This window comes from Oceanicola sp. 22II-s10i (assembly GCF_002210105.1).
In the GTDB taxonomy this organism is placed as follows: domain Bacteria; phylum Pseudomonadota; class Alphaproteobacteria; order Rhodobacterales; family Rhodobacteraceae; genus Pseudooceanicola.
Genome location: NZ_AQQU01000007.1, coordinates 168574 through 273401 on the forward strand (window position 1 = coordinate 168574; position 104828 = coordinate 273401).

Sequence of the window (104828 nt, forward strand, 5' to 3'; positions counted from 1 at the left end):
GTCGAACATCATTCCTCCAACGCCTTTTGTAGCACGTCCGCCGTTCGTGCATCGAAGGCGACCAGCGTCACCTCCCAACCCTCGTGGCCGTCGAGCCAGTCCCGCAGCGTCGCCACCGCGACCCGCGCCGCATCCTCGGGCGGATAGCCATAGACCCCGGTCGAGATCGCCGGAAACGCCACGCTCCGGCACCCGGCCGCGTCGGCCAGATCCATCGCCGTCCGGTAGCACCCGGCCAACAGCTCCGCCTCGCCCTGCCCGCCGCCCTGCCAGACAGGACCGACCGCATGGATCACGTGCCGCGCCTTCAGCCCGTGCCCGCCGGTGATCTTGGCGCTGCCCGTCTCGCAGCCGCCCAGACCCCGGCACTCGTCCAGCAGACCCGGCCCGGCGGCGCGATGGATCGCCCCGTCGACACCGCCACCGCCCAGCAGAGACCGGTTAGCGGCGTTCACGATCGCGCAGACGTCGAGCCCCGTGATATCGCCCTGCCAGACCCGGATCACCGCCGCCACCCGCCGCCCAGCAGGGCCTCGGCCTCCGCCGACATCTCGCGCAGGATATCCGCCGCGCCGGGGGCCGAGCGGATCAGTCCGATCCCCTCGCCGACCACGGCAGGCGCAACCTCGGCCCGTCCCTCGTCCGCCGCCCGCGCGAAATCCGCACGTGCCGCGTCACCGGCCTGCAGGGCCTCCAGCCGCCCGGTCCAGGCATCGACGAACCCGCTGCGCATCGTCCTCAGGTCGAACCGCTCCGGCCAGTCGAAGATGCCGCGCGCATAGTCGATCACGTTGCCCCGCACCGTCTGGTCGCCGTCCGCCCCCAGAACCGCGCGCATCTGCCCCTCTGTCACCAGCGCCTCGGGGCTCGCCCAGAACCGCGTCCCGCACAGCACACCGTCCGCGCCCAGCATCAGCGCGGCCGCCAGTCCGCGCCCGTCCGCGATCCCGCCCGCCGCCAGCAGCAGCACCTCCGGCGCCTCGCGCGCCAGCAGGTCCGCCACCTCCGGCACCAGCGTCATCGTCGCCCGCCGCGCGCCGTGGCCCCCGGCCTCGGTTCCCTGCGCCACGATGACATCCGCCCCGGCCTCCAGCGCGCGCCGTGCATCCGACACCGTCTGGACCTGGCAGAACAGCGCGACACCGGCACCCTTGACCGCCGCACCATACGGCACCGGATCGCCAAACGACAGGAACACCGCCCGCGGCTTCCGCTCCAGCACCCGATCGAGCAGGTCCGGAGACCGGTCCAGCTTCCAGGTGATGAAGCCCATTCCGACCGGCGCGTTCCCGGCCTCGGCCATCTCGGTCTCGATCCACCCGGCATCGCAATAGCCGCCGCCGATGAACCCCAGCCCGCCGCCGTTCGACACCGCCGCCGCCAGCCGTCCGCCCGCCACCCGCGCCATTGGCGCGCTGACGATCGGATGGTCCAGCCCGAAGGCGCGGGTCAGTCTGGTCTCGATCATGGCCTCCTCCTTCATCTTGCCGGAAATATGCCGGGGGGTCCGGGGGGCAGCGCCCACCGGGGCTCTCCGCCCGTCCCTACATCCGGAATACCCCGAACCGCGTGTCCTCGATCGGCGCGTTCAGGCTCGCCCGCAGGCTCAGCGCCAGCACCTCGCGGGTCTTCCTCGGGTCCACGATCCCGTCATCCCAGAGCCGCGCCGAGGCGTAGAGCGGATGCGACTGACGCTCGAACATCTCGATCGTCGGCCGCTTGAACTCCGCTTCCTCCGCTTCGGACCACGTGCCGCCGCCGCGCTCGATGGCATCGCGCCGTACCGTCGCCAGCACCCCCGCCGCCTGCGCGCCGCCCATCACGGAAATCCGCGAGATCGGCCATGACCACATAAAGCGCGGCTGGTAAGCCCTTCCAGCCATACCATAATTTCCCGCCCCGAAGGACCCGCCGACCACCATCGTGATCTTGGGCACCGAGGTCGTCGCCACTGCCGTCACCATCTTGGCCCCGTGCCGCGCGATGCCCTCGTTCTCGTATTTCCGGCCCACCATGAAGCCGGTGATGTTCTGCAGGAACACCAGCGGCACCATGCGCTGCGAGCACAGTTCGACGAAATGCGCACCCTTCTGCGCGGCCTCTGAGAACAGCACGCCATTGTTCGCGACGATCCCCACCGGGATGCCTTCGACATGGGCGAAGCCACATACAAGCGTCTCGCCAAACCTTTGCTTGAACTCGTCAAATCGCGATCCGTCCACCACCCGCGCGATGACCTCGCGGATGTCGTAGGGCGTCCGCAGGTCGGGCGGCACGACCCCCAGAAGCTCCTCCGGATCGTAGGCCGGCGCCTCGGGCGCCTCCATCCGCACCGTGCGTGCCTGCCACGCGCCGTCCCCCGCGCCGAGCCCGGCCACGGCCCGCCGCGCCAGCGCCAGCGCATGGCCGTCGTCCTCGGCCAGGTAATCGGCCACGCCCGACAGCCGCGTGTGCACGTCCCCGCCGCCAAGGTCCTCTGCCGTCACGATTTCCCCAGTCGCCGCCTTCACCAGCGGCGGCCCGGCCAGAAAGATCGTGCCCTGTTCCTTCACGATGATCGTCACGTCGGACATCGCCGGCACATAGGCCCCGCCCGCCGTGCAGGAGCCCATGACGACAGCGATCTGCGCGATCCCCTTCGCGCTCATCCGCGCCTGGTTGTAGAAGATGCGCCCGAAGTGGTCGCGGTCGGGAAACACCTCGTCCTGGTTGGGCAGGTTCGCGCCCCCGCTGTCGACCAAGTAGACGCAGGGCAGATGGTTTTCTTCCGCGATTTCCTGCGCCCGCAGGTGCTTCTTGACCGTGACCGGGTAATAGGTCCCGCCCTTCACTGTCGCGTCGTTGCACACGACCATCACGTCGCGCCCCTGCACCCGGCCCACGCCCGCGATCAGCCCCGATCCGGGGGCCGCGCCGTCGTACATGCCATGTGCCGCCGTCGCCCCGATCTCGAGGAATGGCGAGCCGGGGTCGAGCAGCCCGGCCACCCGGTCGCGTGGCAGCAACTTGTTCCGCGACAGGTGCCGCTCGCGCGCCTTTGCGCCGCCACCGGCTGCGGCGGCCTGCGCGGCTTCGCGCACGATCTCAATGGCTTCCATGTGGCCCTTGAAGTTCGCGCGGAACTCGTCCGATCCGGCGATCGCTTTCGATATCAGCTTCATGCCTTCATCATCCTCCGTGTCCGGCCCACGATGAACCCCGTGACGGCCACCGCAAAGACGTAAAGCCCCGCGATGGCGCCAATCATGATGGCCCAGAGTGCGCCTTCCGACAGCGCCATGTCGACCTCCAGCGCAAAGATCGCCACCGCGAAGAGGATCACCGCGGCCAGCCCCCAGTAGAGCCCTTCGCGGAACTGTCCGCCCTCGGTATGGACCATGTGCAGCCGTGCCTGGCAGTTCGGGCAGGCCTCGAAATAATGCGCCGGACGGATCCGGCTCTTGGTGCCCGCGTGGGTGTAGATCGACTGTTCCGCCCCGCAGTCCGGGCAGGTCAGCCCGGCGATCCGTGTCGCCATGCCTTCGAGTATCAAGAGACCTCCTTCGCCGCGCGGGCTTTCAGTTCCTTGCGGATGACCTTGCCGGTGACCGTCATCGGCAGCTCGTCCACGAAGCCGATTTCGCGCGGGCGCGAGTAGCTGGCAAGGTGCTGCCCCACGAATTGCATAAGCGCGTCTGCCAGCGCGTCCGTAGGCGTAAGGCCGGGGCGCAACACCACGTAAGCCTTGACGATTTCCGTCCTGAGCGGGTCCGGTTTGCCGACCACGCCGCAGGTCGCGACGGCCTCGTGTTTCAGCAGGCAGTCCTCGATCTCGGCCGGCCCGATCCGGTAACCGGCCGAGGTGATGACGTCATCCTCGCGTCCCACGAACCGCAGATAGCCGTCCTCCATCACGCCCCGGTCGCCGGTCAGCATCCAGTCGCCGCGGAACTTCGCCGCTGTCTCCGCAGGTTTCTTCCAGTATTCCAGCAGCATGGAGGCCGATCCTGCCCTGACCGCGACGTCACCTTCGCCGTCGGTCACCGCGCCGTCCGCGTCTATGACGGCCACCTGGTGTCCCGGCACGGGTCGTCCGATCGCGCCGGGCCGCACCGGGTAGAGCGCGGCGCAGGAGGAGACGATCATGTTGCACTCGGTCTGGCCGTAGAATTCGTTGATCGTGACCCTGAGCGCCCGGCGCCCCCAGTCCAGCATCTCGGCCCCGAGCGGCTCTCCCCCGCTGCCGACCGACCGCAGGCCGTCGATCCGCGCGTCCTCGGCCTTCAGCATCCTGAGCGCGGTCGGCGGGAAAAACACATTGCGGACAGAGCCTTCGGCGATGATCCTGCGGCACTCCGCGACATCGAACTTGCTCATCCGCGCCGCGACCACCGGCACGCCGAGCGCGAGGCCCGGCATCAGCACATCGAACAGGCCGCCAATCCAGGCCCAGTCCGCGGGCGTCCACAGGCAATCGCCCGGTTGCCCCAGCAGGTCGTGGCTCAGCTCCACCCCCGGCAGGTGGCCGGTCAGCACCCGGTGGCCGTGCAGCGCGCCCTTGGGCGCACCGGTGGTGCCCGAGGTATAGATCAGCACCGCCGGATCCTCCGGCCCGGTCTCGGCCATCTGGCCGCCGCGCGTGCTGTCGGGCAGGTCGGCGGCGGTGATCGTGGCGCAGCCCATGCCATCCAGCATTGCGCGCCCCTCGTCATCGGTGACAACAACGCCCGCGCCGCTGTCGCCGACGCGGGAGGTCAGCGCATCGCGACGGAACAGCTTGAACAGCGGGACCGAGATCGCCCCCATCCGCCAGGCCGCGATATGGGCGGCGGCGGTAAACGGTGATTGGCTGAGCAGCACGCCCACCCGATCCCCGCGCCCGATCCCGCGCTCCAGCAATGCGACCTCAACCCTACGGGACAGTTTCCAGACGTCGCCGTATGTGACATCGCGCCGTACGCCACCGGACAGGTCGATGATCGCCACGCGGCCGGGTTCACGCACCGCCCAGCCGTCACAGACCTGCGCGGCCATGTTCAGCGTGGCGGGCAGGTCCCAGCGGAAGCCTGCGCGGAGCGTTTCGTAGGAGGCGGAGCGTTTCAACATCTCAGTACGGGTTCAAGCGCCACCAGCGCCCGCGGTGGTCGATATCATAGCGGTAGAGCTTTCCCGGCCCGAGTGCCGGCGGATCGCAGATCACGGTGATCCAGATATCGTCCGAGGCACCGGGATGCCCGGCGCAATCGGTCATGGCGGCGGCATGGCCACGCGCCTGTTCCATCTCGACGTAGTCGCGGGCGACTGTCTCGATCGCCGCGCCCTCGTCGCGACTGGCCCAGTGCCAACCCGCGCGCAGCCCGAAGAAGGCGGAAACGAGGATCAGGACAAGAGTGACCATCCGGACCACCTCACTGCATCGCGGCCATCAGTTCACGCCCGATCAGCATCCGCCGGATCTCGGAGGTGCCCGCGCCGATCTCCATCAGCTTGGCGTCGCGGAAGATGCGTCCGACCGGGTTGTCGTTCAGATAACCCGCCCCGCCGAGCGCCTGCACCGCCTGATGCGCGACGACCATCGCTTCCTCGGACGCGTAGAGCACGCAAGCCGCCGCGTCCTGCCGCGTCACCTGCCCGCGATCACAGGCCTTGGCGACCTCGTAGACATAGGCCCGAGCGGTGTTCAGCTTGGTGTACATGTCCGCGATCTTGCCCTGCATCAGCTGGAAATTCCCGATCGGCTGGCCGAACTGCTTGCGCTCGACCATGTAGGGCATCACCTCGTCCAGACAGGCGGCCATGATCCCGGTGCCGATCCCCGACAGCACGACTCGCTCGTAGTCGAGACCGGACATCAGCACGCGCACGCCCTTGCCCTCCTCGCCCAGCACGTTTTCGAACGGCACCTCGCAATCCTCGAAGATCAGCTCGGCCGTGTTCGATCCGCGCATCCCGAGCTTGTCGAAATGCGGGGACGTGGAGAAGCCCTTCATCTCCTTCTCGATCAGGAAGGCGGTGATGCCCTTGGACCCGGCATCGGGGTCGGTCTTGGCATAGACGACCAGCGTGTCGGCGTCGGGGCCGTTGGTGATCCAGTACTTGTTGCCGTTCAGGACATAGCGGTCGTTGCGCTTCTCCGCCCGCAGCTTCATCGACACAACGTCGGATCCGGCGGAGGGTTCGGACATCGCCAGCGCGCCGACATGCTCGCCCGAGATCAGCCGCGGCAGGTAGCGGGCCTTCTGTTCCTCGGACCCGTTCAGCTTGATCTGGTTCACGCAAAGGTTCGAATGCGCGCCGTAGGACAGCGAGACGGAGGCGGAGGCGCGGGCGATCTCCTCGACCGCGATGACATGGGCGAGGTAGCCCATGCCGGTGCCGCCGTATTCCTCGGGCACCGTGAGACCCAGCAGGCCCATCTCTCCGAGTTCGCGCCACAGCGCCGGGGGAAACTCGTTCGACCGGTCGATCTCGGCGGCCATCGGCTTGATGCGCTCCTGCGCCCAGCGATGCACCGCATCGCGCAGCGCGTTCACGTCCTCGCCCAGATCGAACGTCATGGAGCCAGTGAACATCGGCGCCTCCCCTCGCTTTTATTGAACACTTGTTCACATAGCTGGCACATCGCCCGAGTCGGGTCAAGCGGCGGGAACCGCCTTGCCTCCGGCGCGTTCATCGGACGACCCGCCGCAAGGGCGGAGGAAAGAAAGGAGCCTTCCATGAAAGACCTCACGCACGAGCAGAAAGATACCTTCTGGGACCGGATGGACGATGTCCGCGCCGGGATGCTGCACACCGCGCCGGACCGCGTGGTGCCGATGTCGCATTACGTGGACGAGGATCGCGGCGTGATGTGGTTCATCACCGCCGCCGGGACCGACGCCTTCGAGGCCGCCAAGGCCAACCAGGCTGTGCACTACGTGGTCGCCGAAGCGGGCGCCAAGATCTACGCCAAGGTCGACGGCACGCTGAGCGTGTCGGACGACAAGGCCAAGCTGGACGAGCTGTGGTCGCCCATTGCGGCGGCATGGTTCGAGGACGGCAAGAACGACCCCGATGTCCGGCTGGTGATGTTCAAACCCTCCAAGGCCGAGGTCTGGCTGACCGACGGCGCGGCGGGCTTCCTCTACGAGATCGCCAAGGCGAACCTGACCGAGCAGAAGCCGGACATGGGCGAGCACGGCGTGGTCCGCTTCTGATGCGCGCCGCGATCATCGCGGCACTGATCGCCGCCCCCCTTTCCGCCGCTGCCGAGCAGGTCGGAGAGGTGGGCGTCGACTGGGTCGGCAACGACATCATCATCGAGGCGATCGCCGACCCGGACGTCAAGGGGGTCACCTGCCACGTCGCCTATTTCGAACGCGGGCTGATCGACCGGCTGAGCAAGGGCAACTGGTTCGAGGATCCCTCGAACGCCTCGATCGCCTGCCGCCAGACCGGCCCGATCGAGATCGGCGACATCGACCGCGACGAGGATGGCGAGGACGTGTTCCGCACCTCGCGCTCGATCATCCTCAAGTCGCTGCGGGTCAAGCGGATCTTCGACGAGAAGAACCAGACGTTGATCTACCTCGCCCATGCAGCCGAACTGACGGACGGGTCGGCAAAGCTGTCGATATCGACCGTTCCGCTGTACGGCGCGACAAAGGCGGGCACGACCGGCGAGTGACCGGTCGCGCCCGGTGCGTCACTTACATTGCGGCCAGTGACCTTGCCTCGTTCTGCGCCACGAGTTGGAAGGGCTGCGGCACTGTCTCGACCTGCATCGACTTGCGGTAGCGGACGAGGATGATCGCCGGGCTCCTGACGTCATGGGCCTTCACGTCTGCGGCGAGGGCGCCGAGCGTCGTCTCCAGATGCCGTTCCTTCCCGGTCGAGCAGGATTCCACGATGTCCACCGGACAGGCGCCCGGCACGCCGGAGGCCATCAGGTCCGACTGCACCCGGCCCGCCTGTTCCACCGCCATGTAGAATGCGACCGCCGTGCCCGGCCGGGCCAACGCCGAATAATCCGGCGCCGGATCGCCGGGACGGCAGCGCCCGGTCGATATCGCGAAGGTGTCCGTCTCGCCGCGTTCCGTCAGGGGGCGGCCAATCGCGGCGGCGGCGGCAGAGGCGGCGGTGATGCCCGGCACGATCTCCACGTCGATCCCTGCGTCACGCGCGGCGGCGAGTTCCTCGCAGGCGCGGCCAAAGATCGAGGGATCGCCGGATTTCAGCCGCACGACCCGCCTGCCCTTCGCCGCCTCGGCCACGATCAGCCGGTCGATCCGCTCCTGCGGCCACGCGGTCGCCCCCAACTCCTTGCCGACATAGACCCGGTCCGCGTCGCGGCGGGCCAGCTCCAGCACCTCGGGATCGACCAGCCGGTCGTAGAAGATGACGTCGGCCTGCTGCAGCCGCTGCACCGCGCGCAGGGTCAGCAGATCCCGCGCGCCCGGCCCGGCCCCGACCAACGCGATATGCCCGGCCCGCTCCGGCGCCGCGCCCTCGGCAATCGCGGACTTCAGCATCTCCGCCGCCTGCCGCTCCCGCCCGGCCAGATGCGCGCGCCAAGCTTCACCGGTAAAGGCCCATTCCCAGAACGCCCGCCGGTCCCGCTGGGAAATGCGCTCCGCCACCGCATCGCGCAACCGCCCGGCAAGGGCAACGAAGGCCCCGAGGCGCGGCGACAGCATCGCCTCGATCTCGGTCTTGATCGCGCGGCCGAGGACCGGGGCCGTCCCCTCGGTGCCGATGGCCACCACCACCGGATCGCGGTCGACGATCGAAGGGGTGAAGGCATCGCAGAGATCCGGCCGGTCGATGACGTTCACCACCGCACCGGCGGCGCGGGCGGCATCGGCCATGTCACGGTCCAGCGCGTCGTCGCCGGTGGCGATGAAGACGAGCGCCGCGGCCTCGAAGCTGTCCGGTTGCAGCGAGTGGTGGTGATCCGCCCGGCCCGAGGCCACGACAGACGCCACCTCGGCGTCCAGATCGGCCGCAATGACGCGCAGCTGCGCCTCGGTCTTCAGGATCAGCCGCATCTTGCGCGCGATCTCTTCGCCGCCGCCGCAGAATACGACGCGGCGTCCGTCCATGCGCAGAAACATCGGGAAGTTTTTCATCTTGATGGTCCTCGATAAAAACGAAAATGGCCGCCGACACCCACACGTGATCCGTGTGCGGTCGAGCAGCCTTGCCCAGTACCCATGCTTCGGGAAATCGCGACGCCGTTGTCGCTGGGTTCTTCTACAACGAAACGGCCCGCGGACAAAGGAGATTCCGCCGAATCCGCCCCCGCTATTCGTCGGTCAGCAACCACCTGCCCATGCGTTCATCACGCGGCGGGCCTGCGCGCGTTCCAACCCGCCTCGGCCCGTGCGAGCGCATCCGCCACACCGCAGGTCTCGAGCGCGAGTGCCGCGGTGCCCGTCACCACCTGACGCTCGAAATCGCCCATCTCGCCCGGATCGCCCGCCAGCCGCCGGGTCTCGTCGCTGATGGCCGGAAAGGTCACCTGCCACGGCACGCCGGCGCGCAGCCCGAAGGCCGCGATGTCCTTGGACGGATGGCGTTCGAACTCACCGCCGCCACCCTTGATGACGCTCAGGTCACGCCAGCCCATCAGGGCCGCCGCATCCGCCTGCAGGAGCCGGTAGGACGGGTGGAACACCCCCTGCACGCTGGCCGCCGCACGGCCCGGGTTCAGCATCCGGCACACCGTGTTGATGCAGGATCTCAGCCCCAGTACCGCCCGCAGGTTCAAAAGCGCGAAGAGCGCGGGCTGCGCCACCTCCAGCGGCAGGTAGGCAATACCATGTGCCGCGATCAGTGCCCCCGCGTCCTCCGTCGAGCCGGCCACCGGAATGCCGGCCTCCTCCAGCCCCGCCCGGACCTTGGTGTCCGCCCCGTTCCAGCCGTGCATCAGGACGCGGTGCCCCTCGTCCGCCACCATCCGCGCCGAGGTGAGGAACAGCGGCGCGCCCCGCGTGCGGCCCGCCGCGTAGCTCGGCCAGTCGAGGTCCACGCCCTCGACCGGCGCGACCGCCCCCTGCGCCGCACCGGCAAAGCCCGCGATCTCCTCCGCCGCCTCGCCCTTCATCCTCAGCAGCATCAGCAATGCGCCGACGGCCTCGGGCGCGGCCCCGCCCGACAGCATCAGCTGCATCGCATCCGCCGCCTCGTCCCGCGTCAGGCTGCGCGACCGGCCCGGACCACGGCCGAGGGTGCGGACATGGTCGGCAAGGCTCATTCCGCCGCTTCCCTCGGTGCGATCACGGCCAGCAGGGCCGCGATCTCGGGCCGGCAGGAGCCGCAGTTCGTTCCGGCCTGCAGCGCCTCGCCGATCGCCTCGACGCTCAGCAGGCCGCGCTGCTCGATCGCCGCGACGATGGTGTTCACGCCCACGCCGAAGCACGAGCACAGGATCGGCCCCGGATCGGGCTGGCCCGCCGGACGGCGGCCGCCCAGAACCTGCGGCGCGTCGGTGCCCGGCAGGTCGGCGAGGTAGTCGCGCATCACCGCCACCGGTTCGCGCGACACGAAGAGCGCGCCGATCAGCCCGTCCGCATCGCTCAGCGCGATGCGCGCGATGCCCCGCGCCGCGTCCCGGATGCTGGACACCTGCGCATCATCGGCACCGAAGATGCGCCGGGCCTCCGCCTCCCAGTCCGCGACCTCGGCAAGGCCCGCGAGTTCGGCACGGTACCCGGACTGTGTCGGCGCGGCGGCCCAGTAGTCGCTGTCGAGCCGCATCGCCCGGCGCGACACGGCAAAGCCGTACCACGCGGCGTCGAACAGTTGGACCGACACGACGGCGGCCTTGCTCTCGGGCTGGCCCGAGACCGGGTCGGTCACGGCGGGCACCACAGCGTCGATCCGGGCTGAAGGCGCGGTTTCACCGGTCCAGTGCATCGGCGCAAAGACCTGGCCGGAGCGGACCGCATCGGTGAGCCGCGCCCGCAGGATCGCCTTGCCCGCCGGGCTTTCGATCCGCACGAGGTCGGACGCCTTGACGCCCAGCCGTCCGGCATCGGCGGGATGCAGGTCGAGGAACGGCTCGGCCAGATGCGCGGACAGGCGCGGGCTGAGCCCTGTGCGGGTCATCGTGTGCCACTGGTCGCGGATGCGGCCGGTGTTCAGCCGGAACGGATAGCGCCGTTCCGTCCGCGCGGCGGGGGGCGTCCAGCGCACGGGCACCATGCGGGCCTTGCCATCCGCGTGAAAGAACCGGCCGTCCGCGAAGAAGCGTCCGCCCTGCCGTTGCGTTGTGACCGGCCAGCGCTGCGGTTCGAACCCCGCATAGTCGTCCTCGCCCATGCCGGAGAGGCCGGAGATGTCGAAATCCCGCCCGAACCGGCCCGCGATCCCGGACAGCGCGGCATATTCACGGAAGATCTCGGCGGGTCCGGCGTAGTCGAACGCCTCGCTCCATCCCATGCGGCGGCCGACCTCGGCGAGGATGGCCCAGTCCGCGCGGGCCGTCCCCGGCGGGGTCAGCACGGCGCGCTGGCGGCTGATCGTGCGGTCGGAATTGGTGACGGTCCCGTCCTTCTCGGCCCATGCCGACGCTGGGAGCAGCACATGCGCCAGCCGCGCGGTATCCGTCGCGCCGGTCACATCGCTGACCACGACGAAATCGCAGCCCGCGATGGCCTCGCGGACCCGGTCGGCATCCGGCAGGGTGACGGCGGGGTTAGTGTGGATGATCCACAACGCCTTGATCCGCCCGTCTCCGACCGCGCGGAACATTTCGACGGCCTTGAGGCCCGGCGTCTCGGCGATCCGGGGGGCCTGCCAGAATTCGCGCACCGCCGTGCGGTGGTCGGCGTTTTCCAGGTCGAGGTGGCAGGCCAGCATGTTGGCCAGCCCGCCGACCTCGCGCCCGCCCATGGCATTGGGCTGGCCGGTGACCGACAGCGGGCCGCAGCCCGGCCTGCCGATCCGGCCGGTGGCGAGGTGGCAGTTGAGGATCGCGTTGACCTTGTCGCTGCCCGAGCTCGACTGGTTCACGCCCTGGCTGAAGACGGTGACGACCTTCTCGGTGCGGATGAACATCTCGCAGAAGGCCGCGATCTCGTCCTCGCGCAGGCCGGTTTCGGTCGCGATATCCGCCTGTGCCGCGCGCAGCGCATCGTCGAAACCCTGCACGTTGGCGAGGTAGCCGGCATCCACCGCGCCCGCCTCGTAGATCGCCCCGAGCAGCCGGTTGAACAGCGCCACGTCCGCGCCCGGCGCGATGGCGAGGTGCAGGTCGGCCGCGTCGCAGGTGGCGGTGCGGCGGGGGTCGATGACCACGATCCGCGTGCCCCGCGCCTTACGCGCCGCCAGCAGCCGCTGGTAGAGGACCGGGTGGCACCATGCGAGGTTGGAGCCGACGAGGACGACCAGATCGGCCTTGTCCAGATCCTCGTAGGTCTGGGGCACCGTGTCGGTCCCGAAGGCGCGCTTGTGCCCCGCCACGGTCGAGGCCATGCAGAGCCGGGAGTTGGTGTCGATATTGGCCGAGCCGATGAAGCCCTTCATCAGCTTGTTGGCGATGTAATAGTCCTCGGTCAGCAGCTGACCGGAGACGTAGAAGGCCACGCTGTCCGGCCCGTGTTCGGCAATCGCAGCCGAGAACCTGTCGGCCACCAGCTGCAACGCGCTGTCCCAGCCGGTGTCCTGTCCGTCCACTTGCGGGGACCGCAGGCGGCCAGCCGTGCCCACGGTCTCGGCCAGCGCCGAACCCTTGGAACACAGCCGCCCGCGGTTGGCCGGATGCTCCGGATCGCCGCGCACGGCCAGTCCGCCCTGCCCGTCCGGGCGCAGGAGAACGCCGCAGCCCACCCCGCAGTAGGGGCAGGTCGAGCGTGTTTCCGGCAGGCCCGACCCGTCCATCACGCAGCACTCCGCCGTCCGACGGCGGTGCCGTCGATCAGGATGCGGCCGCCTTCGACGCGCACCGGGAAGGTGGCGATGCTGCCCTCTTCGCCCTGCGCCTGCCCGGTGTTCAGGTCGAACACCCAGTTGTGCAGCGGGCAGGTCACCTTGTGCCCGTGCACGATCCCGTCGGACAGCGGCCCGCCCTTGTGCGGGCAGCGGTCGGCGGTGGCAAAGACCTCGGCCTCGCCCGTGCGGAACACGGCGACGCAGCCCATGGCGGTCTTGAGGACGCGGGCCCCGCGCAGGGGGATGTCCTCGATGTCGGCGATGTCGATCCAGCTCATTCCGCGGCCTCCAGCGTCAGGTCTGCAAGGGGGGCGTAGCGCTTGCGCTCGGTCGCGACATGCTGCGCCCATGGGTCTTTCCGATAGACGGACTGCGAGATCTCGAAGCGTTCGACCAGCGCACGGCGGCTGTCGAGGTCGTCGACCACCCGCTCCTTCACCCAGTCGAGCCCGACCTTGGCCACCCACTTGTAGGGCCGGTCGAGGTACTTCGCGTTCTCGCGGTAAAGCTGGATGAAGGCGATGGTCAGCTCGATCGCCTCCTCCTCGGTCGTGGCGTTGGCCAGACGTTCGGTTTCCTTCACGTCCATCCCCGCTGCGCCCGCTACACCGACCTGGTAGCCGCTGTCGACGCAGACGATGCCGACGTCCTTGCAGGTCGCCTCGGCACAGTTCCGGGGGCAGCCCGAAACGCCCAGCTTGACCTTGTGTGGCGTCCACGAGCCCCAGAGCACCTTTTCCAGCTTGATCCCCAGCCCGGTCGAATCCTGCGTCCCGAACCGGCAATGGTCGGATCCGACACAGGTCTTCACGGTCCGCAGACCCTTGGAATAGGCATGACCCGACACCATCCCGGCGCGGTTCAGATCGGCCCAGATCGCCGGCAGATCCTCGCCCCGGACACCCAGCAGGTCGATCCGCTGGCCACCCGTCACCTTGACGGTCGGGACGTTGTACTTGTCCGCGGCGTCGGCGATGGCGCGCAGTTCGTCCGGGGTGGTGATGCCCCCCCACATGCGCGGCATGACGCTGAAGGTGCCGTCCTTCTGGATGTTGGCGTGCTTGCGCTCGTTGACGAAACGCGACTGCGGGTCGTCGGCATATTCCAGCGGCCAGTCCGCCAGCAGGTAGAAGTTCACCGCCGGGCGGCAGACATGGCAGCCGTTCGGGGTCTTCCACCCCAGTTCCTGCCAGACGGCGGGCTGGGACTTCAGCTCCTTCACCTTGATCAGGCGGCGGACATCTTCGTGCGTGTGGTCGGTGCAGGCGCAGACGGGCTGCGCCGCCGGCATCTTGAACGAGTCGCCGAGCTGCAGCTGCAGCACCTGTTCCACCAGTCCGGTGCAGGTCCCGCAGGAGGCGCTGGCCTTGGTCTTGGCCCGCACGGCGCCCAGATCGGTCGCCCCGCCCGCGATCGCGTCGACGATGGTCCCTTTGCAGATGCCGTTGCAGCCGCAAATCTCCGCATCAAGCGGCAATGCTGCAACGGCTGACAGAGGGTCCGCGGCGGCTCCTCCCTGGTAGGCCGGGCCGAAGATCAGCGTCTCGCGCATCTCGGCAATGTCGGTGCGGTCCTTGATCAGGCTGTAGAACCAGGCGCCGTCCGCGGTGTCGCCATACATGACGGCACCGATCAGGCGGTCGCCCTCGATCACCAGCCGCTTGTAGACCCCGCGCGAGGGATCGCGGAACACGATGTCCTCGCGGTTCGCCGCATCGGCGAAGTCGCCCGCGCTGAACAGGTCGCAGCCCGTGACCTTGAGCTTGGTGGACACTTCCTTGTTCACGAAGGCATCGGCCGTCCCGGTCAGCGTATGCGCCAGCACCTTGGCCTGATCGTAGAGCGGCGCGACCAGCCCGAAAAGCGCGCCGTTGTGTTCGACGCATTCGCCGAGGGCGAGGATGTCCGCATCGGACGTCACCATCTGGTCGTCCACGTGGACCCCGCGCCCGACCGCCAGCCCGGCCTCCTTGGCCAGCGCGACCGAGGGACGGATGCCGACCGCCATAACCAGCAGGTCGCAGGGCAGTTCGGTGCCGTCATCCAGGCGCAGCGCCGCGGCGCGGCCGTCCGGTCCGGCGACGATCTCCTCGGAGTTCGCTCCGCAGAGAACGGTGATCCCCTTCTCCATCAGCGACCGGCGCAGCAGGAAGCCCGCGCTTTCGTCCAGCTGACGCTCCATCAGGTGGCCCATGATATGCACCACGGTCACGTCCACGCCACGCGCGGCCATGCCGGCGGCGGCCTCCAGCCCCAAGAGGCCGCCGCCGATGACGACCGCGCGGGCGCCGGGCCTGGCGCCGAGCGCGATCATCGCCTCGGTGTCTTCCAGATCGCGATAGGCGATCACCCCCGGCAGGTCGTGGCCGGGCAGCGGGATGATGAAGGGGTTGGACCCCGTGGCGATGACCAGCTTGTCATAGGCCACCTCGCCCTTGTCCCCGATCACCACCTTGCGGTCGCGGTCGATGCCGGTGACCTTCTCGCCGAAGCGCGTGGTCACCTTGTTGGCCGCGTACCAGTCATCGTCATGGGTGACGATCTGCTCGTAGGTCTTCTCGCCCGACAGCACCGGGCTCAGCATCAGGCGGTTGTAGTTCCCGCGCGGCTCGGCGTTGAAGAGGGTGACATCGTAGGCGTCCGGATCGGCAGCAAAGAGATGCTCCAGCATCCGGCCCGAGGCCATGCCGGCCCCGACGACAACAAGTTTCTTGCTCATTCCAAAGTCTCCTTGCCGTAGGCGGCGTCGATCATGACGCCGGAGAGTGTGGTATATGCAGAGGTCCAGGCGGCGTTCACCTCGGGGGTGAAGTCCGCGCCCAGCCCCTTCTCAAGGGTGCGCAGCAGCGATGCGCCGACTGCGCCGTAATGTTCGGCCTCGACGCCGTAGCCGACGTGCTTGACCGCGAGCGCCTGTGCGACGGGCACCATCTTGTCGAGATCGCGCAGGCCGCCGACGACCACGGCGAGCGTGGCCATCAGCTTGTTGCCCTGCTCGGTCATGTCGGCATTCGCGAACAGCGGTTTCACATGCGGCGCGGTCTCGAACAGGTCGGCGTAGAAGAGTCCCGCCGCCGCGTCCTTGATCGGGACGACCTTGGCGAAACTCGACTGCACGAGAGTGATCTGGGTGTCGTCCATGACCTCACTCCGCCGCGATCTTGGTCTGGGCCGGTTTCGGTTTCGGCTTGGCGCCGTGTTCGTATTCCTCAAGAAAATCGAGGACTTCCTGCCGGTAGTGATAGTAATCCGGATGCTCGAGCAGCGCCTTGCGGGTGCGCGGGCGCGGCAGTTTCACGTCGGTGATCTTGCCGATGGTCGCCTGCGGGCCGTTGGTCATCATGACCACGCGGTCGGCCAGCAGGATCGCCTCGTCCACGTCGTGGGTGACGCAGATGGCCGTGACCTTGGTGCGCGACCAGACCTCCATCAGCACCTCCTGCAGCTCCCACCGGGTGAGGCTGTCGAGCATGCCGAAGGGCTCATCCAGCAGCAGCAGCTTGGGGCTGAGCGCGAAGGCCCGCGCGATGCCGACTCGCTGCTTCATGCCGTTCGACATGGAGGCCGCGGGCTGGTTCATCGCATCGGCGAGCCCTACCCGTTCGAGGTAGTACTCCACCACGTCCTGCCGTTCCTGCATGGAGGCCTTGGGATAGACCTTGTCCACGCCGATCGCGACGTTCTCGCGCGCCGTCAGCCAGGGGAACAGGTTCGGCGACTGGAACACCACTGCCCGTTCCGGATCCGCGCCGCGCACCTCGTAACCGTCCAGCTTGATGACACCCTTGGAGATGTCGTTCAGCCCGGCGACCATGGTCAGCACGGTGGATTTGCCGCAACCCGAGTGGCCGATCAGCGAGATGAACTCGCCCCGGTCGAGCTTGAGGTTGAAATCCTCGACCACGGTCAGCGGCCCCTTGGGGGTCGGGTAGATCTTGTGCAGGTGGTCGAAGGTCAGGAAGCGCTCGTCGATCAGACCCTTCTGCGCGTCCGCGACGGCGGACGGCAGGTGGTTGGGCTGGACGTTCGGCAGGGTGCGGATGCCTTCGGCCTTGGCCGCGATGCCCACGTCCATCAGGTAGTTCGTGACCCGTGCCCGCAGCGCCTTGAACATCTCGTCATGGTTCATGGCGGTCCGGTCGCGCGGACGCGGCAGGCTGACCTTGAACTGCTCGCCCAGCGTCCCGTCAGGGTTCAGGGCGATGATGCGGTCGGCCAGCAGGATCGCCTCGTCCACGTCGTTGGTGATCAGGACGCAGGTCTGCTTTTCCTCGTTCCAGATCGCCTCGATCTCGTCCGCCAGATTCGCCCGCGTCAGCGCGTCCAGCGCCGAGAGCGGTTCATCCAGCAGCAGCACGTCCGGGTTCATCGCCAGCGCACGGGCGACGTTCACCCGCTGGCGCATCCCGCCGGACAGTTCCGCCGGGCGGCGACCGGTGGCATGGCCGAGGCCGACCATCTTGACGTAGTGGGCCACCTTCTCCGCCCGGTCCTTCTTGGACAGGCCGGGAAAGATCGTGTCCACCGCCAGCCCGACATTCCCGTTCACGGTCAGCCAGGGCATCAGCGAATAGTTCTGAAAGATCACCCCGCGTTCCGGGCCGGGGCCGGTCACCGGCTTGCCCTTGTAGGTCACTTCCCCCTTCGTCGGCATTTCCAGCCCCGCCATCAGGTTGATGAGGGTCGTCTTGCCGGTTCCGGAGAAGCCGAGGAGCACGAGGAACTCGCCCTCCTCGACCGTCAGGTCGATGTTCCGGAGCACGTGCTTGGCATGAATGCCGTCGCCGAAGCTCTTGGAAACGTTCTTGAACTCGATCGCACCCATGTCGGTCACCGATTGTTCGAGAAGGTGAAGAGGGACTGGAGGGCAAACATCACCCGGTCCAGCAGGAAGCCGATGATGCCGATGGTCAGCACCGCGACGATGATCTTGGCCAGCGACTGCGACGACCCGTTCTGGAACTCGTCCCAGACGAACTTGCCGAGGCCGGGGTTCTGGGCCAGCATCTCGGCCGCGATCAGCACCATCCAGCCCACACCGAGCGACAGGCGCAGACCGGTGAAGATCAGCGGCAGCGCGGACGGCAGGACCAGCTTGGTGATCTTGGTCCAGGTATTCATCTTGAGCACCTTGGAGACCGAGACGAGGTCCTTGTCGATCGACGCCACGCCGAGCGCGGTGTTGATCAGCGTCGGCCAGAGCGAGCAGAGCGTCACGGTGATCGCCGAGACGAGGAACGACTTGGCGAAGAAGCCGTCATTGGTGGCGTAGACCGCCGAGACGACCATGGTCACGATCGGCAGCCATGCCAGCGGGCTGACCGGCTTGAAGATCTGCACCAGCGGATTGATCGCGGCATTCGCGGTGGCCGACAGGCCGGCGGCGATGCCGAGCGGGATCGCGACGACGGAGGCCAGCAGGAAGCCAAAGAACACGGTCTGGATCGAGGTCCAGATCTGGTCGTAGTAGCTGGGCGCGCCGGTATAGGGGATGTCCTTGACCTGGTCCGTCTTGCCCTGCTCGATCAGCCGCGCATTGCGCTTCTCGACCCGGTCGTAATGGTCGGCGCGCTTTTCGGCCTTGGCTTCGGCGTCGGCATGCAGGTTCACCGCCTCGGTCCAGACTTCCGCCGGGCCGGGAATGGCGCCGAGCGAGGTCTGCACCTTGGGCGCCAGCGTGCCCCAGAGCAGCAGGAACGCCATGATGGAGATCAGCGGAACGGCCAGCAGCCGCCAGATGTCCTTGAGTTGCGCGCGGGGGTTGTCGCCCGCGGCGGCGCGCAGGATCGGGGTGATCCATGCGAGGCCGAGAACCTGGAACCAGGCATCGGCTTTGTTGATCCGCGTGAAGAGCCGGGCCCGCCGGGCCTCGCGCGCTTCAGTGGCAGCAAATTGGGGGTCGATCGTGGTCATTGGTCTCGGTCCGTGTTGTCGGTTGCGGATGATCCCCGCCGCGCGTCCGGGAGAGTGACGGCGGCGGGGACACGCGGGGCGTTGCGTCCAAGCGTAGGGTGCGTGCTTGCACGCACCGCTCACCCCTTGACTTCGTTGCCTTCGACGGTCTGTTCGCCCTTCAGCCCGATCGGCAGGCTTTCGAGGTAGGCGTTCGGTGCCTTGCCGTCGTAGGGGATGCCGTCGATGATGTCGGCTGCGGGGGTCGGCGCCTTGTAGCCGTCGCTGTCCCACGGGAAGTCGGCTTCGTTCGCCAGACCTTCGTCCACCAGCAGGCGCGCGGCCTTGAGGTAGATTTCAGGCTTGTAGACCGACTTGGCGACTTCGTCGTACCAGCTGTCCGCCTTCGCCTCGCCGATCTGGCCCCAGCGACGCATCTGGGTCAGGTACCAGACGGCGTCCGAGTAGTAGGGATAGGTCGCGTTGTAGCGGAAGAAGACGTTGAAGTCGGGAACCGAGCGCTTGTCGCCCTTCTCGTATTCGAAGGTGCCGGTCATCGAGTTCGCGATCACCTCGGCATCCGCGCCGACATAGTCGGGACGCGACAGGATCTCGACCGCTTCGGGACGGTTGGCGTTTTCGTTCTCGTCCAGCCAGATCGCGGCGCGGATCAGCGCCTTGGTCACGGCAAGTGTGGTGTTCGGATACTGCTCGGCAAATTCCGCCGTGATTCCAAAGACTTTCTCGGGGTTGTTCTTCCACAGCTCGTAGTCGGTGATGACCGGCACGCCGATCCCCTTGAACACCGCCTGCTGGTTCCACGGCTCACCCACGCAGTAACCGTAGATCGTGCCGGCCTCGAGCGTGGCGGGCATCTGCGGCGGCGGGGTCACGGACAGCAGCACGTCGGCGTTGATCTGGCCGGTGATGTTGTCCTGGCTGTAGTAGCCCGGATGCAGACCGCCCGCGGCCAGCCAGTAGCGCAGTTCGTAGTTGTGGGTGGAGACCGGGAAAACCATGCCCATGTTGAAGGGCTTGCCCTCGGACTTGTACTTGTCGACCACCGGCGCGAGGGCCGAGGCGGAAATCGGGTGCTGCGGCTTGCCGTCGGCGCCGGTCGGGATGTTCGGCTTCATCTGCTCCCAGATCTCGTTGGAGACTGTGATGCCGTTGCCGTTCAGGTCCATCGAGAACGGGGTGATGATATGCGCCTCGGTGCCGAAGCCGATGGTGGCGGCCAGCGGCTGGCCGGCCAGCATGTGCGCACCGTCCAGGGTGCCGTCGATCACGCCGTCCAGCAGGACCTTCCAGTTCGCCTGCGCCTCGAGCGTCACGAACAGGCCCTCGTCGTCGAAGAAGCCCTTTTCATAGGCCACCGCCAGCGGCGCCATGTCCGTCAGCTTGATGAAGCCGAAGGTCAGCGTGTCCTTTTCCAGGTCCAGCATTTCGGCGAAGGCGGGGCTGACCAAAGCCGTGGTTGCCGCCAGTCCGATCAGGAGTTTCTTCATCGTTCAGTCCCTCTCTCAGCCCCGGTGAAACGGGGAAAAAAAACGCAAAAAAGGCCGCTGCACATCCAGCCGTGGAAACGGCGGAGCGCGAGCGACCTTGCTCAGCAAATCCCTGTCATTGGGAGAATTCGGTATCGGAACGCCCCGTTGCGGTCCGATACACTGTCTATAGGGCGGTCCCGCTTTCCCGCGCAAACGTCTTGTGGCCGGATCGGCCGGATTTTCGCTGCAGGGCGGCGACGGGCGGAAATTCTGCCGTTATTTTGGTCAGTCCGACGCCGAAGGATCGAAAATGCGGCCATCGAAGAACGCATCGGGCAGCAGGCTCAGGTGTCCCTTCTCGGACGAGACCGCCATCGGGACGCGAATCGAGCCTTCCAGTTTCTCCGACGCGCCGGGCAGATCGGCATCCGTGCCGGACATGTGCTGGCGGTAGAGATCGCTGCGGAACACGGCCCCCGCGCGGGTGACACTGTCCGCCGGCAGCCCGTTCGCCAGCGCCAGCCTGCGCGCGATCCACTTCGCCTGGCTGCGCCAGGGGAATGTCGCCGCCCCGTCGTGGAATTCGAGGAAGCCGTCCACATCCCGCATCTCGCCCTGCGCGGTGACGGTGAAATGCCCCGTCAGCGAGCGGTCGATCAGTTCGGGCGCGACATCGAGCCATTCGGGCCGCGCCAGCAGCTCCGCCGTGGCCGTCCGGCTCTCGGGCCGTGCCAGCCAGCGCCCGGCGTTCCAGATCGCGCGCATCAGGCGGCCCAGCAGGTGCGGTTCGGTCTCGGCCCAGTCGGTGCGCACGGCCAGCACCTTTTCCGGGGCGAAGGACCAGATCGCCTTGCCGGGCAGCAGCAGCGCCCCTGCCCCCTGATCGACGGCCACCGACCCCCACGGTTCACCCACGCAGAAGGCGTCGATGTCGCCCTCGGCCAGCGCCTGCGCCATCAGCGGCGGCGGCACGGTGCGGATCTCGATCGTCCTGCCGGACAGGTCCGTGCTCTCGAACCAGTAGCGCAGCAGTTCGACATGCATCGAGAACGGGAATGGCACGCCGAAGACCATGCGTTTGCCCGCGACCCCCGCCAGCGCCCGCGCGGCGGCCACCGGATCGGCGAAGTCGAACCCGTAGCCGGTTTCCCGCAGACGGTCCGCAAGCGCCGAGCTGACGCCGATGACGTCGCCGTTGACCGACAACACCGACACGGCGGAAAGCGGCACGGTCACACCGCCCAGCCCCAGGGCCATGGCGACGGGCACGGGCGACAGCAGATGCGCGGCATCCACCCGCCCGAAGGCCAGCATATCGCGGACCGAGGACCACGACGGCGCCGCGATCAGGTCGAGCGTGATGCCCTCGGCCTCGGCAAAGCCCATTTCCTGCGCGATGATCAGCGGGGCCGCATCGACCAGCGGCACGTAGGCGACGGACAGCGTGACGGTCTTCATCTCAGCAGCCCCGACGCGGTCATCAGCGCCTCGGCCACCTCGGCCACGCGGCGGCCCTGGTCCATCGCGGTCTTGCGCAGCAGGGCATAGGCCTCGTCCTCGCCGATCCCGCGCGCCTTCATAAGCATGCCCTTGGCGCGGTCGATGACCTTGCGCTCTTCCAGAGCACGCCGCGTTTCGGCCAGTTCGGTGCGCATCCGGCGCATCATGCGGAACCGCGCGATGGCGGTGTCCATGACCGGCTTCAGCCGCTCGGGCCGCAGCCCGTCCACCACGTAGGCCGACAGCCCCGCCTCGATCGCGGCCTGCGACAGGTCGCCCGCCGGGCCCGAGACGAACATGGCGACCGGGCGGTCCAGCGGACCGGATGCCAGCGTCAGTTCCTCGAGCATGTCGCGGGTCGGGTTGTCGATGTCGATCAGGACCACGTCCGGTGCATGCGCGGCCACTTTGCGGGCCAGGCCCGAGGTGGAGCCGATCACGTGCACATCGTAATCGCCCGCATCCCGCAGCGCGTCGACAATGCCGATGGCCCGGTCACGGTCCGGTTCGACGACGACGATGGTGAGCTTGGCGGTCATGATATCAGGGTATGGTCATGATTGCGGGAGGGGTGCAAGCGTCGGTGCATGTCCCGGCCCGGGGGATCACCGGGATGTCCATTTGTTCATCAACGTCAGGGGTTAACCCGCGCCCCGAGCGCCTGTCCGACCGCGCCGACCTCGGCCCGGATGATCCGCGCGATCAGGGCGCAGTCGTCGAGGCTGAAGGTCAGCGGCAGGCGCATGTCGATGATCCCCCTGAGGATATGGTCGGTCGCGGGCATCCGTTCTGACGGGGCATACCGCCAGCTGTCGTAGCGCGAGGTGAAGCCCGTGGGCTCCGCGCCCCCGAACCATTTCAGCTCGACGCCACGCTTCAGGCAGCGCGCCAGCACGTCCTTCACCGCCTCGTCCGGCCAATCGAGCAGCAGGACCTGGATCGAGGAACCGACGAAGTCCTCCACCTCGGGCCTGTCGATGACCGTCAGCCCCGGCACCCCGCGCAACCCGTCCTCGACGACTCGATACCGCGCCGTCCATGCCGCGCATTGATCCGAGAGCCGCGCCAGCTGGGGCCGCAGGATCGCCGCGCGCAGGTTGTCCATCCGGCCGGAGACGTTCGGCGTGTCGTATTTCACCGCCTCGAACACCTCGGGCGGCGGCGCGGCAAGGTGGCGGGGATAGAGCATGTAACTGCCCGACAGCATCACCGCGCGGGCCATCACGTCGGCGTCGTCGGTGATCAGCAACCCGCCCTCGCCCGAATTCATGTGCTTGTAGGTCTGCGTCGAATAGCACCCGATCAGCCCGTGGCGTCCCGACAGCGTGCCGCGCCAGCGCGCGCCCATGGTGTGGGCGCAGTCCTCGATCACCGTCAGCCCCTGCGCCTTGGCCAGCGCCATCAGCGCGTCCATGTCGCAGATATGCCCGCGCATGTGCGACAGCATCAGCACCTTGGCGCCCGCGGCCTTGGCGGCGAGGTCGTCGAGGTCGATCACCAGCGCCTCGGTCACGCCGACGAAAACCGGCACCGCCCCGACCGAGGCGATCGCGCCCGGCACCGGGGCCAGCGTGAAGGCGTTGGTCAGCACCCTGTCGCCCGGCTTCACCCCGACCGCGCGCAGTGCCGTGGCCAGCGCATAGCCGCCCGAGGCCACGGCCAGCGCATGGCGCGATCCCATGGCCGCCGCGAATTCCTGTTCCAGCAGCGCCGTCTCGCCCGCCTCGTCGCCGAGCGTGTTGTAGCGGTGCAGGCGTCCGTGGCGCATCACAGCGACGGCCGCCGCGATGGCGTCCTCGGGGATCGGTTCCTGCTGGGTGAAACTGCCGGTGAAACGTTCCATGCCGCGCATCCTTCGGGGCGCGCGCGCCCCGCGTCAATGCGTCAGAGCGGCAGCAGCCGCGCCACCACGCCCGGCAGTTCGTCGAAATGCGCGATCATCGCCTCGGGCTCCAGCGCCGCCGTGACATGGCCCGACGGCCCGAACCCCACGAGGACCGAGGCCACCCCCGCCGCCCGTGCCGTTTCCCGGTCGGTGCGGCTGTCACCGATCAGGCAGGCGCGCAGCGGATCGCCCCCGGCCCGGCGCACGGCCTCGCGCAGCGGTTCCGGATCGGGCTTGCGCACCGCCAGCGTGTCCGCCCCGATCAGCGAGGCGAAGGCGGCGCGCACGCCGAGGCGCGTCAGCAGCAGCTCGGCGAGCTTTTCCGGCTTGTTGGTGCAGATGCCCACGCGATATCCGCCGGCGACCAGTGCCGCCACGGCTTCCATCGCGCCGGGAAAGATCACCGTGTGGGTGTCGATCTCGCGCGCGTAATGCTCCAGCAGCAGCGGATATTGCCGGTCGACCTCGGCCTCGTCGCCCGCCCGGCCGATCCGCTCCATCCCGAGGCGCAGCATCGCCCGCCCGCCGTTCAGCGCGACCGCGGCATCATCGGGCCCCAGCTGATCGCCCACGCCCATATCCCGGAAACAGGCGTTCGCGGCGGCCAGCAGATCGCCGCTGGTGTCCGCCAGCGTGCCGTCCAGATCGAAGATCACCGTGCCCATGATGCCGCCCTGCCCCTGTTGTGCCCGTGTCGTGCCCTTGTGTGCCTCACCGAACCCGATAAAACGGGCGCAGCCGAGACACAAGCGACCGGAGCCGCCCGTGACCGATACCGCCCTCATCATCCTCGCCGCCGGACAGGGCACGCGGATGAACTCCGACCTGCCCAAGGTGCTGCACGAGATCGGCAATGCGCCGATGCTGGTCCATGCCATAAAGGCGGGCCAGTCGCTGGACCCGGAGCGGATCGTCGTGGTCACCGGTCATGGCGGCGAAGCGGTGGCGGCTGCGGCACGGGACTGGGACGACCGGGCCGAGATCGCGGTGCAAACCGAACAACTGGGCACCGGGCACGCCGTCGCGCAGGCCGGGCCGCTGCTCAAGAGCTTCGACGGCGACGCGGTGGTGCTCTACGGCGACACGCCGTTCCTCAGCGCGGAGACGCTTGAGGCGATGCGCGATGCCCGTGAACGGTTCGACGTCGTCTTCCTCGGCTTCGAGGCCGCCGATCCCGCGCCTTACGGTCGGCTGGTCATGGACGGCCCGCTGCTGAGCCGGATCGTCGAGGCCAAGGACGCGACGCCCGAGGAGGCGGCCATAACCTTCTCGAACTCCGGTGTCGTCGCGGCGGATGCGGGAATCCTGTTCTCGCTGGTCTCCGAAATCGGGAACGCCAACAGCAAGGGCGAATACTACCTGACCGACATCGCCGCGCTGGCCAATGCGCGCGGGCTGACCGTCACCGCCGTCGCCTGCCCCGAGGCCGAGACGCTGGGCATCAACTCGCGCGACCAGCTCGCCGCCGCCGAGGCCGCGTTCCAGGCCCGCGCCCGTGCCGCCGCGCAGGATGACGGCGTGACCCTGATCGCGCCCGAGACGGTCTTCTTCTCGCACGACACCGCCATCGGGCGGGACAGCGTGGTCGAACCCAACGTCGTCTTCGGGCCCGAGGTGACCGTGGAATCCGGCGTCCGCATCCGCGCGTTCTCGCATCTGGAAGGCGCGCATGTCTCGCGCGGTTCGACCGTCGGCCCCTTCGCCCGCCTGCGTCCCGGCGCGGAACTGGCCGAGGATGTGCACATCGGCAACTTCGTCGAGGTGAAGAACGCGATCATCGACCGGGGGGCAAAGGTGAACCACCTGACCTATATCGGTGACGCCGACATCGGCGAGGCGACGAACATCGGCGCGGGGACGATCACCTGCAACTACGATGGCGTCATGAAGCACCGCACGAGAATCGGCGCGCGGGTCTTCATCGGGTCCGACACGATGCTGGTCGCCCCCGTTTCGGTCGGCGACGATGCCATGACGGCGAGCGGTTCGGTCATCACCGAGGACGTGGAACCGGGTGCGCTGGCCCTCGGGCGCGCGCGGCAGGTGACAAAGCCGGGCATGGCCCGCAAACTGATGGAAGTGCTTCGCGCGAAGAAAGCGAAGCTTCAGGGCAAGTGAGAGCAGCATGTGTGGAATTATCGGTTACCTCGGCAGTCACGAAGCGGCGCCGTTCCTCGTCGAGGCGCTGAAGCGGCTCGAATACCGGGGCTATGACAGCGCCGGGATCGCGACGATCCGCGAGGGCCGGCTGGACCGGCGCCGGGCCGTCGGCAAGCTGGTCAACCTGTCCGACCTGCTGGTGCACACGCCGCTGGCCGGGAAATCCGGCATCGGCCACACCCGCTGGGCCACGCACGGCGCACCGACCGAGGGCAACGCGCATCCGCACCGCTCGGGCCCCGTGGCGGTGGTGCACAACGGGATCATCGAGAACTTCCGCGAGCTGCGCGAGGAACTGGCGGGCTACGGGATCGCGCACGAGACCGAGACGGACACCGAGACCGTCGCGCTGTTGGCGAATTACTATCTGACACAGGGCCTCAGCCCGGTCGAGGCCGCGACCAAAACGATCCGCCGGCTTGAGGGCGCCTTTGCCCTCGTCTTCTTGTTCGAGACCGACGACGACCTGCTGGTCGCGGCCCGCAAGGGGCCGCCGCTGGCCATCGGCTACGGCGAGGGCGAAAATTACGTCGGCTCCGACGCCATCGCGCTGGCGCCGCTGACCGACCGCATCACATATCTGGAGGAAGGCGACATCGCCGTCGTCACCCGGACCTCGGTCTCGATCCACGATGCCGACGACCGCCGCGCCAACCGCGAGATCCGGCGGGTGCAGGTCGACACCACCCGCATCGACAAGGCCGGGCACAAGCACTTCATGGCCAAGGAGATCGCCGAGCAGCCCAAGGTGATCGGCGAGGCGCTAGGTCATTACCTCGACGGCGAGACGATCACCCTGCCCGGCGAAGGCTTCGACTTCACCGCCATCGACCGGCTGACACTGGTCGCATGCGGCACCGCGCATATCGCCTGCCTGACCGCCAAACACTGGTTCGAGACGCTGGCGCGGATTCCGGTCGAGGTCGATATCGCCTCGGAATTCCGCTACCGCGAACCGCCGATCCCTGCCCGCACCGCCGCGCTGTTCGTCAGCCAGTCGGGCGAGACGGCGGACACGCTGGCCGCGCTGAGGTTCTGCGAGGGCAAGGCGGCGTCGATCCTCGCCGTCGTGAACGTCGCCGAAAGCTCCATCGCGCGGGAATCCGACGTGGTGCTGCCGATCCATGCGGGGGTGGAGGTCGGCGTGGCCTCGACCAAGGCCTTCACCTGTCAGCTGACCGTGCTGTTCCTGCTGGCGCTCGAGGCCGCCCGCCAGCGCGGCGAGATCGACGCGGCCCGACTGGCGGACCTGATCGCCAAGCTGCGCGGCCTGCCCGCCGTGATCGGCACCGCGCTGGACGGATCCGGCCGGATCGAGGCGTTGAGCCAGGAGTTGTCCGAGGCGACCGACGTGCTCTTCCTCGGGCGCGGGCTGATGTATCCGCTCGCCATGGAAGGTGCGCTGAAACTCAAGGAAATCAGCTATATCCACGCCGAGGCTTATGCCTCAGGTGAACTCAAGCACGGGCCGATCGCGCTGATCGACAGCCACATGCCGGTGATCGTCATGGCACCGCGCGATGCGCTGTTCGACAAGTCCGTGTCGAACATGCAGGAAGTGATGGCACGCGGCGGCAAGGTGCTGCTGATTTCGGACGCCGAGGGGCTGAAACAGGGCGGCGAGGTCTGGCGCAGCATCGAGATGCCGCGCATCGACCCGCTGCTGACGCCAATGCTCTACGCCCTGCCCGCGCAGCTGGTGGCCTATCACACCGCCATCGCCAAGGGCACGGATGTCGACCAGCCGCGCAACCTCGCGAAATCCGTCACCGTGGAGTGACAGGAGGACATCAATGGCCAAGCAGTTCGCAACCATCGAAGACGATCACCGCCGCTTCATCGAGGCGCAGCACATCTTCTTCACCGGCACCGCCGGTCCGGACGGATACGTCAACGTATCGCCCAAGGGGATGGACGCGCTGCGGGTCATGGGACCGAACCGGATCGTATGGCGGAACCTGACCGGCTCCGGGAACGAGACCGCCGGTCATCTGAATCTGATCAACCGGATCACCCTGATGTGGTGCGGCTTCGAAAAGCGCCCGCTGATCCTGCGCTGCTACGGCACCGCGCGGACGGTGCACCGGCGCGATTCCGACTGGGACGAGCTGAACGGCATGTTCCCCGAGGAAATGGGCGCGCGGCAGGTCTATGACGTCACCGTGGACCTCGTGCAGACCTCCTGCGGCTACGCGGTGCCCTACATGGATTACGCGGGCGAACGCGACACGCTGCAGAAATGGGGCGAATCCAAGGGGGCGGACGGCGTCCGCGACTACTGGGTCGAGAAGAACACCGTCACTCTGGACGGCGCGCCGACCGGCGTGGTCGAGGGCAATATCGGCCCGGCGGAATGACGGCGGACGAGGCGCTGGACGCCCTGCGCGCCGCGGGCGATGCGGACAGGGCCGCGGGCATGGCGGCTTACCACAAGGCCGAACGCCCCTACCTCGGCACGCCCAATCCGGCGATCAACGACCTGGCGACCGAGTGGCGGCACGCCCTGTCACTGGACGACCGTATCGCGCTGGCCGATGCGCTGTGGCGGACGGACATTCACGAGGCCCGTATCGCCGCGTCCAAGCTGCTGACACAGGCGCGCATCCGGCCCGATGACGGGGTCTGGGCGCTGGTGACCTCTTGGATCCCGCAATGCGACGCTTGGGCCATTGCGGATCACGCCTGCGATGCCGGGCGGCGTCGGGTCATGGCGGACCTGACCCGGCTGGACGAGGTGGAGGGATGGACCCGGTCGGATCACCTGTGGACCCGGCGCGCCGCGCTGGTCATCACCCTGCCGCTGGCCCGCCTGTCGCATCCGTCCGAGGCCGAAACCGCGGCGCGGGAACGGGTGCTGGGCTGGGCCGCAACCTATGTGCCGGACCGGGAGTGGTTCATCCAGAAGGCCATAGCCTGGTGGCTGCGGGACCTGTCGAAACACGATCCCGACCGCGTGCGTGCCTTCCTCGACGCACATGGCGCGGGGATGAAGGCATTCGCCCGGAAGGAAGCGGCGAAGTACCTCTGACGGCACCTCGCACGTTGCGTTACTTCAGGAAGACCTCGATCTCGGGCAGACCCGTGACCGGCGCCCCGAGGGCCTGGAAAGCGGCCAGCGACATCCGGCTGCCCGCACCCGGCTCGCCCGGAATGGGGATCAGGTCGACATCGGCACTCTGGCCGCCATAGGCCACACGCCCCTTGGCGTTGGTCCGCACCAGCGGCGTCTTCAGCCAGAGCCCCTGCTCACCGGGATTGCCGAGCGAGGCGATCGTCACGCCCAGGCGTCCGCCGGCCTCGGGCGTCGTCACTTCACCGGCGACCTCGGTCACCTCGGCGGCATCCTCGGCCTCGGGCGTGCCGGGCCGGGCCTGCGGCCGGGTCTGGCCGTCGCCGTCTTGCGCTTCGGCGGCCGGTTCGCGGGCGCCGAAGTTGATCTCGCCGCAGGCGGCGGGCATGAGGCACAGTAGAAGTGCCGGGATCTTGATCATGGAACTGCTCATATCCAGACCTTAGAACCACGCGGCCCGCCCCGCAACGTGTCGCTGGCCCTTGCCGCCCCGCGCGCGGTTCCTTACCTTCCCCCCATGACCGCACCGCTCATCGACCCCTTCGCCAGACCGATCTCGTATCTCCGCGTCTCCGTCACGGACCGCTGCGATTTCCGCTGTGTCTACTGCATGGCCGAGAACATGACCTTCCTGCCCAAGAAGGACCTGCTGACGCTGGAGGAGCTCGACCGGATGTGTTCGACCTTCGTCCGGCTGGGGGTCAGGAAGCTGCGCATCACCGGCGGCGAACCGCTGGTGCGGCGGGACATCATGACCTTCTTCCGCTCCATGTCGCGGCACCTCGAGTCGGGTGCGCTGGACGAGCTGACGCTGACGACCAACGGGTCGCAGCTGGAACGCTTCGCGGGCGATCTGGCGGCGGCGGGGGTGAAGCGGATCAACGTGTCGATCGACACGCTGGACGAGGAGAAATTCGCCCGCGTGACCCGCTGGGGCCGCCTGCCGCAGGTGCTGCGCGGGCTGGACGCCGCGCTGGCCGCCGGGCTGAAGGTCAAGATCAACGCCGTCGCGCTGAAGGGCTTCAACGAGGACGAGCTGTTCACGCTGGCCGAGTTCTGCGCGGCGCGCGGCATGGACCTGACCTGGATCGAGGTCATGCCCATGGGCGACATCGGCAACGAGGACCGGGTCGGGCAATACTGGTCGCTCAAGGACCTGCGCGCGCGGCTGGAGGAGAGGTTCACGCTGACCGACCTCGCCGAACGCTCAGGCGGTCCGGCGCGGTATGTGCGGATCGAGGAGACCGGGCAGAAGATCGGGTTCATCACCCCGCTCAGCCACAATTTCTGCGAGAGCTGCAACCGGGTCCGGATGACCTGCACCGGGCAGCTTTACATGTGCCTCGGGCAGGAGGACATGGCGGATCTGCGTCCGGCGCTCAGGAATCATCCGTCGGACGATGCCCCGCTGGAGGCGGCGATCCGGGCCGCGATCGGGCTGAAGCCCGAGGGTCACGATTTCGACTATTCGCGGCAGCGGGCGGATGGCCAGGTGTCGCGGCATATGAGCCATACCGGGGGGTGAGGCTGGTTTTCGCATGACTTGGTGAGGTTTCGCCTGAGGCGACCCGCCGGGGGCTCTGGCCCCGGACCCCCGAAGTATTTGAAACCAGAAGAAGTAGGGGACCTGCGCCCTTATCCGGGGCGGCGGGCGACGAGGTCGATGAGGGCGGAGGGGCCGGAATGGCCGCGGCCCTCCTGTACCTCGCGGTCGTAGGCGGCGAGGCGGTCGATGTGCCAGTCGCCGAAGTGATCGCGCAGCAGGTCCGGGGTGTACATCTGGGCGCGCGACGGTGGGCCGCCGGTGCCGTAGTCCACCTGTTCAGGGCGGTAGCCGTGCAGCAGCAGGCGGCCGCCGGGGCGGACGGCGTCGCGCAGGGTGGCGAATTGCGCGGGGCGCGCGTCGGGGGTCATGAACTGGACGAAGATCGCGGCGACGAGGTCGAACTGGCGGGACCAGTCCCAGCCCTCCCACGTCGAGATATGGGTGGCGAGTGTGACACCCGCCTCGGCGGCCAGCGCATTGGCGCGGCCGACGGCGGTCAGCGAGAGGTCGAAGGCGGTGACGTCGAGGCCCTGCCGGGCGAGGTGGACAGAGTTCCGCCCCTCGCCATCCGCAACGCAGAGCGCGGTCCGCGCGCCGTCGAGAACCCAGGGGTTCTCGGTCAGCACCCCGGCGGGGGCGCGGCCGAAGAGGTACTCCCCGGCCCCGGCGTAGCGGTCCTCCCACATCAGGCGGCGGGCATCCGGCGCTCGACGATTTCGGCCCACCACGAACAGCCCGCCGGGATCGCCTCGTCGTTGAAGTTGTAGTCCGGCGTGTGCACGTCCGCGCTGTCGCCGTTGCCGACGAGGATGTAGGCGCCGGGGCGTTCGTTGAGCATGTAGGCGAAATCCTCGCCCCCCATGGTCAGCGCCGCCGTATCGCACTTGCCCGCGACCGCCGCGGCGACCTCGGCCGCGAATTCGGTCTGCGCCTCGGAGTTCACCATCGGCGGATAGCCGGGCCGCCAGTCGATCAGCGCCTCGCAGCCGAAGGCGGCGCAGGTGTTGGTGCAGATCGCCTTGAACCGCGCCTCCGCCAGCGCCTTGGTTTCCGGCGTCATGGTGCGGATCGTGCCGCGGATCGTCACCGTCGGCGGGATCACGTTGAACGCCTTGGAGGCGGTTTCGAACGAGGTGACCGAGACGACCATTTGTTCCACCGGGTCGACGTTGCGCGACACGATGCTCTGCAGTGCCACGACGAGGTGCGAGGCGGTCAGGGTCGGATCGCGGGTCTCGTCCGGCTTGGCGGCGTGACCGCCCTGCCCCTTGATCACCACCTCGAACTGGTCGGTGCCGGCGAAGAACGGGCCGGGACGGATCTGGAACTCGCCCGTCGGGATGCCGGGCCAGTTGTGCATGCCATAGACCTCCTGAATGCCGAAGCGGTCCATCATCCCGTCCTCGCACATCTCGCGGCCACCGCCGCCGCCCTCTTCGGCGGGCTGGAAGATCACGACGACAGTGCCGTCGAAGTTGCGCGTCTCGGCCAGGTACTTGGCGGCGCCGAGCAGCATGGCAGTGTGGCCGTCATGGCCGCAGGCATGCATCGCGCCGGGGGTCTTGGAGGCATAGTCGAGGCCGGTCGCCTCGAGGATCGGCAGGGCGTCCATGTCGGCGCGCAGGCCGATGACCTTGCCCGAGGTGTTGGTCTTGCCCCGGATCACGCCGACCACGCCGGTCCGGCCGAGACCGGTGACGATCTCGTCGCAGCCGAAGTCCTTGAGCTTGGCTTCGACCACGCCCGCGGTGCGGATGGTGTCATAGAGGATTTCCGGGTTCTCGTGCAGGTCGCGCCGCCACGCGGTGATCTCGGGCAGCAGTTCGGCAAAGCGGTTCTTTACGGGCATCTGGGGTCCTTTCCGGCGATCAGGCGGCGGGCATGCGGCGTTCGGCCATCTCGGCCAGCCACGAGCATCCTGCGGGGATCGCCTCGTCGTTGAAGTCATATTCAGGGTGGTGGACGTTGGGGCGTCCTTCGCCGATGCCGAGGAAGATGTAGGCGCCGGGGCGCTCTTCCAGCATGAAGGCGAAGTCCTCGCCGCCCATGAGCTGCGGGGTGCCACGATCGACGGCGCCCGCGATCGCCTCGGCGGCGTCGGCGGCGTGATCGGTTTCGGTGTCGTGGTTCACGGTCACCGGATAGCCGCGACGGTAGTCGATTTCCGCTTTGGCGCCAAAGGCTTCGGCGACGCTGCTGACAAGCGGCTTGAAGCGATCCTCGGCCAGGTCGCGCACGGCGGGGTCGAGGGTGCGGATGGTGCCCTTGAGGTGCACGCTTTCCGGGATCACGTTGTAGGCGTCCGTCTCGGTCCGGAAGCTGGTGACCGAGATCACGAGCTGTTTGACCGGGTCGAGGTTGCGGCTCTTGATCGTCTGCAGCGCCTGCACGACGTTCGAGGCGGCGACGACCGGGTCCACCGCGCGGTTCGGCATGGCCGCATGGCCGCCGACGCCGCGGATCACCACGTCGAATTCATCCGCCGAGGCCATGATCGCGCCGGGGCGGATGTGGAACGAGCCGACCGGATGGCCGGGCATGTTGTGCAGGCCATAGACCTCCTGCACGTTCCAGCGCTCCATCAGCCCGTCCTGGCACATGGCGCGGCCCCCCGCGCCGCCCTCTTCGGCGGGCTGGAAGATCACCACGGCGGTGCCGTCGAAGCGGCGGGTCTCGCAGAGGTATTTCGCCGCGCCGAGCAGCATCGCGGTGTGTCCGTCATGGCCGCAGGCGTGCGACGCGCCGGGGGTTTTGGAGGCATAGGGTGTGCCGGACATGTCGGGCATCGGCAGCGCGTCCATGTCGGCGCGCAGGCCGATCACCTTGCCCTTCGTGTCGGTGTTGCCCTTGATGATCCCGACGACGCCGGTCCGGCCGATCCCCTCGACCACCTCGTCGCAGCCGAATTCGCGCAGCTTCTCGGCCACGATCCCGGCGGTGCGGTGCACCTCGTAGAGGATCTCGGGGTGTTCGTGGAAATCGCGCCGCCATGCGGTGATTTCCTCGTGCATCTCGGCGAAGCGGTTCTTGATGGGCATGGGTCTTGGTCCTTCTTACGCGGCGGGCATCCGCCGCTCGACCATCTCGGCGAACCAGCTGCAGCCGGCGGGGATGGCGTCGTCGTTGAAATTGTACTCCGGGTGGTGCAGCGGCGCGCTGTCGCCGTTGCCGAGCGAGATGTAGGCGCCGGGGCGACGCTCCAGCAGGTAGGCGAAGTCCTCGCCCCCGAGGCGCGCGGGCGCGTTGCGGTCGACCTCGGCGCTGACGGCCAGCGCGGCATCGGCGGCGAAATCGACGTTGTCGTCGTGGTTCACCAGCACCGGGTAGCCGCGTTCGTATTCCAGCTCACCAACCGCACCGAAGGCGGCGCAGGTGTGTTCGACGATGGCGCGGACGCGGGGTTCGACCTGATCGCGGACGTCGGGGTCGAGCGTTCGGATGGTGCCGCGCAGTTGGACCGACATCGGGATCACGTTGTGCGTGGCGCTGTCGGCGCGCAGGGTGCAGATCGAGACGACGACCTCCTTCACCGGGTCGATGTTGCGGCTGGCGATGGATTGCAGCGCGACGATCAGGTGCCCGGCGGCGACCACCGGGTCGATGGCCAGATGCGGGCGGGCGGCATGTCCGCCCTTGCCGCGCACGACGATGTCGAACTGGTCGGCCGAGGCCATGGTCGCGCCCTTGCGCATGGAAAACGTGCCGACCGGCAGGCCCGGTGCGTTGTGCAGGCCATAGACCTCCTGCACGTTCCAGCGGTCGAGCATCCCGTCCTCGCACATGGCAAGCCCCCCGGCCCCGCCTTCCTCGGCGGGCTGGAAGATCAGCACGGCGGTGCCGTCGAAGTTGCGCGTCTCGGCGAGGTATTTCGCGGCGCCGAGCAGGATCGCGGTGTGCCCGTCATGACCGCAGGCGTGCATCATCCCCGGCGTTTCCGAGGCATAGGCGACGCCCGACGCCTCGTTGATCGGCAGGGCGTCCATATCGGCGCGCAGGCCGATCACGCGGCCCGACGTGTCCGTGCGGCCCTTGATCGTGGCGACGACGCCGGTCCGGCCGATGCCTTCGACCACCTCGTCGCAGCCGAATTCGCGCAGCTTCTGGGCGACGATCCCGGCGGTGCGGTGCACCTCGTAGAGCAGTTCGGGATGGCGGTGGAAATCCTGCCGCCATTCGGCGATTTCGCCCTGCATTTCGGCGATACGGTTGCGGATCGGCATGGTCTTCAGCCTTTCAGGTGGTCGAGCAGTTTCTTCATGAATGCGTGGCCCTTCTCGAACTCGGCCACGGTGATGAATTCGTCCGGCTGGTGCGCCTGCGCGATGTCGCCCGGCCCGCAGACCACGGCGGAAAACCCGTGCGCCTGGAAATAACCCGCCTCGGTGCCGTAGCTGACGACATGGGTGCCGTTGTCGCCGGTGAGCATCCGGGTCAGCGCCTCGGCCTTGCCGTTCTCCTCGGGGGTCAGGCCCCGGCCGGAAAAGCGTTCGGTCAGGTCGATCCCGGCCTCGGGGCGGACCGCCTTCATCTCGGCATCGACGCGGGCGACCTCTTCCTTAAACCGGCGGCCCCATTCCTCGGGGTCGTCACCGGGCACGCAGCGGAAGGTCAGGACGAAGTCGCAGTCCTTGGCGGTGATGTTGTGGGCAGTCCCGCCCGAGATCATGCCGACATGGACGTTGGTCCAGTGCGGATCGAACAGCGCGTCCACCCCTTCGGGTTTCCGCGCCTGCCCTTCCTCGTTCATCTTGTTGGCCCAGACGATCAGCTTGGCGCCCTCCATGATCGCGCTGACGCCCTTGTAGGCCATCGAGGAATGCACCTCGAACCCGCGCACATGGACCGAGTAGCCCTTGCCCGCCTTGTGGCCGGTCACGACCTCCATCGTCGAGGGTTCGCCGATGATCGCCGTCTCGCCCTTGGGGAACTTGCCGTCGGCGTCCCGGATCAGGGGATCGACACCGATCAGCCCGACTTCCTCGTCATAGGTCAGCGCCAGCTGGAGCGGTGTTTTCAGGTCGGCATACTGGGCCTCGACCACGGCCCAGATGGCCAGCGCATCAAAGCCTTTCATGTCGCAGCAGCCGCGGCCGTAATATTTGCCGTCGCGTTCCGTCACCGTGTAGGGATCGCTCGTCCACTCCTGCCCGTCCACCGGCACCACGTCGGTGTGGCCGGACAGGACGACAGCGCCTTCGATCATCGGGCCGGCATGGGCCCAGAGCCCGGCCTTGGGTTCGTCGGGATGCAGGTGGCGGAAAGTCTGGACGCCGTGGCCCTGCAGATACTCCTCCACCCAGTCGATCAGCGGGATATTGGTGTCGCGGCTGACGGTCGGAAAGCTGACGAGCTTTTCCATGATCTCGTAGGGTGTGAGGCGGTCGGTCATCGTCGGGGGCTTTCCTTGGGTTCCGGCACGTCGAAGACGGCCGATTGCAGATGGCGGGCGGCGGCGAGGTCGGCCACGCATCCCGCCCATGTCCGGCCGGTGTCACCGAACCAGTCCGGGTAGTCGAATTCAAGGTAGTCGGCCGCCGCTTCCGCGGGGCCGAGCGCGATATCGGTCCGATAGCTGTTCGGATAGCGCGCGGACCAGTCGGCCCGGACCTTGGTCAGGATCATCGCGTCATCCAGAAAGACGAGCCAGAATTCGACATCGCCAGGCATTGCATTCGTATCAGTAGCCGCTGTCCGTGGTCAGGATCCAGTGATCCTCGGTCCCGATCTGGCGGTATTCGGACGGGGCCGGTTCGTAGTCGAGCGGATGGATCGGCGAGGGAATCGGCTTGAAGTTCAGATCGCCCTCGGCCTTGCGGATGGTCGGATCGGCCACCGGCACGGCCTTCATCAGCGCCTGCGTGTAGGGGTGCTGCGGGTTGTCGAAGACGGCGGTGCGGCTGCCGATCTCGACGATCCGGCCCAGGTACATCACGCCGACGCGGTGGCTGACCCGTTCGACGACCGCCATGTCGTGGCTGATGAAGAGAAACGAGATCCCCATCTCGGCCTGAAGCTCCATCATCAGGTTCAGCACCTGCGCCTGCACGCTAACGTCCAGCGCCGAAACCGCCTCGTCCGCGACGATCAGCTTGGGGTTCAGGGCGAGCGCGCGGGCGATCGCCACCCGCTGCCGCTGACCGCCGGACAGTTCGTGCGGGAACCGGCGCATGAAGTTGCGCGGCAGTTCCACCCGGTCGAACAGCATCTCGACCCGCTTGTGCAGGTCGCGGCCCTTGTGGGTGCCATAGTTCCACATCGGCTCGGCCACCTGGTCCGAGAGCTGCATCTGCGGATTGAGCGATGCGAAGGGATCCTGGAACACCATCTGCATGTCCAGCCGCGCCTTGCGCAGCCCCTGCGGCCCGAGCGCCATGATGTCCTTGCCGTCGAGCACGACATGCCCCGACTTCGGTTCCACCAGCCGCAGGACGGAGCGCCCGCAGGACGACTTGCCGCAACCGGATTCGCCCACGAGGCTGAGGGTCTGGCCCTTGTTGATCGTGAAGGACACGTCCTCGACCGCATGGACCTGCGCGACCGTGCGGCGGAAGAAGCCGCCCTTGACCGAGAAGCGCGTGGTCAGGTTCTTGACCTCGAGCAGCGGCTTGTCCTGACCGGGGATCGGTTCGATCTTCTGGTTCTCGACGCCGAACAGCTTCATCGGCTCGGGGAACGCCTTGCCCTTCATCTCGCCCAGCTTGGGCACGGCGGCCAGCAGCGCCTTGGTGTAAGTGTGCTTGGGGTTGTTGAAGATTTCCTCGACCGGGCCTTCCTCGACCTTGTTGCCGCGGAACATGACGACGACGCGGTCGGCCATCTGGGCCACCACCGCCATGTCATGGGTGATGAACATCACAGCCGTGCCGGTCTCGCGCTTGAGGCGGTTCATCAGGGCGAGGATCTCGGCCTGGATCGTCACGTCCAGCGCGGTGGTCGGTTCGTCCGCGATCAGCAGGCGCGGTTCGCAGGCCAGCGCCATGGCGATCACCACCCGCTGGCGCATGCCGCCTGACAGTTCGTGCGGGTACTGGGTCAGCCGCCGCTCGGGCTCCGGGATACGGACCTGACGCAGAAGTTCGAGTGCCCGTTTTTTAGCCGCTTCCTTGGTCAACCCCCGGTGGACCCGCAGGCCCTCGGTCAGCTGGCGCCCGACGGTGAAGACCGGGTTCAGGGCCGTCATCGGCTCCTGAAAGATCATGCCGATCTCGTTTCCGCGGATCGTGCGCATCAGATCCTGGTCGGTCTTGGCGAGGTCGATTTCGCCCCCGTCCTTGCGGTCAAAGAACAGGTGCCCCCCGGCGATCGTCCCGCCGCCGTATTCCACCAGCCGCATAAGCGACAGCGAAGACACGGATTTGCCCGACCCGGATTCCCCGACGATGGCGACGGTTTCCCCCGGATTGATCGAAAAGGACACATCCTCCACGCCCACGACCGGGCCGTCCTTGGTCTGGAACTCGACCCTCAGATTTTCGATACGGGCAAGGGGCTGATCCAGCATACTCGTGCGTCCTGTTCAGGGGATGATCCGACGCTAGCGAGCAATCCGCACGAATGTCAAACACTGGGCCCAACTCTCCTAGCGTCATCGACATGCGAGGCTTGCATTTTGTTCATAACCCGTTTTCGATGATTGCAACCGTGGGGAAGGTCCGAGCCGGGCCTTTCGGAATACTGGATCGGGGAGCACCATCCACGGAATACCCGCCCCGACCCTTCCGTGCCGGTCCGCCAAGAGACCGGTACAGTCCAACTAGGAGTATGACATGAACGTCAAATCGCTATTGCTGGGCGCGGCAGCCTCGCTGGCCCTGGCCCCCGCGGCCTATGCCGAGCGCGGGGCCGACGGCCAGCTGAACATCATTTACTGGCAGGCGCCTTCGACCCTGAACCCGTTCCTTTCCGGCGGGACCAAGGAAGTCGAAAGCTCCTCCATGATCATCGAGCCGCTGATCCGCTTCAACGAGAAGGGCGAGATGGTTCCGATGCTGGTTTCGGAGATCCCCACCGTCGAGAACGGCGGCGTGGCCGAGGACCTGAAGTCGATCACCTACAAGCTGAAGGAAGGCGTGAAGTGGTCGGACGGCTCTGACTTCACCGCCGCCGACGCGGTCTTTACCTGGGAATACTGCACCCATCCGGAAGGCGGCTGCGCGCAGCTGTCCTATTTCGACGGCGTGTCGTCGGTCGAGGCACCGGATCCGCTGACGGTGAAGATCAACTTCAAGGAACCGAAGCCCTTCCCCTACACCGCGTTCGTCGGGTCGGAATCGCCGATCATCCAGGCCGCGCAGTTCAAGGATTGCCTCGGCGCCAAGGCTCCGGAATGCACCGACGCCAACTTCGGCCCGATCGGCACCGGCCCCTTCGTCGTGACCGAGTTCAAGCCGAACGACGTGATCACGCTGGAAGCGAACCCGAACTACCGCGAAGCGGACAAGCCGGCGTTTTCCAACATCACCTTCAAGGGCGGCGGCGACGCGGCAGCGGCGGCACGTTCAGTTCTGGAAACCGGCGAGTTCGACTATGCCTGGAACCTGCAGCTTGCGCCTGAAGTGCTGGAAAAGATGGAAGCCGCCGGCAAGGGCAAGGTCGTCGTGGCCTTCGCGACCTCGGTCGAGCGTCTGCACCTGAACCAGACCAACCCTGACCCGTCGCTCGGGCCCGACATGCGGTCCGTGTGGAAGGAAGACGGTTCCAACGCGCACCCGTTCCTGACCGATCCGATGGTCGGCAAGGCGCTGTCGATGGCGATCGACCGCCAGCTCCTGGTGGACATCGGCTATGGCAAGGCGGGCAAGGTGACCTGTAACGTCCTGCCCGGACCGGAAGCCTACGCTTCGACCGCCAACGACGACTGCATGACGCAGGACATCGAAGGTGCGAAGAAGATCCTCGACGACGCGGGCTGGGTCCCCGGCAGCGACGGCGTCCGTGAAAAGGACGGCATGCGTCTGAGCGTGCTCTACCAGACCTCGACCAACGCCGTCCGTCAGGACGCTCAGGCGCTGATCAAGCAGTGGTGGAACGAACTGGGCGTCGAAACCGAGCTGCGCAACATCAACGCGTCGGTGTTCTTCGGCGGCGATCCGGCATCCCCGGACACCTTCCAGAAGTTCTATGCCGACATCGAGATGTACACCAACAACTTCTCGGGCGTGGACCCCGAAGCCTACATGGCCAGCTGGCGTTGCGCGGACATCCCGCGTCCGTCCAAGCAGTGGCAGGGCTCGAACGTCCAGCGCTTCTGCAACCCGGAGTACGAGAAGCTGGTCGACGAGATGTCCAAGACGGCAGAGCTCGAGAAGCGCCAGGAAATCGCCAAGGCGCAGAACGACATGATCATGCAGTCCTACTCGATCATTCCGCTGGTCTACCGTGGCGGCCAGTCGGCCCACGCCAACTCGCTCGGCGGCATTCTGATGAATGACTGGGACAGCGAGCTGTGGAACATCGCAGACTGGTATCGCGTCAAGTGATCCCATGCAGGGGGGCGGTCGCCGCCCCCCTGCCCGTTCTCCTCGATCTTCATGACACTCAAGAAAAGCTCCGGGGCTGAATGCTAAGCTTTTTCATCAGACGACTGATCCTCGCGGTTCCGACGCTCCTGTTCATCGGTCTCGCCATCTTCCTGCTTCTGGACCTCGCGCCGGGTGATCCGACCGCGCAGCTTCCCCTGACCATCCCGCCCGAGGTCCGCGAGCAGATCCGACAATCCCTCGGTCTGGGCGAACCCATGCCGATCCGGTTCTGGAAATGGATGGTCCAGTTCTTCTGGGTCGAACCGCAGGTGCTGATCGACTCGATCTTCGGCACGCAGTTCTCGCTCGGCGATCAGCGCGTGCTGAGCTGGCAGAGCCGCTCGCCCGTCATGGACATCGTCGTCCAGCGAATCCCGCAGACCCTCTGGGTCGTCGGCACCGCCTACGTCGTGGCCATCCTGATCGCGATCCCGATCGGCATCTACTCGGCCTATCGCCAGTATTCGATCTTCGACAACGTCGGCACCTTCGTGTCGATGGTCGGATTCTCGGTCCCGCCTTTCTTCTCGGGCGTGCTGGTGATCGTGATCTTCGCCGTCCAGCTGGGCTGGCTGCCGTCGATCTATGACACGACGCATGTCGTGAACGACTGGGACAGCTTCGTCGTGCAGCTGAAACAGATGATCATGCCGGTCATGGTGCTGGCGCTGCAGATCACCGCCCAGCTCAGCCGGTTCATGCGGGCCTCGATGCTCGACAACCTGAACCAGGACTACGTCCGCACCGCCCGCGCCAAGGGCCTGTCGGAAAAGGTCGTCGTGCTGGTCCACGTGCTGCGCAACTCGATGATCCCGGTGGTCACCGTCATCGCGCTCGGCATCCCGCAGATCTTCGGCGGCGCGATCATCACGGAACAGGTGTTCAAGGTGAACGGGATCGGCCAGCTGCTGATCACCGCGATCCAGGCCAATGACATCCCGATGGTCCAGACGCTGACTTTCATCTTCGCCGCGCTGATCGTGCTCTTCAACCTGATCGCCGACGTGCTTTACGGCATCCTCGACCCCCGGATCCGCTATGACTGACAAGACCAACCCCGCATCCGAGGACATGGCCCCCGTCGGCGCCGTGCCGTCCGGCGACGGCGTGCTCGACACCGGCCCCGTGCCCACCAACCCGCCCCGCAGCCAGTGGCGCGAGGTCTGGAGCCAGTTCATCCACCACAAGGGCGCCGTGGCGGCCGGTATCATCTTCATCCTGATCGTGCTCGGCGTCTTCGTCGGGCCCCTGATCTGGCCGGAAAGCGCGACCTTCATCGACATACGGGCCCGTAACCAGGGCCCGAGCCTCGCGCATCCCTTCGGCACCGACCAGCTGGGCCGGGACATGCTGGCGCGGATGATGTTCGGCGGCCAGACCTCGGTCCTCGTCGGTATCGTTGCGATGCTGCTCGGCCTCGTGCTGGGCAGCGCCATCGGGGTGTTGGCAGGTTACTTCCGCCGCCTCGACGGACCGCTGATGCGCCTCACGGACCTGTTCCTTGCCCTGCCCCTGCTGCCGCTGCTGCTGGTTATGGTGATGCTGTTCCGCGACGGGCTGGCCGCCGCCTTCGGGCCGGAGACGGGGATCTTCATCCTGATGGTCACGGCCATCGGCGTCACGTCGTGGATGCCGACCGCGCGGATCGTGCGCGGCGACGTGCTGGCGCTGAAGGAGCGCGAGTTCGTCCTCGCCGCCCGGTCCATCGGCACCTCGAACTTCAAGCTGATCGCCCGGCACATCCTGCCGAACGTGATCTCGCCCATCGTCGTGTCCGCGACGCTGGGGATCGCCAACGCCATCATCACCGAAAGCGCGCTGTCGTTCCTCGGCCTCGGCTTCCCGCCGGACTTCCCGACATGGGGCCGGCTGCTGTTCGACGCCGTCGACTACATGCAGCAGAACCCCGAGCGGGTGATTCTGCCGGGCCTCGCCATCTCGCTGACCGTGCTGTCGGTGAACTACCTCGGCGACGGCCTGCGCGACGCGCTGGACCCCCGGATCCGGGGCCGCTGAGAAATAAGGACGAGACATCGTCAATCGCGACCGGCCCGGCATGACATGCGCGGGCCGGTTCGCTTTCGGGGACCTTGTTTCGGGTCTGAGGCCTTGTTCGGGAATTCGTTCCCCCAATCGCCCGGATCAAGGTATTCGCCTATCTTGATATGACCGAGCCACCGGCGTTATCGGAACAAAGTTCTGTTATTTCGCCGGAGCCCTTCCATGTTCGAGTCCCTCGGTTTCGAAACGCTCACCCCGCGCGGGGCCAGCGTTTACCTCGCCCTCATCCTCGGCGCGCTGTTCGGTCTGCTGGCCGAGCGCACCGCCTTCTGCCTGCGGCGTGCGGTCGTTGGCGAGGACCGGCGGCAGGCCGCTGGCGTCTGGCTGATGGCACTGGCCGTCGCCGTGGCGGGCACGCAGGCCGCCGCCGTGGCGGGGCTGATCGACTTCGGCGACCACCGCCTGACGACCGGCTCGCTGCCGCTGCTGGCGCTGGTGGCGGGCGGTCTTGCGTTCGGCACCGGCATGGTCCTGACCCGTGGCTGCATCTCGCGCCTGACGGTGCTGGGCGCGGGTGGCAACCTGCGGGCGTTCTTCGTCCTCGCCCTCTTCGCCATCGTGGCCCATGCGACGCTCAAGGGCGCGCTTACGCCGCTCCGGACAGTGCTTTCGGGCTTCACCGTCGAACTGGGTGCGTCCGCCAACCTCGCCACATGGGCCGGCGGCCCGCTGCTGTGGTCCGCCGTCATCGCCCTGCCCGCGCTGGCTGTCGCGCTGACCTCGGGCAACCGTCCCGGCCGCCTGATCCTCGCCGCCATGATCGGCGCACTGGTGCCGCTCGGCTGGATCGGCACGGGCTACGTCCTGCTGGACGAATTCGACCCGATCGCGATGGAGAGCCTGTCCTTCATCGCGCCGTGGACCGAGACGCTGTTCTGGACCATCGCCTCGACCGCCATCGAACCGGGCTTCGGCACCGGGCTGATCGGCGGCGTGCTGGTCGGTGCCCTCGTCTCCACCCTGATCGCGGGCCGTTTCCGCTGGCAGAGTTTCGAGACGCCCCGCCAGACCGGCCGCTACGCGGCAGGCGCGGTCCTGATGGGCGTGGGCGGCGTGCTGGCCGGGGGCTGCACCGTGGGCGCGGGCCTGGCCGGTGTGCCGACGCTGGGCCTGTCGGCGCTGATCGCGCTGGCCTCCATCGTCGCGGGCGCGGCCTTGGCGGCGCGGGTTCTGGGCGAGGCGGGCGGCACATCCGCCCTGCCCGTCCCCGCCGAATGATCAGTGCAGGCGCCTGATCCGGCGCACCAGCAGCCAGACGGACAACACGACCGGCGGCACGATCAGTGCCGTCAGCCATGTCTTGTCCAGCCCCGCCATGTAGGCGAGCGGCATCGCCAGATAGGCGACGAGGCTGACCGCGTAATAGCTGATCGCCACGACCGACAGCCCCTCCACCGTCTTCTGCAGCCGCAACTGTGCATCCGCCCGGCGGTCCATGCTTTCCAGCAGCTTCTGGTTCTGCGCGCTGCGTTCGACATCCACGCGGGTCTGCAACAGCTCGCCCGCGCGGATCGCCCGGTCGGCCAGCTTCGCCAGCCGCGCCTCGGTCGAACGCACCGTCCGCATCGCCGGGTCGTAGCGCCGGGTGACGAACTCGGTGAAACTCTGCCGCCCGCGAAACTTCACCTCGCGCAGCAGGTCGATCCGCTCCAGCACGATCGCTTCGTAAGCCGCCGTCGCGCCGAAGCGGAAGGCCGCCTGCGCGCCCATGTTCTCCAGCTCCGCGGCCACGGCCAGCAGGCGGTCCAGCGTCGCCTCGGCCCGTGTCGCGCCATCCGCCATGGCGCCGATCAGTGCGGTCAGTTCGCGGTCCATGCCGCCCATCCTCGGGTTGATGTCGCGCGCCCGCGCAAAACCAAGCATCGACATGGCGCGATAGGTCTCGATCTCGCACAGCCGCTGCACGATCCGCCCCGTGCGCCGCGCCCCCAGTTCGGCACCGGCAAAGACGGCGAACCGCATGTGCCCGGCCGGGTCGATGCGGAAATCGCCCGCCACGACCGCCTCGTCGTCCAGCACATGCGCGGCGGCGAGGCTTTCGGGCACGAACCAGTCGTCCAGCCGCGCGGCGATCTCGGCCCCGTCCGCCGGGCGCGGCGCGACCCGGACGAGGATCGACGTCATCCGCACGCCGGGCGCGGTGTCGAGCCACCCGGCCGGAAAGACATCGAACTCCGCCGGATCGAAGGGCCGCCCCGTCAGCCCCTCGCTGATCGCGGTGTAGGTCACGAATTCCGTGTGGCTTTCCCATTTCAACTGGTGCCGCCCGATCTGCCCTGACCAGTGCGTTGCCCCCGGCTGAGGATGCGGCGCGCCGTGCCGGTCGAGCAGCGAAACCAGATGCGCGACATCCGCCGCCCGGTCCCGCGCCACCGCCCCGTCGGGACGCTTGATCGCAAGGAAGACGACCGTCGCCGGGGCGGTCAGGGCCGGAAACGGACGGGCGTGCAGTTCGTTGGCAAGCTGGTAGCGCAGCGGGTGATCTGTGAGGGGCATGGCGCGTCTCCGGGTCAGGTTGCAACGCATAGCGTGCCGACGCCATCCGAGGAACGCGCTTTTTGTCGCAATATCAATACGTTGAAAGAATACATTTGTATGCCGAAACTTCCGGCGGGGTAAATGTGTTGTTCCGGCAGAGGAAAGGAGACGGCCATGAGCGCGACTTCGGAACTTGAGGGCACCCTCACAGACCACCGCAAACGGCAGGATGCCAGCGCACGGCCACGCGCGATCCTCTACCGGATGGTCATGCCCGAACACATCTGCCCCTATGGCCTGAAGTCCAAGTGGCTGCTTGAAAGCCACGGCTTCGACGTCGAGGACCATCATCTGACGACACGCGCCGAAACAGACGCCTTCATGGAGCGGCACGAGGTCAAGACGACCCCCCAGACCTTCATCGCGCAGGAACGGATCGGCGGGTATGACGACCTGCGGGCCTACTTCGGCCAGCCGCTGGCGGATGCGGACGATACCAGCTACCGCCCGGTCATCGCGATCTTCGGCGTTTCCTTCCTGATGGCCCTGTCCATCATGGCGCTCAGCGGAGGCTCGATCCTGTCGCTGGCCACGGTCACAACATTCATCGCCATCGCGATGTGCCTGCTCGGGGTCCAGAAGTTGCAGGACGTCGAAGGGTTCTCGACCATGTTCCTGAACTACGACCTGCTGGCCCGTCGCTGGGTGCCCTACGGCTATGTCTATCCCTATGCCGAAACGCTGGCCGGTGTCCTGATGCTGGGCGGGCTGCTGCCCTGGGTGTCGGGGCCGGTCGCCCTGTTCATCGGCTCGGTCGGGGCGTGGTCGGTGTTCCGAGCGGTCTATATCGAGAAGCGGGAGCTCAAGTGCGCCTGCGTCGGCGGCGGGTCTAACGTGCCGCTCGGCTTCGTGTCGCTGACCGAGAACGTGATGATGATGCTGATGGGGATCTACACGCTGATCGGTATAGCACTGTAGCGCCTTGCGTCAGGTGCCCGGAGCGACCGGTTCCGCGTCCGATCCGCCGGACAGGACAGCGCCACCGGTGACGTCCTCGCGGTAAATCCAGTCGAACTGACGCACCATGGCTGCCGGCGCGACGATCCCCCCGAGACGCAGCGCCAAGTGGCCTGCCGCGCGCAAAGGCGGCAGGCTGACATGATACTTCCACGCATTGCGAGAGGCCGCGCCGACGATCCGGGCCGCGCGCCGGGCGCGACGGTCCTGATAGGCGGCGAGCCGGTCCGGCAAGGCGCCAGGGCCGTCGAGCGTTTCGGCCAGAACCCACGCATCCTCGAGCGCAAGGCATGCGCCCTGCGCCATGAAGGGCAGCGTCGGATGGGCCGCGTCGCCAAGCAGCGCCAGACCCCCGTCGTGCCACCGCCGGGCCACCGGGTGCCGGAACAGGCCCCAGCGTCCGACCGTCTCGACCCGCGACAGCAGCTCCCGCACCTCTGGACCGAACCCCGCGAAGAGCGCCCGCAGTGCCGCCGGATCGCCGGGCTGGGACCAGCTTTCCTCGGTCCATTCCGGGGTTTCATAAACGGCGACTATGTTGCGCGCCCGTCCGCCGCGCAGCGGGTAGGTCACCAGATGCCGCCCCGGCCCCATGAAGAGCCGCACCTCGGGTTCCAGCGGGCCAGTCTCCTCGACCATCGCACGCCATGCGACCTGTCGGGTGAAGAAAGGCTTGGCCGCGCCGTTCAGGGCGGGACGCACGCGGGAATGCAGACCGTCGGCGCCGATGACCACATCGGCCCGCACCCGTGCGCCCTGCATCGTCACGATCTCGGGCCGCGCGCCGCCATGCACCTCGGCCGCCTGATGCATCAGGCCGATCCTTGCGCCCGCGGCCCGTGCGCCCTGCGCCAGAACGTCGATCAGGTCGGCCCGGTAAACGCAGTAATGCCCGCCCGTCCCGTGCCGCGCGACATCCAGCGGCAGCACCTCTTCGCCATGGTGATTGCAGAGCGTCACAGCCTCGGCCCGGACCGCACCGGTCCGCTTGAGCGCGGTGTCGAGGCCAAGACCCCGCAGCACGGCCATCCCGTTGGGCGACACCTGCAGCCCCGCGCCGACCTCGCGGATCTCGGCGGCCTGCTCCAGCACGCGCACCTCGGCCCCGCGCAGCGCAAGGGCGCGGGCGGCGGCCAGACCACCGATCCCGGCGCCGATGATCGCGATATGTGTGCCGCTCAGACTCATGGCGCCTGTTGATACGAAAAAACGCCGGGACGAAAGCCCGGCGCGACCTCTTTACCACCCGATCCGCAAAGCGGAAATTCGAAACCGTCCGCCGCGACCTCAGTCGTCGCGATGAACCTTCTCGCGCCGCTCGTGACGCTCCTGCGCCTCGAGGCTCATGGTAGCGATCGGCCGCGCATCGAGCCGCTTGAGGCTGATCGGCTCACCGGTCACTTCGCAATACCCGTATTCGCCCTCGTCGATCCGGCGGAGCGCCGCGTCGATCTTGGACACCAGCTTGCGCTGACGGTCACGGGTTCTGAGTTCCAGTGCGCGATCGGTCTCTTCGCTCGCGCGGTCTGCGACATCGGGAATGTTACGCGTGCTGCCCTGCAGACCTTCGATGGTCTCCCGGCTGTCTTCGAGGATCTCATCCTTCCAGGCCAGCAACTTTCTCCGGAAATATTCGAGCTGACGCTCGTTCATGAAAGGTTCGTCTTCAGCGGGCTGATAGTCATCAGAGAGAAACGTCTCCGCTTTCATCCACAAGGCTCCTTCAAAAACCGGCCGTGTCCGTCGTTTTTGGATCACCGACGACCACAGAGCCACCCCACGCGAGCATCTACCCCTTTCGTTCCCCCATGTCACTACACAATGCTGAAAATGCTCGCTTCCCATTCCGAGGTGCGTATCGAGCCGACGACGGATGTCCATGCGATTGCCTCTTGCGTCCGTCCGGGGCCGAGGCAATCGTGACCTCCAGCGGACAAGGGTGGGCTATTGGGGCTCCATCCTGATGGTCCGCTGCGCCGGCGGTCCGGGACCGCCGATTTTGTCGGGGCGTATTTCATGTCTTCATTTCTCCCGCGCCACGCGTGGTGCATGGTTCTGTGTGTGTCCATTCTGTCGTTTTCACTGACTGCCGGGCGTTCCGAGGAATGGGGAAATGCCTGGTCCGAGGTCCGAGGCTGGACCGTATATCAATCCGAAGACACCGGGTGTCACGCGAGTCGCAACATCGCCACCACGATGGAGCTGGGGATGCTGGTGTCCCCGGCGGGCAATTGGGAAATGCTGCTGTCGACCCAGACCGCCCACGACATCAGCGTGCCCGGCAGCTGGACTGTCGACGGGCAGTCGCATGAGACCGAATTCTATTCCTACGAGGGCTGGTACCGGGTTCCGGTCGACGGCCCCGAACGTCGGACGCTTGCCGCGGGCCGGACTCTGGTGGTCCAGACGCCGACAGAATACGAGGCGTTCCAGTTGGACGGCATGACCGCCATGCTATTGAAAATGCAGGAATGTTGGGAAAGCGCGACCAACCCTTCGCCGGACAGCAACAAGGCACCAGTCGAAGCCCTGCCCAAGCCCGGCACGGGCGCCGAGACGCCGCGCGACGCGACCCGGGCGGTCTATGGGCAGGCCCGTGGGTGGACGATCTATTCGACGACCGCCTACGGCGAATACAGCGGTTGCCGGATGGAACGTGGCGGCGGGTTCGACTTTTCCCTGACCCGCAATGTCGGATACTGGACGTTCTCGCTCCCCGTGTCGCTGCCGCAGGACACGCTTGCCGACGTCATCCTCGACATCGACCGATACAGCTTCGACCTCCGCATGATCGCGTCGTCGAGCGGAGAGCTGACGGCCCGGATCGATCCTGCATTGGTGCAGCGGATCGCGCAGGCCGGTGTGATCCAGGTCGTGGTGAATGGCGCCTCGCACGGACTGTCGGCCAGCGGGACGCAGGCGGCCATCTCGAAGATCGGCGAATGCGACGACCGGCGCGGACGGACCGCGGCGGCGGCCCCTGCCCCGTCTCCGCGGCTACCGGATCGCAACGCACAACCGGGGATCAAGCCGGTGCCGCCGCACATCCGCATTCCCGGCGGCGACAGCGATGCCTATAAGATGGGCACCGGCTGTCCGGCGGTCGGGTCGGTCAAGTCGCCCAACCTTCAGGACTGGGGCAACATCACCTTCGTCAACCGGTCTGACCGCGCGGTCCTCATCTACTGGCTGGACTACGATGGGCTGCCGGTCGAGATGGCCGGGCTGGGCCGGAACGAGCAGATCTACATCAACTCGACAGCCGGGCATTTCTTCGTGGCCAAGGACAGCGACTTTGCCTGCCATGGCGGAGTGATCGAGGTTCCACTGGGGGAAAACACACATACGATCCGTTGAAAGCCCGCGGACCCGACCACATCCTTGCAACCCGGCCCCTGTGACCTGCCGACCGGCAGGCTGCGGATTGCGGGTCATGCCGAAGCGCACTAGTGTCGATCCCGACACGTCACGAGGAATGGATCGCATGAAATTCGAAGGCACCAAGGATTACGTCGCAACGGACGACCTGACCGTAGCTGTGAACGCGGCAGTCACCCTGGAACGCCCCCTGCTGGTCAAGGGCGAACCGGGCACCGGCAAGACGGAGCTGGCGCGGCAGGTGGCCAATGCCCTCGGGCTCGAGATGATCGAGTGGAACATCAAGTCCACCACCAAGGCCCAGCAGGGCCTTTACGAATACGACGCCGTCAGCCGCCTGCGTGACTCGCAGCTCGGCGACGAACGGGTGCACGACGTCTCGAACTACATCAAGAAGGGCAAGCTCTGGACCGCGTTCGAGGCCGACACCAAGGTCGTGCTGCTGATCGACGAGATCGACAAGGCGGACATCGAGTTCCCGAACGACCTGCTGCAGGAACTCGACAAGATGGAGTTCCACGTCTACGAGACCGGCGAGACGATCAAGGCCAGGAACCGGCCGATCGTCATCATCACCTCGAACAACGAAAAGGAACTGCCGGACGCCTTCCTGCGCCGCTGCTTCTTCCACTACATCCGGTTCCCGGACATGGACACGATGAAAGCCATCGTCGCCGTCCACCATCCGGGCATCAAGGAACAGCTGCTGACCACGGCGCTGACCCAGTTCTTCGAGCTGCGCGACACCTCGGGCCTCAAGAAGAAGCCCTCGACCTCGGAGGTGCTGGACTGGCTCAAGCTGCTGCTGGCCGAGGACCTGACCGCCGAGGACCTGAAGCGCGACGGCGCGAACGCCCTGCCCAAGCTGCACGGCGCGCTGCTCAAGAACGAGCAGGACGTGCACCTGTTCGAACGTCTGGCCTTCATGGCGCGCGGCCAGCGCTGAGACCAGTCCGATGGCGGCCCCCATCCGGGGTCGCCATCGGCACGCTCCGGCCCGACCCATCTGTCACACAGGGTCACATTCCGCCGGTCACGTCCCCATGCCCCTTGCCATCGCGCCGCGGCGCTGGAACTATCCGCCAAGCTAAACGCCACATTAATGCCCGCATGGGACAACAGACTGGCGACACGGCAAGGCAGCGCAAGCAAGAGGTGCACATATGGCGGAGCGGTCGTTGATCGTGCGCCCGTTGGAAGCGTCGGACCGGGCCGACTGGGAACGTCTCTGGGATCTGTATCTCGAGTTCTATCACACCTCGACCACGCCCGAGGTGCGGGATGTCTATTTCCAGCGACTGCTCGGCAAGGATCCGCAGGATTTCAGCTGTCTGATCGCGACGCTTGACGGCCGCGCCGTAGGGCTTACGCATTACCTGTTCCATCGCCACGGCTGGAAGATAGAGAACGTGTGCTACCTGCAGGACCTTTACGCCGATCCCGACGTGCGTGGCACCGGTGTCGGGCGTGCGCTGATCGAGGCGGTCTATGCCGCCGCCGATGCTGCCGGCGCGCCCTCGGTCTACTGGCTGACCCAGACCGGCAACGCGACCGCGCGGCTGTTGTATGACCGGATCGCCCAGCCCACCGATTTCATGAAGTACCAGCGGGTTACCGGATGAAGCTCGCCTTCGCCCCGGTCATTCTGGCCCTGACGGTCGGCTGCCAGCCGATGGACTACAACCCCGAGCCCGCTTCGCGCGCGGCGGCAGCGCCGGCCGGCCTGCAGATGCAGCCGATGAAGCTGTTCTCCGAGGCGCGCGGGGGACAGGCCCGGATCACCCAGTCGAACAGCGACATCGCCCGCGACTTCCTCGATCTGACCTTCATGCTCGAATCCGGGCGGGCGCTGCCCGTTCTCACCCGGTTCGAGGAGCCGATCCGCGTCCGCATCAGCGGCGCGCCGCCGGCCGGGATGACGACCGAGCTCGACCGCGTCCTGAAACGGATGCGGGGCGAGGCGGACATCGACATCCAGCGCACCAGCGGCGAGGCGAATGTCATCATCCAGGCTGTCTCCAGCGCCCAGATCCGCAAGCATCTGCCGCAAGCCGCCTGTTTCGTGGTGCCGAACGTCACCTCGCTGTCCGACTACGCGGCCGCGCGCCGCAACGACGGCGCGTCCTGGACCACCCTGACCGAGCGCAAGCGGATCGCGATCTTCGTGCCCAACGACGTCAGCCCGCAGGAGGTCCGCGACTGCCTGCACGAGGAACTGGCACAGGCGATCGGACCTCTGAACGACCTCTACCGGCTGGACAGCTCCGTCTTCAACGACGACAACATCCACACCGTCCTGACCTCGTTCGACATGCTGATCCTGCGTGCATATTACGATCCGCGCCTGCATTCCGGCATGACCCGCGACGAGGTCGCAGCGCGCCTGCCCGAGATACTGGCGCGGCTGAACCCGGCGGGCGCGAACCGTGGCGCGCAGTATATCAGCGCCACCCCGCGTCCGTGGATCGAGGCGATCCAGACCGCCCTCGGGCCGGGCGCCTCGGCCCCGAACCGACTCCGTGCGGCGCAGCGCGCCTTGGACATCGCGATCGCTCAGGGCTGGAACGATCACCGCCTCGCCTTTTCGCATTACGCCCTCGGCCGTCTGGTCCAGGCACGCGATCCCGCACAGGCCGTCGCCCATTACCGCAGCGCCGACATCATCTATGCCCGCAGCGGCACAACGGCGATCCACCGGGCATTTGTCCGCACCCAGCTCGCCGCCCATTCCCTCGCCCGCGGCGATGCCTCCGGCGCACTGCGCACCCTGCGCGGTCAGGCGGAACTGGCCCGCCGTTATGAGAACGCGGCGCTTCTCGCCTCGATCCAGATGCTGGAGGCCGAGGCGCTGGATTACACCGGTGACGCGGACCAGGCACGCAAGGTCAGGCGGGACAGTATCGGCTGGGCGCGTTATGGCTTCGGTCCCGACTGGGCCGTCCGCGCCAAGCTGAGCGAGGTCGCCGCCCTGAACCCGAAAAAGACCGGAGGGTCGTGACATGCTGGTGATCATCGGCGTCGTTCTGGGCGCAGCCTGGGGCGGCTGGCGCGCCAAGGCGCGCGGCGGAAAACGGGCGGACATCCTGCAATATGCCGCCGTCCATGCGCTGATCTTCGCGATTGCGGGACTGTTCCTGACGCTGTTCCTGCACCGCGCCCTCGTATGAGTGAACCGACCGACCGGCAGGTTATCCTGCTGGCATCCGGAGCAATGACCGGTTAGGCTCGGATCAAGTCACGCGCAGGACCGGATCGCCCATGTTCATTCCCTTTTTCGAGAACCTCAGAAAACACGCCGTCCCCGTCACGCTCCGGGAATACCTGACCTTCCTCGAAGCGATGCGCGCCGGGCTCTGCACCTACGACCCCGAGGCGTTCTATTACCTCGCCCGCACGGCGATGGTGAAGGACGAGCGGAACATCGACAAGTTCGACATCGCCTTCGCCAAGACCTTCGAAGGGCTGGAAAACATCACCTTCGAACAGGTGATGGAGGCCGTCGAACTGCCCGCCGAATGGCTGGAGCAGATGGCCGAGAAATACCTGACCGCCGAAGAGATGGCCGAGATCAAGGCGCTCGGCGGCTTCGACAAGCTGATGGAGACGCTCAAGCAGCGGCTCAAGGAACAGCAGGGCCGGCACGAGGGCGGCAACAAGTGGATCGGCACCAAGGGCACCTCGCCCTTCGGCGCGCAGGGCTACAACCCCGAGGGCGTCCGCATCGGGCAGGAGAAATCGCGCCACCAACGCGCCGTAAAGGTCTGGGACAAAAGGGAATTCAAGAACTTCGACGACGACGTCGAACTGGGCACCCGCAACATCAAGGTCGCGTTGAAACGGCTCAGGAAATGGGCCCGCGACGGGGCGCACGAGGAACTGGACCTCGACAACACCATCCGCTCGACCGCCGAGCATGGCTATCTGGACGTCAAAGTCCGGCCCGAGCGGCGGAACGCGGTCAAGGTGCTGCTGTTCCTCGACGTCGGCGGGTCCATGGATCCGCACATCAAGGTGATGGAGGAGCTGTTCAGCGCCGCCAAGGCCGAGTTCAAGCACATGCAGCACTTCTACTTCCACAACTGCCTCTACGAAGGCGTGTGGAAGGACAACCGCCGCCGCTGGTCCGATCAGACCCCGACATGGGAGGTGCTGCGGACCTATGGCAGCGACTACAAGGCGATCTTCATCGGTGACGCCTCGATGAGCCCCTACGAGGTCGCCTATCCCGGTGGCGCGAACGAGCACTGGAACGAGGAATCGGGCGAAACATGGCTGCGCCGCGCGCGCGAGCAATGGCCGAACAACCTGTGGATCAACCCGGTGCCGCGCAAGTACTGGGGCTACACCCAGTCGATCAAGCTGATCCGCGAGATCTTCGACGACCGGATGCACCCGATGACGCTCGAGGGGCTGTCGCAGGGGATGAAGGAACTCAGCCGCTGAACCGTGACGACGGGCGGCGTGGCGGTCTTACTGCCTGCCGCTGTCGATCCGGGCGACAAGCACCCCGTTCTGGATGAAGAGGTCCAGCAATTCCGTTGCCGCCTCGACCGGCGCGGTGCCGAAATCGACGGTGATCCGCCCGCGTTCGACGACGGCGGAATGAATGACCTGCGACATCATGCTGTCCATCGGACGCCGGGCCCCTTCCAGGTCGACCCACTTGGCGAACCATGTTTCGAACCCCACCACTTCGGGCGGCGCCGGGGTCAGGTTGAAGGCGATGGATTCCCATGACACCGGCCCGACCTCCAGCGTCAGGTCCCCGTAGGACATGGTGTATCCACCGACATAGGCCCCTTCGTTGAGCGAAACCTCGACCGCGCCGTTGTCAGCGCCGGTCCGCCCGACGAAATCCACGACATAGATGTCCTGAAAGGTCTCGCCCGGCATCCGGAACGCAATCTCCGGGAACACCGCTTCAAAGCGGTCCAGCTGCTGCTGGTACGCGTACTGGAACTCGGCGACATATGCCGTCTGCAATAAAGTAAGCAGTGTCAGAATGTTCATGAGGTCAACGTCTTGTGCAGGCACGTTATCGACTCTCAAATTCGAGCCTGTCAAACACTGATGTTGAATAGCGTCACTCTGTCCGGCCTCAGATGCCCGTCCGTGTCCGTGACGTCACGGTAAGCGACGCGAAAATTAACGAAAGCCGGCAATCGACACCAAAAAACCGGGCCCACCGTGGACTGCGGCTGGATCGTTTCATTCCCTATGCTGCCACTGGAAAAGGCACCGCGACAATCAGCCCGCTGTTGCCAGCCAGTCGCGTATGGACCTGCAGCATCCGCTCTGTTTGTCTGCACCGCATGGCCGATCCCGCGCGACCGCCCCTCGGACCCGACACAGCGACCCCGGATGTCCCGGCGGACGACTGGATCCTCAGTGCGCTCTACGATCACGGACCGGCGGTGATGTTCGTCCTGTGCCTCGCTTCCTGTATCGCCCTGCCCGTCCCGGCCTCGATCGCCATGATCTCGGCCGGGGCCGCCGCCGCGACCGGCGGACTGGAGTTGTGGCAGATCGCGCTTGCCTCGCTGGCGGGGGCCATCGTGGGCGACCAGATCGCCTATGCCATCGGCGGCGTGGGACGCGGGCCGCTGATCCGCTGGATCGACGCCAAGGAACCGCGCCGCGCCGCCCGGCTGAAGGCCGAGGACTGGCTGCGCGACCGTGGCGGGCCGGGCGTCTTCCTCAGCCGCTGGCCGGTGTCGCCGATCGGGCCCTACGTGAACTTCGCCGCCGGGGCCGCGGCCTTCGGATGGCTGCGCTTCACACTCTGGTCCGCGCCGGGCGAAGCCGTCTGGGTCGCCGTGAACACCGCGCTCGGCTACGTGTTCTCGGGCCAGATCACCGCAGTGGCCATGGTCGCGCAGGAGGCCACGGGCCTCGTCCTCGCCGTCATCTTCGCCCTCGGGGCAAGCTACGTCCTGCGCCGCGCGTTAAAGGCCCGGCGCGCCGCGAAAGAGGACGACTGAGGCACCGCGCCGCCTTGCGCCCGCACCGCCGCTGCGCCACGCTCGGAGCACCTGACCGGAGCCAAGACCCTGCCGCGCCTCGCCACCCTCCTGCGCCTGATCCGGCTGCATCCGTTCGCCGCGCTGCTGTTCGGCGCGGGCACGTTGTTTGCGCTGGTCTTCGTCGTACGGACGCTGTTTTTCGTCGTCTACTGGTCTGACCCCGCGCATCGCAACCAGGCACCCGAAGTCTGGATGACCCCGCGCTACATCGCGCATTCCTGGCAGATTCCACCCGAGGCGCTGGCCGAGGCGCTGCAGATCCCCGACCCGCCCCCGCGCCACGCCACGCTGGCCGAGATCGCCCGCCTGCGCGGGATGACCACCGAGGCGCTGATCGCCGAACTGACCGTCTTTCTCGCCCGTCACCGGCAGGCCACGCATGAGTGACGCGATCTCCGCCCTCGTCGCGGAATGGGGCCTGCCGCTGCTCTTCGCCGTGACCTTCCTGTCGTGCCTCGCCCTGCCCGTGCCCTCCTCGCTCGCCATGCTGACGGCCGGGGCCTTCACCGTGACGGGCGACCTGACACTCTGGGCCACCGCGCTCGCCGCCTTCGCCGGCGCCGTGCTGGGCGACCAGACCGGCTATGTCCTCGCCCGCTTCGGCGCGGACCGGCTCGACGCCTTCACCGCCACACGCCCGCGCCGCCGGGCCCTGCTGGACCGCGCCCGGCGGATGATCGAAAAACGCGGCGGACCGGGTATCTTCCTCAGCCGCTGGCTGGTCTCGCCGCTCGGCCCCTATGCGAATTTCATCGCCGGGCTGACCCGGTTCCCGCACCTTGCCTTCACCCTCTGGGGCGCGGCAGGCGAAGCGGTCTGGGTCGCACTCTACGTCGGGCTCGGGCGGCTCTTCGCCGGTCAGCTCGACATGGCCGCCGAATTCGCGGGCGACCTCTCGGGGCTTTTCGCCGCGCTCGCCGTGATGGGCGTGTCAGCATGGTGGATGACACATTCGCTGCGCCACCGCCGCCGCATTGCCGGACGCCACGACTGACCCCATATCGGATCCATGCTGCGCTTCACCCCCATCCTGCTCGCCATCCTCTACGGCCTCGTCGTCTACCGCTTCTCGGTCTGGCGCACGAAGAAGGAGCTCGACGCGCGGTCCTCCGAACTCGCCGATCCGCAGCTCTTGGCCGTGACCCGCAAGCTGGCACAGGCGCTCGACCTGCCCCGCATCCGCGTCCACCTCTACGAGATCGACCCGGTGAACGGCCTCGCCGCCCCCGACGGGCGTATCTTCCTGACCCGCGGCTTCTACAACAAGTTCCGCGCGGGCGAAGTTTCGGCCGAGGAGATGGCCTCGGTCATCGCCCATGAACTGGGCCACGTGGCACTCGGCCATGCCCGGCGGCGGATGATCGACTTTTCCGGCCAGAACGCGCTGCGCACGGCGCTCGGGCTGATCCTGTCGCGGATCATTCCCGGCATCGGCATCTGGATCGCGGGCATGTTGACCTCGCTTCTGGCCGCGCGCCTGTCGCGCTCGGATGAATACGAGGCCGACGCCTATGCCGCCGCCCTGCTGACCAAGGCGGGCATCGGCACGGCCCCGCAGAAATCGCTGTTCCGCAAGCTCGCCGCGCTTACGGGCGGCAGCGGCACGGCGCCCGCCTGGCTGATGAGCCACCCGAAAACCGAGGAACGCATCGCCGCGATCGACAAACTGGAGGCGGGCTGGAACGCCAAGAGGCTGACCTAACCCCGCCAGGGCATCGGCGCGCCGTCCAGCCAGGCCTCGACCCGCGCGGCGAGAGCGCCCTTGCTGCCTGACGCGGGCAGACCCCGCAATCTCAGGAAATCCCGCAGGTCCGACTTCATCCAGTCGTGATCGCGGAAGTCCTCCGCAGACATGTGTTCGTCCAGTTCCGGCCTTGCCCTCATCCCGCGACTCCCGTTCACTGCGCCGCAACGAAATAGCAGGCCCCTGCTGACAGCCCTCCGTCAGCAGCGTGCCGGGAAGGACCTCATGCGTTACTCACTGCTCGACCTCTCTCCGGTCTCCGAAGGCCACGACGCCGCCGAGGCCATCGCCGCCTCCGCCGCGCTCGCGCAGACCGCCGAAGCCGAGGGCTACACCCGCTTCTGGCTGGCCGAACACCACAACATGCCGGGAATCGCCTCGGCTGCGACCTCGGTGATGATCGGTCACGTGGCGGGCAAGACCTCCAAGATACGCGTCGGTTCGGGCGGGATCATGCTGCCCAACCACTCGCCGCTGGTGATCGCCGAACAGTTCGGCACGCTGGCCACGATCTATCCGGGGCGCATCGACCTCGGCCTCGGGCGCGCGCCCGGCACCGACATGATGACCGCCCGCGCCCTGCGCCGGAACCTGCAGGCGCCCGACACCTTCCCGCAGGACGTGCTGGAACTGGCCGCCTACCTCGGACCGGTCGAACCCGGCCAGCACCTGCGCGCGATCCCCGGTTCGGACACCAACATCCCGATCTGGATCCTCGGCTCCTCGCTCTATGGCGCGCAGCTGGCGGCCCACCTCGGCCTGCCCTACGCCTTCGCCTCGCACTTCGCCCCCGACGCGCTGGAGGAGGCCTCCGAGATCTACCGCCGCACCTTCCGTCCGTCCGAAGCGCTGGCCGAGCCGCATTTCATGATGGCGATCAACGTCTTCGCAGCCGACACGGATGCCGAGGCCGCCCGCATCCGCACCTCCGCCCAGCTCGGCATGATCAACCTCCGCTCGGGCCGCCCCGGCAAGCTGCCCGCGCCCGTCGACCGGCTGGAGGATCACGTCGACCCCGGCATGATCCAGATGACCAACATCGGCGGTCGTATCCGCGCCTGCGGCGCCCCGGACACCATCCGCGCCGATCTGAAGACCCTGATCGACACCTACCAGCCAGACGAGGTCATCATCTCCGGCCAGATCCACGACCCCGCCGCACGCCGCCACAGCTTCACCCTCGCCGCCGCCGCCCTGCGCGACCTCGGCGCCGAACCGGCCCCCTGACCGCTCGCCACACCTTCCGGAGTGTCTCGCAGGCTCCCCTGCTTCTTCTGGTCAAAAATACTTTCGGGGGGTCCGGGGGGCAGACAGCCCCCCGGCCTCAACGCCCGCACACCATCCGGGCATCCTTGCGCCCCAGGCACCCCCGCCTCCAACCACCCACTTGCGCCCGCCCCGTCCCGGCAATAAAGCCGGGTCATGAGCGACCAGATCCACGACCGCCTTCTCATCATCGACTTCGGCAGCCAGGTGACGCAGCTGATCGCGCGCCGCCTGCGCGAACTGTCGGTCTATTGCGAAATCCATCCCTACCAGAAGGTCGACGACGCCTTCCTCAGGGACTTCGCCCCGAAGGCCATCATCTTCTCCGGCGGCCCGGACAGCGTGACCCGCGCAGGGTCCCCGCGCCCGCCGCAACTGGCCTATGACCTCGGTGTGCCGATCCTCGGCATCTGCTACGGCCAGCAGGTGATGATGCAGGATCTCGGCGGCCGGGTCGAAGGCGGCAAGATCTCGGGCGGCGGCGGCACCGCCGAATTCGGCCGCGCCTACGTCACCCCGTCCGACGAACGCATCGACCTGCTGACGGGCTGGTTCCTCGACGGACGCGAGCAGGTCTGGATGAGCCACGGCGACCATGTCGCGGCCCTCGCCCCCGGTTTCGCGGTCTACGGCACCTCGCCGAACGCGCCCTTCGCGATCACCGCCGATCTCGACCGTCGCTTCTTCGCCGTCCAGTTCCACCCCGAGGTGCACCACACCCCCAACGGCAAGACACTCTACGAAAATTTCGTGCGTCTGGCGGGGTTCACCGGCGACTGGACGATGTCCGCCTACCGCGAAGAGGCAATCCGCCTGATCCGCGAACAGGTCGGCGACAAAAAGGTGATCTGCGGCCTGTCGGGCGGCGTCGACAGTTCCGTCGCCGCCGTGCTGATCCACGAGGCCATCGGCGACAACCTGACCTGCGTGTTCGTGGACCACGGCCTGCTGCGCCAGAACGAGGCGCAGGAAGTCGTCACGATGTTCCGCGACCACTACAACATCCCGCTGATCCACGCGGACGAAAGCGAGCTGTTTCTCGGCGAGCTGGAGGGCGTCACGGACCCGGAGGTCAAGCGCAAGACCATCGGACGGCTGTTCATCGACGTGTTCCAGAAATACGCGAACCAGATCGAGAACGCCGAGTTCCTGGCCCAGGGCACGCTCTACCCGGACGTCATCGAGTCGGTCTCCTTCTCCGGCGGTCCCTCGGTCACGATCAAGTCGCACCACAACGTGGGCGGCCTGCCCGAAAAGATGGGCCTCAAGCTGGTCGAGCCGCTGCGCGAGCTCTTCAAGGACGAGGTCCGCGCGCTCGGCACCGAACTTGGCCTGCCCGCCTCCTTCATCGGTCGCCACCCCTTCCCCGGCCCCGGCCTCGCCATCCGCTGCCCCGGCGAGATCACCCGCGACAAGCTCGAGATCCTGCGCAAGGCCGACGCGGTCTACATCGACCAGATCCGCAAGCACGGTCTCTACGACGAGATCTGGCAGGCCTTCGTGGCCATCCTGCCCGTGCGGACCGTCGGCGTGATGGGCGACGGGCGAACCTACGACTACGCCTGCGCCCTGCGCGCCGTGACGAGCGTCGACGGGATGACGGCGGACTACTACCCCTTTACGCATGACTTCCTCGGCGAGACCGCGACGCGGATCATCAACGAGGTCGAGGGGATCAACCGCGTGACTTACGACATAACGTCGAAACCGCCGGGAACGATCGAGTGGGAGTGATCCCACGGTCCGGGCAAGCGTGACGGACCGGTTCTCCGGACGGGCTTCGAGCCCGTCCGGAGAAGCCTCCGGCGGGAGTTTATCCGGCCAGATGAAGCGGATCGGCATCGCCTGTGCCGACACCGTGCAAGCAGGCCCGAACCCTATGTTGCTCTGCTGTCGTTCAGTCATCTGCGACGGAGGCTCGTCGTCCACCTCAATACGGACCGCCGGTGCCCCGGCGCGCTCCACTGAGCGCCGCAGCCGGCATCACGACCGGGCCACTGTCTCCGGAATCGAAATCACGGGATGCACGCCCATCTTCCTGCAAACCCCGCCCCCCGTTTCAGGCAGTCCCGCCCGCGACCCAAACCGCTTGCCCTGCCCGCCCGGCTTTTGCGACAAGGAGATCCCAACGACTCGGGCCGGGGCCGGATGACCAGACGCGACACGATCATCGAACGCTGCGCAACGCAGGGCCTGCGCATGACCGGCCCGCGCCGCGTCATAGCAGAGGTGCTGGACACCTCGCGCGATCACCCGGATGTCGAGGAACTGCACGCCCGCGCCAATGCCCGTGACAACCGGATCTCGCTGGCGACGGTGTATCGGACCGTGAAGCTGTTCGAGGAGCAGGGCATCCTCGAGAAGGTCGACTTCGGCGATGGCCGCGCCCGCTACGAAGACGCCGAACGCGATCACCACGATCACCTGATCGACCTCGATACGGGCCGGGTGATCGAATTCGTCGATCCCGAGATCGAGAAGCTGCAGGAAAGGATCGCGGCCAAGCTGGGTTACGAGCTGCGCGGTCACCGGCTGGAACTCTACGGCGTGAAACGGCCTCCGCGCGACGACGGGTAAACCCGCCGCTGCGCTTGACAACGCGACCCGCCGGGCGCACGAGCCGCGACAGCACTCCAGCCCGGATTTCCCATGGACAACCTGCGCGGCATTCTCCTCGTCCTCTTTTCGATGGCGGCCTTTTCGGTCGAGGATCTGTGGGTCAAGCAGATGACCCAGTCGGTGCCGACCGGTCAGGTCATCGGCATGATCGGCCTTGGCGGCATGCTGGTCTTTGGACTCGTGGCGCTGGCCACCCGGACGCCGTTGCTGGTTCCCGCGATGCGCCGGCCGCCCTTCGTCATTCGCACCGTGGCCGAGGGCTTTGCCGCGCTCTCTTTCATCACCTCGCTTTCGCTCGTCCCGCTTTCGACCGTCGCCGCCGTGTTCCAGGTCGCGCCGTTGGCGATCACGCTGGGCGCTGCGCTGTTTCTGGGCGAAGCCGTCGGATGGCGGCGCTGGAGCGCGATCATCATCGGCTTTGTCGGCGTGCTGATCATCATCCGCCCCGGCATGGAGGGCTTCCGCCCCGAAGCGCTGTTGGTGCTGATCGCGGTGATCGCCATCGCCGCGCGCGATCTGTCGTCGCGCCGTCTGCCGCAGGATCTGTCGTCGATCTCGGTCTCGTTCTACGGATTCTCGGCCCTTGTCGTCGCAGCGCCCATCCTGATGACGATCCAGATGACCGCGCCAACGGGGCTTGGCGGGACCGACAGTCTGCGCCTTGTCGGATCGGTCCTGTTCGGCGTGTCGGGCTACTATGCCATCGTCCTTGCAACCCGCATCGGCGATGTCTCGGCCGTGATGCCGTTCCGCTATTCGCGTCTGGTCTTCTCGCTGATCATCGGTGTCGCGATCCTTGGCGAAAACCCGGACGGCTACACCCTGCTCGGCGCGGGGATCATCATCGCCTCGGGGCTCTATTCCTACCTCCGCGAGCGCCATCTCGCCCGGCGCGCGGCGACGCAGGCTCAGCTTTCGCGTTCGGTGGTGAAGGTCAGCGGATAACCGGCGACCCGACCACGGTCGTTGGCCTGCGCGACCTTCGTCTCGGCCACCTCTTTGGTATAGACCGCGACCACGCAGGCGCCCCGGCGATGCGCCGTCAGCATCACGCCGAGCGCTTCGCCCTCGGTCATGCGGAACACGCCCTGGAGCACCTTCACCACGAACTCCCGCGGGGTGAAATCGTCGTTCAGAAGGATGACCTTCCACAGCCTGGGCCGCTCGGTCCGCGCGCGGGTCCGGGTCTCGGGTTTGACGATGGTGATCTGATCCGACACGTCCGCCGCTCCGGCCCGACTGGCATCGGCTTACAGTATCGCCGATCCCCCGGACTGCCGCAAGCGCGGGTCCTGCCCGGCCATTGCGCAGAAGTTGGCGATTTTCCGCCAGTGCCACCTCGAAACCCTTGAAAATTTACCAAACTTTTGATCAATCTTTTCCGGCCTCGAGGCAGTGAGGCCATAAGAAAAGAAGACCGAGGGACCTATGAGCTTGACCCGCGTATCGACCGCGACGTTGAAGAAGCTTTGCCTGCTTGGCAGCCTTATCCTGACCACCGCAGCATGCGCCCCGCGCCATGACAGCGCCGGGCTCGACCCCGAACGGGTGTCGCGCGCCGTGCAGACCGCGACGGACCTGCGCGAATCCGGCTACAAGGTCTGGTGCGTGCCCTTCGCCCGTGACGCCAGCGGCATCGACATCCGCGGCAATGCCAACACCTGGTGGTCGCAGGCCTCCAGCAAGGGCTACGACCGCGGACAGGAACCCAAGGTCGGCTCCGTGATGGCCTTCAGCTCGACCGGCAGCCTGCCGCGCGGCCATGTCGCCGTGGTCTCCAAGCTCATCTCCGAGCGCGAGATCCTCGTCGATCACGCCAACTGGGCGCCCAGCCAGGTGTCGCTGGGCATGTATGTGCGCGACGTGTCCGACCGCAACGACTGGTCCGCCGTGCGGCTGGAAAGCCAGCCCAATGCACTCGGCAGCGTCTATCCGATCCAGGGCTTCATCAGCACGCGGGGGCGCTGATCCACCGGATCAGTCCCTCGGCTCCAGCTGCAGCCAGATCCCGTCCTTCGACCGCACCGTCAGATGCGCCACCGGGACGGGCACGCGGCCTTCGACCGGATGCACCCGGAACCGCCGCAGCACCTCTGAAAGGATCAGCGGCCCCTCGACCATCGCGAAGCCGGCACCGGTGCAGACACGCGGCCCCGCCGAGAACGGCATGTAGGCGTCGCGCAGACAGGCCCGTCCGTTCTCGGTCGCGAACCGGCCCGGATCGAAATCGTCCGGCCGCTCCCATATCCGCTCGTGCCGGTGCAGGTGCCACGGGCTGAGCACAACTTGCGATCCCTTCGCGACATCGCGATCGCGGAAATGCTCGGGACAGGCGGCCTCGCGCACCATCATCGGCACCGGCGGATAGAGCCGCAGCGCCTCGCGGAAGACGTCGCGGCTGACCCGGAGCTTGCCCATCACGCCAAAACCCTCGTCGTCGTCCAGCGCACGGGCCTCCTCGGCCACCTTCTCCTGCCAGTCCGGACAGGTCGCCATCAGGTAGAGTGTCCACGCGAGCGCCGAGGCGCTGGTCTCGTGCCCGGCCAGGAAGAAGATCGCGACCTGGTCGACCATCTCCTCGGTGCCGAAGCCCTCTCCCGTGACCGGGTCGCGCGTCGTCATGATCTTGGTCGCCAGATCGTCGGGCGCGCCGCCCGCCGCGATGGCCTCCGCCCGCTCGGCGGTCAGGCGGGTGATCAGGCCCCGTATCTTGCGCGCCGCCGCCTTGGTCTCGCGCCGGAAGAACCGCGGCATCCAGCGCGGCAGCGGGACGAAGGCGGCGAGGTTCACCACCGGCTGCGTCCGTTGATAGGTCCGGAACTCGTGGAAGACCGCGCTCGCGATCTCATGCTCGATGGGGATCGAGAACAGGGTGCGGAAGATCACGTCGGCCGCCGCGTGGCTCGTCTCCTCCTCGATCTCGATCGCACCGCCCGTCCGCGCCTCCAGCCGCCGGACGCAGGCCGCAGCCGCCGCCCGCATCGCCGGAAAGGTATCCTTCAACCGCCCGCCCTCGAAGGCCGGGTCGATGATCCGCCGCTGCCGTTTCCACGTCTCGCCATTGGTCAGGAAGACCGACTCGCCCAGCAGGGGGCGCAACCCCTCGCTGACACGCCCGCTCTTGGGGAAATCGTCGGGCCGTTCCTTCAGCACCAGTCGGACAAGCTCGGGCTGATTCACCATGTAGGACCGAAAGAACGGCGTCCGGAACTCCGCCATCCACGCGCGATAAAGCTTGGCCGGCTGCGCCGACAGCAGGTCCGCGCGGAACAGCCGGACGTAGCGCCTCAGCGACACCTTCTCGGGCCGGGCGGGCGGCTTGGGTGGGATCACCGGTTCCATCCTTCCTCTGGCCGAAAATATCCTCGGGGGGGCACGGCGCAGCCGTGCGGGGGCCAGACAGCCCCCCTCGCCGCCCGCCGCAGGCGCTGGTCCACAAGGTCGCTCACGCCGCGACGCTCGTATATTTCGACACCGCCGCCTCGATGCGCGACTTCGACGGCACCCGGCCCTCGTAGCGATCGGCGAGGGTCAGCGGCCCCGCCGTGATCCGGAAGTAGTCGTAATCCCCCGGCCGGTCGAAGGCGCAGAGATACTGGAAGTGCAGCCGGAAGAACCGCCAGCGCAGCTCCTTCCACCGCTCGGGGCTCAGCGTCTGGGTGAAGGCAGCCGAGACGACCAGCGGCCAGCGCTTGCCCTCGGGCGCGACGCCCGACACGGCGACCGGATCGCAGAGCGCGAAGGCGCAGCCGTCGCCCGGCGCGGTCACGTCGATCCACGTCAGCTCGGTCCGCTGCGACAGGTAGCGCAGGTCGGCCCTCAGCCGGTCCGCGCGCGGCAGGAACGACACCATCGGCACCACCTGTCCGAGGCTGAGGAACGACAGCACCGGCCCGTCCGCAGGCACCCGCCCCGCCCGGATCAGGTCGGCGAGGATCGAGACGGCCAGATGCGCGCCCGAGGAATGGCCGACGACCAGCACCTCGTCGCTCCCTTGCGCGAGCGCCTCGGCAATCGCATCGCCGAACTCCGCCATCCGCGCTTCGAGCGCGGGCGGATTGGCCCCGAGCGAGCGGGCAGAGAAGGAGTAGTCATGCATCAGGTAATAGGCGAAGAACTTGCCGTCCTTCCGGCGGAACCATTCCAGCAGCGCCGCCGCCAGCGCCAGTCCCGCCAGAGCCCCGATCCCGGCGCCCAGCCACCCCGGCCCCGGCACCAGCGCGCCGATACCCCACATCACCAGCCCCGCAAGGCCGAGCGCCAGCGCCAGCTGCACCAGCAGGAACAGCACCGGGTAAAGCGCCGCGATCACCGGCCCCTTGCGCAGCCGCATCAGCCGCCACAGCGCCCCGGTCCCGATATAGGCCCATGCGGTGCGCACCAGCGCGAGATAGGTCGCGGGGATCGAATGCCCCATGCTGTCGCGCACGATGTCGGACCAGATCAGGACCTCGACATCCACCTCGACCTCGGCCCCGTCCATCTTCGACGCCACGTGCCAGCCATAGGGCCCGCCGCCGGTCTTGGGCGACAGCGCGATTTCGTAGCCCGAGATCCCGGCCTGCGCGGCCCCTTCCTTGCGATAGAGTTCGCGGTAGCGGCGCGGATGGATCGGGTCGTAGCCGGGGATGTAGAACACCCGGCGGCGTGTCACTTGGGTCATTGTCGGGCCTGCTCTGCCTCCGTTTGCATGGAAGCTACCGCCATTTTCGGGCAAGTTTATGGCCTTAGCCGAGCGTGGCAAGCCCCGGAAACGTCTCCAGCAGCCAGTAGGAGAAGGCCGAGAAGCCGCCGGTCAGCATCAGCAGCCCGATGGTCCAGAGCAGCAGGCCCATGATCCGCTCGATCACCTCCATGTGCCGCTTCATCCAGCCCATGACACCGGTCAGGCGCGGCAGGAAGGCTGCGACCAGCAGGAACGGCACGCCGAGCCCCGCCGCATAGACCGCCAGCAGCAGCGTCCCGCGCGTCACGCTCGCCTCGCCCGCCGCCAGCGACAGGATCGCGCCGAGCTGCGGGCCGATGCAGGGCGTCCAGCCGAAGGCAAAGGCAAGGCCCAGCACATAGGCGCCAAAGGCCGACCCGCCCCGGTCGCCCGCATCCAGCCGCGCCTCGCGGTTCAGGAACCCGATGCGGATAATCCCGAGGAAATGCAGCCCGAACACCATCACCAGTATCCCGGCCCCGGTGTTGAAATAGCCCTGCCACTGCAAAAACGCCCGTCCCGCCGCGCTGGCGGCGAACCCGAGCAGCAGAAACACCGTCGACAGCCCCATCACGAAGAACAACGCAGGCACGACCGCAGCCGTCCGCCGCCCTTCGCGCCCGAGGTCGTTCATCGACACGCCGGACATATAGGCCAGGTAGGGCGGCACGATCGGCAGGACGCAGGGGCTGAGGAACGAGATCAGCCCCGCGACCAGCGCCACGATCATGGCGGGCAACAATCCCGCGTCGATGATGTCTATCCCGAACATGCCACCCGATTACCGCAGCCCCGCGCCCCCGTCACGCGCCGGATTGTCACAAGCGCGTGCCGATCCGGCTTCATCTGGCCCGACAAACTCCGGGGGACGACGGGCCGCAGGCCCGGCGGGGGGCTGGCCCCCTCCCCGCGTGCCACCTGCGACACCGCCCCACTGGACGCACTGCCGCCACGGGACTACACCGCGCGCCATGGACGACATCCTCGACGCCACCGGTCTGCTCTGCCCGCTGCCCGTGCTGAAGGCACGCAAGGCGCTTATGGCGCTGGCGCCGGGCGCGGTCCTGCGGATCCGCACCTCGGACCCGGTGGCGGTGATCGACCTGCCCCATTTCTGCACGGAATCGGGGCACGAACTGATCGCAGCGACCGACGAAGGCGCCACGCACCTTTTCACGATCCGCCGCGGCTGATCCCGGAACGAAAAACGCCGCGCCCTGACAGGCGCGGCGTCTCTCATTCCGTCACATGTTCCGGCCTCAGCCGCCGAGCGACCACCAGCCGCGTTTCTTCGGCTTGGACGACGCCTCGGTGTCCTGCGCCTCTCCGACCGGCTCGGGGACCTTCTCCTCGGCGATCTCGGGTTCCGCAGGCTGCTCCGCGACCGGCTCCGGTGCAACCTCCGGCTCCGGCTCCGGCGTCACCTCGGCCACGGGCTCGGGTGCGGTCTCGGCGACCGGTTCCGGCGCGGGTGCGGGTGCAGGCGCTTCCGGTTCGGCAGCGGCGGCAGGCTCTTCGGCCACGGGCGCGGCATCAGCCGGCGCGGCCTCCGCCTCGGGCTCAGCCTTTTCCGCAGTCTTCTTGGTCCGGGACCGCGTGGTCTTGGGCTTGGCGCCCTCGGTCGTCTTCGACCGGGTCGAGCGCGTCCGGGTCCGCTTGGGCTTTTCCTCGGCCGTGGCGTCCGGTTCGGCCTCTGCAGCCGCTTCTGCCGGGGCTTCGGCGGTTTCGGTCGCCTCGGCGGACGCTTCCGCCGCCACCGGGGCGGAGTCGGCTTCTGCCGTTAACGGCTCGGCTGCGGGTGCCTCCGTGGCTTCGGCGGCGACCGGTTCGGCCGTCACCTCGGTCTCGGAGGTCGCATCGTCCGATCCATCCTCATCGCCTTCACCGTCGCCATCGGCGTCGGATCCGTTCTGATCTGTGGCAGTGTCGCCCTCGCCATTGCCCGACTTCGACTTCCGCCGACGCCGGCGCCGACGCTTCTTCTTGGGCTTGCCTTCCTCGTCAGCCAAAGCAGAGGACGGCGCTTCCGAGGTGGTCGAGGTTTCCTGTTCCTCTTCCTCCTGCTCCTCGACGATATCCTCGATCTCTTCGTCCTCGAGATCCTCCATGAGGCTCGCATCCGCCGAGATCACCATCGGCACTTCCTTGACCACGCGGGTCGCGGTCTTGAACTTCTCCATCGAGAAGTCCGGGCTGACCAGATGCGGGTCGCCCTCGATCCGGACCGACAGGCCATAGCGGCCCTCGATGGTCGCGACATGCTCGCGCTTGAGGTTCATCAGGTAGTTGGCGATGCCCACGGGGCATTTCACCAGCACCTCGCGCGACCGGCGGCGGGTGCCTTCCTCCTCGATCTGGCGCAGGATGGTCAGCGCCATGTTGTCGTCGGAGCGGATCAGGCCGGTGCCGTGGCAGACGTGGCAGGGCTGGGTCGTCGCCTCGATCATGCCGGGGCGCAGGCGCTGGCGCGACATCTCCAGAAGGCCGAAGCCCGAGATGCGGCCGACCTGGATGCGCGCACGGTCGGTTTTCAACTTGTCCTTCAGACGCTTTTCGACCGCGTTGTTGTTCTTGCGCTCGTCCATGTCGATGAAGTCGATGACGATCAGACCGGCAAGGTCGCGCAGGCGCAGCTGGCGGGCGACCTCCTCGGCCGCCTCGAGGTTGGTCTTGAGCGCCGTTTCCTCGATCGAGCCTTCCTTGGTGGCCCGGCCGGAGTTCACGTCGATCGCCACCAGCGCCTCGGTCACGCCGATGACGATGTAGCCGCCGGATTTCAGCTGAACGGTCGGGTTGAACATCCCGCCGAGATAGCTTTCCACCTGGTAGCGCGCGAAGAGCGGCAGCTGGTCCTGGTAGTTCTTCACGTTCTTGGCGTGGGACGGCATGATCATCTTCATGAAGTCCTTGGCGTTGCGGTAACCGCGTTCGCCTTCCACCAGAACCTCGTCGATGTCGCGCGAATAGAGGTCGCGGATCGACCGTTTGATCAGGTCGCCTTCCTCGTAGATCTTCGCCGGTGCGATCGACTGGAGCGTCAGTTCGCGGATCTGTTCCCACATCCGCTGCAGGTATTCGTAGTCGCGCTTGATCTCGGACTTGGTGCGCTTGGCGCCCGCCGTCCGGACGATCAGCCCGGCCCCGCGCGGCACTTCAAGTTCGCCCGCGATCTCCTTGAGTTTCTTGCGATCCGCGGCGTTGGTGATCTTGCGCGAGATGCCGCCGCCACGGGCGGTATTGGGCATCAGGACGCAGTAGCGGCCAGCCAGCGACAGGTAGGTCGTGAGGGCGGCACCCTTGTTGCCACGCTCTTCCTTGACGACCTGCACCAGCATGATCTGGCGCACCTTGACCACTTCCTGGATCTTGTAGCGGCGCGGGCGCGGCTTGCGCGGGGGACGGATGTCCTCCTGGTCGTCTTCTTCGGCGACGCTTTCGATCTCGGAATCCTTGGCGGACGCGTCGGTCGCCTTGTCCTCGTCCTCGTCGTCGTGGTCATGATCGTCGTCGTGGCCGTGATCTTCGTCCGAGTCCGCCTCGGGCGTATCCGCCGGTTCCTCGACCGGGGTTTCGGCCACACGCTCCATCGGCGAGGAGGCTTCACCCTGCTCGTCGTCGAAGTCGATGGTTTCCATTCCGTCGATGTCGGTCACGTCACGCGTGGCGACCGCGTCATCGGACTCGGCGCTGGCAGGCTTGCTGCGCGAGCGCGAGGATTTCCGCTTTTCAGATTCCTCTTCGCGGGCCCGCATCGCGTCGGCGTAGGCGCGCTCTTCCTCCATCAGCGCTTCGCGGTCGGCGACGGGGATCTGGTAGTAATCCGGGTGGATTTCCGAGAAGGCGAGGAAGCCGTGCCGGTTCCCGCCGTAATCGACAAACGCCGCCTGAAGCGACGGTTCGACCCGTGTTACCTTTGCGAGGTAGATGTTGCCGGCGAGCTGCCGCTTGTTTTCGGACTCAAAGTCGAATTCCTCGACTTTGTTGCCGTCCACCACGACCACGCGGGTTTCTTCCGCGTGGGTGGCGTCGATGAGCATTTTCTTGGCCATGTTTTCCAATTGCACGCGCGAAAACGCCCCGTCCGGGTGGGGCGAGGCATCTGTCGGCGTGTCTGTCAGGGGCGATGGCGGCGACAAGGGGACCGGGGCCGATAGGACCCTGCGTTCCGCCTGCGACTATGTCCGCGCGCCTCATCGCGTTTCTTCTCCGGCGGCGGCCTCGTTCATCGGGCGCGTCACCTGTTCTTTGCCCGTTTCCGTCGTGACGGTGCGGGCGGTGTTGCGGCCCCCGTGGGGACCTTATCGGTCTGATCCGTCCAAGCTCCGCCCTAGGCGGGCCCCACTCAGCAGATCAGCGAAACTCTCGGCCGGCAGACGCATGGGTCTGCCCTGACCGTTCTAGGACCATATGTGCATTCAACGGGGAAACACAATCGCGAATTTTCCGATGTGACGCCTTCGCGCGCCCACGGGTTGCGATTGCCGCATCGACGGGCAGTTGCCGCCCGGATGGCGGCGGCCCGGAAAAAGCGCCGGGCCGCCGGGGTGTTAGGCTTCGTTGGTCATCACCACGGTGCCCGAGGCGCCGAACATGCCGCCCACGCCATGGCATACGGACAGCTTCGCGCCCTCAACCTGAGCGGGAGAGATGCCGCGCATCTGGCGCACGCTTTCCTGCAGGGCATACATGCCGTACATGCCCGAGTGCATGTAGGACAGCCCGCCGCCGTTGGTGTTCATCGGCAGCTTGCCGCCCGGACGGGTGTTGCCCTCGGCGATGAACGGGCCGGCCTCGCCGCGTCCGACAAAGCCCAGATCCTCAAGGCCATAGATCGGCAGATGCGCGAAGGCGTCGTAGATCATCAGGTGATCCACGTCGGCATGCGTGATGCCCGCCGTCTCGAACGCCTTCTTGCCCGACACGCGGAACGCGGCGGAGGAGGTCAGGTCCTTCATCTGGCTGACGACCGGCGTTTCCACCGACTCGCCCACGCCCCGGATGTAGACGGGCTTGGTCGGGAAATCCTTGGCCCGGTCGGCCCGCGTCAGGATCAGCGCGCCGCCCCCGTCCGTCACCAGACAGCACATCAGCTTGCGGAACGGATAGGCGATCATCTTGGAGTTCAGGACATCGTCCACCGTGATCGGATCGCGGAACGACGCACGCGGATGGTGCGAGGCCCATTCCCGCTGCACGACCGCGACCATCGCCAGATGTTCCTCGGTCAGCCCGGTGTCCTTCATCATCCGCATGACCGGCAGGGTGAACCGCGTCGGCGGGATCGACACGCCGAACGGCGCTTCGAACTGGGCGTCGAACTGCGAGGCGAACATCGGCCGCGACAGGAAGCCGGTACGGCTCCGCCCGCTTTCGCCGTGCGTGATGAGGACGGTGTTGCAATAGCCCGCCTCGAGCGCCGCAACGGCGTGGCGGACGTGCAGCATGTAGGAACAGCCCCCGACCGAGGTCCCGTCGACCCAGCTGGGCACGATCCCGAGGTAGTGGGCCAGCTCCTGCGGGGAGTGCCCGGCGGTGGCGACCCCGTCGATGTCCTTGATGCTCAGCCCGCAGTCGGCCAGCGCGTTCAGCGCGGCGTCGGCATGCAGCTGGATCTGGCCCATGTCGGGGATCTTGCCCAGATCGGTGGTTTCGGCGGCGCCGACGATGGCGCAGGAATTCGGCGTCATGGTCATGCCTCCTTGGCCGGACGGAACTGCGGCAGGGTGATGTCATCGGTCACCTTCTCGAACACCACCTCAAGCGGCATGTCGAGTTGCAGCGCCTCGGGCGTCTGGTCGCATTCGAGGATGTTGGACAGCAGGCGCGGCCCCTCCTCCAGCTGGACGATCGCCACCGCGAAGGGCGGTTTAAGCCCCGGCGCACCCAGTTCGTTGATGATGTAGCTGTGCAGCGTGCCCTTGCCCGAGGCCTTGAACACGCTCACATCCCGCGATCCGCATTCGGGGCAGAAGGGGCGCGGCGGGAAATAGGCCTGGCTGCACTTGTCGCAGCGCTGCAGGCGCAGCTCGCCCGCCTTCGCGCCCTCCCAGTAGTGCCGGGTTTCCGGCGTGGGGGTCGGCAGAACCCTGTCGGTCATCGCAATGCCTTTCTGTCACGCCACGCGGGCGTAGCCGTTGTTGAGGACCACCTTGTCGCGTTCCACCACCGTCGTGCGGAACGAGATGTCGGCGCCGTCCTTCCAGATCTCGGTCCGCAGAGTCTCGCCCGGAAAAACCGGAGAGGAAAAGCGCAGGTCGAGTTGTTTCAGCCTTGTGGGATCGCCGCCGCAGCAGGACCGGAGGATCGACCAGCCCGCGACGCCGTAGGAACACAGCCCGTGCAGGATCGGCGCGTGGAACCCGGCCTCGGTCGCGACCGAGGGCGAGGCGTGCAGCGGGTTCGGATCGCCGGAAAGCCGATAGATCAGAGCGGCTTGGGGCAATGTCCTGATCTCGTCCGTCATGTCTGCCGCGCGATCGGGCAGCGCATGCACCGGCTTGGTCGGCCCCGAGGGCCCGCCGAAGCCGCCATCCGCCCGCGCGAAGGTGGTCGAGGACGACGTGGCGATGTGCGTGCCGGTGGCCTTGTCGTGGATTTCCCGCGCGACGTAGATCAGCGCGCCCTTGCCCTCGCCCTTGTCGATGACCTCTTCGATCCGGGTCTGGCCGACGACCGTGCCCTCGGCGGGCATCGGGTTGTGCAGCGTCAGCCGCTGTTCCCCGTGCAGCACCTGCTGCCAGGTGACGCCGCTGTCCGGCTCGCGCACCCAGAATCCGGGACCGGCCATCACGACCGGCATGGTCGGCAGGGGGGCGAACCCCTCTGCCTCCTCGAAGGTGAACCGGACCTGATCGAGGTCGAGCGGATCCGCCCCCACCCCGATCCCGAGCGCGTAGAGGATCGTGTCCTTGGAGGTGTAGCTTTGCTCCACCTCCGGGAACGCCCGCGCGATCAGCTTGTCGTAGTCGATCGCCATCAGATGGGATCCCAGCTGAACACGTCCGAAGACCGGTCGAGCGGGTAGAAGCTGCCCTTCATCGCCGGCAGCGCGGTTTCGGCCACCGATTGCGGGGTCCAGCCGTCCGAGGTGTGGACGGCGCGGATCGGGCGGGACTGCGACATCAGGTAGATCTCGTTCATCCGCACGCCGAAGATCTGGCCGGTCACGTCCTTGGCGGCGTCGGAACACAGGGCGGTCGCCAGCGGCGCGATCTTGCCCGGCGTCATCTGCTTGATCTTCTCGACCCGCTTGGCCTGCGCCTCGTCATTGATCGGGATGGTGCCGATCAGGCGGCTCCATGCGAAGGGCGAGATGCAGTTGGAACGCACGTTGTAGCGGCTCATGTCCAGCGCGATGGACTTGGACAGGCCGACGATGCCGAGCTTGGCCGCGGCATAGTTCGCCTGACCGAAGTTACCGACGAGGCCTGAGGTCGAGGTGAAATGCACGAAGCAGCCCGATTCCTGTTCGCGGAAGATCGGCGCGGCGAAATGCGAGGTGTAGAAGGACCCGTGCAGGTGCACGTCGATGACCGCGTGCCAGTCCTCGATGCTGAGCTTGTGGAAGATCACGTCGCGCAGGATGCCCGCGTTGTTGATGACGCAGTCCAGACGCCCGAAGGTGTCGCGGGCCTGTTCAATCATGCCCTTGGCGTCGTTCTTGTTGGAGACGGAGCCGAAGTTCGCGGCCGCATCGCCGCCCGCCGCCTTGATCTCGCGCACGACGTCCGCGGCCGGGCCCTTGTCGTCCGAGCCATCCTCGCCGTCCGGGCTGCCGCCGTAGTCGTTGACCACGACCTTGGCGCCCTCGGCCGCCATCATCAGCGCCATGTCACGCCCGATCCCACGCCCCGCGCCGGTGACGATCACCACCTTGCCCGCCAGCATTCCCTCGTCAGCCATCTCTGTGTCCTCCTTTGGCTCAGGTCCCCCGGCGGCATTGCCAAGCGCGGAGGATTCGCGTTACACGTTATGTGTTATAACGGCAGACCTGCAAGAGAGTCCGGCGCATGTTTCCCTCCACCACCATCCGAGGCCAGAGATGAGCGCGCAGCGCAGCGCGCCCCTCGGCGACGGCGGGCCGGAGGGCTGGGCGCGGCCCATCGTCAAGGAAAGCCTTGCCGACATCGCCTGCCGGACGATCCGCACCGCGCTGATGGAGGGGCATCTGAAGCCGGGCGAGGTGATGCACCTGCGCCCGATGTCCGCCCGGTTCGGCATTTCCGTCACCCCCATGCGCGAGGCGCTGGTGCGGCTGGTGTCCGCCAACGCGCTGGCCATGGACGAGCGCGGCACCGTCGTCGTGCCCGAACTCACCCAGCCCGAACTGCGCGAGATATGGGAGATCCGGGCCGAGATGGAGGCGCGGGCCGCCGGGTTCGCCGCCGCCCGCGTCACCCCCGATGAGATCGCCCGCCTGCGCGCGCTGAACGACACGATCACGGCGGCGATCGCGGACAAGGACTTTGCCGGGGCCGTGCGCGGGAACACGCGGTTCCACCTGATGCTGTCGCAGCTTGCGGGCAAACCGGTCCTTGCCGAACTGATCGAAAGCCTGTGGATCCGCACCGGCCCGATCCTGTGGCACGCCTACGACCGTCAGGCCCCGCGCTGGACGCCCTCGCGGCACCTGCAGATCATCGAGGCGCTGGAAAACCGCGACAGCGCGATGGCCGCCGACAGCATCCGCAAGGAAATTCTGAAGGGGGCCGAGGGTTTCGTCCGCTTCGCCACGCCGGAGGAACCGCCGCCGGAGAGCTGACACCGCGCTGACGACAAGGGGAGGAGATCGTGAGCCAGACTGAATACAGGCACGTCGGATACTGGGCGGAACAGACGCCCGACCGGCCCGCCATCATCGACGCCGCGACCGGCGAGGTCGTGACCTTCGCCCAGTACGAGGCGCTGTCGAACCGCGTCGCGCAGCTGGTCCGCTCGCTCGGACTGAAACGGCACGACCACGTCGTGTTCATGTCCGAGAACCGGACGGAGTTCATGCCGTGGTTCTGGGGCTTCATCCGTGCCGGCCTGCGCGCCACGCCGATCCCGACGCACCTGTCCCGCGAAGAGATCGACTATATCCTGCGCGACTGCGACGCCTCGCTGTTCCTGACGACCGCCGCGATGGCACCGACCGCGACCCGCGTCGATCTGGGCGCGATCCGGCCCGAGGCGCGGTTGATGGCTGACGGCCCGGCGGAAGGTTTCGCCGATTTCGACGCGGCGCTTGCGGCGATGCCCGATACCCCGATCCCCGACCAGTCCGAAGGGATCGAGATGCTCTATTCCTCGGGCACCACCGGGCGGCCCAAGGGCGTGCGCAAGCCGATGCCGGATGTGGAATTCGGCACCTACACCCCTGCCCTGCAGAACGTCGCCGCGCGCTGGCGGTTCGGCCCGGACGTGGTCTATCTGCACCCCTCGCCGCTCTACCACGCCGCGCCGCTCGGTTTCGCCAACCGCGTCAACCGGCTGGGCGGCTGTATCGTGGTGATGAAGAAGTTCGACGCCGAGGCCTGCCTGGCCAATATCGAACGCTTCGGCGTCACGCATAGCCAGTGGGTGCCCACCCATTTCATCCGCCTGCTGCGCCTGCCGCCCGAGGTGCGGTCGAAATACGACCTGTCGACCCTCAGCATGGCGATCCACGCCGCCGCCCCCTGCCCCCATGACGTCAAGCGCGCCATGATCGACTGGTGGGGTCCGGTGATCGAGGAATATTACGCGGGCTCCGAAGGCAACGGACAGTGCAACCTGACCAGCGCCGAATGGCTGGAAAAGCCCGGCTCGGTCGGCAAGGCGCATATCGGCGTGCTGCACATCTGCGACGAGGATTTCAACGAGGTCCCCACGGGCGAGATCGGCACGATCTTCTTCGAGAGCCCCGCCACCTTCGAATACCACAACGATCCCGAAAAGACCGCCGGCGCGCGGCATCCCAAGGGTTGGACCACGCTGGGCGATGTCGGATATGTGGACGAGGACGGCTATCTGTTCCTGACGGACCGCAAGACCTTCATGATCATTTCGGGCGGGGTGAACATCTACCCGCAGGAGATCGAGGCCGTGCTGCTGACCCATCCGAAAATCGACGACGCCGCCGTCTTCGGCATCCCGAACGCGGATTTCGGCGAGGAGGTGAAGGCGGTCGTGGAACTCAAGCCCGGCGTAAACGCCGATGCCGCGATGTCGGAAGAGATCATCGCCTTCTGCCGCGAACACCTGAGCCACGTGAAATGCCCGCGCACGGTCGATTTCATCGACGAGATGCCGCGCGGGGACAATGGCAAGCTCTACAAGAAGATACTGCGCGAACCCTATTGGCGCGACCGGGGCAAGACCCTGGCCGAGGCCGTCACCGCGGGAGGAGGAACCGCATGAATTTTGAATTTTCCGACGAAACGCAGGAGATCGCGGGCCAGGGCCGCCGGTTCCTGGCGGGCAAGGACTGTCTGAAGACCGTCCGCGCCTCGCTGTCCGGCGGCGAGGGCTCGGACGCCGCCCTCTGGCGCGAGATGGCCGATCTGGGCTGGGCCGGTGCGGCAATCCCCGAGGAATACGGCGGGCACGGCATCGGCTACGAGGCGCTCTGCGCCATCGCCGAGGAACTGGGCCGCTCGCTGGCGCCGGTGCCCTTCGCCGCGACCAACCTCGCCGCCGAGGCGCTGCTGCGCACCGGGTCGGAAGAGCAGAAACAGGCGTGGCTGCCGAAGATCGCCGCCGGTGAGGCGACGGGCACGCTGGCGCTGAGCGAAGGCAACGGGCCGATCTCCGAGGACGCGGTGACGGTGCGCTATGCGGACGGCAAGCTGACCGGGACGAAATGGCCGGTCGCGCATGGCGCGACGGCGGATTTCGCGGTCGTCGTGGCGCGCGACCCGGACGGGCGCATCGTGCAGGTGCTGGCAGAACTGGGCGACGGCGTGACGCGCACGAAACTCGACAGCATCGACGCCTCGCGCCCGCAGGCACGGCTGGATTTCGACGGCGCACCCGCGGCTCTGCTGCAATCGAACGAGGATCCCTGGGACGCGACACTTTCGGTCATCGACCGGGCGGCGATCATCACCGCTTTTGAGGAGGTCGGCGGCGCGCAGGCCTGCCTCGACATGGCCGTCGACTACGCCAAGACCCGCTATGCCTTCGGTCGTCCCATCGGGTCGAACCAGGCGATCAAGCACAAGCTGGCGGATGTCTTCGTCGCACTCGAACTGGCGCGGTCCAATGCGATGATGGGGGCGCTCGGCCTGCTGTCCGGCGAACAGGACCTCTCGCTGGCCGCCGCCACCGCGCGGGTGTCCTCGATCCAGGCCTTCGTCACGGCATCGAGCGAGAACATCCAGACCCACGGCGGCATCGGCTTCACGTGGGAGGCGGATCCGCAGCTGTTCTATCGCCGCGCCAATGCGCTGGCCCTCGGCCTCGGCTCGCAGGATTTCTGGAAAGACCGGCTGATCTCGGCGCTCGAACGCCGTCACGCCGCGTAAGGGAGGATCGACATGGATCTCGAAGACACCAAGGAAGAAGCCGACTACCGCGCCAGCGTGCGTGCCTTCCTCGACGCCAACGCCGAACCCCGGTCGCGCTCTGCCGCGCCCGCGCGGTTCTACCAGGTGAACGAGGACCGGCTGAAGATCGCCAAGGCATGGCAGGCCAAGAAGGCCGCCGCCGGGTTCGCGGGCATCCGCTGGCCCACCGAATGGGGCGGTCAGGGCCTGTCGGCGATTCACGACGTCATCTACCAGCAGGAGGAAGGCAAATACGCCGTTCCCAAGGGCGTGTTCGAAATCGGGCTCGGCATGTGCATCCCGACGATGATGGCCTTCGCATCGAAGGAACAGCTTGAACGCTACACGGGCCCGGCGCTGCGGGGCGAGGAGATCTGGTGCCAGCTCTTCTCCGAACCACATGGCGGGTCGGACCTTGCCGGTCTGCGCACCCGCGCGGTGAAGGACGGCGACGACTGGGTTATCAACGGTCAGAAGATCTGGACCTCGGGCGCGCATCTGTCCGACTACGGCATCCTCGTCACCCGGACGGATCCCAACGTGCCCAAGCACAAGGGGCTGACGATGTTCTTCATCGACATGCACGCCCCCGGTGTCGAGGTGCGGCCGATCCACCAGATGTCCGGCGCCTCGCATTTCAACGAAGTGTTCTTTACCGACCTGCGCATCCCCGACGCCCAGCGTCTGGGTGAGGTGGGCGACGGCTGGAAGGTCGCGCTGACCACGCTGATGAACGAACGCCTCGCGGTCGGGGATGAGCCTCGGCCCGACATCGATGACCTGTTCGCCTTCGCGCAGAAGTTCGAGCGCAACGGCAAGCCCGCGATCAAGGACCCTGTCGTGCGCGACCGCATCGCGGACTGGTACGCGAAGTCCAAGGGGATCGAGGCGACCCGCTATCGCACCTTCACCCGTCTCAGCCGTGGCGCGACGCCGGGGCCGGAAGCGTCCATCGGGCGCGTCGTCAACGCGATGAAGCAGCAGGAGATGGCGCGCTTCGCGCTCGAGATGATGGGCGCGGGCGGCATGGTGTCGGATCCGTCCGTCTCGCAGAACGGCGGCGAGTTCCAGCTGTCGCTGCTGTCCTCGCCCGGCGCGCGGATCGCGGGCGGCACATCCGAGATCCTGCGCAACATCATCGCGGAGCGTGTCCTCGGCCTGCCCGGCGACGTGCGGGTGGACAAGGACATGGCGTTCAAGGACGTGCCCTCGGGCCGGGGCTGACCCCGGCCTAACCCGCCTTCTTGGTCTCGCTCTCGGCAAGACCCCTCTCGCGCTCGGTCACGATCTGCCGGGCGCGGTTCATGTAGGCAGTGTTCTGGCGCAGCGGGATCGTCGGATCCCAGAGCGGCGCGAGTTCCAGCAATGCCCGCTTGTCGTCGTCCACGAATTTGCCCGCCAGCGCCTCGGCCCGCGCGCGGTCGATGCCGAGCGCCTCGAAGGCCGACCGCCCTGCCCTCACCCCGCTGTCGAAGGTCTCGCGGATGATGTCGCGGCAGCCGGCGAAGTAGAGGTCGTAGACATGGGTCCGGTCGATGGCGCGGGCCAGCACGTGGACATGGGGATAGGTCCGGCAGACATAGCGGACCAGTTCGGTGATCTTCTCCTTGTCGTCGATGGCCACGACAAAAAGCTTCGCCTTCTCGATCCCCGCCGCCTTGAGCAGGTCCGGCCGGGTCGCATCGCCGTAGAACACCCGGAACCCGAAGTCCCGCAGCATGTCGAGCTGGGCGCTGGAGTGGTCCAGCACGGTTGTTCGATAGCCCGCATCGGTCAGCATCCGGTTCACGATCCCGCCCCAGCGACCGTGGCCCGCGATCAGGACGTCGTTGTGTTCCTCGATCAGGTCCGGCTCTCGCTGGTCGCCGGTGGCGAAACGCGGCGCAATGACCCGGTCGAACAGCACGAACAGACCCGGCGTCAGCAGCATCGACAGCGCCACCACCAGCGACAGCCGGTCGGCGAGGTCTGGAGCGAAGATGTGGCTCGACACGGCGAAGCTCAGCAGGACGAACCCGAATTCCCCGGCCTGCGCGAGGCCGAGCGCGAAAAGCCAGCGGTCGACGCCCCGGATCTTCATGACGATCGCGATCCCGAACAGGATCGCAGCCTTGAGCGCCATCAGCCCCAGCGTCGCGCCGAGGATCGGGGCGAGGTTGTCCAGCAGCAGCCCGAAATCCATCGCCGCGCCGACGGTGATGAAAAAAAGCCCGAGCAGCAGGCCCCGGAACGGGTCGATGTCGCTTTCCAGCTCGTGCCGGTATTCGCTGTTGGCCAGCATCATCCCGGCAAGGAACGTCCCGAGCGCGGGCGACAGGCCGACCAGCGACATGATCAGCGCGACGGCGACCACGAAGCACAGCGCGGTGGCGAGGAACAGCTCGCGCAGGCCCGCCATGGCGACGAAGCGGAACATCGGCCGGACGAGGTAGAGCCCCGCCGCCACAACGACCGCAAGTGCCCCCGCCGTGACCAGCGCGACCTGCCAGCCGGGCAGCCCTTCGACAAGGCTCAGCGACGCGCCGTGCCCCGCTTCGGCCGCGCCATGAGCGGCGTCGGTGGCGTGGGTGTCGACAGGGACGGCGCCGGAGATGGCCAGCAGCGGCAGCAGCGCGAGGATCGGGATGACGGCGATGTCCTGGAACAGCAGGACCGAGAACGAACCGCGCCCGCCCTCAGTCGAGTTCAGGCCCTTTTCGTTAAGCGTCTGCAGCACGATGGCGGTGGATGACATCGTCAGCACCAGCCCCGCCGCCACGGCGAGGCGCCAGTCGAAGCCCAGCAGGATCATCGCCCCTGCCACGGCCAGCGTCGTCAGGCCCAGTTGCAGCCCGCCCAGCCCCATCAGCCGCCGCCGCATCTGCCAGAGATGGCGCGGGGCCAGTTCGAGACCGACGAGGAACAGCATCATCACCACGCCGAATTCGGCGAAATGCTGGATGGCGACCACGTCCACCTGGAACCCGGCGAGGATCGGGCCGATCAGGATCCCCGCGATCAGGTAGCCCAGCACCGACCCCAGCCCCAGCCGTGCGGCGATCGGGACCGAGATGATGCCCGCGCAGAGGAATATGAACGCGAGCAGAAGCGTTTCGATCATGTCAGCCGTCCCGGACCCGAAGTTGCCGGGAAACGCTAGACCGGAGTCGCGGATGCATCAACAGGCGGCGCGCGCCCCGACCGGGGCCGCGCCACCGCTGCCTCAGCTTCAGGCCGTGGCGGCCCGCAGTTCGCGCGCCAGCCGTTTTTCTTCCTCGACCTTGGGCTTGGAGAAGCGGGCCAGCAGCAGGTAGGCCACCGGCGTCAGGTAGAGGGTCGAGATCGTGGCCAGCCCCAGCCCGCCGACGATGACCCAGCCAAGCGCCTCGCGCGCCTCGGCGCCGGCACCCGACGACAGGATCAGCGGCACGCCGCCCAGCACGGTCGAGGTCATGGTCATCATCACCGGGCGCAGACGGATCGTCGACGCCTCGAAGATCGCCTCGCGCAGATCCTGCCCCTTGTCCCTGAGCTGGTTGGCGAATTCGACTATGAGAATCCCGTTCTTGGCCATGATCCCTATGAGCATGACCAGGCCGATCTGCGAATAGACGTTCAGCGTCAGCCCGGTCAGCACCAGCGCGATCGCCGCACAGGCAAGGCCGAGCGGGACGGTCGACATGACGACCACCGCCGAGATGAAGCTTTCGAACTGCGCGGACAGGACGAGGAAGACGACCACGATGGCGAAACCGAAGGTCAGGAACATGCCGGACGAGGTCTGGTCAAGCGTGGCCGCCTCGGCCAGCGGGACGATACGGTTCTCTTCGGACAGGATCTCGTCCGCCAGCCGCTCCACCTCGACCATCGCACTGCCGAGCGACATGTTCGGCCCGAGGCCCGCCGAGATCTCGACCGACCGGTTCTGCCCCTCGCGGTTCAGCTCGGGCGCCACGGCCCGTTCGGACAGGCGGATGAAGGTCGACATGGGCACCATCTGGCCGTCGGCGGTGCGGATGAAGATATTCTCCAGATCGCCCGGATCGTTGACCGGGTTGGAGCTGGACAGCATCTGGATGTCGAAGCTGGTGTCCTCGATGAACACCTCGCCCACCGACTGGCCGTCGAGCACGGCGCGCAGCGCCTCGCCCAGACCCGAGATGTCGATCCCCAGGTCCTGCGCCCGCTCGCGGTCGATCTCGATGAAAAGCTGCGGCATGGTGGTCTCGTATTCCAGCCGCACCTGCCCGAAATCGGGGTTCTCGGACATGCGCGCGACCAGCGTCTCGGCCACCTCGGCCAGTTGACCGTAGTTGTTGCCGGTGACGGCGAAGGACAGCCCCCGCCCCGCGCCCCGGATCCCGAGCGAGTTCGGCTGGATGGCAAAGGCCCGCACCCCGATGACCGAGAACAGCGCACGGTTGATGTCGCCGACGATGGCGTCCTGACTGCGTTCCCGCTGTTCCCAAGGCGCCAGAGCCATCACCATGAAGCCGCGCGAGGTGTTGCCGCCGAAGCCGGTGATGGCGAACACGTTCTGTATCTCGCCGCTGTCGCGCAGCGGTTGGATCTTGTCCTCGATCTCGGCCATCTTGCCGAGCGTGTAGCTCAGCGACACGCCCTGCGGCGCGGTGATCGACAGCAGCGCGATGGAGCGGTCTTCGCGCGGGGTCAGTTCCTGCTTGATGCTGCCGGACATGAAATAGGCGGTGACCGCGAACAGCCCCGCGATCAGGATCACGATGAACGGCGCGGCCAGCGCGCCCTTCAGCGTCATCGCATAGAACCCGGCCAGCCGGTTGCCCAGCCAGACCATCGGTCCGCGCGGGTTCTCGTTCACCGGCTTGGTCAGCAGGCGGCTGGCCAGCACCGGGCACAGCGTCAGCGCGACGACCGAGGACAACATGACCGCGATGGCCAGCGTGAAGCCGAATTCCCGGAACAGGCCACCGACCTGCCCCGGCAGGAACGACAGCGGGATGAACACGGCGGCCAGCGTGGCGGTGGTGGTCACGACGGCAAAGAACACCTCCTGCGTGCCCAGCACGGCGGCGGCGCGGGGGCCGACGCCCATGGAGCGGCGGCGGACGATGTTTTCCAGCACGACGATGGCGTCGTCGACGACCATGCCGGTCGCCAGCACCAGCGCCAGCAGCGTCAGGATATTGACCGAGAAGCCGACGAGGTAGATCGCGGCCAGCGTGCCGATCAGCGCCACGGGCATCGTCAGCGCGGGGATCAGCGTCGCCCGGAAATCCCGCAGAAACAGGAAGATGATCGCGATCACGATGACCACGGCGAGGATCAGCGTCGTCATCACCTCCTTGATCGACCCGTTGATGAAGTTGGCGTCGTCCGAGGTGATGAAGATATCCACGTCATCGGGCAGCGTCTGTGACAGCTCGGCCACGACGGCCCGCACGTTGGTCGAGATCTCAAGCGTGTTCGACGTCGCCTGACGGATGATGCCGATCCCGATGCCGGTCTTGCCGTTGGCGCGCAGCACCGTCTCGTTCGGGGCCGGCCCGAGGGAGACGGAGGCAAGGTCGCCCAGCTTGACGTTTTCGGCCACTTCCAGCGCCTCGAACGCCTCGGAGGTGGCGACCAGAGCCGTGGTGCGGACGTTGATCGTCTGGCGTTCGCCCGACAGGTCGCCCGCGGGCACGTCGAAAGCCACGTTGCGCAGCGCGTTGCGCAGGTTCGCCAGCGTCAGGCCCCGAGCGGCCATTTCGCGCTGGTCGATGTCGACGCGGAAGATCGGCTCGCGGTCGCCATAGACCTGAAGATCGGCCACGCCCTCGACCGAGATCAGGCGATCCTCGACCCGGTCGGTGACCAGCTGCGTCAGCTCCTGCGGGGACCGGTTGGACGAGGTGACGGCGATGCGAAGCACCGGCTGGGCGTTGGCATCGGCCTTGACGATCTGTGGCAGTTCCGCGTTCTCGGGCAGCTGGTTCGATATCCGCGCCATCGCGTCGCGTGTGTCGGTGGCGGCGACGTCCAGATCCACGTTGTCGTTGAATTCCAGCGTCACGCGGCTGCGGCCATAGCGCGAGTTGGACGAGATCGTGCGGATGCCGGACACACGACCGACAGCGCCCTCGACACGGGAGGTGACTTCCTGATCCACCGTTTCGGGCGAAGCGCCCGGATACTGCGTGGTGACGGTGACGACGGGTCGGTCGACGTCGGGCAGTTCGCGGATTTCGACACCCGCCAGACCGGCCAGCCCCGCGATGACGATCAGCGAGGACAGCACGATGGCGAGGATCGGGCGCCGCACGAAAAGCGCGGTGCCGCCGCCGGGGGCTGCCAGTTCCTCTTCTTCTTTCGTATCCTGAAGCACAGGGCTGGACGCCTCGGCCGGTCCGGAAGGCGGCGTCGGCGCCAGCTGCTCCGGCTCGGGCGTCGGAGTAGGCGCAGGCGTACGGCGGACCACCGCCTCGTCCTCGCCGTCCCAGACGATCAGCGTTTCCTTGGGCTGTTCCGGCGCCTCCGGCTCCGGTGTCGCCTGGGGCGCTTCTGGCGTGGCGGGGGTGTCGTCCTGAACGGTCCTGCGACCGAGAAGCCGTGACAGCCAGTCCATGTCGATCCCCGCCTTACAGCGTCTGTGCGGACGAACCGCGCGACAGGTTCAGCGCGGCGGCCTGTTCGGCCAGCGACACGGCGGCACCGGGGCGCAGTGTCTGCACCCCTTCGATCACCACCTTCTCGCCCGGTTCCAGCTTGCCGCTGACCAGCACCCGGTCGGCGTTGCGCTGGCGGATCTCGATGTTCACGCGCACCGCCTTGTCCTCGCGCACGATCCAGACGAAGGGCCCTTCGCTGGACCACTGCACCGCCAGCGGATCGACGGATGGGTATGTCTCGCCCGGAAAGGCCAGCGTCACGGACAGCGCCATGCCATCACGCAGCCGGTCGCCTTCGTTGGAGAGCCGCCCGAGCACGCGGATGGTGCGGCTGTTGCGGTCGATGCGGTTGTCGATCGCCGCGACCTCGCCCTCCAGCGTCACGCCGTTCAGCGCGAGCGGCACAGCCGTCAGCTTCATGCCCGTCGACAGCTTGGCCAGCACCCGCTCGGGCACGCGGAAGTCGATCTGGATCTCGCTCCGGTCCGTGATGACGGCCAGCGTGTCCTGATTGGTGATGCGGTCGCCGATCTCGATTTCCAGCAGACCGACCCAGCCCCCGATCGGCGCCACGATCTCGCGTTGTGCAAGGTCGAACTCAGCCTGCCGGACCGCCAGTTCCGCCGTCCTCAACTGCAGTTCCGCATCCCGCAGGGCCACGGCGGTCGCGGCACCCGATTGCCTCAACCGGTCCAGCCGGTCCGCATTGTCGCGCGCATCCGCCAGCATCAGCTGGGCCCGATCCAGCGCGATCCGCTCCGCCTCGGCATCCAGCCGAAAGATCACCTGTCCGGCCTCGACCTGGTGGCCCGCCTCGGCGCCGATCTCGATGATGCTGCCGCTGGCCTCGGCCTTGACCGCGACGGACCGGATGGCCCGGCCGTCGCCGATGGCCGAGATGCGGTCATTCAGCGTGCCGGTCCCGACATCCGCCGCCACAACCCGGACCTCGCGCCCGCCGCGCGCCGCGGGGGCCTGCCCTTCGGCGGCGGTGGCGGGTTCGACACCCAGCAGATCGTAGACGCCCGCCCGTTCAAGCCACCCGTGGGCGGCCGGCACATAGGCGATCCAGATCGCGAGGGTCCCGCCCAGCACGATGGCCGCGAGGATGAGTTGGGAAAGGATGGAGCGGATCCACTTCAGCCACATTGACGGTCATACCCCATAGCGTCACCGGGCGGCGCGCATGTCTGTTGGCCCGCTGGACCGCGGGCGATGACAGAGCATAGCACCGGCTGTTTCCAGCGCACCAGAAAGTTAGCGGCGCGTTCACGTCACTGTGCGCGCAAGTCAGCACGCGGGGGCCTGGTTGTGCACGCAAAGGGTGCAGTCGCGGCGGCGTGGCGGTCACATCGGGTGGCTGACCACGGTTTCCGTCCCCCATGTGGCGCAGCGCGCGGCCAGCGGGGCAGCCAGCGACCGGTCCGTGAAGAAAGTGTCGATCTCCGACAACGCCGCGATCCGCGCGGGGGCCGAGCGCTGGAACTTGGAGTGGTCCGCGACGAGGAAGGTCCGGCGCGACTGGCGCAGGATGGTCTGGCTGACGCCGACCTCCTCGATGTCGAAGTCCAGCATGTCGCCCTCGGCGTCCAGCGCGGAACAGCCGATGACGGCAAGGTCGAACTTGAACTGGGCGATCGTGTCCTCGGCCAGATTGCCGACCAGTCCGCCGTCGGTGCGGCGCAGGCTGCCCCCGGTCAGCACGATCCGGCAATCGCGGTTGGCCGACAGGATCGTCGCCACGTTGATGTTGTTCGTGACCACCAGCAGGTTGCGGTGATGGAGCAGTTCCTGCGCCACCGCCTCGGTCGTGGTGCCGATGTTGATGAAGATCGAGATGTCCTCGGGCACCCGCGCCGCGCAGGCGCGCGCGATGGCGGACTTGGCGCGGCGGTTCAGGGACCGGCGCTCCTCGTAGAGGATGTTCGTGGTGCCGGACGGCAGGATCGCCCCGCCATGCACCCGTTGCAGGCGTCCGGCATCCGACAGCTCGGACAGGTCGCGGCGGATGGTCTGGAGCGTGACGCCGAAGTGATCGGCCAGCCCCTCGACCGTCACCTTGCCCTCGCGACGGGCGATTTCGAGGATCTCGGGGTGGCGGATCGTCTGGGACATCTTGGGTATTTTCGCTTTGCTTCCAATGCGAACATTTTCACAGACATCGCGATCACGCAACCGAACGCTGTTCGAACGGTAAACCAGCCGGCTCACCCGCAATTTCGTAACGTATTGAACGGCCTTTCCGCGGTTTCCGCTGACCACATGACGCGCCTTGGCGTCATGTTCGCGCAAAGCCAAGCGAACACAAACGAAGATAATACTGTTTCTCTTTTCCCGAATCGTGCAGGACTTCGGCACATCGGCTTTGGGAGGAGCCCCGCACGTGTCATCCGCCACCCAAAACGGCGTCTCGGACCTGTTCGTCATCGGCGGCGGGATCAACGGCTGCGGCATTGCCCGCGACGCCGCCGGACGCGGGCTTTCGGTTACGCTGGCCGAGATGGGCGACCTGGCCTCGGCGACCTCCTCCGCCTCGACCAAGCTGTTCCACGGCGGGCTGCGCTACCTCGAGTATTTCGAGGTCCGGTTGGTCCGCGAGGCGCTGATCGAGCGCGAGACGCTGCTCAGGGCGATGCCGCACATCTCGTGGCCCATGCGGTTCGTCCTGCCGTGGCACCCCGGCATGCGGTTCGATTCCACCACGCCGACCTCGCGCCTGCTGACGCTGGTCATGCCGTGGATGCGCGGACGCCGCCCGGCCTGGCTGATCCGGCTGGGGCTGTTCATGTACGACAACCTCGGCGGGCGAAAGATCCTGCCGCCGACCCGCTCGCTCGACCTGACGGACACGCCCGAAGGCGCGCCGCTGAAGCCGGAGTTCCGCAAGGCCTACGAATATTCCGACTGCTGGATCGAGGATTCCCGCCTCGTGGTGCTGAACGCCCGCGACGCCGAGGCGCGCGGCGCGACGATCCTGACCCGGACCCGCGTGCGGTCGGCCCATGCCGAGGACGGACTCTGGACGGTCGAGACGGAGGACGAGGACGGCCGCGTCAGCCATTACCGGGCCCGGATGCTGGTCAACGCCGGCGGCCCGTGGGTGGGTGAGATCATCGCCAACACGATCCGGTCCAACTCCGAGGAGCGGGTGCGGCTGGTGCGCGGCAGTCATATCGTGACGCCCCGGCTCTACGACCACGACAAGTGCTACTTCTTCCAGGGCAGCGACGGAAGGATAATTTTTGCAATACCTTACGAGACGGACTTCACCCTGATCGGCACCACGGATGCCGAACATGACGATCCCGGCACCAAGCCCGTCTGCACCCCCGAGGAACGGGATTACCTGCTGGATTTCGCGAACCGCTATTTCGCGCGGACGCTGACAACGGATGACGTGGTCTGGACCTATTCCGGAGTTCGGCCGCTGTACGACGACGGCGCCAGCAGCGCGACGGCGGCGACGCGGGACTACACCCTGCGCATCGACCGGTCCGGCGGCGCTCCGGTGCTGAACGTCTTCGGCGGCAAGATCACGACCTACCGGCGGCTGGCCGAGCACGCGCTGGAAAAGATCGGCGGAGAGCTCGGCGGCGTGACCGACGACTGGACCGCCGGCGTCGCCCTGCCCGGCGGCGATTTCCCGGTGGACGGCTTCGACGCGCTGGTCGCGGGTATGGAGCGGGACTTCCCCTTCCTCAGGCCCCGCTGGGCCCGGCGGCTGGTGCGCGCCTACGGAACCGAGGCACGGGCGCTGATCGGCGGGGCCGCGTCGGCGGACCAGATGGGCCCGGACTTCGGCGCGACCCTGACGGGGGCGGAGGTCGCTTGGCTGATGGACCGCGAATACGCCCGCACGGCCGAGGACGTGGTCTGGCGGCGCAGCAAGCTGGGGCTGCGGCTGAGCGCGGAACAGATCGCCGCGCTGGATGAATGGATGACGGAGCGGCGGCGCAGCGCGCCCATGGCCGCGCGGACTGCGGGAGGGGTGGCATGACGCTGAAACTGGAGGGCGTGACCAAGATCGTCGGACGCGACACTCACATCCATCCGACCGACCTGACGCTGGAAGAGGGCACGATGAACGTGCTTCTGGGCCCGACGCTGGCGGGAAAGACCTCGCTCATGCGGCTGATGGCCGGGCTCGACGTGCCGACCGCGGGGCGTATCCACTGGCAGGGCACCGACGTCACCGGGATGCGGGTGCAGGACCGCAAGGTCGCGATGGTATACCAGCAGTTCATCAACTACCCGTCCATGACCGTCTACGACAACATCGCCTCGCCCATGCGACTGCTGGGGATCGACAGGGCCGAGATCGACCGCCGCGTCCGCGAAACCGCCGAGATGATGAAGCTGACCCCGATGCTCAAGCGCAAGCCGCTGGAGCTGTCGGGCGGCCAGCAACAGCGCTGCGCCCTGGCGCGGGCGCTGGTCAAGGACGCGGGGCTGGTCCTGCTGGACGAGCCGCTGGCGAACCTCGACTACAAGCTGCGCGAGGAACTCAGGATCGAGATCCCGCGCATCTTCGCCGCCTCCGGCGCGATCTTCGTCTATGCCACGACCGAACCCGAAGAGGCGCTGCTGCTCGGCGGGAACACCGCCACGCTCTGGGAAGGCCGGGTCACGCAGTTCGGCCCCACGCCCGAGGTCTATCGCAAGCCGGTCGACTCCACGACCGCGCGGGTGTTCAGCGATCCGCCGATGAATTTCCTGCAGGTGTCGAAGACCGGCGCGCGGCTGATGTTCGGCGACGGTCAATCGGCCGAGGCGACCGGCAAGCTCGCCAGCCTGCCCGATGGCCGCTACACCGCCGGATTCCGCCCCAACCATATCGAGATCACCCAGCACACGCCCGGCGCGATGCGGTTCAAGGCGACCGTCAGCGTGACAGAACTGACCGGGTCGGAAACCTTCGTGCACCTCGACCATCACGGCGAACGCTGGGTGGGGCAGATCCACGGGGTTCATGACCTCGACCACGGGGCCGAGGTGACGGTCTGGCTGGATCCGTCGCATGTCTATGTCTTCGGCGCGGACGGCAGTCTGGTCGCGCCCGCAGCCTACGCCGAAGCCGCGTGAGGAGGATGAAGTGGCCCGCATAACCCTCGACAATCTCGCGCATTCCTACTTGCCCCGGCCCGCGGGCGACGACGACTATGCGCTCAAGAAGATGACCCATGTCTGGCAGGACGGCGAGGCCTACGCGCTGCTCGGGCCCTCGGGCTGCGGCAAGTCCACGCTGCTCAACATCATCTCGGGCCTGCTGGCCCCGTCCGAGGGCCGGATCCTCTTCGGCGAGCAGGACGTGACCCATGCCCCGACCGCCGAGCGGAACATCGCGCAGGTGTTCCAGTTCCCCGTCGTCTACGACACGATGACGGTGCGCGAGAACCTCGCCTTTCCGCTCAAGAACCGGGGCGCGAAGCCCGACTACATCAAGGCCCGCGTCGCGCAGATCGCGGCGATGATCGGGATGGAGGCGGAGCTCGACCGCAAGGCCCGCGGGCTGACGGCGGATGCCAAGCAGAAGATTTCGCTGGGTCGCGGGATGGTGCGCGAGGACGTCAACGCGCTGCTCTTCGACGAGCCGCTGACGGTGATCGACCCGCATATGAAGTGGGAACTGCGGACCCAGCTCAAGAGCCTGCACCGGCAGTTCGGGCACACGATGATCTATGTCACCCACGACCAGACCGAGGCGCTGACCTTCGCCGACCGCGTCGTCGTCATGCACGACGGCCGCGTCGTCCAGATCGGCACCCCGCAGGAGCTGTTCGAGACGCCGGAGCATACCTTCGTCGGCTACTTCATCGGCTCGCCAGGGATGAACGTGTTCCCGGCCAAGGTCGAAGGGCGGACGGCCTATATCAACGGCGCCGAGATGGCTTTGCCGCATGGCTACGGCGCGCTGTCGGGCAAGGTCGAGATCGGCGTGCGGCCCGAATACGCGCGGCTGTCGGCGACCGAAGGGATGCCGGTGCGCGTCCGCCGGGTCGAGGACGTGGGCCGCCACAAGATCGTCCGGGCCGAGTTCTTCGGGCACGACATCAACATCATCGCGGGCGAGAACGACGAGGTTGCGGCGGATACCGCGCGGGTCGTCTTCGACGGGGCGCATGTGAACGTCTACGCTGACGACTGGCGCGTCGCGCCTGAAGGGAGGGCGGCGTGATGAGGGCGGCGGCTGAACAGAGAGATGTCATCCTCGGGCCTGACCCGAGGACCTCATGGTACATCGCGCAGCATCACCACGGCGCGGTCGAGGCCGAGGTTGACGTTGTCACTGCGTCGGGAGGTCCTCGGGTCAGGCCCGAGGATGACGGCGCAGTGTCCTGCCGCTCCGACCAGCCCCAACGAGGAGCCGCGTGATGGAAAAGACCACCAACCACAAGGCGTGGTTCCTCGTCCTGCCGGTCCTGCTGCTGGTCGCCTTCTCGGCCATCATCCCGCTGATGACCGTGGTGAACTATTCCGTGCAGGACACTTTCGGGAACAACCAGTTCTTCTGGGCGGGCCTCGAATGGTTCGACGAGATGCTCAGCTCGGAACGGATGTGGGACGCGCTCTGGCGGCAGATGATCTTCTCCGCCGTCATCCTCGCCATCGAGGTGCCGCTCGGCATCCTGATCGCGCTGAACATGCCCAAGGGCGGGTTCTGGGCCAGCTTCTGCCTCGTCCTCATGTCGCTGCCGCTGCTGATCCCGTGGAACGTGGTCGGCACGATCTGGCAGATCTTCGGCCGGGTCGACATCGGTCTGCTGGGTTACACGCTCGACGCGCTCGGGATCGACTACAACTACACCCAGAACGTCGCTGACGCATGGATCACCGTGATCGTCATGGATGTCTGGCACTGGACCTCGCTGGTGGCGCTGCTGGCCTATGCGGGTCTTCAGTCGATCCCCGACGCCTTCTACCAGGCGGCGAAGATCGACCAAGCCAGCCGCTGGAAGGTCTTCCGCTACATCGAGCTGCCCAAGATGGCGGGCGTGCTGATGATCGCGATCCTGCTGCGGTTCATGGACAGTTTCATGATCTATACCGAGCCCTTCGTCGTCACCGGCGGCGGTCCCGGCAACGCGACGACGTTCCTGTCCATCGACCTCGTGAAGATGGCGCTCGGGCAGTTCGACCTCGGGCCGGCTGCGGCGTTCTCGATCATGTATTTCCTCGTGATCCTGCTGATCTCATGGGTGTTCTACACCGTGATGACCAACCTCGACCGGAAGGGGAACTGAGATGGCCGACGCCACTGCCCTCGCCCCCGCCAAGGCCAGCGCTCTGCCCCGCGTGAACGGCAAGGCCGTCGTCATGACGCTGTACCTGCTGTTCCTGCTGCTGCCGATCTACTGGCTGGTGAACATGAGCCTGAAGACCAACTCCGAGATCCTCGGGGGCTTCTCGCTCTACCCGCGCGACCTGACGTTCCGGAACTACGCGGTGATCCTGACCGACCCGTCGTGGTACATGGGCTACGTCAATTCGCTGATCTACGTGGTGATGAACACGGTGATCTCGGTGACTGTCGCCCTGCCCGCCGCCTATGCCTTTTCGCGCTACCATTTCCTGGGCGACAAGCACCTGTTCTTCTGGCTTTTGACCAACCGCATGGCCCCGCCGGCGGTCTTCGCGCTGCCGTTCTTCCAGCTTTATTCGTCCGTGGGCCTGTTCGACACCCACATCGCCGTGGCGCTGGCGCATTGCCTGTTCAACGTGCCGCTGGCGGTCTGGATCCTCGAAGGCTTCATGCGCGGCGTGCCCAAGGAGATCGACGAGACGGCCTATATCGACGGCTATTCCTTCGGGCGGTTCTTCGTGAAGATCTTCATGCCACTGATCGCGAGCGGCATCGGGGTCGCGGCGTTCTTCTGCTTCATGTTCTCGTGGGTCGAGCTGCTGCTGTCGCGGACGCTGACGACCGTGGACGCCAAGCCGATCGCGGCGACGATGACGCGCACCGTGTCGGCCTCGGGGCTCGACTGGGGCGTGCTGGCGGCAGCGGGGGTGCTGACCATCGTGCCCGGCGCGCTCGTAATCTGGTTCGTGCGGAACTACATCGCCAAGGGCTTTGCCCTGGGGAGGGTGTGATGGCGACATTGGGCATCAGCGCTGAGGATCGCGCCCTTCCCTGGGCGGGCGCCTCGGGCCGCCTGTGGTCAGCGGTTTATCCCCAAAGCCCCGGTCGACGGCTGAACGGGCAACGACATCGCCAAGGCGCCCTCCCGTGGGGAGGGAAGGGCGCGGTCCGGGCTGGTCGCCCGGACCAGGGTGTGAACCAGAGCGCGGCGCTCACATTCGGAGGGTGGACGTAATGGACTGGATGGCATGGACATGGCCGACCGCGATCTTCTTCGCCGTCATCGCCTCGCTGCTGATCGTCTTCACCTTCCTCGCGATCCGTTTCCCGGAAACCCCGCGCACCGGCGTCCTCGGGATCGAGACGACACGCGGGGACCGGCTGTTCATCACGCTGCTCGGCAGCGCCTTCATCAACCTCGCATGGCTCGGGCTGGTCGGGGAGAACCAGCCATGGGCCATGGCGGTCTGCCTGATCTATGCCGCAGCGGTGTTCCGCTGGGTCTAGGGAAGGAAATCCGGCGACGCGGGAAAAAGGCCTAGGAAACCGACCCGCGCCGCCTTCGCAGAAACCAAGTTCTACAACGGGAGGACCATATGAACTTGTCCCTGAAATCAACAACTGCCTTGGCGGTTGCGCTGTCTTGTCTCGGCAGCGCCGCTTTTGCAGACATGGACGCGGCACGCGCGTTCCTGGATGCTGAAATCGGCGACCTTTCCACGCTGTCCCGCGCGGATCAGGAAGCCGAGATGCAGTGGTTCGTCGACGCCGCCCAGCCCTTCGCGGGGATGGAGATCAAGGTGGTGTCGGAAACCATCACCACCCACGAATACGAAAGCCAGGTGCTGGCGCCCGCCTTTACCGCGATCACCGGCATCAAGATCGCCCACGACCTGATCGGCGAGGGCGACGTGGTGGAGAAGCTGCAGACCCAGATGCAGTCCGGCCAGAACGTCTATGACGCCTATATCAACGACTCTGACCTGATCGGCACCCACTGGCGCTATCAGCAGGCCCACAACCTGACCGACTGGATGTCGGGCGACGGCGCGGACGTGACCTCGCCCACGCTGGACCTGCAGGACTTCATCGGCCTCAGCTTCGTGACCGGGCCGGACGACAAGGTCTACCAGCTGCCCGACCAGCAGTTCGCGAACCTCTACTGGTTCCGCTACGACTGGTTCACCGATCCCAAGACCATGGAGGACTTCAAGGCCCAGTTCGGCTACGACCTCGGGGTTCCGGTCAACTGGTCGGCCTACGAGGACATCGCCGAGTTCTTCACCGGCCGCGACATGTCCTATGCGGGCGGCCCTGCCGATGGCGTCTTCGGCAACATGGACTACGGCAAGAAGGACCCCTCGCTCGGCTGGCGTTACACCGATGCGTGGATGTCCATGGCCGGGATGGGCGACAAGGGTGAGCCGAACGGCCTGCCGGTCGACGAATGGGGCATCCGGGTGAACGAGAACAGCCAGCCCGTCGGGTCCTGCGTGGCCCGTGGCGGCGCGACGAACGGCCCCGCCGCCGTCTACGCCGTGACCAAGGCGATCGAATGGCTGCAGAAATACTCGCCGCCCGCCGCTGCCGGCATGACCTTCGGCGAGGCCGGACCGGTCCCAGCGCAGGGTTCCATCGCGCAGCAGATGTTCTGGTACACCGCCTTCACCGCCGACATGGTGGGCGACGGCGCGGATGCCGTGCTGAACGAGGACGGCACGCCGAAATGGCGCATGGCCCCCTCGCCCCACGGGGTCTACTGGGAGGAAGGGACCAAGATCGGTTACCAGGACGCAGGCTCCTGGACGCTGCTCAAGTCCACGCCGATCGACCGGGCCAAGGCCGCATGGCTCTATGCCCAGTTCGTCACCTCCAAGACGGTGGATGTGAAGAAGTCCCACGTGGGTCTGACCTTCATCCGCGAATCCACCATCCAGGACCAGAGCTTCACCGACCGCGCGCCGAAACTGGGCGGCCTGGTGGAATTCTACCGCTCGCCTGCACGGGTCCAGTGGTCGCCGACCGGCACCAACGTGCCCGACTATCCCAAGCTGGCGCAGCTGTGGTGGCAGAACATCGGCGACGCGATGTCCGGTGCCAAGACCCCGCAGGAAGCGCTGGATTCGCTCTGCGCGGATCAGGAGCGGGTGCTGGAACGGCTTGAGCGCGCAGGCGTTCAGGGCGACCTCGGCCCGAAGATGAACGAGCCGAAGGATCCGCAGGAATGGCTGGATGCGCCGGGCGCGCCGAAAGCCAAGAAGGACAACGAGGACGAGGAGCCGAAGACGGTGTCCTACGACGAACTCATCAAGTCCTGGCAGTAATCGCTGCTGTCACGAAACTACCCTCCCTTGCGGGGCCCTTCGGGGCCCCGTCTTTTGTTCGTGGGTCATTTCGCGGCTGTCAGGCAAATTCCGCAGGCGTCGTGCCGAAGGCCTCGCGGAACCGTCGTGCGAAATGCGACCGGCTGGCATAGCCCGCCAGTTCCGCCGCGACCCCGGCAGGCGCGCCCTGCGCCAGCGCGTCCCGCGCCGCCTCCATCCGTGCCGCGCGGACGATATCGCGGAACGACTGGCCGGCCTGCGCCAGATGCCGCCTGAGCGTCGACGCCCCCATGCCCATCCGACCGGCCATCTCCTCGACCGTCCAGACCGCCGCAGGATCGCTGCGAACGAGCCAGCCGATCCGGTCTGGCAGGGTCTGCCAGAACAACGGCCGCGCCTGCGGCACCCGGCGCAGCAGCAGCAGGATCTCGGCCACCCGGTGACGGCAGACCTCGGCCCGCGCCGCCGGATCGCGCAGTTCACGCCGGGCGTTGCCGACCGCATCCACCAGGTCCTGCGTCAACGGGATCGAGAAATCCGCCACCTGCCCCGGCTTCCGCGCCTCCTCCGCCGTCAGCGGCGCGACGCCCTGCGGCAGTTCCGAGACCTCGATCAGCAGCGACTGGTAGTAGCCCGACCGTTCGTCCGGAATGTTAAGCACGTCGATCAGCACCCCGCGCGGCAGGGCGAAAAGCGTGCCCGCAGGCATCCGGTGCGGCGTATCGCCCAGCCAGACTTCCTAGGCGCCGCGCAGGACGATCCCGAGCACGGGGTTCGGCATCGTGATCGATGTCAGCTTCTCGCGACTGAGACAGGCATAGGTGAACGCGCCCGGCCCCTCGTGCCGCGTGCCGCCGCCGTGCTGGAGGGACACATCCGCGAAATGGCGCATCAGCTCGGCCCGCAGGCTCAGGTCGTCTGTCTGGGTGTCGTGTTTCATGGCCCGAGCTTACGCCGGTATCGCGCGCCGGGAAAATGCCCGATCGAGCGTTTCGGGCTCATCTTCAGGCATTCCCGGCCCTCGGGCGATCCTCTGGCCGTGCATCTTCGGTCCATTGCAACCAGTCGGAGATCCCGAATGAACCGCTTCATCGCCCCCCTCGCCCTGACCGCCGCGACCGTCCTGCCCGGTCTGGCCCCTGCCGCCGAAACCGCGCTCTGGCGTCTCGACTGCGGCAGCATCGAGGTCCGCGATCTCAACCTTTTCAGCGACACGATGGCCTATCCCGGCCAGAGCATGACCCTGACCAACAGCTGCTACGCGATCCGCCACGGCGGAGAGGTGATGATCTGGGACACCGGCTTTCCTGCCGCGCTGATCGGCGCGCCCGCGTCGGAAGACGTGCTCGCCCCCAGCCTCGAGAGCGACCTGCCCTCGCAACTGGCCGAGATCGGGATCGCCCCCTCGGATGTGACAAAGGTCGGCATTTCGCATTACCACTTCGACCACACCGGTCAGGCCGCCGCGTTCGCGCAGGCCGAACTGCTCATCGGCGCGGCCGACTGGACGGTGCTGAGCGGCCCGCTGCCCGACTGGGCCGGGGGTTTCGTGGTGCCGGAAACGCTCGCCCCCTGGGTGTCCGGCGGCGCGCGGGTCCGGGCGGTGCCGGGCGATCACGACGTGTTCGGCGATGGCAGCGTGGTGATGCTCGCCATGCCCGGACACACGCCGGGCGAAACCGCGCTGCTGGTCAACCTGCCCGAAACCGGCCCGGTTCTCCTGTCCGGCGACGTGGTGCATTTCGCCGAACAGATCGACGGGAACGGCGTCCCCGGCTTCAACTTCGACCGTGCCGACAGCCTTGCCTCGATGGCCCGGATGACCACCCTCGCGGACAATCTGGGCGCGGTTCTGGTCGTCCAGCACGACCCGCGCCACATCGACCGCCTTCCCGCCTTCCCCGAAGCCGCCAGATGATCTGATTATTCAGCAAAATCATTACACTAACGCCGGGATGTTCACGCAACCCGGCGTTGACTTCCCGCGCCCCCAAGGCCACAGTTCACGGCAGGGAGGACGCTGAAATGAGTTACATTCTCGCCATCGACCAGGGCACCACGTCGAGCCGTGCAATCCTGTTCGACAAGGCCCTGTCCGTGGTCGCCACGGCCCAGCAGGAATTCACCCAGCACTTCCCTGCATCGGGCTGGGTGGAGCACGATCCCTCCGACCTCTGGTCCACCACCGCCGCCACCTGCCGCTCCGCCATCGAGAAGGCCGGACTGCGCCCCGGCGACATTGCCGCCATCGGCATCACCAACCAGCGCGAAACCACGCTGCTCTGGGACCGCCAGACCGGCAAGCCGCTGGCCAACGCCATCGTATGGCAGGACCGTCGCACCGCCGAGACCTGCCGCGCACTGAAGGAGGCGGGGCACGAACCCGCCGTGACACAGGCGACGGGCCTCCTGCTCGACCCCTATTTCTCGGGCACCAAGCTGGCGTGGCTTCTGGACAATGTCGAAGGCGCCCGCGCGCGGGCCGAAAAGGGTGAACTGGCCTTCGGCACGGTGGACAGCTGGCTGGTCTGGAACCTGACCGGCGGCAAGGTTCACGTCACGGACGCCACCAATGCGGCGCGCACCCTGCTCTACGACATCCGCAAGGGCCGCTGGTCGGACGAGATGTGCGCGATGCTCGACATTCCGATGTCCCTGCTGCCCGAGGTGCGCGACTGCGCCGCCGATTTCGGCACCACCCGGCCCGACCTCTTCGGCGGCGAAATCCCGATCCTCGGCATGGCGGGCGACCAGCAGGCGGCGACCATCGGTCAGGCCTGTTTCGCGCCGGGCATGATGAAATCCACCTACGGCACCGGATGCTTCGCGCTGCTGAACACCGGCACCGATCCAGTGACCTCAACCAACAGGTTGCTGACCACCATCGCCTACCAGATGGACGGCCAGCCCACCTACGCGCTCGAGGGGTCGATCTTCATCGCGGGGGCCGTGGTGCAATGGCTGCGCGACGGGCTCAAGATCATCCGTGACGCCGCCGAGACGCAGCCGCTGGCCGAACGCGCGGATGCGGGTCAGGGCCTCGTCCTCGTCCCCGCCTTCACCGGCCTCGGCGCGCCCTACTGGAACGCGGAGTGCCGCGGCGCGGTCTTCGGCCTGACCCGCAACTCCGGCCCCGCAGAATTCGCCCGCGCCGCGCTGGAAAGCGTCGGGCACCAGACCCGCGACCTGCTGGACGCGATGCGCGCCGACTGGACCGGCACCGGCGACACCGCGCTGCGCGTCGACGGCGGGATGAGCGCGTCGGACTGGGCGATGCAATACCTGTCGGACATCCTCGGCGCGCAGGTCGACCGGCCGAAGGTGCTGGAAACCACCGCCATGGGCGCCGCATGGCTCGCCGGACAGCGCGCGGGGGTCTATCCCGACATGGCGGGATTTGCCGAGACATGGGCGCTCGACCGCAGCTTCACCCCCGCGATGGACGAAGAGACCCGCAGCACCCGCCATGCCCGCTGGCGGCGCGCGGTCGATGCGACGCTGGCGTTCTAGGCGATGGCCTGGACGATCCTCATGCCCGGCCGGACGATCTTCGGCCGTGGCGCGGCGGACACCGCACCGGAGCTGATCTCGGGGCTCGGTCGTCGCATCCTGCTGGTGCGCGGCTCTGCTCCCGGCGCGGACCGGCTGGAGGCGGCGCTCAGCGCCCGCGCCGAGGTGCTGACGCTCCGCCACCACGGCGAGCCGGACCTCCCCGCCCTGACCGCCGCGCTCGACCGTGCCCGCCCCTTCGCACCCGATGTGATCGTGGCGATCGGCGGCGGCTCGGTCCTCGACCTCGGCAAGGCACTCGCTGCGCTGGTCCCGTCCTCACGCGATCCACTCGACCACCTCGAAGTGGTCGGCCGCGGCCTGCCCCTCGACCAAGCGCCCCTGCCGCTTGTCGCCATACCCACCACGGCGGGCACCGGGGCCGAGGCGACGCGCAACGCGGTGATCGGCGTGCCGGAGCATGCCCGCAAGGTCAGCCTGCGTGACGACCGGATGATCCCGGACGTCGCGCTTGTCGACCCCGCCCTCACCGACCATTCTCCCCGCGCGGTCACGCTGGCCTCGGGCCTCGACGCGGTCGTTCAGGTGATCGAGCCCTACCTCTCGTCCCGCGCGACACCCTTCACGGACGCGCTCTGCCGCGCCGCCATCCCGCAGGGCCTCGCTGCCCTGCGCCGCCTGATGGAGGCTGAGGACCCGGCGGCGCGCGACGCCCTCGCCCATGTCAGCCTGACGGGAGGCATCGCACTGTCGAACGCCGGCCTCGGCGCCGTTCACGGTCTGGCCGGAGTGCTGGGTGGCCGCCATCCGGCCCCGCACGGCGCGCTATGTGGCCGCCTGCTGGTTCCTGTCCTGCGCGCCAACCGCGCGGCTCTCACGGCCAACGGTCACTCCACCGACCGCATTGACGAGATCACGGCCATGATCGCGCGGACCTTCTCAACTTCGCCAGATAAGGCACTGGAAACGCTGGACACATGGGCCACCAACAATGGCCTGCCCGACCTCGCCACCCTATGCGTCACACCGCTCGATCCGCAGGCCACCGCCCGCGACGCCGCCGCTTCCTCGTCAATGAAGGCGAACCCGGTCCCGGTCTCCGAAGACACCCTCGCCGCCATCCTCGACGCCGCCTGAGGGGCACAGGTTCCCCTGCTTCCTCTGGCTGAAAATACTTCCGCCGGAGGCAACGCCGCCTGACCGGCCTCGATGGCCGGTCAGGCGGCCACATGCGCGACGCCGGAGGCGGCGCAAACCCTCACCGCAGGTAGAACCGCGTCCCGCAGATCATCGCGCAGTCGGGCCCCGTCATCAGCCCCTTCTCCCGCGCCGCCGCGACCACGGTCGCCCGATCCCGCACCTTCAGGTCGAGCCCGCCCAACCCGTCACCGCGCCCGTCGACAGCCTCCACGAACCGCAGGTCGGCATTCGCCAGCACGATCACCGGCACCCCGTCCCGCCGTTCCACCGGATAGCCCGACACGGCGGACCAGTGCGCCGCCAGCGCCTCCGGGTCCTCCGCCTGAAGCTCCGCCCCGGTCATCGCCGTCACGCGATCCGCCGTCACCTTGTCACGCCAGCCGTCGAACCCGGCGAAGGGCCATGTTCCCGCCGGATCGCCGCCCTCGATGAAGGGCACCGAGAAGAACGAAGCGCGCATATCGCCGGGATGCAGCTGCATCATCTTGTAGCTGCCGCCGTCCCGCTCCATCGCCACGCGGACGCCGTTTGCCGCCGCATTGGCGCGGACGCGGTCCTGTTCCGCCTGTTCGGTGGTCTGGGCGATGACCATGTAGCCGCCATCGCCCCCGCGCCGCTGCAGATAGCGGCCGGCGGCCGTGCCGTCCCGCAGGGGCGCCACGACCTCGAGGAACTGCGTGCCGATCCCGAGCAGCGTGTTCTCCAGCCCGTAATCGCCCACCTTCTCGTCGACGAAGACCGGCGCGAGGCCGAAGACCTCGGACAGATCGTCGATCGCCGGATGCAGATGTTCGGCTACAAGGCAGATCTGCCGCATGAAGATCGCCATGGAACCGCCTTCAGATGCTCACGAAATTCGGAGATCGCCGGTCGACGTAGCTGCGCACGCCTTCCTTGATGTCGGGATTGCCGAGGCTCTTGTCCATCTCGGCATCCGCCAGCGCGAGGCTCTCGCCAAAGGTCTGGTGATGGCCCGCGCGGACCTGCCGCTTGATGACCGCCATCGACCGGGGCGAGACCTGCGTCGCCAGCAGCCGCGCCATGCCGAGCGCACGGTCGTCCAACTGGTCCATCGGCACCGCCGCATTGACCATGCCCATCTCCGCCGCTTCGCGACCGCTGAACTTGCGGGCCGACAGCAGCAGTTCCAGCGCGTTCCCCTCGCCGATCATGCGCGGCAGGATCCATGCCAGCCCATGTTCCGCGATCAGCCCGCGCGCGGCGAAGGCGGTCGAGAAATTCGCCGCCTCGTTCGCGTAGCGCATGTCACAGTGCAGGACCAGCGACAGGCCGATGCCCGCGCAGGCGCCGTTGATGCGGGCGATGATCGGCTTGGGGATGTGATAGAAATAGCCGAACCGGCCCCTGTAATCCTCGCCGATCTCGGGCCAGCGGTCGTCCTGGAACGCCGCCGCTGAGGGGTGCGGTTCCGACCGGCTGGCCGAAACGCCGGTCGCGGCGGTGGTCTGCAGCCCCGCCATGTCGACGCCCGCGCAGAAGCCCTTGCCAGCGCCGGTTATGACGATGACGCGGGTGTCCGGGTCCGTCCCCGCCGCCGTCATCGCAGCATGCATGTCGCCCGCCATCTCGCGCGTCCATGCGTTCAGGCGGTCGGGGCGGTTCAGGGTGATCGTCGTCACGCCATCGCGGGTTTCCGACAGGATGATTTTCTCGTCGCTCATGTCCGTCTCCTCAGCTTCCGTTGAACACCGGCTTGCGCTTCTCGACGAAGGCCGCCGCCGCTTCCTTGTGATCGTGGGTCAGCGAGCTTTCCGAGTGATTGCGCGCCTCGGTCATGAAGCAGTCCCGCAGGCTGCCGCCGCCCTGTGCCAGCGCGATGTTCTGCTTGATCCGGCCGAGGATCCCCGTCGGCCCTTCCGCCAGACGCGTGCCCATCTCCAGCGCCGCCGCCTGCACCTCGCCTGCCGGGACGACGCGGGTGGCAAGGCCGAGCTGTCCGGCCTCGATCCCCGACAGGATCGGCGACAGCAGGTAAAGCTCGCGCGCCTTGGCCGCGCCCAGAAGCTGGGTCAGGAAATACGTCCCGCCGTAGTCGCCCGACAGGCCGACCTTGGCGAAGGCCGTCGTCAGCTTGGCGTTCTCGGCCACGATGCGGAAATCGCAGGCCAGCGCCAGCGACAGGCCAGCCCCCGCCGCGTTGCCGTCGATGGCCGCGATCGTGGGTTTCGGCATCTCGTGCAGGTAGCGCGAGGCGCTCATGCGGTCGTGCAGCTGGTGCAGGCGCTCGCCGAAGGGCATGTCGCGCCCGCGGCCCTCGTTCATCGCCTTGACGTCGCCGCCGACACAGAAGTGCCCCCCCGCGCCGGTCAGGATGACGGCACGCACGTTCGGATCCTCCGCCGCCTCGGCGGTTGCCTCACGCAGGCCCTGCGTCAGCGAGGGGTCCATCGCGTTGCGCCGGTCGGGCCGGTTCATCGTGAGGATGAGCAGCCCATCCCGGTTTTCCTTCAGCAGAGTGTCCGCCATTTTCATCCTCCCAGACCTGCGCCGCGCGCATGTTTCGAACTGGGCGGCAGCGTAGGACCGCCGGGTCGCGCGGGTCAAAGAAAGCCCGCCATTCGCCTCGGATGTGTCGGGCGGAACGGAGGGGACCACCGCGTCCGGCACGTGTTCCGCAGACGGAATACCACGGCCCACCACCTGGACCCCGCGACTGTCTCCGCGAGGAAGCGGCAACAAATGGAATGGTTTTCCGCAGTTGCCAGACTGAGGCCCAAACAGGTTGACACTGTCAAACACCTGTCGCGCATATGGAATACCAGCTTCACGAATGTGATATTCCGGGGCCTGCATGCCACGGAACAGCCTGCCGCCGGTGACCCTTTGCCCACCTCGAATCGAGCGATGTACGCGCGAACGGGGCAAGGGAGGACACCATGACAGACAAGACCGCACCAAACGGGGCGCGCGGGTTTACCCGCCTGACCCGTCGCGAGATGATGGCCATGACGGCCGCCGCAGCCGCCGGTTCCGCCGCGCTGTCGCCCGGCTGGGCGCAGGCGCAGGTGAAGGGCGGCGTGCTGCATTTCGCGCATTACGCCAACCCCTCGTCGCTCGACCCGGCGACCAGCCGGACGGCCACCGACTCCAACGTGCTGTGGAACATCTACGACACGCTGATCCGGTCGACCCCGGACCTGCAGCCCCTGCCCGGCCTCGCCGAAAGCTGGGAATGGGAGGACGAGACGACCCTCGTCCTGAACCTTCGGAAGGGCGTGAAATTCCACGACGGCACCGATTTCGACGCCGAGGCCGTGCGCAGCAACGTCGACTTCGCCAAGAACGATCCACGGACCCGGATCTCCAACCTGTTGGAGACGGTGCGCGAGGTCGAGGTGCGTGATCCGCACACCGCCGTCATGTTGCTGAACACGCCGGACGCCGCACTGGTCATGGCGCTGACCGAGCGGGTCGGCATGATGGCCTCGCCGACCGCCCGTGCCGAACGCGGCGAGGATCACGACCGCAATCCCGCCGGGGCCGGCATGTTCCGCGCCACCGCGTGGAACGAGGCGTCGAACGTGGAACTTGAGCGGTTCGAGGACTACTGGGAATCCGACAAGCAGTATCTGGACGGGATGGTGATCAACATCATCACCGACACCTCAACCGGCGTGCGGTCGGTCCTGTCGGGTCAGAACAACTTCATGCACTACGTCCCGACGCTTCAGGTGAACCAGCTCAAGGGGAACCCGGACCTCGAGATGTTCGTCGGCACCTCGCTCTACTTCCACAAGCTCTACTTCAACATGAGCGACCAGCGGAACGGCCCGCTCAAGGACGTGCGCGTCCGGCAGGCGATCAACTACGCGGTCAACAAGGACGCCTTCAACCAGGTCATCTGTTCCGGCCTCGGCGAGATCGCGAACATGTGCGTCCCCAAGGACTCGCCCGGCTACGACGAGCAGGCGGCGAGCCATTACACCTACGACCCGGACAAGGCCAAGGCGCTGCTGGCCGAGGCGGGCTATGCGGACGGGTGCGACATCACCTTCTGCTTCTACGCCAACCCGCCGGGACAGCAGCGGATGGAGGTCGTGTCGTCCATGCTGGAGGCTGCGGGCTTCCGCATGACCTTCAAGTCGGGCTCGGTCCCCCAGATGGGCAAGGACTGGAACGACCACGCGGGCGACGTCTTCATGTCCGCATGGACCGGGCGGCCGGACGTCGCGCTGTCGATGAACCTGCTCTACCACAAGACGTCCTACTACATGAAAGGCAAGGCCGAGCCCTCGCCAGAGTTCACCGCGCTGCTGGAGTCGACCAAGTCCGAGATCGACCCCGCCAAGCGCGAGGAGAACATCCGTCAGGCGGCCCGGATGGAGCGCGAGCTGGCGATGGAACTGCCGATCGTGTTCCAGCCGCAGATCGTCATCCACCGCCCCAACGTTAAGGGGTGGGAGCCGAACATCCTCGGCAAGCCGAAGTTCAACGAAGTCTGGATCGAAAGCTGAGGGTGAAGGCCACCCATACATACGGCAGGCGGCGGGGTGATCCCGCCGCCCGCAGGCCGTCAGGCCATGTGGTTGATGCGTATCTCGCTCATCACCTTGCCGTCGCGCGCGGTGCACATGGCCACGGGGCGGCCGCCCTCTTCCTTCACGCGGACGTCGAAGGTGTCGTCCCAGAAGATCGGGCGCCGGAACATCACGTCGATGTCCAACTCGCTCGGCGCGAATTCCCGCCACAGCGCGGCGGTCATGTAGCGCACGCCGTGGCTGCCGCCGATGATCGGCGCCCTGTAGCCGGCGTTGCGGGCGAAGTCGAGGTCGGTGTGGATGCGGTTCCCGTGCCCGCCGCAGTAGAGGATCGTCTCGTCCGGCGTGACCGTGACGGTCGCGACGGTGCGCAACCCCTCGGGATCGGTGATCGCCGGTTCAGGGCGCGGGATGGTGCCGCGCGCGGTCGGATCGGCCTTCTGCGTCGGGTCCGTCATCAGCGCAGTGCGGCGGGTCAGGACGCCCCTGGCTTCGCCCGCGGTGCGGTAATCCGTGTCGGCCACCCAGACGATGCCGCGCGGCGTCTCGGTCGCCTCGGCCACGCCGCCCGTGATGTCGATGTCATCGTCCAGACCGACCATCTGCTCGACCACGATGTGCTGCATCATGTTCACCATGCCATCCGAGCTGATGCCGTTGCGCACGGCCTCCTTGATGGCATGCGGAATGAAGGCCGCCGGGTCGATGCCGCCGCGAAACAGCGCGGCATCGCCGCCGATGACGCCCATCATCCGCTCCTCCGCCTTGCGGTCGAACTTGTCGCGCCGCGGGGTGAAGTCATAGCCGGCACGCGGGATCACGGTGCCTGTGGCGGGTTTGTTCATTGGTTGCATCCTCCTCCTGCCGCGCGGGTCCGCGCGTCGGGAAAGATGCGGTCAAGCGGATCAAGAGTCAACCATAACCAAATGAAAGAACATGATAAAATGCCGAATGGCAAAGCAGTCCGGATGCCCGGAACCCAACTGTCGACCGCGAGATACGGAGGATCCACGGGATGAACACGCAGGTATCCGGGGCCGAGGTCCTGAACCCCTCTGCAACACGCGCACCGCTGCTGTCGGTGAACGACCTGTCGATCTACTTCCGCGCCGGGCGCGGGCGGTCGAACCGTGTCGTGGACAACGTCAGCTTCGACGTCGCGCGGGGCGAGACGGTCGGGCTGGTCGGTGAAAGCGGGTCCGGCAAGACGGTGACGGGGCTGTCGCTGCTCGGTCTGCTGCCGGACGGCATCGCATGGTCCGAGGGCGACGTCAGCTTCGAGGGCCGCCAGATCGGCGCGCTGCCGGAACCGGAACTGCGCAAGCTGCGCGGGCGGCACATCTCGATGATCTTTCAGGAGCCGATGACGGCGCTCGACCCGGTCTTCACGGTCGGTGACCAGATCGCGGAAACGCTGATCACGCACTTCAAGATAAGCAAGAAGGAAGCCAAGGCGCGGGCCATTCAGGCTCTGGCCGATGTCGGCATCCCCCTGCCGCAGAAGCGCGCCGAGGAATACCCGCATCACCTCTCCGGCGGGATGCGCCAACGCGCCATGATCGCCATTGCTCTGGCCTGCGAGCCGCAGCTGCTGATCGCGGACGAACCGACGACGGCGCTCGACGTCACGATCCAGGCCCAGATCATCGACCTGATCATGAAGCTCGTCGCGGATCGTGGCACCTCGCTGATCTTCATCAGCCACAACCTCGGGGTCGTGGCGGAAGTCTGCGACCGCATGATCACCATGTACGCCGGTCAGGTCGTCGAGGACGCGAAAACCGATGACGTCCTGATCTCGCCGCAGCATCCCTACACCTCGGGCCTGCTGGCCTCGGTCCCGCGCAAGTCGAT

The 104828-nt window shown here is 67.2% G+C and carries 97 protein-coding genes (1 of these 97 running past the window's edge); 44 read left to right on the top strand and 53 right to left on the bottom strand.

The window, feature by feature from the left end; genetic code table 11:
* From ATO6_RS17675 to ATO6_RS17710, 8 genes are all read right to left on the bottom strand, one after another.
* Positions 1-9 carry the beginning of an acetyl/propionyl/methylcrotonyl-CoA carboxylase subunit alpha gene (locus ATO6_RS17675; RefSeq protein WP_088625456.1) on the bottom strand. The gene continues 1920 nt to the left of window position 1, outside the view, so 9 of the gene's 1929 nt are visible here — the first part of the coding sequence; its start codon is at positions 7-9; its stop codon lies beyond the left edge, outside the window.
* The gene (locus tag ATO6_RS17680) at positions 9-515 is read right to left on the bottom strand and encodes an O-acetyl-ADP-ribose deacetylase (RefSeq protein ID WP_088625356.1); all 507 of its coding nucleotides are present in this window, start codon (positions 513-515) and stop codon (positions 9-11) included. The genes ATO6_RS17675 and ATO6_RS17680 overlap by 1 nt, the downstream gene beginning before the upstream one ends.
* Positions 503-1483, bottom strand: coding sequence for a nitronate monooxygenase family protein (locus tag ATO6_RS17685; RefSeq protein ID WP_254919201.1), 981 nt, complete (start codon positions 1481-1483; stop codon positions 503-505). The genes ATO6_RS17680 and ATO6_RS17685 overlap by 13 nt, the downstream gene beginning before the upstream one ends.
* A 61-nt stretch (positions 1484-1544) precedes the next feature.
* Positions 1545-3161, bottom strand: coding sequence for a carboxyl transferase domain-containing protein (locus tag ATO6_RS17690; RefSeq protein WP_088625357.1), 1617 nt, complete (start codon positions 3159-3161; stop codon positions 1545-1547).
* Positions 3158-3532 carry a hypothetical protein gene (locus ATO6_RS17695; RefSeq protein WP_141102032.1) on the bottom strand — a complete coding sequence of 125 codons (375 nt, stop codon included), beginning with the start codon at positions 3530-3532 and terminating at the stop codon, positions 3158-3160. The genes ATO6_RS17690 and ATO6_RS17695 overlap by 4 nt, the downstream gene beginning before the upstream one ends.
* The gene (locus tag ATO6_RS17700) at positions 3529-5085 is read right to left on the bottom strand and encodes an AMP-binding protein (protein ID WP_088625359.1); all 1557 of its coding nucleotides are present in this window, start codon (positions 5083-5085) and stop codon (positions 3529-3531) included. Before ATO6_RS17700 ends, ATO6_RS17695 begins: the two co-directional genes overlap by 4 nt.
* 1 nt (position 5086) lies before the next feature.
* Complete coding sequence (locus ATO6_RS17705; RefSeq protein ID WP_141102033.1) at positions 5087-5377, bottom strand: hypothetical protein; 291 nt, start codon at positions 5375-5377, stop codon at positions 5087-5089.
* A gap of 10 nt (positions 5378-5387) precedes the next feature.
* Positions 5388-6551: an isovaleryl-CoA dehydrogenase gene (locus ATO6_RS17710; protein ID WP_088625361.1), complete on the bottom strand. Its 1164-nt coding sequence runs from the start codon at positions 6549-6551 to the stop codon at positions 5388-5390.
* 144 nt (positions 6552-6695) lie between these two features.
* Between ATO6_RS17710 and ATO6_RS17715 the strand changes: the two genes are divergently transcribed.
* Together ATO6_RS17715 and ATO6_RS17720 are read left to right on the top strand one after the other, a co-directional pair.
* A complete protein-coding gene (locus ATO6_RS17715; RefSeq protein ID WP_088625362.1) occupies positions 6696-7175 on the top strand; it encodes a pyridoxamine 5'-phosphate oxidase family protein in 480 nt (159 codons plus the stop codon).
* On the top strand, positions 7175-7645 hold the full coding sequence (locus ATO6_RS17720; protein WP_088625363.1) for a CreA family protein: 471 nt from the start codon (positions 7175-7177) through the stop codon (positions 7643-7645). The genes ATO6_RS17715 and ATO6_RS17720 overlap by 1 nt, the downstream gene beginning before the upstream one ends.
* Before the next feature lie 22 nt (positions 7646-7667).
* Here ATO6_RS17720 and cysG read toward each other — a convergent pair whose 3' ends face one another.
* The 13 genes from cysG to ATO6_RS17785 form a co-directional block, all read right to left on the bottom strand.
* Positions 7668-9086, bottom strand: a complete 1419-nt coding sequence (gene cysG / locus ATO6_RS17725) for a siroheme synthase CysG (RefSeq protein WP_088625364.1) — start codon at positions 9084-9086, stop codon at positions 7668-7670.
* 212 nt (positions 9087-9298) lie between these two features.
* Positions 9299-10213 (bottom strand): glycosyl transferase family protein, encoded by a 915-nt coding sequence (locus ATO6_RS17730; RefSeq protein ID WP_088625365.1) that lies wholly within the window; start codon positions 10211-10213, stop codon positions 9299-9301.
* Complete coding sequence (locus tag ATO6_RS17735) at positions 10210-12840, bottom strand: nitrate reductase (protein WP_088625366.1); 2631 nt, start codon at positions 12838-12840, stop codon at positions 10210-10212. Before ATO6_RS17735 ends, ATO6_RS17730 begins: the two co-directional genes overlap by 4 nt.
* On the bottom strand, positions 12840-13169 hold the full coding sequence (gene nirD / locus ATO6_RS17740; protein WP_088625367.1) for a nitrite reductase small subunit NirD: 330 nt from the start codon (positions 13167-13169) through the stop codon (positions 12840-12842). Before nirD ends, ATO6_RS17735 begins: the two co-directional genes overlap by 1 nt.
* A complete protein-coding gene (gene nirB, locus ATO6_RS17745; protein WP_088625368.1) occupies positions 13166-15610 on the bottom strand; it encodes a nitrite reductase large subunit NirB in 2445 nt (814 codons plus the stop codon). The genes nirD and nirB overlap by 4 nt, the downstream gene beginning before the upstream one ends.
* A complete protein-coding gene (locus tag ATO6_RS17750) occupies positions 15607-16032 on the bottom strand; it encodes a globin family protein (RefSeq protein WP_088625369.1) in 426 nt (141 codons plus the stop codon). Before ATO6_RS17750 ends, nirB begins: the two co-directional genes overlap by 4 nt.
* A gap of 4 nt (positions 16033-16036) precedes the next feature.
* Positions 16037-17716, bottom strand: a complete 1680-nt coding sequence (locus ATO6_RS17755) for an ABC transporter ATP-binding protein (protein WP_088625370.1) — start codon at positions 17714-17716, stop codon at positions 16037-16039.
* Positions 17717-17721: 5 nt separating this feature from the next.
* Positions 17722-18804 carry an ABC transporter permease gene (locus ATO6_RS17760; RefSeq protein ID WP_088625371.1) on the bottom strand — a complete coding sequence of 361 codons (1083 nt, stop codon included), beginning with the start codon at positions 18802-18804 and terminating at the stop codon, positions 17722-17724.
* Positions 18805-18923: 119 nt separating this feature from the next.
* Positions 18924-20291, bottom strand: coding sequence for a CmpA/NrtA family ABC transporter substrate-binding protein (locus tag ATO6_RS17765; RefSeq protein WP_088625372.1), 1368 nt, complete (start codon positions 20289-20291; stop codon positions 18924-18926).
* Positions 20292-20558: 267 nt separating this feature from the next.
* On the bottom strand, positions 20559-21731 hold the full coding sequence (locus ATO6_RS17770) for a CmpA/NrtA family ABC transporter substrate-binding protein (RefSeq protein WP_088625373.1): 1173 nt from the start codon (positions 21729-21731) through the stop codon (positions 20559-20561).
* Entirely contained in the window at positions 21728-22312 is a 585-nt protein-coding gene (locus ATO6_RS17775) for an ANTAR domain-containing response regulator (protein WP_088625374.1), read from the bottom strand. The genes ATO6_RS17770 and ATO6_RS17775 overlap by 4 nt, the downstream gene beginning before the upstream one ends.
* 95 nt (positions 22313-22407) lie before the next feature.
* Positions 22408-23625 (bottom strand): DegT/DnrJ/EryC1/StrS aminotransferase family protein, encoded by a 1218-nt coding sequence (locus ATO6_RS17780; RefSeq protein ID WP_088625375.1) that lies wholly within the window; start codon positions 23623-23625, stop codon positions 22408-22410.
* A gap of 32 nt (positions 23626-23657) precedes the next feature.
* Positions 23658-24323 carry an HAD-IA family hydrolase gene (locus tag ATO6_RS17785; RefSeq protein WP_088625376.1) on the bottom strand — a complete coding sequence of 222 codons (666 nt, stop codon included), beginning with the start codon at positions 24321-24323 and terminating at the stop codon, positions 23658-23660.
* A 100-nt stretch (positions 24324-24423) separates the two neighbouring features.
* On the opposite strand from ATO6_RS17785, the gene glmU reads away from it, so the two are divergent.
* From glmU to ATO6_RS17805, 4 genes are read left to right on the top strand one after another with little or no spacing between them, the layout of a single operon-like run.
* Entirely contained in the window at positions 24424-25776 is a 1353-nt protein-coding gene (gene glmU, locus ATO6_RS17790) for a bifunctional UDP-N-acetylglucosamine diphosphorylase/glucosamine-1-phosphate N-acetyltransferase GlmU (RefSeq protein WP_254919197.1), read from the top strand.
* A gap of 7 nt (positions 25777-25783) precedes the next feature.
* On the top strand, positions 25784-27598 hold the full coding sequence (glmS, locus tag ATO6_RS17795; RefSeq protein WP_088625377.1) for a glutamine--fructose-6-phosphate transaminase (isomerizing): 1815 nt from the start codon (positions 25784-25786) through the stop codon (positions 27596-27598).
* 13 nt (positions 27599-27611) lie between these two features.
* Complete coding sequence (locus ATO6_RS17800) at positions 27612-28175, top strand: pyridoxamine 5'-phosphate oxidase family protein (protein WP_088625378.1); 564 nt, start codon at positions 27612-27614, stop codon at positions 28173-28175.
* Complete coding sequence (locus tag ATO6_RS17805; RefSeq protein ID WP_088625379.1) at positions 28172-28846, top strand: DNA alkylation repair protein; 675 nt, start codon at positions 28172-28174, stop codon at positions 28844-28846. Before ATO6_RS17800 ends, ATO6_RS17805 begins: the two co-directional genes overlap by 4 nt.
* A 19-nt stretch (positions 28847-28865) precedes the next feature.
* Here the strand turns inward: ATO6_RS17805 and ATO6_RS17810 are convergent, their stop codons facing one another.
* Positions 28866-29309: a hypothetical protein gene (locus tag ATO6_RS17810; protein ID WP_088625380.1), complete on the bottom strand. Its 444-nt coding sequence runs from the start codon at positions 29307-29309 to the stop codon at positions 28866-28868.
* Positions 29310-29405: 96 nt separating this feature from the next.
* Here ATO6_RS17810 and moaA point away from each other — a divergent pair, with 96 nt between their 5' ends.
* Positions 29406-30413, top strand: a complete 1008-nt coding sequence (gene moaA, locus ATO6_RS17815) for a GTP 3',8-cyclase MoaA (RefSeq protein ID WP_088625459.1) — start codon at positions 29406-29408, stop codon at positions 30411-30413.
* Positions 30414-30523: 110 nt separating this feature from the next.
* Here the strand turns inward: moaA and ATO6_RS17820 are convergent, their stop codons facing one another.
* Genes ATO6_RS17820 through ATO6_RS17850 form a run of 7 tightly spaced genes read right to left on the bottom strand, consistent with a single transcriptional unit; the run spans position 30524 to position 37935 of the window.
* Entirely contained in the window at positions 30524-31120 is a 597-nt protein-coding gene (locus tag ATO6_RS17820) for a cyclopropane-fatty-acyl-phospholipid synthase family protein (RefSeq protein WP_088625381.1), read from the bottom strand.
* Entirely contained in the window at positions 31120-32283 is a 1164-nt protein-coding gene (locus tag ATO6_RS17825; RefSeq protein WP_088625382.1) for a M20 aminoacylase family protein, read from the bottom strand. Before ATO6_RS17825 ends, ATO6_RS17820 begins: the two co-directional genes overlap by 1 nt.
* Positions 32284-32302: 19 nt before the next feature.
* On the bottom strand, positions 32303-33472 hold the full coding sequence (locus ATO6_RS17830; protein ID WP_088625383.1) for a M20 aminoacylase family protein: 1170 nt from the start codon (positions 33470-33472) through the stop codon (positions 32303-32305).
* 15 nt (positions 33473-33487) lie between these two features.
* Complete coding sequence (locus ATO6_RS17835; protein WP_088625384.1) at positions 33488-34654, bottom strand: M20 aminoacylase family protein; 1167 nt, start codon at positions 34652-34654, stop codon at positions 33488-33490.
* 5 nt (positions 34655-34659) lie between these two features.
* On the bottom strand, positions 34660-35823 hold the full coding sequence (gene argE, locus ATO6_RS17840; RefSeq protein ID WP_088625385.1) for an acetylornithine deacetylase: 1164 nt from the start codon (positions 35821-35823) through the stop codon (positions 34660-34662).
* Positions 35820-36101 carry a hypothetical protein gene (locus ATO6_RS17845; RefSeq protein ID WP_088625386.1) on the bottom strand — a complete coding sequence of 94 codons (282 nt, stop codon included), beginning with the start codon at positions 36099-36101 and terminating at the stop codon, positions 35820-35822. The genes argE and ATO6_RS17845 overlap by 4 nt, the downstream gene beginning before the upstream one ends.
* 10 nt (positions 36102-36111) lie before the next feature.
* Positions 36112-37935, bottom strand: coding sequence for an ABC transporter ATP-binding protein (locus ATO6_RS17850; RefSeq protein WP_088625387.1), 1824 nt, complete (start codon positions 37933-37935; stop codon positions 36112-36114).
* 265 nt (positions 37936-38200) lie between these two features.
* Here ATO6_RS17850 and ATO6_RS17855 point away from each other — a divergent pair, with 265 nt between their 5' ends.
* The 4 genes from ATO6_RS17855 (at position 38201) to ATO6_RS17870 (ending at position 43234) form a co-directional block, all read left to right on the top strand.
* Positions 38201-39913: a peptide ABC transporter substrate-binding protein gene (locus ATO6_RS17855; protein ID WP_088625388.1), complete on the top strand. Its 1713-nt coding sequence runs from the start codon at positions 38201-38203 to the stop codon at positions 39911-39913.
* 80 nt (positions 39914-39993) lie between these two features.
* Positions 39994-41001: an ABC transporter permease gene (locus tag ATO6_RS17860; protein WP_088625389.1), complete on the top strand. Its 1008-nt coding sequence runs from the start codon at positions 39994-39996 to the stop codon at positions 40999-41001.
* Positions 41002-41026: 25 nt separating this feature from the next.
* Complete coding sequence (locus ATO6_RS17865; RefSeq protein ID WP_088625460.1) at positions 41027-41971, top strand: ABC transporter permease; 945 nt, start codon at positions 41027-41029, stop codon at positions 41969-41971.
* 207 nt (positions 41972-42178) lie between these two features.
* The gene (locus ATO6_RS17870) at positions 42179-43234 is read left to right on the top strand and encodes a YeeE/YedE family protein (RefSeq protein WP_088625390.1); all 1056 of its coding nucleotides are present in this window, start codon (positions 42179-42181) and stop codon (positions 43232-43234) included.
* Here the strand turns inward: ATO6_RS17870 and ATO6_RS17875 are convergent, their stop codons facing one another.
* Positions 43235-44512: a DUF3422 family protein gene (locus ATO6_RS17875; protein WP_088625391.1), complete on the bottom strand. Its 1278-nt coding sequence runs from the start codon at positions 44510-44512 to the stop codon at positions 43235-43237.
* 246 nt (positions 44513-44758) lie between these two features.
* Here ATO6_RS17875 and ATO6_RS17880 point away from each other — a divergent pair, with 246 nt between their 5' ends.
* Complete coding sequence (locus ATO6_RS17880; RefSeq protein ID WP_088625461.1) at positions 44759-45472, top strand: MauE/DoxX family redox-associated membrane protein; 714 nt, start codon at positions 44759-44761, stop codon at positions 45470-45472.
* A 9-nt stretch (positions 45473-45481) separates the two neighbouring features.
* On the opposite strand, the gene ATO6_RS17885 is transcribed toward ATO6_RS17880, so the two are convergent.
* Together ATO6_RS17885 and dksA are read right to left on the bottom strand one after the other, a co-directional pair.
* Positions 45482-46699 (bottom strand): FAD-dependent monooxygenase, encoded by a 1218-nt coding sequence (locus ATO6_RS17885; protein WP_088625392.1) that lies wholly within the window; start codon positions 46697-46699, stop codon positions 45482-45484.
* A gap of 99 nt (positions 46700-46798) precedes the next feature.
* Entirely contained in the window at positions 46799-47221 is a 423-nt protein-coding gene (dksA, locus tag ATO6_RS17890) for an RNA polymerase-binding protein DksA (protein ID WP_088625393.1), read from the bottom strand.
* A 498-nt stretch (positions 47222-47719) separates the two neighbouring features.
* Here dksA and ATO6_RS17895 point away from each other — a divergent pair, with 498 nt between their 5' ends.
* The 6 genes from ATO6_RS17895 (at position 47720) to ATO6_RS17915 (ending at position 53332) form a co-directional block, all read left to right on the top strand.
* Positions 47720-48868, top strand: a complete 1149-nt coding sequence (locus tag ATO6_RS17895; RefSeq protein ID WP_176440983.1) for a hypothetical protein — start codon at positions 47720-47722, stop codon at positions 48866-48868.
* Positions 48869-48995: 127 nt separating this feature from the next.
* Entirely contained in the window at positions 48996-49835 is an 840-nt protein-coding gene (locus tag ATO6_RS17900) for a MoxR family ATPase (RefSeq protein ID WP_088625395.1), read from the top strand.
* A 217-nt stretch (positions 49836-50052) separates the two neighbouring features.
* Positions 50053-50511, top strand: coding sequence for a GNAT family N-acetyltransferase (locus ATO6_RS17905; protein WP_088625396.1), 459 nt, complete (start codon positions 50053-50055; stop codon positions 50509-50511).
* Positions 50508-51887 carry a DUF2927 domain-containing protein gene (locus ATO6_RS17910; RefSeq protein ID WP_088625397.1) on the top strand — a complete coding sequence of 460 codons (1380 nt, stop codon included), beginning with the start codon at positions 50508-50510 and terminating at the stop codon, positions 51885-51887. The genes ATO6_RS17905 and ATO6_RS17910 overlap by 4 nt, the downstream gene beginning before the upstream one ends.
* Before the next feature lies 1 nt (position 51888).
* A complete protein-coding gene (locus tag ATO6_RS25135; protein ID WP_176440984.1) occupies positions 51889-52056 on the top strand; it encodes a hypothetical protein in 168 nt (55 codons plus the stop codon).
* A gap of 91 nt (positions 52057-52147) precedes the next feature.
* Positions 52148-53332, top strand: coding sequence for a VWA domain-containing protein (locus ATO6_RS17915; protein WP_088625398.1), 1185 nt, complete (start codon positions 52148-52150; stop codon positions 53330-53332).
* Positions 53333-53359: 27 nt separating this feature from the next.
* On the opposite strand, the gene ATO6_RS17920 is transcribed toward ATO6_RS17915, so the two are convergent.
* Entirely contained in the window at positions 53360-53899 is a 540-nt protein-coding gene (locus ATO6_RS17920) for a hypothetical protein (protein WP_141102035.1), read from the bottom strand.
* Positions 53900-54201: 302 nt separating this feature from the next.
* Here ATO6_RS17920 and ATO6_RS17925 point away from each other — a divergent pair, with 302 nt between their 5' ends.
* The 4 genes from ATO6_RS17925 (at position 54202) to ATO6_RS17940 (ending at position 56614) form a co-directional block, all read left to right on the top strand.
* Complete coding sequence (locus ATO6_RS17925; protein WP_176440985.1) at positions 54202-54870, top strand: DedA family protein; 669 nt, start codon at positions 54202-54204, stop codon at positions 54868-54870.
* Between the two features lie 144 nt (positions 54871-55014).
* Positions 55015-55299, top strand: coding sequence for a hypothetical protein (locus ATO6_RS17930; protein WP_088625401.1), 285 nt, complete (start codon positions 55015-55017; stop codon positions 55297-55299).
* Entirely contained in the window at positions 55292-55906 is a 615-nt protein-coding gene (locus tag ATO6_RS17935; protein ID WP_088625402.1) for a DedA family protein, read from the top strand. Before ATO6_RS17930 ends, ATO6_RS17935 begins: the two co-directional genes overlap by 8 nt.
* A gap of 15 nt (positions 55907-55921) precedes the next feature.
* Positions 55922-56614, top strand: coding sequence for a M48 family metalloprotease (locus ATO6_RS17940; protein WP_088625403.1), 693 nt, complete (start codon positions 55922-55924; stop codon positions 56612-56614).
* Here the strand turns inward: ATO6_RS17940 and ATO6_RS17945 are convergent.
* Positions 56611-56796: an SAP domain-containing protein gene (locus tag ATO6_RS17945; protein ID WP_088625404.1), complete on the bottom strand. Its 186-nt coding sequence runs from the start codon at positions 56794-56796 to the stop codon at positions 56611-56613. The genes ATO6_RS17940 and ATO6_RS17945 overlap by 4 nt on opposite strands.
* Before the next feature lie 85 nt (positions 56797-56881).
* Here ATO6_RS17945 and ATO6_RS17950 point away from each other — a divergent pair, with 85 nt between their 5' ends.
* The 4 genes from ATO6_RS17950 to ATO6_RS17965 all read left to right on the top strand — a co-directional run bounded on the left by ATO6_RS17950 (position 56882) and on the right by ATO6_RS17965 (position 61486).
* On the top strand, positions 56882-57883 hold the full coding sequence (locus ATO6_RS17950) for an LLM class flavin-dependent oxidoreductase (RefSeq protein ID WP_088625405.1): 1002 nt from the start codon (positions 56882-56884) through the stop codon (positions 57881-57883).
* Positions 57884-58078: 195 nt separating this feature from the next.
* Complete coding sequence (guaA, locus tag ATO6_RS17955) at positions 58079-59656, top strand: glutamine-hydrolyzing GMP synthase (RefSeq protein WP_088625406.1); 1578 nt, start codon at positions 58079-58081, stop codon at positions 59654-59656.
* A gap of 414 nt (positions 59657-60070) precedes the next feature.
* Complete coding sequence (locus ATO6_RS17960) at positions 60071-60499, top strand: Fur family transcriptional regulator (protein WP_088625407.1); 429 nt, start codon at positions 60071-60073, stop codon at positions 60497-60499.
* Positions 60500-60571: 72 nt separating this feature from the next.
* Positions 60572-61486, top strand: coding sequence for a DMT family transporter (locus tag ATO6_RS17965; protein ID WP_088625408.1), 915 nt, complete (start codon positions 60572-60574; stop codon positions 61484-61486).
* Here the strand turns inward: ATO6_RS17965 and clpS are convergent.
* A complete protein-coding gene (gene clpS / locus ATO6_RS17970) occupies positions 61450-61761 on the bottom strand; it encodes an ATP-dependent Clp protease adapter ClpS (RefSeq protein ID WP_088625409.1) in 312 nt (103 codons plus the stop codon). The genes ATO6_RS17965 and clpS overlap by 37 nt on opposite strands.
* Positions 61762-61969: 208 nt before the next feature.
* Between clpS and ATO6_RS17975 the strand changes: the two genes are divergently transcribed.
* Positions 61970-62509 (top strand): CHAP domain-containing protein, encoded by a 540-nt coding sequence (locus ATO6_RS17975; RefSeq protein ID WP_088625410.1) that lies wholly within the window; start codon positions 61970-61972, stop codon positions 62507-62509.
* A 9-nt stretch (positions 62510-62518) separates the two neighbouring features.
* On the opposite strand, the gene ATO6_RS17980 is transcribed toward ATO6_RS17975, so the two are convergent.
* From ATO6_RS17980 to ATO6_RS17990, 3 genes are all read right to left on the bottom strand, one after another.
* Positions 62519-63883 (bottom strand): cytochrome P450, encoded by a 1365-nt coding sequence (locus tag ATO6_RS17980; protein ID WP_088625411.1) that lies wholly within the window; start codon positions 63881-63883, stop codon positions 62519-62521.
* 103 nt (positions 63884-63986) lie between these two features.
* A complete protein-coding gene (locus ATO6_RS17985; RefSeq protein WP_088625412.1) occupies positions 63987-65204 on the bottom strand; it encodes a hypothetical protein in 1218 nt (405 codons plus the stop codon).
* 64 nt (positions 65205-65268) lie between these two features.
* Complete coding sequence (locus tag ATO6_RS17990; protein WP_088625413.1) at positions 65269-66018, bottom strand: cytochrome c biogenesis CcdA family protein; 750 nt, start codon at positions 66016-66018, stop codon at positions 65269-65271.
* Between the two features lie 199 nt (positions 66019-66217).
* On the opposite strand from ATO6_RS17990, the gene ATO6_RS17995 reads away from it, so the two are divergent.
* Entirely contained in the window at positions 66218-66439 is a 222-nt protein-coding gene (locus ATO6_RS17995) for a sulfurtransferase TusA family protein (RefSeq protein WP_088625414.1), read from the top strand.
* A 66-nt stretch (positions 66440-66505) separates the two neighbouring features.
* Here ATO6_RS17995 and ATO6_RS18000 read toward each other — a convergent pair whose 3' ends face one another.
* The 5 genes from ATO6_RS18000 to ATO6_RS18020 all read right to left on the bottom strand — a co-directional run bounded on the left by ATO6_RS18000 (position 66506) and on the right by ATO6_RS18020 (position 73148).
* Positions 66506-69295 carry a ribonuclease E/G gene (locus ATO6_RS18000; RefSeq protein WP_088625415.1) on the bottom strand — a complete coding sequence of 930 codons (2790 nt, stop codon included), beginning with the start codon at positions 69293-69295 and terminating at the stop codon, positions 66506-66508.
* Between the two features lie 498 nt (positions 69296-69793).
* Complete coding sequence (locus ATO6_RS18005) at positions 69794-70933, bottom strand: thiolase (protein WP_088625416.1); 1140 nt, start codon at positions 70931-70933, stop codon at positions 69794-69796.
* Between the two features lie 2 nt (positions 70934-70935).
* Entirely contained in the window at positions 70936-71343 is a 408-nt protein-coding gene (locus ATO6_RS18010) for a Zn-ribbon domain-containing OB-fold protein (RefSeq protein ID WP_088625417.1), read from the bottom strand.
* Between the two features lie 15 nt (positions 71344-71358).
* Positions 71359-72222, bottom strand: coding sequence for a MaoC/PaaZ C-terminal domain-containing protein (locus ATO6_RS18015; RefSeq protein WP_088625418.1), 864 nt, complete (start codon positions 72220-72222; stop codon positions 71359-71361).
* Entirely contained in the window at positions 72222-73148 is a 927-nt protein-coding gene (locus ATO6_RS18020) for an SDR family NAD(P)-dependent oxidoreductase (RefSeq protein WP_088625419.1), read from the bottom strand. The genes ATO6_RS18015 and ATO6_RS18020 overlap by 1 nt, the downstream gene beginning before the upstream one ends.
* Before the next feature lie 139 nt (positions 73149-73287).
* Here ATO6_RS18020 and ATO6_RS18025 point away from each other — a divergent pair, with 139 nt between their 5' ends.
* The 4 genes from ATO6_RS18025 to ATO6_RS18040 are packed head-to-tail and all read left to right on the top strand — an operon-like array spanning position 73288 to position 77977.
* Positions 73288-74007, top strand: a complete 720-nt coding sequence (locus tag ATO6_RS18025) for a GntR family transcriptional regulator (protein WP_088625420.1) — start codon at positions 73288-73290, stop codon at positions 74005-74007.
* Between the two features lie 29 nt (positions 74008-74036).
* Positions 74037-75626 carry an acyl-CoA synthetase gene (locus ATO6_RS18030; protein ID WP_088625421.1) on the top strand — a complete coding sequence of 530 codons (1590 nt, stop codon included), beginning with the start codon at positions 74037-74039 and terminating at the stop codon, positions 75624-75626.
* Entirely contained in the window at positions 75623-76732 is a 1110-nt protein-coding gene (locus ATO6_RS18035) for an acyl-CoA dehydrogenase family protein (RefSeq protein WP_088625422.1), read from the top strand. The genes ATO6_RS18030 and ATO6_RS18035 overlap by 4 nt, the downstream gene beginning before the upstream one ends.
* Before the next feature lie 12 nt (positions 76733-76744).
* Positions 76745-77977: an acyl-CoA dehydrogenase family protein gene (locus tag ATO6_RS18040; protein WP_088625423.1), complete on the top strand. Its 1233-nt coding sequence runs from the start codon at positions 76745-76747 to the stop codon at positions 77975-77977.
* A 7-nt stretch (positions 77978-77984) separates the two neighbouring features.
* On the opposite strand, the gene ATO6_RS18045 is transcribed toward ATO6_RS18040, so the two are convergent.
* The 4 genes from ATO6_RS18045 to ATO6_RS18060 form a co-directional block, all read right to left on the bottom strand.
* Entirely contained in the window at positions 77985-79853 is a 1869-nt protein-coding gene (locus ATO6_RS18045; RefSeq protein ID WP_088625424.1) for a cation:proton antiporter, read from the bottom strand.
* A gap of 108 nt (positions 79854-79961) precedes the next feature.
* On the bottom strand, positions 79962-83318 hold the full coding sequence (locus ATO6_RS18050) for an efflux RND transporter permease subunit (RefSeq protein ID WP_254919198.1): 3357 nt from the start codon (positions 83316-83318) through the stop codon (positions 79962-79964).
* A 13-nt stretch (positions 83319-83331) separates the two neighbouring features.
* Positions 83332-84510: an efflux RND transporter periplasmic adaptor subunit gene (locus ATO6_RS18055; protein ID WP_088625425.1), complete on the bottom strand. Its 1179-nt coding sequence runs from the start codon at positions 84508-84510 to the stop codon at positions 83332-83334.
* A gap of 198 nt (positions 84511-84708) precedes the next feature.
* Positions 84709-85476 (bottom strand): DeoR/GlpR family DNA-binding transcription regulator, encoded by a 768-nt coding sequence (locus ATO6_RS18060; RefSeq protein WP_088625426.1) that lies wholly within the window; start codon positions 85474-85476, stop codon positions 84709-84711.
* A gap of 268 nt (positions 85477-85744) precedes the next feature.
* On the opposite strand from ATO6_RS18060, the gene glpD reads away from it, so the two are divergent.
* The 7 genes from glpD to ATO6_RS18100 all read left to right on the top strand — a co-directional run bounded on the left by glpD (position 85745) and on the right by ATO6_RS18100 (position 93765).
* Complete coding sequence (glpD, locus tag ATO6_RS18065; protein ID WP_088625427.1) at positions 85745-87358, top strand: glycerol-3-phosphate dehydrogenase; 1614 nt, start codon at positions 85745-85747, stop codon at positions 87356-87358.
* On the top strand, positions 87355-88443 hold the full coding sequence (locus ATO6_RS18070) for an ABC transporter ATP-binding protein (protein WP_088625428.1): 1089 nt from the start codon (positions 87355-87357) through the stop codon (positions 88441-88443). The genes glpD and ATO6_RS18070 overlap by 4 nt, the downstream gene beginning before the upstream one ends.
* A gap of 10 nt (positions 88444-88453) precedes the next feature.
* A complete protein-coding gene (locus ATO6_RS18075; protein WP_088625429.1) occupies positions 88454-89536 on the top strand; it encodes an ABC transporter ATP-binding protein in 1083 nt (360 codons plus the stop codon).
* 196 nt (positions 89537-89732) lie between these two features.
* Positions 89733-90602 carry a carbohydrate ABC transporter permease gene (locus tag ATO6_RS18085; RefSeq protein WP_088625431.1) on the top strand — a complete coding sequence of 290 codons (870 nt, stop codon included), beginning with the start codon at positions 89733-89735 and terminating at the stop codon, positions 90600-90602.
* A gap of 1 nt (position 90603) precedes the next feature.
* On the top strand, positions 90604-91452 hold the full coding sequence (locus tag ATO6_RS18090) for a carbohydrate ABC transporter permease (protein ID WP_088625432.1): 849 nt from the start codon (positions 90604-90606) through the stop codon (positions 91450-91452).
* A 223-nt stretch (positions 91453-91675) separates the two neighbouring features.
* A complete protein-coding gene (locus ATO6_RS18095) occupies positions 91676-91948 on the top strand; it encodes a DUF2160 domain-containing protein (RefSeq protein ID WP_088625433.1) in 273 nt (90 codons plus the stop codon).
* Positions 91949-92037: 89 nt separating this feature from the next.
* A complete protein-coding gene (locus ATO6_RS18100) occupies positions 92038-93765 on the top strand; it encodes an ABC transporter substrate-binding protein (RefSeq protein ID WP_088625434.1) in 1728 nt (575 codons plus the stop codon).
* Between the two features lie 79 nt (positions 93766-93844).
* Here ATO6_RS18100 and ATO6_RS18105 read toward each other — a convergent pair whose 3' ends face one another.
* Together ATO6_RS18105 and ATO6_RS18110 are read right to left on the bottom strand one after the other, a co-directional pair.
* Positions 93845-94474 carry an AraC family transcriptional regulator gene (locus tag ATO6_RS18105; RefSeq protein ID WP_088625435.1) on the bottom strand — a complete coding sequence of 210 codons (630 nt, stop codon included), beginning with the start codon at positions 94472-94474 and terminating at the stop codon, positions 93845-93847.
* A 30-nt stretch (positions 94475-94504) separates the two neighbouring features.
* A complete protein-coding gene (locus tag ATO6_RS18110; RefSeq protein ID WP_088625436.1) occupies positions 94505-94705 on the bottom strand; it encodes a hypothetical protein in 201 nt (66 codons plus the stop codon).
* Positions 94706-94843: 138 nt separating this feature from the next.
* On the opposite strand from ATO6_RS18110, the gene ATO6_RS18115 reads away from it, so the two are divergent.
* The 3 genes from ATO6_RS18115 to ATO6_RS18125 all read left to right on the top strand — a co-directional run bounded on the left by ATO6_RS18115 (position 94844) and on the right by ATO6_RS18125 (position 98412).
* Complete coding sequence (locus ATO6_RS18115; protein WP_088625437.1) at positions 94844-95683, top strand: N-acyl homoserine lactonase family protein; 840 nt, start codon at positions 94844-94846, stop codon at positions 95681-95683.
* Between the two features lie 107 nt (positions 95684-95790).
* A complete protein-coding gene (gene glpK, locus ATO6_RS18120) occupies positions 95791-97275 on the top strand; it encodes a glycerol kinase GlpK (RefSeq protein ID WP_088625438.1) in 1485 nt (494 codons plus the stop codon).
* 3 nt (positions 97276-97278) lie between these two features.
* Positions 97279-98412 carry an iron-containing alcohol dehydrogenase gene (locus tag ATO6_RS18125; RefSeq protein WP_088625439.1) on the top strand — a complete coding sequence of 378 codons (1134 nt, stop codon included), beginning with the start codon at positions 97279-97281 and terminating at the stop codon, positions 98410-98412.
* 121 nt (positions 98413-98533) lie between these two features.
* Here ATO6_RS18125 and ATO6_RS18130 read toward each other — a convergent pair whose 3' ends face one another.
* Genes ATO6_RS18130 through ATO6_RS18140 form a run of 3 tightly spaced genes read right to left on the bottom strand, consistent with a single transcriptional unit; the run spans position 98534 to position 100962 of the window.
* Positions 98534-99304, bottom strand: a complete 771-nt coding sequence (locus tag ATO6_RS18130) for a VOC family protein (RefSeq protein ID WP_088625440.1) — start codon at positions 99302-99304, stop codon at positions 98534-98536.
* 10 nt (positions 99305-99314) lie between these two features.
* Positions 99315-100157, bottom strand: coding sequence for an enoyl-CoA hydratase (locus tag ATO6_RS18135; RefSeq protein ID WP_088625441.1), 843 nt, complete (start codon positions 100155-100157; stop codon positions 99315-99317).
* 10 nt (positions 100158-100167) lie between these two features.
* Positions 100168-100962, bottom strand: a complete 795-nt coding sequence (locus tag ATO6_RS18140) for an enoyl-CoA hydratase (RefSeq protein ID WP_088625442.1) — start codon at positions 100960-100962, stop codon at positions 100168-100170.
* Between the two features lie 410 nt (positions 100963-101372).
* On the opposite strand from ATO6_RS18140, the gene ATO6_RS18145 reads away from it, so the two are divergent.
* Positions 101373-102950 carry an ABC transporter substrate-binding protein gene (locus ATO6_RS18145; protein WP_088625443.1) on the top strand — a complete coding sequence of 526 codons (1578 nt, stop codon included), beginning with the start codon at positions 101373-101375 and terminating at the stop codon, positions 102948-102950.
* A 59-nt stretch (positions 102951-103009) separates the two neighbouring features.
* Here ATO6_RS18145 and ATO6_RS18150 read toward each other — a convergent pair whose 3' ends face one another.
* The gene (locus ATO6_RS18150) at positions 103010-103819 is read right to left on the bottom strand and encodes a MaoC/PaaZ C-terminal domain-containing protein (protein WP_176440987.1); all 810 of its coding nucleotides are present in this window, start codon (positions 103817-103819) and stop codon (positions 103010-103012) included.
* Between the two features lie 170 nt (positions 103820-103989).
* Between ATO6_RS18150 and ATO6_RS18155 the strand changes: the two genes are divergently transcribed.
* A partial coding sequence (locus ATO6_RS18155) for an ABC transporter ATP-binding protein (RefSeq protein WP_088625445.1) occupies positions 103990-104828 on the top strand: 839 nt, incomplete at its 3' end.

Bases quoted from the DNA above. Each gene is read 5' to 3' on its own strand.
- ATO6_RS17685 (WP_254919201.1), bottom strand. From the start codon at position 1,483: ATGAAGGAGGAGGCCATGATCGAGACCAGACTGACCCGCGCCTTCGGG.
- ATO6_RS17690 (WP_088625357.1), bottom strand. From the start codon at position 3,161: ATGAAGCTGATATCGAAAGCGATCGCCGGATCGGACGAGTTCCGCGCG.
- ATO6_RS17700 (WP_088625359.1), bottom strand. From the start codon at position 5,085: ATGTTGAAACGCTCCGCCTCCTACGAAACGCTCCGCGCAGGCTTCCGC.
- ATO6_RS17705 (WP_141102033.1), bottom strand. From the start codon at position 5,377: ATGGTCACTCTTGTCCTGATCCTCGTTTCCGCCTTCTTCGGGCTGCGC.
- ATO6_RS17710 (WP_088625361.1), bottom strand. From the start codon at position 6,551: ATGTTCACTGGCTCCATGACGTTCGATCTGGGCGAGGACGTGAACGCG.
- ATO6_RS17715 (WP_088625362.1), top strand. From the start codon at position 6,696: ATGAAAGACCTCACGCACGAGCAGAAAGATACCTTCTGGGACCGGATG.
- ATO6_RS17720 (WP_088625363.1), top strand. From the start codon at position 7,175: ATGCGCGCCGCGATCATCGCGGCACTGATCGCCGCCCCCCTTTCCGCC.
- cysG (WP_088625364.1), bottom strand. From the start codon at position 9,086: ATGAAAAACTTCCCGATGTTTCTGCGCATGGACGGACGCCGCGTCGTA.
- ATO6_RS17730 (WP_088625365.1), bottom strand. From the start codon at position 10,213: ATGAGCCTTGCCGACCATGTCCGCACCCTCGGCCGTGGTCCGGGCCGG.
- ATO6_RS17735 (WP_088625366.1), bottom strand. From the start codon at position 12,840: ATGGACGGGTCGGGCCTGCCGGAAACACGCTCGACCTGCCCCTACTGC.
- nirD (WP_088625367.1), bottom strand. From the start codon at position 13,169: ATGAGCTGGATCGACATCGCCGACATCGAGGACATCCCCCTGCGCGGG.
- nirB (WP_088625368.1), bottom strand. From the start codon at position 15,610: ATGAGCAAGAAACTTGTTGTCGTCGGGGCCGGCATGGCCTCGGGCCGG.
- ATO6_RS17750 (WP_088625369.1), bottom strand. From the start codon at position 16,032: ATGGACGACACCCAGATCACTCTCGTGCAGTCGAGTTTCGCCAAGGTC.
- ATO6_RS17755 (WP_088625370.1), bottom strand. From the start codon at position 17,716: ATGGGTGCGATCGAGTTCAAGAACGTTTCCAAGAGCTTCGGCGACGGC.
- ATO6_RS17760 (WP_088625371.1), bottom strand. From the start codon at position 18,804: ATGACCACGATCGACCCCCAATTTGCTGCCACTGAAGCGCGCGAGGCC.
- ATO6_RS17765 (WP_088625372.1), bottom strand. From the start codon at position 20,291: ATGAAGAAACTCCTGATCGGACTGGCGGCAACCACGGCTTTGGTCAGC.
- ATO6_RS17770 (WP_088625373.1), bottom strand. From the start codon at position 21,731: ATGAAGACCGTCACGCTGTCCGTCGCCTACGTGCCGCTGGTCGATGCG.
- ATO6_RS17775 (WP_088625374.1), bottom strand. From the start codon at position 22,312: ATGACCGCCAAGCTCACCATCGTCGTCGTCGAACCGGACCGTGACCGG.
- ATO6_RS17780 (WP_088625375.1), bottom strand. From the start codon at position 23,625: ATGCGCGGCATGGAACGTTTCACCGGCAGTTTCACCCAGCAGGAACCG.
- ATO6_RS17785 (WP_088625376.1), bottom strand. From the start codon at position 24,323: ATGGGCACGGTGATCTTCGATCTGGACGGCACGCTGGCGGACACCAGC.
- glmS (WP_088625377.1), top strand. From the start codon at position 25,784: ATGTGTGGAATTATCGGTTACCTCGGCAGTCACGAAGCGGCGCCGTTC.
- ATO6_RS17800 (WP_088625378.1), top strand. From the start codon at position 27,612: ATGGCCAAGCAGTTCGCAACCATCGAAGACGATCACCGCCGCTTCATC.
- ATO6_RS17805 (WP_088625379.1), top strand. From the start codon at position 28,172: ATGACGGCGGACGAGGCGCTGGACGCCCTGCGCGCCGCGGGCGATGCG.
- ATO6_RS17810 (WP_088625380.1), bottom strand. From the start codon at position 29,309: ATGATCAAGATCCCGGCACTTCTACTGTGCCTCATGCCCGCCGCCTGC.
- moaA (WP_088625459.1), top strand. From the start codon at position 29,406: ATGACCGCACCGCTCATCGACCCCTTCGCCAGACCGATCTCGTATCTC.
- ATO6_RS17820 (WP_088625381.1), bottom strand. From the start codon at position 31,120: ATGTGGGAGGACCGCTACGCCGGGGCCGGGGAGTACCTCTTCGGCCGC.
- ATO6_RS17825 (WP_088625382.1), bottom strand. From the start codon at position 32,283: ATGCCCGTAAAGAACCGCTTTGCCGAACTGCTGCCCGAGATCACCGCG.
- ATO6_RS17830 (WP_088625383.1), bottom strand. From the start codon at position 33,472: ATGCCCATCAAGAACCGCTTCGCCGAGATGCACGAGGAAATCACCGCA.
- ATO6_RS17835 (WP_088625384.1), bottom strand. From the start codon at position 34,654: ATGCCGATCCGCAACCGTATCGCCGAAATGCAGGGCGAAATCGCCGAA.
- argE (WP_088625385.1), bottom strand. From the start codon at position 35,823: ATGACCGACCGCCTCACACCCTACGAGATCATGGAAAAGCTCGTCAGC.
- ATO6_RS17845 (WP_088625386.1), bottom strand. From the start codon at position 36,101: ATGCCTGGCGATGTCGAATTCTGGCTCGTCTTTCTGGATGACGCGATG.
- ATO6_RS17850 (WP_088625387.1), bottom strand. From the start codon at position 37,935: ATGCTGGATCAGCCCCTTGCCCGTATCGAAAATCTGAGGGTCGAGTTC.
- ATO6_RS17855 (WP_088625388.1), top strand. From the start codon at position 38,201: ATGAACGTCAAATCGCTATTGCTGGGCGCGGCAGCCTCGCTGGCCCTG.
- ATO6_RS17860 (WP_088625389.1), top strand. From the start codon at position 39,994: ATGCTAAGCTTTTTCATCAGACGACTGATCCTCGCGGTTCCGACGCTC.
- ATO6_RS17865 (WP_088625460.1), top strand. From the start codon at position 41,027: ATGGCCCCCGTCGGCGCCGTGCCGTCCGGCGACGGCGTGCTCGACACC.
- ATO6_RS17870 (WP_088625390.1), top strand. From the start codon at position 42,179: ATGTTCGAGTCCCTCGGTTTCGAAACGCTCACCCCGCGCGGGGCCAGC.
- ATO6_RS17875 (WP_088625391.1), bottom strand. From the start codon at position 44,512: ATGCCCCTCACAGATCACCCGCTGCGCTACCAGCTTGCCAACGAACTG.
- ATO6_RS17880 (WP_088625461.1), top strand. From the start codon at position 44,759: ATGGTCATGCCCGAACACATCTGCCCCTATGGCCTGAAGTCCAAGTGG.
- ATO6_RS17885 (WP_088625392.1), bottom strand. From the start codon at position 46,699: ATGAGTCTGAGCGGCACACATATCGCGATCATCGGCGCCGGGATCGGT.
- dksA (WP_088625393.1), bottom strand. From the start codon at position 47,221: ATGAAAGCGGAGACGTTTCTCTCTGATGACTATCAGCCCGCTGAAGAC.
- ATO6_RS17895 (WP_176440983.1), top strand. From the start codon at position 47,720: ATGCTGGTGTCCCCGGCGGGCAATTGGGAAATGCTGCTGTCGACCCAG.
- ATO6_RS17900 (WP_088625395.1), top strand. From the start codon at position 48,996: ATGAAATTCGAAGGCACCAAGGATTACGTCGCAACGGACGACCTGACC.
- ATO6_RS17905 (WP_088625396.1), top strand. From the start codon at position 50,053: ATGGCGGAGCGGTCGTTGATCGTGCGCCCGTTGGAAGCGTCGGACCGG.
- ATO6_RS17910 (WP_088625397.1), top strand. From the start codon at position 50,508: ATGAAGCTCGCCTTCGCCCCGGTCATTCTGGCCCTGACGGTCGGCTGC.
- ATO6_RS25135 (WP_176440984.1), top strand. From the start codon at position 51,889: ATGCTGGTGATCATCGGCGTCGTTCTGGGCGCAGCCTGGGGCGGCTGG.
- ATO6_RS17915 (WP_088625398.1), top strand. From the start codon at position 52,148: ATGTTCATTCCCTTTTTCGAGAACCTCAGAAAACACGCCGTCCCCGTC.
- ATO6_RS17920 (WP_141102035.1), bottom strand. From the start codon at position 53,899: ATGAACATTCTGACACTGCTTACTTTATTGCAGACGGCATATGTCGCC.
- ATO6_RS17925 (WP_176440985.1), top strand. From the start codon at position 54,202: ATGGCCGATCCCGCGCGACCGCCCCTCGGACCCGACACAGCGACCCCG.
- ATO6_RS17935 (WP_088625402.1), top strand. From the start codon at position 55,292: ATGAGTGACGCGATCTCCGCCCTCGTCGCGGAATGGGGCCTGCCGCTG.
- ATO6_RS17940 (WP_088625403.1), top strand. From the start codon at position 55,922: ATGCTGCGCTTCACCCCCATCCTGCTCGCCATCCTCTACGGCCTCGTC.
- ATO6_RS17945 (WP_088625404.1), bottom strand. From the start codon at position 56,796: ATGAGGGCAAGGCCGGAACTGGACGAACACATGTCTGCGGAGGACTTC.
- ATO6_RS17950 (WP_088625405.1), top strand. From the start codon at position 56,882: ATGCGTTACTCACTGCTCGACCTCTCTCCGGTCTCCGAAGGCCACGAC.
- guaA (WP_088625406.1), top strand. From the start codon at position 58,079: ATGAGCGACCAGATCCACGACCGCCTTCTCATCATCGACTTCGGCAGC.
- ATO6_RS17960 (WP_088625407.1), top strand. From the start codon at position 60,071: ATGACCAGACGCGACACGATCATCGAACGCTGCGCAACGCAGGGCCTG.
- ATO6_RS17965 (WP_088625408.1), top strand. From the start codon at position 60,572: ATGGACAACCTGCGCGGCATTCTCCTCGTCCTCTTTTCGATGGCGGCC.
- ATO6_RS17975 (WP_088625410.1), top strand. From the start codon at position 61,970: ATGAGCTTGACCCGCGTATCGACCGCGACGTTGAAGAAGCTTTGCCTG.
- ATO6_RS17980 (WP_088625411.1), bottom strand. From the start codon at position 63,883: ATGGAACCGGTGATCCCACCCAAGCCGCCCGCCCGGCCCGAGAAGGTG.
- ATO6_RS17985 (WP_088625412.1), bottom strand. From the start codon at position 65,204: ATGACCCAAGTGACACGCCGCCGGGTGTTCTACATCCCCGGCTACGAC.
- ATO6_RS17990 (WP_088625413.1), bottom strand. From the start codon at position 66,018: ATGTTCGGGATAGACATCATCGACGCGGGATTGTTGCCCGCCATGATC.
- ATO6_RS17995 (WP_088625414.1), top strand. From the start codon at position 66,218: ATGGACGACATCCTCGACGCCACCGGTCTGCTCTGCCCGCTGCCCGTG.
- ATO6_RS18000 (WP_088625415.1), bottom strand. From the start codon at position 69,295: ATGGCCAAGAAAATGCTCATCGACGCCACCCACGCGGAAGAAACCCGC.
- ATO6_RS18005 (WP_088625416.1), bottom strand. From the start codon at position 70,933: ATGACGCCGAATTCCTGCGCCATCGTCGGCGCCGCCGAAACCACCGAT.
- ATO6_RS18010 (WP_088625417.1), bottom strand. From the start codon at position 71,343: ATGACCGACAGGGTTCTGCCGACCCCCACGCCGGAAACCCGGCACTAC.
- ATO6_RS18015 (WP_088625418.1), bottom strand. From the start codon at position 72,222: ATGGCGATCGACTACGACAAGCTGATCGCGCGGGCGTTCCCGGAGGTG.
- ATO6_RS18020 (WP_088625419.1), bottom strand. From the start codon at position 73,148: ATGGCTGACGAGGGAATGCTGGCGGGCAAGGTGGTGATCGTCACCGGC.
- ATO6_RS18025 (WP_088625420.1), top strand. From the start codon at position 73,288: ATGAGCGCGCAGCGCAGCGCGCCCCTCGGCGACGGCGGGCCGGAGGGC.
- ATO6_RS18035 (WP_088625422.1), top strand. From the start codon at position 75,623: ATGAATTTTGAATTTTCCGACGAAACGCAGGAGATCGCGGGCCAGGGC.
- ATO6_RS18040 (WP_088625423.1), top strand. From the start codon at position 76,745: ATGGATCTCGAAGACACCAAGGAAGAAGCCGACTACCGCGCCAGCGTG.
- ATO6_RS18045 (WP_088625424.1), bottom strand. From the start codon at position 79,853: ATGATCGAAACGCTTCTGCTCGCGTTCATATTCCTCTGCGCGGGCATC.
- ATO6_RS18050 (WP_254919198.1), bottom strand. From the start codon at position 83,318: ATGGACTGGCTGTCACGGCTTCTCGGTCGCAGGACCGTTCAGGACGAC.
- ATO6_RS18055 (WP_088625425.1), bottom strand. From the start codon at position 84,510: ATGTGGCTGAAGTGGATCCGCTCCATCCTTTCCCAACTCATCCTCGCG.
- ATO6_RS18060 (WP_088625426.1), bottom strand. From the start codon at position 85,476: ATGTCCCAGACGATCCGCCACCCCGAGATCCTCGAAATCGCCCGTCGC.
- ATO6_RS18070 (WP_088625428.1), top strand. From the start codon at position 87,355: ATGACGCTGAAACTGGAGGGCGTGACCAAGATCGTCGGACGCGACACT.
- ATO6_RS18085 (WP_088625431.1), top strand. From the start codon at position 89,733: ATGGAAAAGACCACCAACCACAAGGCGTGGTTCCTCGTCCTGCCGGTC.
- ATO6_RS18090 (WP_088625432.1), top strand. From the start codon at position 90,604: ATGGCCGACGCCACTGCCCTCGCCCCCGCCAAGGCCAGCGCTCTGCCC.
- ATO6_RS18095 (WP_088625433.1), top strand. From the start codon at position 91,676: ATGGACTGGATGGCATGGACATGGCCGACCGCGATCTTCTTCGCCGTC.
- ATO6_RS18100 (WP_088625434.1), top strand. From the start codon at position 92,038: ATGAACTTGTCCCTGAAATCAACAACTGCCTTGGCGGTTGCGCTGTCT.
- ATO6_RS18105 (WP_088625435.1), bottom strand. From the start codon at position 94,474: ATGCCTGCGGGCACGCTTTTCGCCCTGCCGCGCGGGGTGCTGATCGAC.
- ATO6_RS18110 (WP_088625436.1), bottom strand. From the start codon at position 94,705: ATGAAACACGACACCCAGACAGACGACCTGAGCCTGCGGGCCGAGCTG.
- ATO6_RS18115 (WP_088625437.1), top strand. From the start codon at position 94,844: ATGAACCGCTTCATCGCCCCCCTCGCCCTGACCGCCGCGACCGTCCTG.
- glpK (WP_088625438.1), top strand. From the start codon at position 95,791: ATGAGTTACATTCTCGCCATCGACCAGGGCACCACGTCGAGCCGTGCA.
- ATO6_RS18125 (WP_088625439.1), top strand. From the start codon at position 97,279: ATGGCCTGGACGATCCTCATGCCCGGCCGGACGATCTTCGGCCGTGGC.
- ATO6_RS18130 (WP_088625440.1), bottom strand. From the start codon at position 99,304: ATGGCGATCTTCATGCGGCAGATCTGCCTTGTAGCCGAACATCTGCAT.
- ATO6_RS18135 (WP_088625441.1), bottom strand. From the start codon at position 100,157: ATGAGCGACGAGAAAATCATCCTGTCGGAAACCCGCGATGGCGTGACG.
- ATO6_RS18140 (WP_088625442.1), bottom strand. From the start codon at position 100,962: ATGGCGGACACTCTGCTGAAGGAAAACCGGGATGGGCTGCTCATCCTC.
- ATO6_RS18145 (WP_088625443.1), top strand. From the start codon at position 101,373: ATGACAGACAAGACCGCACCAAACGGGGCGCGCGGGTTTACCCGCCTG.
- ATO6_RS18150 (WP_176440987.1), bottom strand. From the start codon at position 103,819: ATGAACAAACCCGCCACAGGCACCGTGATCCCGCGTGCCGGCTATGAC.